Below are 115,343 nucleotides of genomic sequence, written 5' to 3'. Positions count from 1 at the left end.
GATCACGGCGGTCCAGGGCACGCCCTCGCCGGGGTCCAGATCCATCACGATCATGTCCGGCCGGTCCCAGTCCCGGCACGACGCCCCCCAGGGATGGATCTCCAGCGTCGCGGCCTGCACCAGGCCCATCAATCCCTCGAAATCACGAATGCCGATCAGCGTCCCGCCCTCGGTCGCGGCGGGGTCGTCCAGCGCCACCACACCGGCGCCGGCCCCTTTCCAGAAATTCTTCTGGAAGAAGTGCTGGCCCGTCATGCCGTCGGGGCAGCGCAGCAGCGCCAGGGGACGATCGACGATGAAGGGCGCGATGTAGCGCCAGACGTCGGCGTAATAATCGGCCAGCCCTTCCTTGGTGGCCCCCACGTCCGGCCAGTACAGCCGGTCGGGATGGGTCAGGGTCCCGATACGGCGCTGGGGCGGTGTAAGGGGGGCCTGGGGCGTTTCGACTTCCCGGACGATCTGGCTGGCCGGCTTGTCGTCGCGCAGGCCACGGAACGACGCGTGGCGTAGGTGTCCGTCGGCCGTCCATGCCCGGAATTCGATTTCGGCCACCAGTTCGGGGCGTACATATCGCACGCCCCGCGTCTCGTCGGCTGTCAGTTTATCGGCGAACGGGCTGGCGCTTACCCCCATCGGCTCCAGCCGGCGGAACAGGTCCCGCGCCATCGCGGCGCTGAAACCGGTGCCGACCCGTCCGACATGGCACAGGCCGCCATCGTCATGGACGCCGAGCACGAGCGAGCCGATCGCCGTCTTCGAGACCGTGGAGGGCACATAGCCGCCGATCACGAACTCCTGCCGGGCGGAGCATTTCGACTTGACCCACTCCCTGCCCCGACCCGACCGATACGGCGCATCCCGCAGTTTCGAGACGACTCCTTCCAGGCTCAGCCGGCAGGCATGGTGGAACACCAGATCGCCCGCCTGGTCGAACTGGCCGCTGAAACGCAGCGGGCCGTCCTGCGCCGGGACAAGGGTCCGCAGGATCTCCTTGCGGGCCATCAGCGGCGCGGCCCGAAGATCCTGCCCGTTCAAATGCAGCAGATCGAACGCATAGAAGACGAATCGGTCGGTCCGCTCCGACGAGAGGTCCGCCTGCAGGGCGGAAAAATCGGAGATGCCGTTCCCGCTCTCCACCACCATCTCGCCGTCGATCAGCGCGTCCTGCAACGGAAGGGACGACAGCCTGTCGATGGCCTGGGGGCCGAACCGCGCCGTCCAGTCCAGGCCGCCGCGGGTCAGCAACCGCACCTGCCCCTGCGCGATCCGCGCCAGCAGACGATAGCCGTCGAACTTGATTTCATGGACCCAGCGCCGGCCCCCCGGCGGCCGGGCCACCAGGGTCGCCAGTTCCGGCTCGACGAAGGCCGGAATCGGTGAGGAGACGGCGCCCTTGATCCGTTCAACGGGGGGCGGATCGGGGCTGGGAGACGTCGTTCGGCGGGGCGCCGGGGGGCGCTCCGCCGCGATATCGTCGAGGGACCGGCCGGTCTTCACCGACTCCGGCCGTTCGTCGAGAATGTCGGGGTCGGCCTCGGTGCGGGCGGCCGCGTCATCCCCCTTGATCAGCAGCCAGTTGTCGCGCTTCTCGCGCCTCCGCGCCGCCATCCGGACCAGGTGCCATCGCCCGTGCAGCTTTTCGCCCTGCAATTCGAAATCGAGATGCCCTTTCGCCAGGCCGGCGGCCACGTCATGCAGCGGGGTCCAGGTGCCGCGATCCCACAGTTCGACGGTGCCGCCGCCGTACTGCCCCTTGGGAATCGTCCCTTCGAAATCGCCATAGTCCAGGGGATGGTCCTCGACATGCACGGCGAGGCGTTTCTCGCCCGGGACCAGGCTCGGGCCCTTCGTCACGGCCCAGCTTTTGAGCACGCCATCCACTTCCAGGCGAAAATCGTAATGAAGGCGGCGCGCCGCGTGCTTCTGGACGACGAAGAGATGACCCGCCGCCGCGGCCGGGCGCCCCCTGGGCTCGGCCGTGACACGGAAATCGCGCTTTTTGCGGTAGGTCTGCAGCGTCGCCATTGGTATCAACCGGCCTTCCGGCGCGGACCCGCCCGGCCGCCGGGTGGCCGGGCGGCCGGCCGCTTCTGTCCCGCGCTGGCCCGCAAGGCCGTCATCAGATCGACGACCGCGCCGCGCGCCGGCCGGGCCGGGGCCTCGATCTTGCGGCCTTCGCTCTTGGCCCGCACAAGCTCGGCCAGCGCCCCTTCATAGCGGTCCTCGAATGCCGACGGATCGAAATGGCCCATCCGGGTGTGGATGATATGCCGGGCGAGGTCGATCATCTCGTCCTTCAACTCACCCGCCGGGATGTCGTGAAACGCCTCGTTCGCCGAGCGGATTTCGTAGTCGAAATGCAGGGTAGAGGCGATCAACCCTGTCTGGCAGGGCCGGATCAGCAGCGTCCGGACGCGGCGAAACAGCACGGTTTGCGCCAGCGCCGCCACCTTCATGGTCCGCATCGCATCGCGGATCAGCGGATAGGCGCCTTCCTTGTCCGATGTCCCGGCCGCCAGATAATAGGACCGGTCGAGATAGACGTCGTCGATCTCGCGGCAGGCGATGAACGCCGACACCGCCAGCATCCTGTCGCTGTCGGGCACGGCGGCGGCGATTTCGTCGGGTTCGAGCATCACATGCTCGCCGGGGCCGGTTTCGTACCCCTTGACCTGATCGTCCGGCTCGACTGGCTGGCCGGTCTCCTCGTCCACGAAGTGCCGCCGCACGCGATGGCCGGTGGCGCGGTTGAGGATATGCAGGGCAATGCGCTCGGATTCCGAAACGGCGGTGTAGAGCGCCACCGGGCAGACCAGTTCGCCGACCCGCAGCAGGCCCCTCCAGTTGGCGCGCGGCGTCATGGCGCGTTCCGCAACAGGATCGGCGACGGGACGATCTGCATCGGGTCCATCTCCTGGTCCGAGGGGGGCAACCCTAGGCGGGGCAATGCCCCGATCGGTCCTTCCGGGCGTCAGGGCAGTTTTTCCGTTCGTGCATCTTGCTGTCCTGCGGGGGCACGGAAGGGTGCGGCGCAGGCTCGGCCTGGCGTCGCGAGGACGGCAATGTGCGTTCCAGCGTATCGGGGCCGGTCGGGTGGGGCGCATCGGGCGGCGCGGTCACACTGCCCGAGGGCTCGGTGCCCGAACCCTGGGCGTTCGCCGGGGATGACATCAGCGCAAACGCCAGGCACAGGGCGGAACCCGGTATCGTCATCATCAGACGCATTATTTGGCCTCCCTTTCAGGGCGCTGCCCTGAAATCGGTTATCCACGATCGGCCTGGGCCTGGAGCCCTGGCGGGTTGGGACAACGCCCGACCTTGGAAACCCGGACGCCTGAATCCTGACGCCCGCCAGAAGGATTGGTTGCTCAGCCTCCCAGGAAAGTCATGGGCCCGATGGCCGCTCCATCAGCAGGTCGTACAGATCCTGCCAACTGGCGCGATCGGGGGCATAGAGCAGGCCGCCTTCCCGGTCGGTCACGCGATAGGGCGAGCCGTCGAAATGCGCGCAATACCCCCCGGCCTCGCGATGGATCAGCCAGCCGGCCAGGTGGTCCCAGGGCAGGGTGCGGTTGAACAGCAGGAAATGGCACTTGGCATCCGCGATCATCAGATATTCATGGGCGGCGCAGCGGAAATCCCACGACCCCAGGACGCGGGGCAGATTGTGCGCGACGGTGTCGCGAATCGCGGGGTTCAGATACCGCCACGATGCATTGCCGCTCATCGCCTCGGCCGCCACGGGGGATGCCACGGACAGGGCGCGTTCGGCCCCGTCGGGACCGGCCAGCCAGGCCCCCTCGCCCCGCACAGCCAGGGCCGCCACATCGCAGACCGGGTCCAGGATCGCGGCCCCCGCGACCTCGCCCCGGACCACCGCCGCCACCATCACCCCGAACAGGGGCACGCCGGCGGCATAATTGGCAGTACCGTCGATGGGATCGACCACATAGGCCAGTTCGGCGTGCCCCAGCGCGTCCAGCAGGTCGGGCCGGGCGCAGGCGGCTTCCTCGCCGATCACCACGGCGCCGGGCGACAGGTGACGCAGGGCGGCGGCGATCTCGCGCTCGGCAGCCTCGTCGGCCTCTGTCACGACGTCCAGCGGGCTGGTCTTGCAACGGATGCTTGTCGAATCGAGCCGCCGAAAGCGCGGCATGATCTGCCGGGACGCCGCGCCACGCATGATGTCCAGCACGGCGCGCATGCCATCGACCGAAACAGGGACCGTCATCGTCATTCTCCGCCGGCTGTCACACGAGGTCTGCCCTACCTGCCGCGCTCCGCATTCTGAAGATCGAAGCGCGCCCGATCGGCCGGCAGCAGGCGGGCGGTCACTTCGATCTCGGTCTCGCCGTCCCGGCGCTCGGTGACCTCGCCATGGGCGTAGAGCCACGCCAGCAACGCGCCGTCGCCCACCGGAATCGTATAATGCACCGTCTCCATGGCTTCCGTGAGGCGGTCGTCGATCGACGACAGCAGGTCGGGCAGACCCTCGCCGGTAATGGCGGAAATGACCACGCTGCCCTTGCGCGCATGCACGGCCTCGCGGCCGCCGATCAGATCGGCCTTGTTCTGGACCTCGATCACCCGCGACCGCCAGTCCTCTTCCAGCGTGCCGCTGCGGGCCATGCCTTCCAGGACGTCCTCGACATCGGTGCGCTGCGCGGCGCTGTCGGGGTGCGAGATGTCGCGGACATGCAGGATGATGTCGGCCTCGGCCACTTCCTCGAGCGTCGCGCGGAAGGCGGCGACCAGTTCGGTCGGCAGGTCGCTGATGAATCCCACGGTATCGGACAGAATGATCCGGCGCCCCGACGGCAGGCGGATGCCGCGCATCGTCGGGTCCAGCGTGGCGAAAAGCTGGTCCTGGGCAAAGACCGCGGCCCCGGTCAGCGCGTTGAACAGGGTGGATTTTCCGGCATTGGTGTAGCCCACCAGGGCCACCACGGGAAACGGCACCCGTCGCCGGGCCGCGCGATGCAGCCCGCGGGTGCGCCGCACCTGCTCCAACTCGCGTTTCAGGCGGACGATGCGGTCGCCGATCATGCGGCGATCGGCCTCGATCTGCGTTTCACCGGGGCCGCCCAGGAACCCGAAGCCACCGCGCTGGCGTTCCAGGTGCGTCCAGGTCCGGACCAGGCGGCTGCGCTGATATTCCAGATGCGCCAGTTCGACCTGAAGCGTCCCTTCCTTCGTCGCCGCGCGCTCGCCGAAAATATCCAGGATCAGGGCCGTCCGGTCGATGACCTTGCACCCCAGTGCCCGTTCCAGATTGCGCTGCTGCACCGGCGTGAGGCGCGAATCGATGATGACGACGGTGACGCGGTCCTCCTGGACCGCAGCGCGCAGCGATTCGACCTGACCGCTGCCCAGCAGGGTAGCCGGGCGCCGGGCGCGCAACAGCAAAATGGCCTTGCGCACGATGACCAGGCCGATCGAGGCGGCAAGGCCCACCGCCTCTTCCAGCCGGGCTTCGGCGGCACGGACCTCGTCCTGGCGGTCAGGCCGTTCCCACGGCAGGATGACCGCCGCCCGCGTCGCGGACTGCTCCATGCGGGCCTCAGAGGATATCTGTGTCACCTGCCATGTCTGTTCCCGCCAGGTCCGTCGCAGCCTGTTCCTCGCCCCGCGACGGTTCGAACAGGACCACGGGGGTCGCGGGCATCACGGTGCTGATGGCGTGCTTGTAGACAAGCTGCGTATGGCCGTCGCGACGCAGCAGCACCGAGAAATTATCGAACCAGGTGATGATACCCTGAAGCTTCACACCGTTCACGAGAAACACGGTGACCGGCGTCTTCGACCGTCGGACGTGGTTGAGAAAGACGTCCTGAACATTCTGCGTTGGTTCTTTTGCCACGGTAGGGCCTTACTTTTTTCTGTGGGCGGGTTCGGGCGCCGCAAGGCTCACCCGTTCCAGGCCGTGCGTATTTGATGGGCACTATCTAGCAGGCCCTTACGCCCGGGGCAAAACCTCATCCACCGCCCCGGTCCTCGGACGTCACGCCAAGCTGTTTGAGCTTGCGGTGCAGGGCGCTGCGCTCCATTCCGACAAACCCCGCCGTCCGGCTGATATTTCCCCCGAAACGCAGCAATTGGGCCTGAAGATACTGGGTTTCGAACAGATCCCGCGCCTCGCGCAGCGGCAGGCCCATGACGTCGGCGGCCGGATCAAATTTCAGCAAGGCCGGCGCGCCCTGGCCGACCGACGGCGGCAGCATCTCGGCGCGGATCGGATCGGACCCGTTGCCCGGCATCATGATCAGAAGCCGTTCCATCAAATTGCGCAGCTCACGCGCGTTGCCCGGCCAGTCGTAGCTCTGCAGCGCGGCGATGGCGTCGCCCGACAGTTCGCGCAACGGCAGGCCGGCATTTTCCGCAGCACGATGCAGGAACAGGCGCGCCAGGCCGGGAATATCCTCGCGCCGCTCCCGCAGGCTGGGAACGCGCAACGGCACCACGGCCAGGCGATAATACAGATCCTCGCGGAAGCGGCCGGCGGCGATGGCCTCCTGCAAATCCCGATTCGTCGCGGCCAGGACCCGCACATCGACCTTGACCCGCGACGATCCGCCCACCCGTTCGAAGCTTTGATCCTGCAAGGCCCGCACGATCTTGCCCTGGGTTTCGATGGGCATGTCCGAGACCTCGTCCAGCAGCAGCGTGCCGCCATGCGCGCGTTCCAGCACGCCGGTCCGCCGGCCCGCGCCGTCGGCCGCGCCCTCGATCCCGAATAATTCCTCCTCGAACCGGCCCGGGGCCAGGGTGGCGCAGTTCAGGGCGATGAACGGCCCCTCGGCCCGGCGCGACCGGGCATGGATCATGCGGCCCGCGACTTCCTTGCCCGACCCGGCGGCGCCCGAGATCAGGACGCGCGACCCGCTGGGCGCCACGCGTTCGATCTGGCTGCGCACCCCCGCGATCACCGAACTGTCGCCGAACAGCACCGCCTCGGGGCCCGCGCGCAGGCGCAGTTCGGCGTTTTCCCGCGCCAGGCGCGACGCTTCCAGCGCGCGCCGCACCACCAGCAGCAGCCGGTCGGACTGGAAGGGCTTCTCGATGAAATCGTAGGCGCCGTGCTGCAACGCCGCGACCGCGGTCTCGATCGTGCCATGACCCGAAATCATGATCGTGGGGACCGCCGGTTCCTCCCCCTGGATGGCCTGGAGAATGCCCAGCCCGTCCAGCCGCGACCCCTGCAGCCAGACATCGAGTATGACCAGGGAGGGCCTGCGGGCCCGGAACGCGCTGATCGCCGAATCCGAATCCCCCGCCAGACGGGTCTCGTAGCCTTCGTCCCGAAGAATACCTTCGATAAGCAGCCGGATATCCGGCTCATCATCGACGATCAGGATTTCATGCCCCATGGTCGTCCTTTATAGGCAGTATCAAGATCGAAACCGCTCCCCTGCCGTCTGGCCGGTCGTCCAGACGGATGCTACCCCCATGATCTTCCAGAATTTTCTTGACGATCGCGAGACCCAGACCGGTTCCTTTCGGTTTATGGGTCACATACGGCTCGGTCAGTCGCTGCCGATCTTCCTGGGGCAACCCGACACCGTCGTCGGAGACCGAGAGATGTGCAGCCGTCCCGTCGACGTGCAAGACAATCCGGACCGTCCCCGTCGGGCCGACCGGGACGTTCGCAGCATCCCTGTCTTTTGGAACCATTGCAATGGCATCGGCCGCATTCTGTAACAAATTGGTCAGGGCCTGGCCGACTAGGCGCCGATCGCACGAAACCACCGGCCCGTGATCCGGCAGTTCGGTCTCGTAACGGATCTCGGGGTGGGCGGCGCGCTGCAGGATCAGGGCCTCGCGCACGATTCGCGACAGGTCCTCGGGGCGGATGATCGGCTGTGGCATGCGCGCGAAGGCGGAAAATTCGTCCACCATCCGCCCGATGTCCCCGACATGGCGCACGATGGTGTCCGCGCACTGGGCGAAGGTTTCGGGATCGGAGGTGATTTCGCGCAGGAAGCGCCGCTTCAGGCGCTCGGCGGCAAGCTGGATGGGGGTCAGGGGGTTCTTGATCTCGTGCGCGATGCGACGCGCGATGTCGGCCCAGGCCGCCTTGCGCTGCGCCGCCTGCAAGGCGGTGATGTCGTCGAAGGTCACGACATAGCCGTCGGGCGAGGCGCCCCGCGCCTCGGCCCCGATCCGGACCAGCAGGGTGCAGGCCCGCGCGCCCGCGCCCACCTGCACCTCGCCGGTCCAGACGCGATCGGGCGCGCGCACGATCTCGTCCAGCATGGGGCCGAATTCCGGGACCACATCGACCAGATGCCGCCCCACCGCCGCCGCCAGATCCTGCTGCAGCAGGACGCCCGCCGCGCGATTGGGCAGTTCGATCACCTGCTGGGCATCCAGGCCGATGACGCCGGCCGACACCCCCGACAGCACGGCCTCGGTGAAGCGACGGCGCTCGTTGATCTGGCTGTAGGCCACCATCAGTTCGGACCGCTGGCTGGCAAGCTGGTCGGTCATGCGGTTGAAGGCCCGTGACAGGCTCGACACCTCGTCGTCACGCTCGCCCTCGGGCACGCGGACCTTCAGGTCGCCGTCACTGATGCGTTCCGACGCCAGGATCAGCAGGCCCAGCGGCCGGGCGATCTGGTTGGCCAGCACCAGCCCCACCAGCACCGCCGCCGACAGCACCAGCACGGCGACAAGGGCGAAGATCAGCACGAAAGTGAACTGGATCTTCGACCGGTTGCGGTTCAGCCGCTGGTAATCGGCGACCACCCGCTCGGTCTTGTGCATATGGTCCAGGATGACCGGATCGACGGGCCGGGTGATCACCAGCATCAGGGCCGGCGTGTCGCCCAGCGAAATCACCGCGCGCACCGTCTTTTCATCCGGCGAATCGAGAATCGCGATCTCGTTGGTGCGCGCCATCATCGTCGCCGACGGCGGCGGCAGGGCCTGCATGTTGCCCGTGCGGCTCATCAACCCGCCCGACGCCACGACGGTATGTGTCAGCGGATCGTAGACCACCGCCTCGTCCAGACCGCGCAAGGTGGCCTGGGAATCCAGGATCTGGTCCAGCGCCTCGGGGTCGTGCATCAGGTCGGACCCGGCGGCCGACAGGCTGTTCTCGGCCCCGGCCAGATAGTTGGCCAGCGAGAACGCCTCGGTCCGGATATTGGCGTTATGTTCCTGAAGATAGCCGTGCGAAGCCTGCAACGCCTCGTTCAACGCGGTATTCACCCGGTCGCTGAACCAGATCTGGATGCCGTAATGGAAGAAGACGGCGGCGAACGTGCCCACCACGATGGTCGGGGCGACCGCCACGATGCCGAACAGCGTCACCAGGCGGACATGCAGCCGCGCCCCGGCCAGGCCCCTGCGCCGTTCGGCCAGCACCCGGCCGACACGCTCGGTCATGGCCAGCGCCAGCAGCAGCAGGACCAGGAAATTCAGCAGGAAGATCAGCGCCTGCACGCGCGGATAATGCGTCAGCGACATGCCGCCGGACAGCACGACGAAGGTCGCGACCCCCAGACACAGCGCCATCGCCACCAGCATGGTCGCCACATCGCGGCGCGCCAGCATGTCCAGCAGCAAATGCATCGGCCCGGCCGGCCGGCCGCGGGTGCGCCAGCGCGATAGAAGATTCCTCGCCCTCATGGACGCTAGCTGACCCCACGTACCACCGGAATGTCCAGATCCCGGATCTTCTTGCGCAGCGTATTGCGATTCAGGCCCAGCATCGCCGCCGCCTTGATCTGGTTGCCCCGGGTCGCCGCCAGCGTCATCTGGATCAGCGGCCGCTCGACCTCAGCGATCACGCGGTCATAGATGTCGTGCAGCGGCATGCCGTCCTGACCCGAGGCCAGGAAATGCCGGATATGGCGGGCAACCGCATCGGCCAGCGGTTCCTGCGCCAGCGCTTCGGACTGTTCGCCGGGCGATTCGTGCAGGGTCTCGGCCAGTTCGGTATCGACCAGTTCCGCCGTGATCGTTTCCTGCGGATACAGCGCCGCCAGCCGGCGCATCAGATTTTCCAGCTCGCGCACATTGCCGGGCCAGCGGCTGGCCTGCAGGCGTTCCGTCGCGCCGTCGGACAGCAGTTTGGCGGGCAGCCCGTCCTCGCGGCAGCGCTCGAGGAAGTGCCGCGCCAGCAGGGGAATGTCCTCGGTCCGCTCGCGCAGGGGCGGCAGGCGGATCGGCACGACGTTCAGGCGATAGAACAGATCCTCGCGGAACGTGCCGGCGCGAATCGCCTGGCGCAGGTCGCGATGGGTGGCGGCGATGATGCGGACATTCGCGCGGATCGGCTGGCGGCCGCCGACGGTGGTGAATTCGCCTTCCTGCAAGACGCGCAGCAGGCGCGTCTGAGCCTCGGGCGGCATATCCCCGATCTCGTCCAGGAACAGGCTGCCGCCGGCGGCCTGCTCGAACCGGCCCGGGGTGCGGCTGGTGGCCCCGGTGAAGGCCCCGCGTTCGTGGCCGAACAGTTCGCTCTCGATCAGCTCGCGCGGAATCGCGGCCATGTTGACGGCCACGAACGGGCCGCCGCGCCGCCGCCCGTAATCATGCAGCGCGCGGGCCACCAGTTCCTTGCCGGTGCCGCTTTCGCCGTTGACCATGACCGTCAGGTCGGACGTCGTCAGCCGGGCGATGATGCGGTAGATGTCCTGCATCGCCATGGACCGCCCGATCAGCGGCATCCGTTCGTCGGCGTCCGGCGGCGCCGCTTCGGGCAGTGCGCTGGCGGGCGACGCCAGGGCGCGCTCGACCACCGACAGCAGTTCCTTCAGATCGAAGGGCTTGGGCAGGTACTCGAACGCCCCCCGCTGCGTCGCCTTGACGGCGGTCATCAGCGTGGATTGCGCGCTCATGACCACGACACGCAGGTCCGGCCGCGCCCGCTTGATACGCGGAATCAGGTCCAGCCCGTTCTCGTCGGGCATGACGACGTCGGTGATGACCAGGTCGCCTTCGCCTTCCTCCACCCACTGCCACAGGGTGGCCGCATTGGCGGTGGTACGCACCTGATACCCCGCGCGCCCCAGCGCCTGGCTCAGGACGGTGCGGATGGAACGGTCGTCATCGGCGACGAGAACGGTCGGCAGGGGCATGCGGGGTTCAATCTCTTGCGTCGAACGGGGGTTTAGGAAAAGGCCGAATAGGTTTCAGGTCGGGTCTTTGCCCTCGGCCACGACCGGCAGATGCAGCAGGACCTCGGTCCGGCCCGGCTGACTGTCGATTTCGATCACGCCGCCATGGTCGCCGATGATCTTGCCCGCCAGGGCCAGCCCCAGGCCGCTGCCGCTGGCCTTGGTCGTCAGGAACGGCTCGAACAGATGGGGGCGGATGCTGTCGGGAATGCCCGGTCCGCTATCGCGCACCGACACCACCAGCGGCAGTTCCACCCGCTGTTCCATGCCCGGCACCGCCAGGCGGACCCCATGACGATAGCTGGTCCCCAGAGTGATCGTCCCCCCCTGCCCATCCGATGCAATGGCCTCGGCCGCATTCTTGACCAGGTTCAGCAGCACCTGGACCAACTGGTCCCGATTGCCCCAGACCGGCGGCAGCGAGGGGTCGTACTCCTCGACAATGCGGATATCGGCGGCGAATCCCTGCTGTGCCAGCAGGCGCACCCGTTCCAGCACCCGGTGGATGTTCACCGGCCGACGCTCGATCGGCTTGTCGCTGAACATTTCCATCCGTTCGACCAGATCGCGGATCCGGTCGGCCTCGTCACGGATCAGGACCGCCAGTTCCCGGTCGTTCTCCGCGACCGAGCTTTCCAGCAACTGCGCGGCCCCCCGGATGCCGGACAGCGGATTCTTGACCTCATGCGCCAGGATCGCCGCCATGCCGGAGACGCTGCGCGCGGCAGAGCGGAATGTCAGCTGCCGGTCCAGCGTCCGCGCCGCCGACGAATCGTGGAAGGTCAGCAGGACGGCCCCCGGCTCTTCCGTCACCAGCGTTCCCTGCACGGTGATGCCGGTGCGGCGCAGCCGGGGGCCTTCCAGCATCAGTTCGTGCTCGGCGATGGTCACGCCGTCGCGCAGGACCTGTTCGACCAGAAGGAATACGGGATGATCGCCGGCCAGCAGATCCGTCAGGCACATCTGTACCAGATGGGGGCTGGACACGCCGAAAAACGGTTCGGCCGCGCTGTTGACGTAGCGGATGCGATGGCCCGCCCCGACCAGCACGACCGGCATCGGCAGGGCATCCAGCAACGCCACGCCGTCCGGCATGCCCCCCGGCGGCGCCAGGACGGGCATGTCGTCATTGCGATGCAGGACCATGGTGCTCACGCTGCCACGGCGGCCTCCTGGCCGCCCGCCGCGCCGCGCCGCTCGCGCACCGAACCGGCGGCGATCTGCCGGTCGTAGAAGGCGTCGATCATCCCGATCGCCGCGTCGACCGTATCCACCCGGTTGATGGCGGCGCGGAAGCCGGCCGAGTCAGGCAGGCCGGCGGAATACCAGGACATATGCTTGCGGGCCAGGCGCAACCCAGGATGGACGCCGAAATGCGTCAGCATCAGGTCGTAATGTTCCAGCACGATCGCCTTTTCCGTCACCAGGTCGGGGTCGGGCACGATCTCGCCGGTAGTCAGCGCCCGCCCGACCTGTGCCAGGAACCATGGCCGGCCGTAGCAGCCACGGCCGATCATCACCCCATCGGCGCCCGACAGCGCCAGGGCCCGGCGCGCGTCGTCCACCGTCAGGATATCGCCATTGACGATGACCGGCAGCGACACGGCCTCCTTCACCTGTCGGACGAACGCCCAGTCCGCCGTGCCGTTGTAGAATTGCTGGCGCGTGCGGCCATGCACGGTGATCATGCGGATGCCCGTCTGCTGGGCGATGCGGGCCAGGACGGGGGCGTTCAGACTGGCGTGGTCCCAGCCCATGCGCATCTTCAGCGTGACGGGCACGTCCACCGCGCGCACCACGGCGTCCAGCAGGCGGCCGGCCAGCGCCTCGTCACGCATCAGGGCGGACCCGGCCTGCTGGCCCACGGCGACCTTCTTTACCGGGCAGCCGAAATTGATGTCGATCATGTCGGCGCCGCGATCGACGGCGATCCGCGCCGCCTGGGCCATCGCCTCGGGCTCGCACCCTGCCAGCTGCACCGCGTTGGGGCCGTCGTCGGCGACCTCGGCCATGCGCAGGGTCGCCTGGTTTTCCCGGACCATGGCCCAGGACGCGATCATTTCCGACACCACCAGGCCCGCGCCCAGCCGGCGCGCCAGCCGGCGGAACGGCAGGTCGGTCACCCCGGACATCGGGGCGAGGATGACCGGGGTGCGCAGCACCACCCCCCCACCCAGATCGACAGGACGTAACAACTCTGGCGACATGATCGGCATTACTTCCGTTTCGGATCGTCGGTTTTCGGGCCCGGTGCACCGGGATGAGCGAAAATCCAGCATACATGCATAGGATTTAAGCAGAATATACAGTCTTTCGCCGTCACGCAATCGCGATGGCTGCCCCGCGGCCCGGTGGAAAATGAAGAATTCGGGAAACCGGCGACGTTCTGGCGCTTGACGCGGGAATGTCCGCGCCGCATTCCTCCGGCCATGCGTGTTGCAGCCATCCTTCTTGCCGCGGGCGCGGGCCGCCGTTACAGCGCCACGACGGCATCCCCAGTCGCCAAGCAGTATCTGACGCTCGGCGACCGGCCCATCATCCGCCATGCGGCGGACGCCCTTGTCCCGCATGTGGACCTGCTTCAGCCGGTGGGCGACGCCGCGTCACTGGCCGAGGCCCTGGCCGGGCTGGACGTCCTGCCCGCCGTCCCCGGCGGCGCGACCCGGCAGGACAGCGTGCGCGCGGGGCTGGAGGCGCTGGATCGCCTGCCGGTCGCCGAACGCCCGGACATCGTCCTGATCCATGACGGCGCCCGCCCCTATGTCCCGGCCGAGGTGACCCAGGGCGTGATCGCGGCCCTGGCGCGGCATCCCGGCGCCATCCCCGCCGTCCCGGTGGCCGACACCATAAAGCGCGGACGCGACGGCGTTATCGCCGGCACCGTGCCGCGCGACGATCTGTACCGTGCCCAGACGCCCCAGGGATTCCGTTTCGCGCTGCTGCGCGACCTGCACCGGGGCGCCGCCACGACGGACGCGACCGACGATGCCGCCCTGCTGGAGGCCGCCGGGCACGACGTGGCGCTGGTCGCCGGGGCGGAAGACAATATCAAGCTGACTTACGAGGAGGATCTCGTGCGCCTGGAACGCCTGATCGGCCCGACACTGCTGCCGCGCACGGGGATCGGCTACGATGTCCACGCCTTTGCCGAGAACCGTCCGCTGATCCTGTGCGGGATCACCGTGCCGCACGATCGCGGCCTGGCCGGTCATTCCGACGCGGACGTGGGCATCCATGCCCTGTGCGACGCGATCTACGGCGCGCTGGCCGAAGGCGACATCGGCCGCCATTTCCCGCCCAGCCAGAACGAATGGAAGGACGCCGACAGTGCGCGCTTCCTGGTCCATGCCGGCGAGCGCATCCGCGCGCGCGGGGGCATGCTGGTCAATGCCGACGTCACCCTGATTTGCGAACGCCCCAAGATCGGCCCGCATTCCGAGGCGATGCGCCAGCGCCTGGCCGACCTGCTGCAGGTCGGGATCGACCGGATCTCGGTCAAGGCGACGACGTCCGAGCGCCTGGGCTTCACCGGACGCGAGGAAGGCATCGCCTGCACGGCCAGCGCTACCGTCCTGGTTCCCTGAACCTGGCCCCAGCCTTGAACGGGGCGATCGGAGGCTGGTTTAAAAGTTGGTATGCCGAGCGAGAGTGCCGCGAAGCGGCACGCCCGGCGTGTGTTTTCGAGCACCGGAGCGGAGCGGCCTTGATGGCCGTGAGCACCAGCGCGCAGGAAACGTGCGTCGGATCACCGGCAGACCGGCTTTTAAGCCAGCCTCTCAGCCGATCGCCATGATGACGACTACCACCGGCACTACCGCCAGCAGCACCCAGGCCCCCATCGCGCAGGTCGCGACCACATGGGCCACCCGCTGCCGCAGTCGGCGCCCCGACGAGCGCACAGCCACACCGGATTCCACGAAGCCGGACGTTTCGGATATCGGACGCCAGTCGATCGAGGCCATGATGTGCTCCTGCCTTAGCCGGTGATGTCTCCCTGACGTTCCTCTACACCGAACTTCTGTAACGAAGTGTTCGGCTCCGTATCGGAACGCAAACCGACCCTGCCGGCCATTTGTGGCGGATCAATGACTGGCGCGCGGCGTCACATGCCTGTCATTCCGCCCCCTGCAGCAACCGCAGGAACAGGGCCGCCTCCTCCACGTCGCGGCCCAGCGCCGCCAGCCGCGCGGCCTGCTGGGCGTCGTGGCCCCACAGTTCCATCTGCGTCCGCTCGTCCAGCGTGGCGCAGGCGGCCGCCTGTTCGCCGGCCAAAGCCCCCTCGGCCAGCGCCAGGCCGAGCACCAGACTGCCCAGCGCCGGCACCGCAACCCCCAATGCCGCCAGGACGCCGTCCGGAACCGCTTGCAGCACCGTCATCAGGGCGGCCAGGGCCTCGGGCGGCTGGCTGACCGGCATCACGCCTTCGGTCACGCGCAGGACGATCCCGTGCCGGGCCCGCAGCCATTCCAGCCACGGATCCCATTCCGCCCGCTGGCGTTCGACCAGCAGGGACGGCGATCGCGCGCGATAGCACAGCAATTCGCCTTCCGCATAACCCGCGAGGGTCTTCACGGTTTCCGACCGATCGGGCGCAATTCGCTCCAGCATCGTGCCCGCGATTCGCGTCAGGGGCAGGTCGGCCGGGGTGAACAGCCCCCCCTTCCCGCCACCGGCCAGCCGCCATTCGTCAGCCAGCGCACGGGCCAGCGCGTGGCTGCCCACACGCAGTTCCGTCCCGCCGGGCAGGCGGACCGGCCGGCCGTCCAGCCGGACGCCGAATCCCTCCTCCAGCACCACGGCCTGGGCATCGGTCCAGAACCGGCGGCGACCCGCCGCGCCGTTGTCCGTCGTCGTGCTCATCGCAGAATCCCCAGGCCGCGCAGGAAATCGAGGGCCTTGGGCGCGTGCACCTTCGGGGCCGCACCGGGTGCCGGGCCCGGCTGCCCCTCCCGCGCCGCCTGCAAGGTCGCCGGGCACGGATCGGCAATGCCCGCGGACGGGCCGAGGGTCAGGCTGAACCGCCCGCCCGGCCCGGCCGGGTCCAGCCGCGGATGCGGGGCCTGCAACGTCCCGCCCACCGCGACCGGCATCGCCGCCCCCGTCGAACCGATCAGCAGTTGCGGCAGTAGGTGCAAATCCAGTTCCTGCCCGGCCAGCCCGACCGTGCCATGTCCCGTCACCGACAGGCGGTAGGTCTGCAACCCGATGGTATCCAGCGCCGCGCGGCCGCCGCCCAGCGCCATGTGAACCCCCAGGCATCGCAGCCCGACCGATGCCCCGTCCCCCGCTGCTGCCGGCCCGACCAGCCGCCCGAGCGCCGCGCCGTCGATGGTGCCATTGACCAGCGACAGGCCCAGATGCCCGGCCAGGGACGCCCGCAGCGCCCCCCGCGTGTGTCCCTGTGCGTCCAGCGTGCCCACCAGTTGCACCGGTCCGCGCAGGATCTGGGGAATGCCGACGCGCGGGGCCGCCCATTCGGCCGGCAGCACCAGCGAGCCCAGCGTGGCGGACAGGCGGGGCATATCGCCCGATGCATCAATGCTCAGCCGGCCGTTCAGATGACGATCCCTTCCCTCGGCCCGCAACGGATCGACGACCAGCCGCCCGCCTTGCAGGACCACATGGGCCAGCGCATCGCGATAATCGTCGCCGCCCAGCCGCACCTGCGCGGCCGAAAGATCGAGATCGGCATCCAGCAGGCGCAGGCGCTCGAACGGCAGGGTCGAATCGTCCGGCGCTGCCGCCGGCGGCATGGTGCCGGATGCCGGGGCGGGTGCGGCCGGCCCTGCGGGCACGGCGGACGCCGGCCCCGGGTGCCGGGTTCCCCGCAGGGCGTCGAAATCCAGCCGGTCCGCATGCAGGTGTCCGGTCAGCAGGGGCATGCCCCCCGTTCCGCCATGATTCGTCCATTGCGCGTCGCCCGACAGCGCCAATTGGGCGGCATCCACCCGCAGGCCGGACATCTGGATGGTCTCGCCGCCCTGCATGGCCACATGGGCGTCGGCCGTCAGGCGGTCCAGCACCTGATCGCCCGGCAGCGCCAGATGGGCCGCCGTGGCGTGGATATCCAGCGCGGACTGCCCGCCGCCCACGCTGCCGCCCAGTTGCGCCGTGCCGCCGCCCGCATCCAGCACGATATCGACCGGCACGCCTGTGGCCATGCGGCTGCGCCACGCGCCCAGCGTCTCGGACAAGGTACCCAGCGTGCCGTGCAGTTGGAACGCGCGCTCGCCCAGGGCGCCGTCGGCCTGCACCGCGACATGGTCGGCCGGGGTCGGAGCATCGACCGCCAGATGGGCAAGCCGCAACCCGGCCGCGAGCCGCCCGGCATCGGCCGGGCCCGTCCGCAGGCTCAGCCTGCGCAGGCCGGGAACCGACGGGCCGTCGCCCGTCACCACGTCGGCGACCTGCGCGGAAAGAGTGATATCGCGGATGTCCGGCAGGGCGGCATGGGGAAACAGCCGCTCCAGATCGGCCAGTCGCCCTACAGCCGCCTGGACCGCGACATCGTATCCGCGCAGCCGCGCCGGATCGGCAAGGGTCCCCTCCACGGTGAGCGACCCCGTCGTCCTGCCGTCGGCCAGGGCCGCCGCCGCCAGATGGACGGGCCAGGCGCCCCCGGCCTGCCCCCCTGGCTGCATCGACGCCAGGGCGCCGACACGCCCCGCCAGGGTAAAGGACGCGCCGCCATCGCCCGCGCGGTGACCCAGCACGTCGAAGGACGGGGCGCCCCCGGTCAGCCCGTCAAGCACCACATGGTCCAGCGCGGCCTTGCCCGTGGCATGGCCCTGCCGGTCGTCCCAGGCCAGCACGGCATCCTGGACGCGCACGCTGCCGATCCGCACCCGCCAGCGGGTGGAGGACGGCGACCCGGCCGGCCCCGACGGCCTGTCGTCCGGTTCCGGCGTCATCTGCCAGTTGGCGCGCCCGTCCGCCGTGCGCTCGACCAGCAGGTCGGGACGGGTCAGGCGCACATCCTCCAGCCGGATTTCATGATGCAGCAGCGGCAGCAGCGCCACGCGCGCGTCCAGCCCGGCGGCGGCCAGCATTTCGGCCCGCGCGCCGCCCGCCATGTCGGACAGGCCGAAATCGCGGATCGACACCGAGGGATAGGGCACGATCCGCACGTCGACCGCCCCCAGCCGCAGGGTGCGCCCGGTCTGATGCCGCACCGCCACGATCGCCTGCTGCCGCAAGGCCTCGGGATCGACCAGCACCCGCGCCGCCAGCGCCGCGCCGCCGGCCGCGACAACCAGCGCCGCCCCCGACAGCAGCAGCCATTTCCGTCCCCGACCGGTGCGTGTCATGCCGTAATCTCCGTGATGCCAATCTTCGGCGGCGTGCCTCAGGGCGCTGCCCTGAAACCCGCCAAAGGCCACCGGCCTTTGGAAACCAATCTGTTATCCATGATCGGGTCCAGGGCCTCAGTTGCTGTCAGGTCCGCCGGGGCGATGCGGTGGCGCCGGCGCTGAACCCCAGTTGCCGGAACGTCTCGCGCATATGGGCCGGCAGTTCGGCCGACACGACCAGACGCCCCCCCGCCGGATGCGGCAGGTCGAGCGTGCGGGCGTGCAGGTGCAGCCGGTCGACGAATCCCTCGGGATGGGCGGCGTCGCCGCCATATTTGGGGTCGCCCAGGATCGGTGTCCCCAGGGCCTCGCAATGTACGCGCAACTGATGCGTGCGGCCGGTCAGCGGCGACAGGCCCAGCCAGGACAGCTTGCGCCCGGCGGCGTCCAGCACCTCGTATTCCGACAGGGCATGGGCCGCGTCCTCGTCCTTGCGCGACGCCACGACGGTCAGCGCGCCGGGCCCCACCCCCAGCCGGGCCAGCGGCTGGTCGATCACCCCCGATGCCGGGGACGGCCGTCCGACGACGACCGCCCAGTAGGTCTTCTTCACGTCGCGGCCCCGGAACGCGGCAGCCAGTTTGGCCGCCACGCCGGGGGTGCGCGCCAGCAGCAGCAGCCCCGACGTATCGCGGTCGATCCGGTGCACCAGCCGGGGACGCGGATCGTCGTCGTGTGTCTTCAGCCCGTCCAGCATGGCGTCGACATGATGGGTGATGCCCGGACCACCCTGCACCGGCAGGCCGGCAGGCTTGTTCAGGACGATCACCTGGTCGTCGGTATAGATGACCATGCCGCGGATCTCGCGCAGCAGGCGTTCGTCCAGGGCCTTGCGCGGCGGGGGCGCGGGGCGGCTGGCATCGGGGATCGGGGGAACGCGCACCGCCTGCCCGGGGGCCAGACGGGTCGAGGTCTCGGCACGTTTGCCGTCCACCCGCACCTGGCCGGTACGGCACAGCTTCTGCAGGGCGCCCTGCGTCAGATGGGGATAATGGCGGCGGAACCAGCGGTCGAGGCGGATATCGGCCTCGTCTTCGCTGACGGTCAGGGTCACAACACTCATGACCGACGGCTTTCCCGCAGTCTGGCCCAACTGTCCAGCCGTCGCGCGATGTCACGTTCATATCCCCGGTCGGTCGGACGATAGAGAGCCTCGCGCCGCATGCCGTCGGGAAAGTAGTTCTGCCCCGAAAATCCCTCGTCCGAATCGTGATCGTACTCATACCCCTGGCCGTACCCCAGATCCTTCATCAGGCCTGTCGGCGCGTTGAGGATATGGGCCGGAGGCATCAGGCTGCCGGTCGATTTCGCCAGCCGCCGCGCCGCCTTGTAGGCGGTGTAGACGGCGTTCGATTTCGGCGCCGTCCCCAGATGGACCACCAGTTGCGCCAGCGCCAGTTCGCCCTCCGGCGAGCCCAGGCGTTCGTACGTCTCCCACGCCGCGACGGCCAGCGGCAGCGCCTGCGGATCGGCCATGCCCACGTCCTCGGCGGCGAAGCGGGTCAGGCGGCGGGCGATGTAGCGCGGGTCTTCGCCCCCTTCCAGCATCCGGGCGAACCAGTACAGCGCGGCGTCCGGATCCGATCCGCGCAGCGATTTATGCAGCGCGGAAATCAGGTTGTAATGTTCCTCGCGGTCCTTGTCGTACAGGACCGCGCGGCGGGCCAGCAGGCCGGACAGGCCCTGCGCGTCCAACGGCTGGTCGGTGCGTACCGCCAGCACCTGTTCAACCATGTTCAGCAGGTAGCGCCCGTCCCCGTCGGCCATGGCGCGCAGGGTCGCCCGGCCATCGGGCGTCAGCGGCAGGGGCCGCCCGGCCTCGGCTTCCGCCCGGGCCAGCAGGCGTTCCAGCGCCGGGTCGTCCAGCCGATGCAACACCACCACCTGGCAACGTGACAGCAGCGCGCCGTTCAGCGCGAACGACGGATTTTCGGTGGTCGCGCCGACCAGCACCACGGTCCCGTCCTCGACCACCGGCAGGAAGCCGTCCTGCTGCGCGCGGTTGAAGCGATGGATTTCATCGACGAACAGCAACGTCCCCTTGCCGCTTTCGGCCAGGCGGCGGGCATCGTCGAACGCGCGTTTCAGATCCGCGACGCCCGAGAAGACGGCCGACAACTGCATGAAGCGCAGCCCCGCCGCATCGGCCAGCAGGCGCGCGATGGTCGTCTTGCCGACGCCGGGGCCACCCCACAGAATCAGGCTGGCCAGCGACCCGCGTTCCAGCATCCGGCGCAATGCCCCATCGGGACCCAGCAGATGGTCCTGCCCGACCACATCGTCCAGCGACGCCGGACGCAGCCGGTCGGCCAGGGGCTGGGTGCGTGGCGGGGCGGCCCCGGCGCGGCGATGCGGTACGGGGCCGGTCGTGCGCGTCACCGGCGCGGGATCGCCGAACAGATCTCCGCCCCCCGCGTTCTCATGCCTGCCTGCCATGCCCTTGCGCCCACCCCTGTCCTGTGACGCCCGTCAGATACCATGCCGGCCGCCCCGACGGAAAATCGGACGCGCCAGGTGGTCGACTCATAAACGCTGACACGGGATTCCGGCTGCGATGAACTTTACGGCGGTGAGCTGGTTTCGGGGCGCTGTCGGCCAGCCGGACAGGTCCTTCGCCGAGGTCGTCGGTCAGCGCATCGGCCTCGATGCACGAGACCTGTGCATGGATGGGGGAACGGTCGACTGCCGAGGCATTCGACCCTGACTTAAGTTCGAGGGCATCCAGGGGACAGGGTCAACAAGCTTGCTGCAGTCGGCTACAGATAATTGGACCTGTTAAATACTATCTGTTCTGCGACTACGAGGATGACACCACCGACGTGACACGAATATTGGCTTCATCGAGTTCACCCTTGCGGATCATGTCCTTCACTGTTGCCACGGATAAAGAAGGCGCCCTGGTCTTGGAGCGGTGGCGCTTCTGGTTATCGTCCTCGATAAAAGCCTTGGTTGCCGCATCGAGATAGCCGTAGGCACATAGATATGAGTTACGCACATCGGCCATAACGGCTACGACATGATAACGTCTGCTCCCGACCCAGTCCTCAGCGATCGAGTCCTGATCGACGCCGGGGTAGTTAAAGGTCATGCCACGAGAATGGAGATAGTCGAAAATATCCCCCATGAGAACATTTATTAACTTTTGTTTCTTCGGATTAAATTCAAATCCGCAATAGAAATAATCCTGATAGATCGTTTCTTCTTTCGGGATGGATTTTTGATTAACCAATCCCAGGATACTCTGGATCGCGGAGGGTTTGGGTTTTATCTTAACCGGCCGATCACGGAAGATGATAGCCCCACGATGGTTGTAAAAGATCGGAATAATAACGTGCTTCGGATCATTACTCATGGAATCGCCCCCTAAGGCTCGCAATACCAGACCTTTCCCATTCCGGGCAATGGTCTGATGAGCCCTGTGGGCAGGAGGGCGATCGGCTGCCGAAGTCTGGTTTTCAGAGCTTTGGCAGGTGTTGTTCACGGCATTTTGCAGCACCTCGGCCCCGAAGGGGCCGCCGCCCGCGGCAGTAACGGCGGCGCGTGATCAAGCCTCCCTTATCGTGAGGGCGTGAATCACGCGCGCCGCCCGACACCAAACAAGTGTATGCGTTACGACCTAATGCACGTTTCCGTATGAGGGCGCGCCCAGGCCGGGGCAACTGCACGGCGCACCCAAGGGCGCCTGATACGGCAGTCGGCACGTATATACCCCCGCATGGCAGCTATAGCCGTATCCTGCCACCGGGCCGGGCGGCCCCGGCGGCTGATACGCCTCGGCCACGCCCTGGCATCCTGCAGGCACGACGGCCAGCCCCCCGATCAGCAACAGCGCCGCCGCGCGGCGCCATGCCGCCCGATGTTCGCCCATGATGAACCTCCTTCCCGATACCGGTCAAAAAGGAACGGCCGGACACTCCGCCCGGTTGCCTACCAGGGCAGCGTCTGGTCCAGATGAAAGAAGCCACCCGTCGGCCCGTCCGCGGGCAGGGTCGCCAGGCGAACGCTGGTCTGCGCACCCTCGGCGACGTCCAGCGGTGCCTGCTCGCCCCCCATGCCGGTCCTGACCCAGCCCGGATGGGCGGAATTGACCTTCACCGCCGTGTCCCGCAATTCATGCGCCAGATGCACCGTAAAGGCGTTCAGCGCGGTCTTGGACATATCATAGGCCAGGGTCAGCTTGCCGTAGATCGACGACTCCGGGTCGCTGTGCAGGGTCAGCGACCCCAGGATGCTGGACAGGTTCACGATCCGCCCGGCGGGTGCCTTCACAATCAGCGGCAGCAGGGTCTGCGTAATCTGCACGGTCGCGAACACATTGACGTCGAACGTCCCGCGCAGCACCGCCATCGGGGTCGCCGAGGGCGGTGGCACTTCGCCGTCCGCGCCTCTGTCCAGCAGGATGCCGGCGTTGTTCACCAGGATGTCCAGCCTGCCGAATGTCGCCGCGATATGGTCCCTGACGGCGATCTGCTGGACGTCATCCACGATGTCCAGCAGGAGGCCCTCGGCCGACAGCCCTTCGGCGCGCAATTGCGCCGCGACCTCCTGCGCCTGGGCTGCTCTGCGGCCGGCGACCAGCACGTGGATGCCCAATCGGCCCAGTTGCCGCGCCGTTTCCAACCCGATTCCCCGCACGGCCCCCGTGACCAGGGCGACGCGATCCGTTTCGTTCGTCGACATGGCGTGTCCTTTCCGTATCCGTTGTCCGGGCCTCTTGCGGCCCGGCCGTCAGCCCGGTTCCGCCAGCGCCCGCCCGGCCGCGTGACCGCTGGCCCAGGCCCATTGGAAATTGTAGCCGCCCAGCCAGCCCGTCACATCCACGGCCTCGCCCACCGCATAAAGGCCCGGCACCCCCCGCGCCTCCATCGTCGCGGACGACAGGTCCCGGGTGTCGATCCCGCCGCGCGTCACCTCGGCCTTGGCGTACCCTTCGGTCCCCGTGGGCGTCAGGACCCAGCGCGACAGAAGCTGGCCCAGACGGTTCAGCACCGCGTCCGGCATCTCGCCGACCGGGCCGTCAGGCAGGTGGTGCGCCGCCAGCATCTGCGCAAGGCGTTGCGGCAGCAGGCCGCCCAGCATGGTCTGCCCCGCCACCCTCGGCCGCTGCCGCTTGGCCGCGCGCAGCAGCCCTGCCGCGTCCCGCCCCGGCAGCAGGTCCAGGCACAACTCCCCGCCCGCCTGCCAGTATGACGACGCCTGCAGGATGGCCGGGCCGGACAGGCCGCGATGGGTGAACAACAGGGCCTCGCGGAAGCGGGCACGGCCGCATCGCGCCTCGACATTCACCGACACCCCGGCCAGGTCGCGCATCCATTCGCCGGTCGCGGCATCGAAGGTCAGCGGCACCAGCGCCGGAGTTGTCGGCGTCACGCGCAGGCCGAACTGCCGCGCGATGTCGTGGGACAGGCCGGTCGCCCCCATTTTCGGGATGGACAGCCCGCCCGTCGCCAGCACCAGCGCCGGGGCGCTGAACGTTGCGCGATCGGTGGCGACCGTGAAGCAATCGGCCTTCGTTACCCCGGTGATGCGGTGCGCCAGGCGCAGATCCACCGAACCGGCATCGCATTCCGCGCGCAGCATTTCGACGACGGCCCGCGCCGACCCGTCGCAGAACAACTGGCCCAGCGTCTTTTCGTGCCAGGCGATGCGGTGACGTTCGACCAGGGCCAGGATGTCGGCCGGCCGGAAGCGGGCCAGCGCGGATTTCGCGAAATGCGGATTGCCGGACAGGAAACATCCGGCGTCGGTATCGCGGTTGGTGAAGTTGCACCGTCCGCCACCCGAAATCAGGATCTTGCGTCCAGCCTCGGCCGCGTGGTCCAGCACCGTGACGCGCCGGCCGCGCTGGCCGGCCGTCAGCGCCGCCATCAGCCCCGCCGCCCCGGCGCCAAGGACGATGACGTCGGTTTCAATCGGTCGGGTCATCGGCCGCTCAGAAATCGAGGTCGGCGTAATGATCCGGCGGCACGATCCCCGTCACCCGGTCGTTCAGCAACGACCGGAAGCAGGGCCGGGACTTGATGCGCGCGTACCAGTCCTTGGCCGCCGGGGCCTTGGACCAATCGACATCGTTGATGAAATCCAGCGACGAGAAATGCGCCGCCGCCGCGAAATCGGCCAGCGACAGCGCCCCGCCGGCCAGCCATTTGCGGGTTTCCGCCAGCCAGTCGATATAGGACAGGTGATAGCGGATATTGGCGTATCCCGCGCGCAGGGCGTTGCCGTCCGGGTTGCCGCGGCCGGAAATCCGCTTCATCACCTTTTCATACAACAGGTTCTGCGTGACCTCGTTGGCGAATTTCTCGTCGAACCAGGCGACCAGCCGGCGGACCTCGACCCGTTCGGCCAGGGTGCGGCCCAGCAGGGGGGTGTCGGGATAGGCTTCCTCCAGATACTCGCAGATGACCGACGAATTGGGGATCGCCAGCCCGTTTTCCTCGACCAGCAGCGGCACGGTCCCCGCGGGATTGGCGGCCAGATAGTCGGGGCGGCGCTCCCATACCCTTTCCATCATCAATTCGAACGGCAGGCGCTTTTCGCCTAGCACAAGGCGGACCTTGCGGCATGCGGGCGACAGCGGAAGATGATAGAGAATACGCATCGTATCGCTTTATTGCATCGCCCCCCGCTTCGCCAAGAGGTCCCTTCGCCGGGCGGAAGAATTCGTCCCCTGCGCGCCCTCCGAGGCCTCTTTGGCTCGACAGGGCGGGCATCTCACGGTAGCTGGAACGGAGTCTTCCCCCGCAGACCGAAAGTCCGTCACGCCTTGTCAGACGACTCCCGCCCGCTGCCCCGTATCCGAGCCCGCGGCCGTTCCTTCCTGGCACTGGTCCTGTCACCCGAGGCCGGGCTGGACGACTGGCTGCGCGGCCTGGATGCGCAGATCGCACGGTCACCGTCCTTCTTCGTCGGCAAGCCGATCATCCTCGACCTCGGCCTGCTGTCCGCCGACGCCGAGGGGCTGGCCGAATTCTACCCCGCCCTGCTGGAACGCGGTGTGCGCGTCATCGGGATCGAGGGCGGCGACCGGTCCTGGCCCGCCCTCGCCGGATGGGACTGGCCCGACAGCTTTGAGGGCGGACGGGCATCGGGCACCGTCGCGATCCCCGAGGAAGACGCGGCCGAGGACACCCCCGCCCCGCAACCCGCAGTCCCAGTCGGGGCGCTGATCGTCGAACGCCCCGTGCGGTCCGGCCAGTCGATCCTGTATCCTGATGGAGATGTGATCGTCATCGGATCGGTGGCTTCGGGCGCCGAGATTTCGGCCGGCGGGTCGGTCCATGTCTACGGGACGCTGCGCGGCCGGGCGATCGCCGGCATGGGTGGGCAGGCCGGCGCGCGGATCTTCGCCACCGTCATGAAGGCGGAACTGGTCGCGATCGACGGCTACTACATGATCGCCGAGGAAATCGACCCGGCCCTGACCGGCCGGGCGGTGCAGGCGCTGCTGGAGGACGACACCATCGTCGTCCGGGCCATAGACTAGCGAGGTGGCGGGCGGCGGAGGCCGGGCGTCCGGTTTCCCGTTGCGGACGCCACAACTCCGCCACTAGAATCGGACACACAGGACGCCGCCACGCGGCGAATCCAAACAGAGGAACAGATGGTATGGCGAAGGTGCTGGTTGTCACATCCGGAAAGGGCGGGGTCGGCAAGACGACATCGACCGCCGCCCTCGGCGCGGCACTGGCCCAGACGGGGAAAAACGTCGTCGTCGTCGATTTCGACGTCGGCCTGCGCAACCTCGATCTGGTCATGGGGGCGGAACGACGGGTCGTCTTCGACCTGATCAACGTCGTGCAGGGTGACGCCAAGCTGGCCCAGGCGCTGATCCGCGACAAGCGGGTGGAAACCCTGTCCATCCTTCCGGCCTCGCAGACCCGCGACAAGGACGCGCTGACCCCCGAGGGCGTGGCCCGCGTCATGGACGAACTGCGCGAGAAGTTCGACTGGGTCATCTGCGACAGCCCGGCCGGCATCGAACGCGGCGCCCAGCTTGCGATGTATCACGCCGACCAGGCGGTGGTCGTGACCAACCCCGAGGTCTCGTCGGTGCGCGACAGCGACCGCATCATCGGCATGCTCGACAGCACCACCGAGCGCGCCAAGAAGGGCGAGAAGATCGACAAGCACCTCCTGCTGACCCGCTACGACCCGGCCCGCGCCGCGCGGGGCGAGATGCTGCGGACCGAGGACGTGCTGGAAATCCTGTCCATCCCGCTGCTGGGCATCGTCCCCGAGAGCGAGGAAGTGCTGCGGGCGTCCAACCTGGGCACCCCGGTCACGCTGTCCAACCCCAACAGCGCCCCTGCCCGCGCCTATTTCGAGGCAGTACGCCGCCTGGAAGGCGAGAAGCTGGACATCAGCGTGCCCACCGAACGCAAGGGCCTGTTCGACTGGCTGTTCAAGCGGAGTGTCGCATGAGCTTCCTGACATCCCTGTTCGGACGCAAGACCTCCGCCCCCGTCGCGCGCGACCGGCTCCAGATCCTGCTGGCGCACGAGCGCGCCGGCGAAGGCCAGTCCGACCTGCTGGCCAAGCTGCATGAGGAAATCCTGGAAGTCATCAAGCGGCACATTTCCGTCGATCAGGACAAGGTCCAGGTCAAGATGGACCGCGGTGCGGGGGTCTCGATGCTGGAAATCGACATCGAGGTTCCCGAACTGAAGGACAAGTCGGGCACCAAGACGGAAGGCCCCGGCCTGTCCTAGACGGGCAGAAGGGGCTCGATCCATTTGCGCGCATATTCGAAATCGCGCACCAGGGCCTGCCGCGCGTCTTCCGGGTTGCGGGCGCGCAGGGCGGCCAGCAATTCGTCATGCGGATGGGCCACGCCCGACGCGCGCGGCGGGGGCCCGGTCCGCGCCAGCGCATAGATCGGCCCGACCCGCGCCCACAGGCTGTGCAGGATATTGGCCGTCAGCGGCAGGTCGGCAACGTTGGCCAGCAGGGCGTGGAAATCGGCATTGCTGGCCGCCATGCTGCCTTCGTCATGGCGTTCGCAGGCCACCAGGAACGAATCGTTCAGTGCGCTCAATGCCTCGATTTCGGCCGAGGTCGCACGCACGGCCGCCGCCTGCACCAGCCGGCTTTCCAGATCGATGCGCAGATTGTGGATTTCCAGGAAGCTCGCCTGCGTAATGTCGGGCACCACGGCCGTGTTGCGATCGTTCAGTTCCAGCGCCTGTTCCGAAACCAGGCGCAGCAGCGCCTCGCGCACCGGGGTGGGGCTCAACCCCAGTTCGGCGGCCAGCGGCCGCAGCACCAGCCTCTGCCCCATGCGATAGCGGCTGCGGATCAGCGCGGTACGGATGTGATTGTAGGCGTCGACACTCAGGGCACGCCGCCCGCCCTCGTCATCCTGTTCGTTCGCCGCGCCTGCTGTCCGGGGGCCGTGCCGGGTCCTGCCTGCTGATATCATGCGTGTGCTATGCCCGTGGATCTGTGAACTACCCAAATCGAAGATTATCCCGCCGCCGGAACGGCCGGGACATGGTGCCCTGCGCCGCGTGACGCGCCTGCCCTATAACGCGCTTTCGACGACCATGGACTGACGTTCCAGGAAATCGCGGTACGGTCCCTCGCTGCGCTCCAGCACGCCGACGGGGCCGTCCTGCACGATCTGTCCCTGGTCCATGACCACGATCCGGTCGAAATCGCGCAGGGTGGACAGGCGATGCGCGACCGCGATCACCGTCCGCCCGACCTTCAGCCGGTCCAGCGCCTCCTGCACATGTTGCTCGCTCTCGCTGTCCAGGGCGCTGGTCGCCTCGTCCAGGATCAGGATCGGCGCGTTGCGCAGAAAAGCCCGCGCGATGGCGATCCGCTGGCGCTGGCCGCCCGACAGCTTTACGCCCCGGTCGCCGACCTCGGTCTCGAACCCCTCGGGCATCAACTGGATGAAATCGCGGCAGCCGGCGGCGGCGGCGGCGGCGAAGACTTCCTCGTCCGTCGCGTCGGGCTTGCCGTAGCGGATATTCTCCAGGATCGAACGCCGCAGCATCGACACGTCCTGCGGCACGACGGACATGCAGGACCGCAGGCTGTCCTCGTCCAGGTCACGGATGTCGATTCCGTCGATTTCGATCGCGCCGCCCTGCACGTAGCGCAGGCGCTGGATCAGGGCCAGGATCGTGCTCTTGCCCGAACCCGACCGCCCGACCAGCCCGACGCGGGACCCGGCTTCGATCACCAGGTCGAAATGCGCCAGGACAGGGCGCGCGCCGGGATAGGCGAACGTCACGTCGCGAAACGCCACCTCGCCCCGCGACGGGCCCGAGAAGGTCCGCGCCTCGGGCGAATCGGTCATTTCGTGCGGCACCAGGATGGCCGACAGGGCTTCGTCCAGGCGGGCGATATGCTGGATGGTCTCGACCAGCGCCACCGCAAGGTCGCGTGTGCCATGCAGGATCATGAATCCCAGATTGGTGACCATGACCACGTCGCCGATGCTGGCCCGCCCCAGGTGCCACAGCATGACCACCCACACCAGCAGGCCGGCCGTCAGCACCGCCGTCAGCACCGCGTGGACCAGGCGCAGCTTCTCCATGTAGCGCAGCGACGTGCCCCGCGCCCCCATCTCCTGGCGCATGGTATCGCCCAGGCGCACACGTTCGTAATGCGTCATGCCGAACGAGCGGACCAGCGCCACGTTGTTGATGATGTCCAGCATCTCGCCATCCACGCGGGAGGCCTCGGACGCATAGCGCTGATGCAGCGACCGGCCGCCGGCCGCCATGCGGAACATCAGGAAGCACAGCCCGCCCGACAGGGTGACGATCACCCCCGCCATCAGCGGGCTGATCGTCACCATCAGCCCGATCGACAGGGCCACGTTCAGGCAGGGCGGCAGCACGTTCCACGCCGCCAGATTTTCCAGGGTGAAGATCGAGATGGCCGACGTCGAGATGCGCGATGCCATCGCCCCGGGCATGCGGTCCGCGAAATAGGACGCCGAATGCGCCGTCAGGTAGCGGAACAGGTCGCGACGGACATCGCCGGTGATCGCGACGAACGCATAGGTGGCGAACCAGCCGGCAACCCGCCACGACATGTTGTCGAACGCGATCACGACGACGAGAACCGCGACCGCCCGCCAGACCGCCGTCATGTCTCCCGCCGCATGCGCGGTCATGGTATCGACGAGAAAGCGGGTGGCGTAGGTTGCCCCGACCGTACACGCGACCGCCACCGCGACCGAGAGGAAGATCAGCACATGCTGGCCAGCATGACGCCGTACATACCGGAATACAAAGGACAGCGGCCGGCCCAGGTAGCGGACCAGTTGGTCGTCGGAAATGGTGCTCTCGATATTGCTCGCCAAAATCGGCTGCCCTCTCTGCTGCCGGCCGGTCCCGTCCTTGTGGATGACGGAAAATTCCACGCCTTGACCCTGTTATCTATCCGGATCAAGGGGAAGAAAGATAGACTTCACCCCGGCCGACGCCTCGTTGATGACGGAACGGGGTCTTTCCCACCCCGTTTACCAGCAACCCGGATCACTGTCCCGGCCACATGGCCATCGAATTGCCGTTTCCCGGTCGCACGGTCGCATCCCCTGCCCCTTTCATGCGCAAGAAAGAAGTGAACTGCCCCATGCGTATCGCCCAGATCGCGCCCCTCCATGAAGCCGTTCCCCCCAAGCTGTATGGCGGGACCGAGCGCGTCGTGTCCTTCCTGACCGAAGAACTGACGGCCATGGGCCACGACGTGACGCTGTTCGCCAGTGGCGACAGCGTGACCTCCGCCCGCCTCAACGCCTGCTGGCCGCAGGCGTTGCGCCTGGATCCCGCGATCCGCGATCCGATCGCGCCCCACATGCTGATGATGGAGCAGGTGGCGCGGGTGGCGGATCAGTTCGACATCCTTCACTTCCATATGGACTACTGGCCCTTCACCCATTTCAGCCGCCAGCCCACGCCGATGCTGACCACCATGCATGGCCGGCTGGACCTGATGGAGCTGCAGCCGGTTTTCAATGCCTTCCCGCATGTGCCGATCGTCTCGATCTCGGACAACCAGCGCCTGCCCTTGCCGCAGGCGCATTATGTCCGCACGGTGCTGCACGGCCTGCCCGAGAAGCTGCTGACGCCGCAACCCGGACCGCGCGACTACTTCGCCTTCCTGGGCAGGATCTGCCCGGAAAAAGGCGTAGACAAGGCAATCCGCATTGCCCGCGCCCTGGGGGTCAGGCTGAAGATCGCCGCCAAGATCGACAAGGTGGACGCCGAGTATTTCGACCACGAGATTCTGCCGATGCTGGGGGATGGGGTCGAACTGATCGGCGAGATCAACGACCAGCAGAAACCCGCCTTCCTGTCGGGTGCCCGTGCGCTGCTGATGCCCATCGACTGGCCGGAACCGTTCGGCCTTGTGATGATCGAGGCCATGGCCTGCGGCACGCCTGTCGTGGCCTTCCGGCGCGGATCGGTGCCCGAGGTACTGGAAGACGGCCTGACCGGCCTGATCGTGGATAACGAACACGAAGCCGTTACCGCCTGCGCCCGCCTGCCGGAGCTGGATTCGGCGCGCATCCGCCAGCGGTTCGAGGAACGCTTCACCGCCCGCCGCATGGCCGAGGATTACCTCGACGTCTATCGCGCACTGATCGCGCAGAAGGGCGCCGCCCGCTGAAAGGCAGGCGTCCGGAGACGGGATATCAGCGGCGGAACGTTTCCCCGGCGATGATCTGGCGTGCCAGCGCCACCATCGCCAGCCCGCCGCCCGCCACGGCGACGTCGGCCCAGCCGGCCCCGTGGAACAGGGCGGCGGCCGAAACCGAGCCCGCCGCGCCCGACAGGAAGACGATGGTCATGAACAGGGCGTTCAGCCGGCCGCGCACTTCGGGCCGCAGCATGTAGATCGCCCGCATGCTGACCACCTGGTTGGTCTGCACGCCGGCATCCAGCACGATTGCGGCGAGCGCCAGCAACAGCAGCGACTGCCAGGCCAGGGCCAGCCCGGTCGCCGCGAACGCCCCCGCGATCATCAGCATCGCGCCGGTCGTGGCCCGGTCGGTCAGTCCCCGGTCGGCCAGCCGCCCCGCGACCGGTGCCGCCAGCGCCCCGCCCGCGCCGGCCAGGGCGAACAGCGCGATCCCGGTCTGGCCCAGGCGGAATGACGGGCCGGCCAGCAGCAGCGGCACCGCCGTCCAGAACATGTTGAAGGCCGCGAACGCCGCGCCCTGATAGAACGCCCGCCGGCGCAGCAGCGGCGTATGCGCCAGCAGGCCGCCCAGGGACCCCAGGATATGCGCATATGTCAGGCCGTCATGGACCGGCTGGCGTCGGGGCAGCTTCCGGGCCAGCGCCACCATCAGCACCAGCATCATCCCGCACGACACCACGAACACCGCATGCCAGCCGGCATGGGCGGCCAGGATGCTGGAAAACGGACGGGCCAGCATGATGCCCCCGATCAACCCGCCCATGACTGTGCCGACCACGCGACCGCGATCGCGTTCCGCCGACAGATGCGACGCCAGCGGCACCAGGACCTGCGTCGCGGTGGCGAACACCCCGACGACGAACGCCATGGCCAGGAACACGACGGCCGATGATGCCAGCGCCGAGCCCAGCAGGGCCACGCACAGGCAGGCCAGCGAAACCAGCACCAGCCGCCTATTTTCGACGATGTCGGCCAACGACACCAGGCCGATCATCCCGAATCCGTAGCCAAGCTGGGTGAGCATGACGACGCTGCCCTGCCATGCCGCCGGCAGCCCGATATCCGGGCCGATCAGCGCGATCAGCGGCTGGGCGTAATAGATATTCGCGACGACCATGCCCGCGGCGCAGGCGATCAGACGAATCACCAGGCCGGAAGGCGGTGGGACAGGCGGGGGCATGTTCATGCCGCCACCGTATCCTATTGCCCGCCCTACAGGCAAAAGCCGCCGCACAGGCATATATCCGCCATCTCTGCAACCCCGGATGGGCGTCGCCGTTGACGGGACAGCGAAACCCGATCCCGGCGGAGTTCCCCATGACCGAGGCCAAGGACATGACGGACCCTCCCGTACCGACGGATGCCACGCCACTGCACGCCCGCATGCGCCCGTCCCTCGAACGGGAAGCGGCGACCCACGTCTATGAAGGCGACGTGCTGACACCCATCGACCTGTTGCAGACGACGATGGCGAACGAAGGGGTCTACGTTCTGCGATACAGGATGCATGCGATCACGGTGGCTGGAATCAACATCAAGACTGTCGACGCCGAACTGGCGATCCACGCCAACGGGCAACAGGCCCACATGATGACCGCAGCCGGGCGGATCGGCCGGCCTGGCGTGATTCCCGCCTTCCGCGCCGCCGGCGCATATGGCGAGGACGGCAATCTGGTGGGAACGGTCCGCCAGATCCTGATGTCCATGCAACTGATCATCGAATTTTTCCGGCGGCCGCGACCCGACGCCGATGCCGGAAAGGACCCTCACCGACGCGGCAGGACATACGACCGATATGCCTGAGGGTTTCGCCGGGCCGTCCTGACGCTCAGGTGGCGCGCCACCGGTTCAGCACCCGCATCGCGGCCTCGGGCGCGCCGCGCGCTTCCAGCCGTCCGCCGGTCACGGGTATCGCCGCGCCGGTGGTCCCCGGGCCGGACAGGGGCAGGCCGCGCAGGCTGCGAACCGCCAGGAAGCCGAAACACTGGGCCTCCAGCGCATCGCCGTTCCACCCGACGATTTCGACGGGCGCCACGGGCGCCGACAGATGCTCCCGCAGCCCGTCCATCAGCACCGGATTGTGACGCCCCCCACCACAGACCAGCCACTGGCGGGGCTGGAACGGCAGCGGCAGGCTGGCCACCGCCCGGACCGTGAAGGCCGCAAGCGTCGCCGCCCCATCGACGGCGGAGAGGCGCGACAAGGCCGCAAGCCCTTGGTGGAACGCCAGGCGGTCGAGCGATTTCGGCGCCGCGCGCACGAAGAACGGGTCCGACATCAGGATCGCCAGAACCGCGTGATCGATCTGGCCGGCCCGGGCCAGCCTTCCGTCGCGGTCGTACGGAACACCGGTATGGCGCAGCGCCCAGTCGTCCAGCAACGCATTGCCCGGCCCGGTATCGCATGCGACCAGCGCGCCGTCCTGGCCCACCAGCGAGACATTCGCCACCCCGCCGATATTGAGAATGGCGACCGGCCGGGGCATCTGCCGCGTCAGCGCGGCGTGGAACAGCGGCACCAGCGGCGCGCCCTCGCCGCCGGCCGCCATGTCGGCGCTGCGGAAGTCATGCACGACCGGCAGGCCGGTTTCCCCCGACAGCAGCGCCGCATCGCCGATCTGCCATGTGCGCCCCTCCTCCGGCCGATGCAGGATCGTCTGGCCGTGGAATCCCACCAGATCCGCGTCGCATCCCAAGGCCCGCACGGCCTCGACATGCTGGTGAGTCATGTCCCGTTCGGCCGCGCGCAGGTCGGCGTCGTCGGGCGACAGGCTGGCGGCGCAGTCCAATATGTCCCGCAGGCGGCGGCGCAGGGACGCCGGATAGGGAATGGTGACGGCCGGTCCGGTCGCGTGGATCGTCTCGCCATCGGTCTCGATGCAGGCGGCATCCACCCCGTCCAACGCCGTGCCGCTCATCAAACCGATTGCCCTGATCATCCTGCCCCCTCGTCACCGATGCCGCATTGCGCCGATACGCTACCCCGGCAACGCGGATAACCAAACATTAAGAACGCCGCCGATAGGCTGGAATTCCACCTCGCCCGCCCGGTCAGGAGCCTCCCGCCATTTCCCCCGCATGCAGCAGACTGCCCGTGGCACCATGAATGCCGATTCGCCGCCCGACACGGTCCACGACCTGGTGGGGTTGCTGCTGGGTGTGGCGCGCCTGCTGCTGGCGAACGGCGCAGGAACGGTCGTGGCTGAGGCGACCACGCGATGTCTCGCCCATGCCTGCGCCCAGCCGGCGGATGTGCGGATGACCTATCTGGTCGATCATTTCCGGCTGGATGTGCAAACCGGGTCCGGGTGCCGGGCGCAGCACATCCTGTCGATCGACGACATGCGGGTGGCGCCGACGGTCACCGCGCCTATCCTGGCCCTGGCCGACCGGGCAACGGGCACGGGGTGCACCGAAACGGATATCCGCCACGCCGTGACTCGGGCCGAACAGGAGGAAGCCACCGCCGTCCCCGGCCGCCGCCCCGCCTGGTACGAGTTCGACCCTGCCTGGTACCTGGCCGCCTATCCCTTCGTCACCGAGCAGATGGTCTTCCTCGACTATGACGATGTGCTCTCTTATTTTCGCGATTTTGGCATCGGCCTCGGCCACTCGCCAAACCGGTTCTTCGACGAGGCCTGGTATCGCGCCCGCTATCCCGACATTGCCGACGCCATTGCGAAGGACATCGTTCCCAGCGGATTTGTCCACTACCTGACCACGGGTTTTCACGAGAGATCCCCGCACTGGCTGTTCGACGAATTCTATTACCTGGAGCGTGACCCGTCCCTGTCCCACGCGAACCTTGCGGCACGCGGCTTTCGCAACGGGTACGATCATTACCTGGCCGAAGGGGATCGCACGGGACAGACCGGCCATTGGCTGTTCGACCCGGCATTCGTGGCCGATGGCGGTTTCGACGGCGTGCGTGCCGGGGCGGCGGGGCCATTTCACCATGTCATGGGCCGCCTGCCCCGGGTCCCGCCGGCGGTCACGGTTTCGATCTGCTTCGATGCAGTCTGGTATCTGAAAACCTACCCGGAAATCGGCGCGCTGATTGCCGCGGGGGACTATTCCTGCGCGCTGCATCACTTCCTGGCCAACCCGACGCCGACATTCTTCTGCGCCGGCCCATGGTTTTCGGAAGAATACTATCGGGTCGCGCACGCTGACGTGGACGACGCGCTGGAACGCGGGATGTTCCGTTCGGGGTACGAGCATTTCCTGAAATATGGCCAGGGTGAATACCGGCGCCCACATGAAGACGTCGATCTGCGTGCGTATCAGGCTTCGGGAAGCGTTCGGGACGACCTCGAGTCCGGCCGATATCCGGATATCTTCCGCCATTGGCTGGCGACGTGCCCACATGACCCGTCCGCCACACCGGCGACGCGACTGGACGAGGATCTGACCAAGACCGCCTTTCGCCAGACGGCCCGGGACGCGATGCTGCTGCATGCACGCGAACCCATCGACTTCACTCCGCGTGGCGCCCCGGGTGTCAGCGTGATCGTCGTGGTCCGCAATCATTTCGCCCTGACCCTGCAGGCGCTGGCCTCGGTTCGGGCCGGATGGCCGGGCGACATCGACCTGATCGTCGTGGATTGCGGATCGAAGGATGAGACGATCCATTTCGAACGCTTCGTGATCGGGGCGCGGCTTATCCGGTTCGCGCGGAATATCGGCTATGTCGATGCCTGCAACGCGGCGTTGCGCCATGTCGCGGCGCCGGCCACGCTGTTCCTGAACAACGACCTGACGCTGGGGCATCAGGCCATCGGACGCGCCCTGCGCCGGCTGACCTCGGCGTCCGATATCGGCGCGGTCGGCGCGAAGCTGGTCCGCACCAATGGCGCCTTGCAGGAAGCGGGTTCGATCATCTGGCGCGACGGCACCACGGCCGGATATCTGCGCGACCGGGACCCGACCGCGCCCGAGGCGAATTTCGTCCGTGAGGTCGATTATTGTTCCGGCGCGTTCCTGATGGTCCGCAGCGACATCCTGCGCGTCATGGACGGGTTCGATTCGGCCTTCTCGCCCGCCTATTACGAGGAAGTCGACCTGTGCGTCCGCATGCGCAAGGCCGGATACCGCATCGTCTACGATCCGGCGATCGTCGTCCGGCATCTTGAATACGGGTCATCGGACAGCGCTTTTTCCCATGGGCTGATGAGGCGCAACCTTCGCGTGTTTGCCGGGAAACATCGCGATTTCCTGCGCTATTGCTACCCGCGCAACGACGAAAACGCCGTATTCGCCCGGGCCGCCCGCCCGGCGCGCCGGCGGATTTTGTATATCGAGGATCGGATCCCGCTGCGCCATCTGGGTTCGGGCTATGTCCGCTCGAACGATATCGTGCGGATGATGGTGGAGCTTGGCTATCATGTCACCCTCTTTCCGGTCAGCCCGTCCGACGATGGCCTGGCCGGGATCTATCGTGATTTTCCCGACAGCGTCGAAATCCTGCACGACCGCAACATCGATATGCTGGCCGATTTCGTTCGCGGGCGGTCGCGCTATTACGATCTGACCTGGGTCGGCCGGACCCACAATCTGGACCGTCTTCTCCCCGCCCTGGCCGCGACATCGGTCGATTTGCCGGTTGACGGGTTCATCCTGGATACCGAATGCATCGCCGCCCCGCGCACTGCCGCGCGCGCGCGGCTGCTGGGCCTGCCGTCCCCGCCCCCCTTGCCCGAGGCGCTGGCTGCCGAACTGGCCTGCGCCTATTTCTGCCAGCAGCTCGTCACGGTCAACGCGCACGACGCCGACCTGGCGCGGCAGGCCGGATTTGAAAATATCTCGATCCTGGGACACATGATCACGCCCCGACCAACCATGCGGCGCTGGGTGGAACGGAAGGACATGCTGTTCCTGGGCGCCATTCATGACATGGGATCGCCGAATTACGACAGCCTGGACTGGTTCGTGACGCACATCCTGCCACTGCTGCCCCCGGCGTACCATCTATCGGTGGCGGGCCATGTCGGCGCCACGGTCCATTTCACCGCATTTGCCGGCAACAGCCGCGTCAGGCTTCTGGGGCCGGTGGACGATCCGGCCCCGCTTTACGACCAGCATCGGGTCTTCATCGCCCCGACCCGCTTTGCCGGGGGCGTGCCCTATAAAATTCACGAGGCCGCATCCTACGGCCTGCCCGTCGTCGCCACCGACCTGCTGTGCAGCCAGACGGGGTGGACGGACGGGCAGGATATCCTGTCCGGCGGGACCGACGATCCACGACGTTTCGCCGAGGCCATCGTGGCCCTTCACGACGATCCCGCCTTGTGGACGACCGTCCGCAATGGCGCGCTGCGTCGCCTGATGCAGGAAAACAGTCCCGATTCCTACCGGGCCAGCCTTGCCGACATCCTGAACGGTGTGCTTGCGCAAATGCGATAGGGGTCGCTTTACTCGCCCCCTCCAGACCGGAATATATATTGAACAAAATACTCATACAGACAAATATAAAATATTACGTAACGAAATATGTCGACAAATACTACAAAATCACTTCGCAACCGTTCACATTAAGACACAAATTCTAGAAATCATATTCGAATAAAATTAAGTTTACCCAATTTCATTCCCGATGCCTGTCGGATATCAATTTAGCTGAATGTAAATAAATACGTCTGCAAGGTGAACAATGCGTTTCAGGGTCCTGTCCACGTTCTGCGCCACGATGGCACTGGCCACCGTCGCGCATGCCGAAACCGTCGTTTCGGCCAATGACGCCCATTCCATCCTGCAAAACGGGGTACAGGTCCTACCCAAGCCGCTGAAGCCCGATACGCTGTCGGTCCTGGACCAGGGATCCAATGGGGTGTGGGCGGTCCGGTCCAGCGTCGCCGTGCCCGTCAGCGTCGTCGGCCCGCCGACCGGTCTGGAACTGACGCCGGACGGCAAGATCGTGCTGGTGTCGTCCGCGACGAAGGCCGACACAACGCAGGGCAAGATCGTTCCCGACGACCGCATCAGCGTCGTCGATCTGTCCGGGCCGAAGCCCCGCGTGATCCAGCAGGTGCAGTCCGCCCCCGGCACCACCACGCTGCGCATCACGCCCGACCAGAAGCATGTGCTGGTCGCCAACGGGGCGGGTGGCGTGCTGACGTGGTTCCGTTTCGACGGACGCAAGCTCAGCGACCGGAAAATCATTTCGCTGCCGGTAGAGGCCGGATTCCCCGGCGGCCTGGCGATCACCCCGGACGGCAAGCGCGCGCTGGTCAGCCTGTGGAAGGGGGATAAGGTCTTCGTCCTGCACATCGACGGCGATACCATCACCGTTGACTCCCAGCCGCTGGATATCAAGCCCGGCCCGTGGAACATCCGCCTGACCCGCGACGGGCATTATGCCGTCATGGGCATTCTGGGTCATGGCGAGGGCCTGCCCGGCGCCCTGTCCGTGCTGGATCTGACGGCATCGCCGATCCGCGAGATCCAGCGCGTCGTCGTGCCGAACGCGCCTGAAGGGCTGGATATCTCCCCCGATGGCCGCTTCGTTGCCGTGGTGTCCCAGAATGGGTCCGCCGTCGTCCCGACCTCGCCGCTTTATCATGACCGGGGGGTCGTCACGGTGTTGTCGCTGGCGGACGGCCACCTGACCCAGCTGGCGCAGGCACCGGGCACGTTATGGCCGCAGGGCCTGATCTTCGCGCCGGACGGCAAGTCCATCCTGGTTCAGGGTGTCATGGACCGCATGCTGCGTACCCTGTCGTGGGACGGCACCACGCTGACCATCAAGGGCGACGCCCCGCTGCCGGGTGGCGGCGCGGATATCGAACGGCAACGCTGACCCCGAACCAGACCGCCGGCGCAGGCCAGCCTGCCCGGCGGACGTTTACCAAGGCGCGGTCAGAGGTGACGTAGCCGGACCTCGCCGACCGCATGCGACCGTTCCTTACGGACGATCAGCCGGGCGCGTTCGCGCGTCGGCAGGATGTTGGCCTGCAGGTTCGGAAGATTGATCCGGTGCCAGATCCTGCGGGCGAGGGCCTCCGCCTCGTCCCGGGGCAGGTCGCAGTAGTTATGGAAATAGGATGTCGGCTTGCGGAACGCGGTGCGTTGCAGCAGCAGGAAGCGGTCCACGTACCACGATTCGATATCCGCCGTCGCGGCATCCAGATAGATCGAGAAATCGAAGAAATCCGACGCCACGGCAGAGCGCTCGCTGCCGGTTTGCAAGACGTTCAGCCCTTCGAAAATCAGGATATCGGGCCGGTCGACGACCTGGAAGCGATCGGGCACGATGTCGTAGGCGTCGTGCGAGTAATAGGGCACCTGCAGGTGGCGCTCTCCCGCCTTCGCCGCCGCCAGGAAAGCGATCATCCGGCGCAAATCATAGCTTTCGGGAAAGCCCTTGCGCTGCATCAGGTCGCGTTCCTCCAGTTCCCGCGTGGGCAGCAGGAAGCCGTCGGTGGTCACCAGATCGACCCGGGGATGATCGGGCCAGCGCGACAGGACCGCCTGCAGCAGGCGGGCAAAGGTGCTCTTGCCCACACCGACGCTGCCGGCGATGCCGATGATGAACGGCACCGTGATCCGGGGACAGCCCAGGAACGCGCTTTCCACCATGCTGTTCAGGCTGCGCAGCGCCGTCACATGCAGGTTCAGCAGGCGCGACAGCGGCAGGTAGATCTCGGTGATGTCGGCCAGCGATACCGGTTCGTTCCGGCCGCGAAGGGCCGCGATCTCGTCCTCGGACAGGGACAGCGGCACATTCGCACGCAGGGCCGCCCATTCCGACCGCGAAAAGGTCAGATATGGTACCGCCGTCTCACTTTCACGGAACACGGACTGCCCCCAGGGCAGAAGATCTGACGCCATTCTCTATCGCCGGGACGGAAAGCCGCAGCCCCGTGTCGTCTGGCCTGTCATGTTTCCGTTCCTCCGGAAGGCGCGTCCCAGGATCATGTCGCGTTCCCAGGCGGCGTAACACCATCACGGACCGCAATCCAGTGCCTGCCCGCCGTCCCGGCCGCCTCTATAATCGGCGTGCCCCGCGAATGGCGGCCAACCGCCATAAAATCCCGCAACCCTGACAGAGACGTGACTGGCGCGACGACCCGCCAGCCTCCCGTCAGTGCGGATCGCCCTGACCGGGATGGAAGCTGAACAATAGGTAAGGGGCATGCCGGCCGTCGGTCCCCCCATGGAATCCCGGAAGGCGATCCACCTGCGCCACGGCCAGATACACCGTTCCATCGGGGGCAATCGAATAGGCGTCCGGCCAGTCCAGGCGTGGATCGGTCAACCGCCACAAGGTGCGACCCCGCGAATCTTCGGCATGGATGGAGTGGGTTTCGATCTCGGACAGGTAGAGCGTGTCGTGGCTGTCCATGACCAGCCCGCCCACAGGGGGCACGCGACGGTCCACCCGCACGCGCCGTTCCAGTTCCGCCTCGGGCAAGGTCGTGTCCAGCAGGTCCGACACCGCGACCCGGTACAGATTGGGGCCGAAGGGCGACATGAAGAACAGCGTCCGGCGATCGGCCGACAGTTCGATCTGGTCGGCGTTGATCCGGGGCGCCTTGCCGTCGGCGCCGCCCAGCGGACGACCGTCGACATGCGGCACGATCGACGGATCGGCCTTCGTCAAAGGGCTGGCGGCCAACAACCGGCGGACCGCACCCGTATCGCGATCCAGCACCAGAATTGCCCCTGTGCCGGAATCGGTGACGAAGACATGGCGACCGATGATGCGGATGTCGTTGAGATAGCTGTCGTGTGGCGCGACATGCGTGTCGAAAGGATAGACATGGACCACTTTATTGGTGGCGAGACCAACCTCGACCAACGCTGCCAAGAATGGAAATCCTGACGGCATGTCCCATCATGTTGCTTCCCGCCCTCTTGCTGTTGCTTCGCGCAACAATAGACAGCAGACCGACGCAGGAACAATGACCGCGTCAGCCGCGGCCCGCGCATTTAATGGCCGTATCCCGATTGCCGACCGGAATGAGGCCCGTAGCTGACCTGGGTGTCGGGAACGACGTAATGCTTGCCGTCCTCTTTCTGGGCGGCATCGTCGTCGCTGGCGTTCGGATCGTACCCGGATGAAATCAATTGCATTCCGGGCGCATCGGGCAGCGGCCGATAATCCGGCTGTCGTGCGGCCACGGCATCGGGAGAAGACGCCGCCTCGCCCCCCGGCCCGCTGCCCGACCCACCCGAGGAGGACGGGCCGTCCCCGTCGTCGCCGGCCGCGGCCAGCCTCGGCGGCGGGATGTCGATCGAATCCCCATCCGGCCGGTGCGCGCACGCCCCCAGGCACAGCAGTACCGCAAGGGCCGCACGAAACCCGCAGACGCAGCCGAAGCGCACGCCCGTCAGCCCGCCCGCGCGGGCGGGCCGCCCTCTACCGGCCATGCGCGCACCCGATCACTCGGCGGCGTCAGCCAGATCCTGTTCGCCGGGCGCCACCAGCATCGCCTCGGCGACCACACCGGCCTGTTCGCGGACACGACGTTCGATATCGGCGGCCATCTCGGGATGGGTGCGCAGGAAGGTCTTGGCGTTTTCCCGCCCCTGCCCGATCCGCTGGCTGTCATAGGAAAACCATGCGCCGGATTTCTCGACGATGCCCGCCTTGACGCCCAGATCGACCAGTTCGCCCATCTTGCTGATCCCTTCGCCATACATGATGTCGAATTCGACCTGCCGGAACGGGGGGGCCATCTTGTTCTTGACGACCTTCACGCGGGTCTGGTTGCCGACGACCTCGTCCTTGTCCTTGATCGACCCGATCCGCCGGATGTCCATCCGCACCGAGGCATAGAATTTCAGGGCGTTGCCGCCCGTCGTCGTCTCCGGGCTGCCGAACATCACGCCGATCTTCAGGCGGATCTGGTTCAGGAAGATCATCATGGTGTTGGACCGCGACACCGTACCCGTCAGCTTGCGCAGCGCCTGGCTCATCAGGCGCGCATGCAGGCCGACATGGCTGTCGCCCATGTCGCCTTCCAGTTCGGCCCGCGGCACCAGGGCCGCCACGCTGTCCACCACCAGCACGTCGATGGCCCCCGAACGCACCAGCGTGTCCGCGATCTCCAGCGCCTGTTCGCCGGCATCCGGCTGGCTGATCAGCAGATTGTCGACATCGACCCCCAGCTTGCGCGCATAGCCGGGGTCCAGCGCATGTTCGGCGTCGATGAAGGCGCAGGTGCCGCCCTTCTTCTGCGCCTCGGCGATGGCGTGCAGGGCCAGCGTCGTCTTGCCCGAACTTTCGGGACCGTAAATCTCGACGATGCGGCCGCGCGGCAGGCCGCCGATTCCCAACGCGATATCCAGCCCCAGCGACCCGGAGGAAATTACGTCGGCCTGTTCGTTGGGGCGTTCCCCCAGACGCATGACCGACCCCTTGCCGAACGCCCGCTCGATCTGGCTCAGGGCGCCCTCAAGCGCCTTGCTCTTGTCCATGCCCGGTGCCTGCGCCATCGCCCTTACCCCATTCCAATGCCGTGAATGCCCGAATCTTTCACATCCCGCGTGCGAAAGGCCAGCCACGAAAAGCTAGAACAAAACATGATCGTCTACAAGCGGCGCGCGGGCCGCGTCACTCCGACCCCACGGCCAGGCCGACCCCGCGCGCGTCGGTTCCGCCGACGCAGCTTCCCTCGCCGCCCGGCAGGCCGTGGGGGCAGGAAATCGCGTTGATGCGGCCGTTGGCCGTGACCGGCCGCGCCCCGGGGTCCTGCCCCGCCAGCACCTGCTGCATTTCCGCCGCCACCGCGTCGGCGGCGTCGTTCTGGCCCGAGCCTGTCACCGCGGCCCTGAAGCCCCTGTCCTGACTGGCGATCGCCGCGGTCAGCAGCGGGCGCGGCAGGCGTTGCGGCGAGGCCGCCATGACGATGCCGGTGCTGCCGGCCAGGCGACCGGTGCCGAACAGATTGTCCATCGTCAGGGCGCAGGCTACCGCCCCGCCGTGACGGTCCACCACCGCGAAGGATGTCGAGGCCGGCAGATGCGGCAGGGCGCCGCCGCCCGCGACGGTTCCGGAGTCCACCAGAGCCTGCGCCTGGGCCACCAGGTCGTCGGCGTCGTGGCCCCCCGGCATGCGCGCACGCCAGGCCGCGACCGCCGCCTGCGCGACCTGCCCCGGTTGCCCGCCGGCGGACAGGGCGTGGAAGGCCACGGCGCTGCCCAGGCCGCCATCGGCCGGCGGCGGCAGGAAGGCCACCGTCGTTCCGCCCGACATGACGGTCAACGGCGGCGTCTCGGCCGGGACCGCGCCCCGCAGGTCGGCGGACACCAACCCGCCGCCCGATGCCTGGCTGCCCGCGACGAACGAGGCCGCCAGCGCGCCATTATACAAATCGCCCACACCCACGCTGCGGATCTGTTCCAGCACGCCGGCCAGGCGGGACTGGACCAGCGTATCGCCCTCGGTCAGGATCTTGCCGTCGTTGCGGCTGAACAGCGCCCGCGCGCCGGGATCGGCCATGAGCGGGGCCTCGACGGCCGCCAGATCGTTCGCCAGCCCCCGGCCGACCGTCATGCCGTTCCGCGCAAGGCCCAGCGCGGGAGACAGGGTTTCGCCGAATTCCACGCTGCCATAGCGCAGATGCATCAGATAGAGGCCCCGCGCCAGCATCGGCACGGCGGCGGGCCGGTCCACCCGTTCGCCCGCGGCCGTCGTCCCCGCATTCGTCGCGGCTGCCCCCGCCACGGGGGTAAACAGGAAGGCGCGACCGCCCTGTGCATCGCCCGGACGGTAGGCAAGGCACGCGCCGCCGGCGCCCATCGACGCCCGCGACGGCAGGGTGACGGCCAGGGTCATGCCCATCGCCGCAGCGGCGTCGGCGGCATTGCCGCCCCGGGCAAGGACATCCCGCGCGGCCATCGCCGCCTGGGGTTCGTCCGCCACCACATTGCCGATATAGCCGCTGAGATAGGGCGAGGACTCTCCGCCACCGAACAGCGTCCTGCTGACCGTCTTGACCGGCGATGTTCCGCAGCCGGCCAGCGCGGCCGCCAGGACGGTCGACGCCAGCATGGCCCCATATCGACGGACGGGGGGATTCAGGGGACGCTCACGCACTCACAAATTCTCCATAACCACCGCACCGGCCCCGACACGAACCACCGGGCTCCTTGGGAATTAGCGGTCTTCTGGAACGGCGGCAACACGCGACATGCCACCCTTCCGCCCCGGATGGTTCTGCTTTACAGACGGCGGGCATCCGACCCGACACCCGGAGTACATCCTTGCCGCATCTTCGCCCCACCGTCCGCCCCCGCGCCTCCATGCCGTCCCGGCGGGGGCGCAGCCTGTCCGCCGCGCTGCTGGCGGCGTCGCTGCTGGGTTTTGGCGGCGGCGCCCGGGCCGCCGACGCCGGCGGCTTCACCGAGGCCCAGCGGCAGCAGATCGTGGACATCGTCAGGACCGCCCTGAAGACCGATCCGTCCATCCTGACCGACGCCATCGCCGCCCTGCGCGCGGGGGCCGAGGCCCAGCAGCAGGCATCGACCCGCAACGCCCTGGCGGCGAACCGGGCGGCGTTGACCACGCCCGCGGCCACGGACGCCATTCTGGGCAACCCGCACGGCGGCACGACGGTGGTCGAATTCTACGATCCGCGCTGCCCCTACTGCCGCAAGGTGCTGCCGGACCTGGACCGCCTGGTCCACGATGACCGCGACGTGCGCGTCGTGGAAAAAATCGTTCCGGTCCTGGGACCCGCCAGCCTGCTGGCCGCGCAGGCCATTGTCGCCGCGTCCCTGCAGGGCGGCCAGGACGCCTATTTCCGCATGCAGCGCGCCGTCATGACGGACAGCACCAAGCCCGACGCCGCGCGCATCCGCGTCCTGGCGACCCAGGCCGGACTGAACCCCGACCGTCTGGCAACCGACATGGCCGGCCCCGCCGTCGCCGCGACATTGCGCGACAATACGGCGCTGGCCCAGGCGATCAACATGGAGGGGACGCCGACCTTCGTGTTCGACGCCCGATACGTCATCCCGGGCGCCGCCGAACTGGACGACCTGAAAAGCGCCATCGCCAAGGTCCGCAAGGGCTGAACGACCCTGCCGGCGCGCGGGGCGTGGGCCAATCGGCCCGCGCCCCGCGCGTGTCAGGCCGCCGCGTCCTGGACCGTGCGGTCCGCCGAAACGCCCAGCAAGGTCGCAAGGGCGGCCACCATCCCGTCCATCATCTCATCGGTGTGGAAGGGGCCGGGGGTCAGGCGCAGCCGTTCGGTGCCGCGTGGCACGGTCGGGTAGTTGATCGGCGTCGCATACAGCCCGTATTCCGACAGCAGGCGGCGGCTGATCTCGGTGCAGCGGTCGGCGTCGCCCACCGGGATCGGCACGATATGGCTGGGCGTCTGCATGAACGGCACGCCGGCCGCACGCAGCCGGGTGCGAAACGCCTCGACCCGCTCGAACATCTTCTCGCGCCGCCAGCCGTCCTTGCGGACCAGCCGGACACTGGCCAGGGCCGCCGCCACGACAGAGGGCGGCAGCGACGTGGTGAAGATGAAGCCCGACGCGGCGCACCGCAGATAATCGATCAATTCGGCCGAGCCGGTGACGTAGCCGCCATGGACGCCGAACCCCTTGGCCAGCGTCCCCTCGATGATGTCGACCTGGCTGGCGATGCCGTCGCGTTCGGAGACGCCGCCGCCCTGCGCGCCGTACAGCCCGACGGCGTGGACCTCGTCCAGATAGGTCATGGCGCCGTATTTCCGTGCCAGCGCGCAGGTCGCGGCGATGTCGGAAATGTCGCCGTCCATGGAATAGACGCTCTCGAACGCGATCAGCTTCGGCGCATCCTTCGGCGCGGCCGCCAGCTTCGCTTCCAGGTCCGCCAGGTCGTTATGTTCGAAGATCACGCACGACGCCCCGCGTGCGCCCTTGATGCCCGCGATCATCGACGCATGGTTCTGCCGGTCGGAAAAGCAGATCCAGCCCGGCATGCTGGTCAGGATGGTCTGCAGGCTCGCCTGGTTCGAGACATAACCCGACACGAACAGCAGCCCGGCCTCCTTGCCGTGCAGGCTGGCCATTTCGGCCTCCAGCTCGGCATGCAGCGGGCTGGTGCCGGCGATGTTGCGCGTGCCCCCGGCGCCCGCGCCGTGCGCGCGGATCGCGTCGATCGCGGCCTCGACAACCGCGGGCTCGACCCCCATGCCGAGGTAGTCGTTGGCGGACCAGACCACGACCTCGCGCCCTTCGGGCGGCTGAACCGCCGGGACGGCGCGGTCATATACCGGATAATTGTCCGCCTGACGCGCCAGGGGGGTGAACTGACGATAACGGCCCTGTCGGCGAATATCTTGCAGCGCTGTTCGGCAGAACCTGTAGAAAGGGTGTCCGCCTACGTCGATACTGGCCACTCTCGAATTCTCCTGCGACGCCGTCCGGTGTTCGGGTCCCGGATGCGGGCCCCACGCGGCTGTCGCCGTTACAGTTCGTCCGCTTCCGTCATGCGGATGTCGGTTCGGTTCATCGCACATACACCCGGATTACGCCGGCGGTCACCGACGAATCCGACATAGCGGTTATTTCCACCTGCGACGCCGCTGCCCCATCCGCGACGATCGCGGCGGCGACGGCCTGCCCGTCGGTGGTCACCGCGTGGGCCAGGGCGGCGCGTTCCTGCTGCGGCGTCGGGCCGGCCGGGACCAGCACCGTAACCTGGAACAGAACGTTGGGTTTCAGTGCCCGCGCCCGCGCCACGGCCCCCTTCAGGGCAGGCTGCCATTGCCCCGGCGGGGTCCCGGCCCCGATTTCCACCAGCGGGGGGATGGGCGGGCGTCCCGGCGGGCCGGGCGGCACGAACGGCACGGGCGGACGGCTGGCCCGCGGATCGAAGGTCCGCTGGTCCACCAGGTCGCATCCCGCCAGGCACAGGGCACCCGCCACGGACGCGGCGAGCATAATCGGGTCGGGACGACAACGGATGAACATGGCGACGCACGGTTACAGCATACGCCGCACGGAGCAAGAGCGTTTAGAGCGCGACTTGCAGCCCACCCCCCGCGCCCCTATAGCGATCGGATACCTCTTTCGTCGTCGGTAGCCTCATTACCGACGAAAGGCAGGCCCACGGATGGAAACCGCGCAAACCGAGACGCCTGTGCCGGTCCCGGACACTGCTCCGCCGGAACGGCCCGTGCGACAGGCCGTTCCGGCCCAGGCGATCCACGCACAGACCATCCATGCCCTGACCATCCACGCCCTGCGTGACGCGGTGCAGGCCTTCATCCACACGGCCAGCCCCGACCCGGCCGCCGCCGCGCAGGCCGGCGCGATGGCCACGCCGACCTGCGTGCTGTGGAACCAGTTCCTGCGTTTCGACCCCACCTGCGCCGACTGGCCGGACCGCGACCGCTTCATCGTCTCGTCCACACGTCACCGGCCGCTGCTGCAGGCGATGATGCGCCTGGCCGGACAGACGGCCGCGCCGGGCGAGGCCCTGGTGGAATACGGCACCCACCCGGCCGTCGAAATGGCGTTCGGCTCCAGCGGCCAGGGGCTGGGCGCGGCGATCGGCATGGCGCTGGCCGAACGGCACATGGCCGCGCGGTTCGGACGGTCGATCGTCAATCATCGGATCTGGGTCCTGTCCTGCGGAACGGAACTGTCCACCGGCGTCGCCCTGGAAGCCGCGATGCTGGCCGGCCAGATGGCGCTGGACCGGGTCACGGTATTGTTCGAGATCGCCCCGGAGGACAAGAAAGAGGCCGAGGACACCCTCGCCCGCTACGCCGCGTCCGGCTGGTCGGTGCGCACCATCGCGGCCGAGGACCCCGACGCCGTGCACGCCGCCCTGTCGGCCGCGCTGCGCGCGCGCAAGCCCTGCGTCATCGCGTGCACCGTGGCGGCGGAGGCCGCGCCGCCGGCCCGGGCCGCGACCGGCCCGGAGGGCGATCTGTCGACATTGCTGTGGGCGCCCGCGGCGCGCCGGGGGGCATCGGCCCGCCGGTCCTGGTTGCGGCGCCTGGCCAAGCATCGGCACCGGTCGGAATTCGAACGCACGACCCAGGGCCGCCTGCCCGCCTTCTGGCGCGAGGACTGGGTGCGGTCGTGGCATATGCCCAGCGCGCCCCTTCATGCCACGACACTGCAGCCCGCCCCCCTGCGCGCCAACCGACCGCGCGCGCCGACGCTGCCCGGCGGCCCGGTGGGCGGCGGGGCGGCGGACACGACGGTGGCGCACGCGCGACAGGGGCTGGACATCCTGCGGGACCTGATCCCCGAACTGTTCTGCCTGACATCCCGACGGGGAATCGAACTGACGGGAACGGCGCGCCGGGGCGAGGCGACGCCCGATTGCGGCACGCGCGTGCACGGCCTGGCGGCGCTGCTGAACGGCATCACGCTGCACGGCGGGCTGATCCCGTGCGGGGCCACGACGTTCGTCGCCATCGACCGCATGCGGCCGGCGCTGCGCTTCGCCGCGATGATGCGGCGGCAGGTCATCTATCTGCTGACCGACGACGGGCTGGCGCTGGGTCCCGACGGGGCGGGATGGCTGCCTGTAGAACAATTGGCCAGCCTGCGGGCGATGCCCAACGTCGCGGTGTTCCGCCCCGCCGACCGGCGGGAGACGATGGAATGCTGGGAACTGGCGCTGCGCCGGACCGAGGGACCCAGCCTGATGACGCTCTGCCCCGTGCTGGCGGATGACGCGCTGATGCCGGGGGCGGCCGAGACGCGCCCCCGCCGCCCGCGTGGCGCCGGCGGCACCGGCGCCCGCGGCGGATATGTGCTGGAGGAAGCGCGCGGACCGCGTCAGGTAACGCTGATCGCCACCGGCAGCGAGGTCCCGATCGCCCGGCAGGCCCTGCACCACCTGGTGCGCGAGGGGATTCACGCGGCCCTGGTCTCGCTGCCCTGCTGGGAACTGTTTGCCCTTCAGGACGTCGCTTACCGCGAACAGGTGCTGGGTACCGCCCCGCGCATCGGGATCGAGGCCGCGTCGGGATTCGGATGGGAACGCTGGCTGGGCCAGGACGGCGTGTTCATCGGCATGGAAGGGTTCGGGGAAACCGCGCCGTCCAGCGAACTCTACCGCCGACTGGGCATCACCGCCGAGCGGATCCGAGACACCGCCCACCGCCTGGTCCTTGAGACGGGACGTGACTTTCCATCGCCGTCCGGGCAGAAAGCTGGAGGCGGCCGCGTGCGGTCCCTGACCGGGGATGCCGCCCTATATCGGACGACGGTCCGTAGCTGAATTCACACGGGAGAGAAATAGAATGGCTGTCAAAGTCGCGATCAATGGTTTTGGCCGCATCGGCCGCCTGGTCCTGCGCGGAATCATCGAGAGCGGGCGCACCGACGTGGAGCCCGTTGCCATCAACGATCTGGGCAGCGTCGCCGACAACGCCCACCTGCTGAGCTACGACAGCATCCACGGCCGTTTTCCCGCCGAGGTCCGCGTCGAGGGCAATTCAATCGTCATCACCGCCAACGGCCGCACCTACACGCTCGCCGTGTCGGCCGAGGCCGATCCGACGAAAGTGCCCTTCGACGGCGTCGACGTCGCCATGGAATGCACCGGCCGCTTCACCACCAAGGAGAAGGCGGCCCACCTGATCGAGGCCGGCGCGCGCAAAGTCATCATTTCGGCCCCCGGCACGCATGTGGACGCCACCATCGTCTACGGCGTGAACCACGACACGCTGACCAGCGACATGACCGTGATTTCCAACGCGTCCTGCACCACCAACTGCCTGGCGCCCGTCGCCAAGGTGCTGGACGAGACGTTCGGGATCGAACGCGGCTACATGGTCACCATCCATTCCTATACCGGCGACCAGCGCACGGTGGACACGCTGCACAAGGACCCGCGCCGCGCCCGCGCTGCGGCGATGAACATCATCCCGACCTCGACCGGTGCGGCCCGGGCGGTGGGGCTGGTGCTGCCGCACCTGAAGGGCAAGCTGGACGGCACCGCGATTCGCGTGCCCACGCCCAACGTCTCGCTCGTTTCGCTCGATTTCGTGCCGGCGCGCCCGCCCGCTTCGGTCGAGGAAGTGAACGCGGCGATGCTGAAGGCCGCGTCCGAAGGGCCGCTGAAGGGCATCCTGGCCTATAACACCGAACCGCTGGTCAGCACCGATTTCAACCACACCCTCGCGTCCTCGACCTTCGACGCGACGGAAACGGCGCTGGTGGACGGCGGCAAGCTGGTGCGGATCTGCAGCTGGTACGACAACGAATGGGGCTTCTCCAACCGGATGTCGGACACTGCCGCCCTGTTCGGGTCGCTGTGATGGGCAGCGTCTCGTTCAAGACGCTCGATACGCTGGACGCGGCGGGACGCAAGATCCTGCTGCGCGCCGACCTGAATGTGCCCGTCCGTGACGGGCACATTACCGACCTGACCCGGATCGAGCGTCTGGCCCCCACCATCCGCGAGCTTGCGGACAAGGGAGGACGGGTCATCGTCGTCAGCCATTTCGACCGCCCCAAGGGCAAGCGGGTGCCTGAAATGTCCCTGGCCCCGATCGCCGCCGCCCTGGGCAAGACCCTGGGCCGGCCGGTGGCGTTTGCCGACGACTGCATCGGCCCGGTGGCCGAGGCCGCCGTCGCCGCGCTGAAAGACGGCGACGTCCTGGTGCTGGAGAATACGCGCTTCCACGCCGGCGAGGAAAAGAACGACCCCGACCTGTCGAAGGCGCTGGCCGCGCTGGCGGACGATTACGTCAATGACGCGTTTTCCGCCGCCCACCGCGCCCATGCCTCGACCGAGGGCGTGGCCCGCTTCCTGCCGTCCTTCGCCGGGCGGCTGATGGAGGCCGAACTGAACGCCCTGAACGTCGCGCTGGAAAACCCGGTCCATCCGGTCGGCGCGATCGTCGGCGGCGCCAAGATCTCGACCAAGCTGGACCTGATCGGCAACCTGCTGGACAAGGTCGACGTCCTGATCGTCGGCGGGGCGATGGCCAATACCTTCCTCGCGGCGAAGGGGGTCAATGTCGGCAAGTCCTTGCAGGAAGCGGACATGCACGACACCGCCCGTACGATCATGGCCCGCGCGACGGAACGGGGATGCGAGATCGTCCTGCCGGTCGACGCCGTGACGGCGACCGAATTCCGGGCCGACCCGCCGACCAGGACCGTGCCGGTCGATGCCATCCCCGCCGATTCGATGGTGCTGGACGCGGGGCCCGAGACGGTCAGGCTGCTGACCCGGAAGATCGTCGGGCTGAAGACGCTGGTGTGGAACGGGCCGCTGGGCGCGTTCGAACTGCACCCCTTCGATACCGCCACGAACGAACTGGCGGCCGAAGTGGCGCGGCGGACCCAGGCCGGGCAGTTGACCAGTGTCGCGGGCGGCGGCGACACCGTGTCCGCGCTGCGCCATGCCGGGGTGGCGGACCAGATGTCCTATACCTCGACCGCCGGCGGCGCGTTCCTGGAATGGCTGGAAGGCAAGACGCTGCCCGGCATCCAGGCGCTGAGCGAACTGTCGGAACGCATCCTGCCTCTGTGACGGACATCGGGGCGGCAGTCCTCAGGACTGCTGCCCCGAAACCCGGTCGTTTCATCCACGATCGGGGTCCTGGGCCTCAGGCCCTGGCGGGTTCGGGCAGCGCCCGACCTTGATATCAAACTTCGCCCTGCTCGCCCTCGTCGCCCGCGGCTTCGTCACGCGCGGTCAGGCGCACCGAATCCCCCACCAGCCCCCGCGCGAACGCCTCGGCCGAGAACGGGCGCAGGTCTTCGGCCTGTTCGCCCACGCCCACGGCGTGCACCGGCAGGCCGTACGCATCGGCCAGCGCCACGACGATGCCGCCCCGGGCGGAGCCGTCCAGCTTCGTCACCACCAGGCCGGTGACGTTCACCAGTTCCTTGAACACCCGCACCTGTTCCATCGCGTTCTGGCCGGTCGTGGCGTCCAGGACCAGCAGCACCGAATGGGGCGCGGTCTCGTCGAACTTGCGCATGACGCGGATGATCTTGGCCAGTTCCTCCATCAGCGCGCCCTTGTTGTGCAGGCGGCCGGCGGTGTCGATCAGCAGCAGGTCCGCGCCTTCGGCCTGCGCGCGCTTCAGCGCCTCGAACGCCAGGCCGGCCGCGTCCGCGTTCGGCGGACCGGCGATGACGGGGGCGCCGACGCGCTGGCCCCAGACCTGAAGCTGCTCGACCGCGGCGGCGCGGAACGTGTCGCCCGCCACCATCATGACCCGCAGCCCCTGCTCGCCGTAATAGCGGGCCATCTTGCCGATGGTCGTCGTCTTGCCGGTGCCGTTGACGCCGACGACCAGCACCACATGGGGCTTGCGCGCGGGGTCGGGAACGAAGGGCACCGCCACCGGTTCCAGCACCTGCGCGATTTCGGCGGACAGGGCGTCGCGGACCTCGTCATCCGTGACCTCCTTGCCGAAGCGAGAGCTGCGGAACGACTCGATGACGCGCCCGGCGACTGCGGGGCCGAGATCCGCCGCGATCAGCAGATCCTCAAGCTCCTCCAGCGCCGCGTCGTCCAGCTTGCGGCGCGTGAACACCGCCGCGATGCCGCCGCCGAGCTTCTGCGTCGAGCGGGACAGGCCTGCCTTCAGGCGGGATAAAAAACCAAGTGCCATGTCAGGGGGTTTCCGCCACCAGTCCGTTTTCGTCAACCGCCGTCGCCCGCACGGTCACGATCTGCCCGGCCTCAGCCGGCGCGCCGGCCAGCCGCACCGGCGCGAATTCCTCGGAATGACCGCTGGTCGCCGTTTCCAGCAGCACGCGCAGGGGCCGGCCCAGCAGCCCGGCATGGTACTCCGCCGCCGATGCCTGCCCGGCCGCGCGCAGGCGGGCGGCGCGCTCCTTGCGCAACGCCACCGCCACCGCCGGCATCCGGGCCGCCGGAGTGCCGGGCCGTTCGCTGTAGGGGAAGACATGCAGGTACGGCAGGCGCTGGGAGCGGACGAAATCGAGGGTCTCGTCGAACAGCGCATCGGTCTCGGTCGGGAAGCCCGCGATCACGTCGGCGCCGATGCCGATATCGGGGCGGCAGGCGCGGGCCCGGTCCAGGACGCGCACCACGTCGTCAACCAGATGCCGGCGCTTCATGCGCTTCAGCACCATGTCCGACCCGGCCTGGAGCGACAGATGCAGATAGGGCATGAACCGCCGCTCGTGCTCCAGCAGGCGCCACAGATCGTCGTCGATCTCCACCGGATCGACCGAGGACAGGCGCAGGCGTTCCAGTTCCGGCACCAGGGCCAGCACCCGGCGGCAGAGCTGGCCCAGCGCGGGCTGTCCAGGCAGGTCGCCGCCCCACGAGGTGATGTCCACGCCCGTCAGCACGATTTCACGATAGCCCGAGGCGACCAGGGTACGGACCTGCTCGACCACCGCGCCGACCGGCACCGATCGCGACGGCCCCCGGCCGAAGGGGATGATGCAGAAGGTGCAGCGATGGTCGCACCCCTGCTGCACCTCGACGAAGGCACGTGTCCGCCCGGCGAATTCGGTCACCAGATGCGGGACGGTTTCGGTCGCCGCCATGATGTCGGACACCGCGTCGCCACCCGCCATCGCCGCCGTCGTCCAGCTGGCCGCCTCCAGCTTCTCGCGGTTGCCCAGCACGCGGGTGACGCCGGGCAGCGCCGACCAGCGTTCCGGGTCGATCTGGGCCGCGCAGCCCGTCACGACGATCCGGGCGTCCGGCCGGTCGCGATGGGCGCGGCGGATCGCCTGCCGGGCCTGGCGCTCGGCCTCGGCCGTCACCGCGCAGGTATTGACGATGACGACGTCTTCCAGCCCCGCCGCATGGCCGCGCATCACCTCGCTTTCGTAGGTGTTCAGGCGGCAGCCGAAAGTCAGGATCTCGGGCTTGGTCATGACGGGTAGCCGTCCAGATCCACGGTGCCGACGAAGCTGGTGACGGCCGGGCCGGTCATCAGCACATGGTCGTCGGCCGCGCGCCACGTGATCGTCAGCGACCCGCCGTCCATGTCCACCCGGCAGGTGCGATCCACCAGTCCGCGACGGACGGCGTTCACCACCGTGGCGCAGGCCCCCGACCCGCAGGCCAGGGTCAGGCCGCTGCCGCGTTCCCACACGCGCAGGCGCAGCGCCCCGCGCGACATGATGCGCGCGAAGCCGACATTCGCCCGTTCGGGAAACAGGGGATGACGCTCCAGCGCCGGCCCGGCCTCATGCGGGTCCGGCAGGTCGGTCATGAAGAAGGTCACGTGCGGGTTGCCCATCGACGCGGCGGCCGGGTCGCCGTCGATCGGCAGATGCAGCGTGTCGATCTCGCACGCCAGGGGCACGTCGCGCCAGCCCAGGGCCGGGGGGCCCATGTCCACCGTGACCTCGCCCGGGGCGTCGATCCGGGCCGCCAGCAGGCCCGCCTGCGTCTGCAACACGGACGATGCCCCGCCCCCCTGCTGCCGCAACAGGTCCGCGACGCAGCGCGAGGCGTTGCCGCAGGCCCCGGACTCGCTGCCGTCGGCATTGAAGAAGCGGACGAACACATCCGCCCCCGCCCGGCAGGCCGGACGCAGAACAACGAACTGGTCACAGCCGATTCCACGATGACGGTCGGACAGCGCCGCGATCCGCGCGGGCGTCAGGCCGAAGCGTTCCGTCCGTTCGTCCATGACGACGAAATCGTTGCCCAACCCGTGCATCTTGTAGAAGGGGATCATCATGCGCGCCTTATACGGCACGGTCGCGGAATGCGCGAGAATTCTCGCGCATTCCGCCGATCAGAGGAAGCGCCCCGGCGCGCCGCGCTGCAGCACCTCGATCCGGTAGCCGTCGGGATCGACGATGAAGAAGAACCGCCCGACCACCCGTTCGCCCAGCGACAATTGCTTGACCGGCAGCGGCGACAGGCCTGCCTGCACCAACCGGGCATGCTCGGCGTCCACATCGGCCACCGACACCGCCAGGTGACCATAGCCGTCGCCCAGGTCGTACGGGCGGTCGCGGTCGTGATTGACCGTCAGTTCCAGTTCGAACGTCTGTTCGGCGTTCGACAGGTAGATCAGGGTGAAGCCGTCGAACGCCAGGCGGTCGGCCACCGCCAAGCCGAACGCCTGCGCGTAGAACGCCAGGGACGCGGCCTCGTCCCGCACCCGGATCATGGAATGAATCAGTTTCGCCATCGTCGAGGTCCTTCTGTTGTGCGTCAGGGGGCGCGGATGATAGCCGGCAGCGGCAATGCGGAAAGGGGGCATCGTTTCCGGCCCATGGACTGGATTTTCCGCCCGGTCTGTCGCATGTGCCGATCATGACCGACCAGCATGGCTTCCATCCCGCCGCGTTCACCACGGCCGACACCGAACCCGATGCCCGCTTCTATGCCGGCCGCCCTGCCGGGGCGCTGATGGATGCCGGGGCACGAGCCGCCATCACCGCGCTCTATCGGACCATCCTGCCCGAGGGGGCCTGGGTGCTGGACCTGATGGCCGGCGACGACAGCCACCTGCCGCAGGACACCCCGTGCGAGGCCGTCATCGGGATCGGCCTGGACGCGGCGGCACTGGACGCCAACCCGCGCCTGACGCAGCGGATCGTGCAGGATGTGAACGAGGACACCGCCCTGCCGCTGCCCGATGACAGCCTGGACGCCGTATGCCTGTGCGATGCGGCACCGTATCTGCGGCACCCGCTGGCGATCCTGACCGAGGCGGCGCGCGTGCTGCGGCCGGGCGGGATCGTCGTCATGGCTTTTTCCGAACGCTTCCTGCCGGGCAAGGCGGTGGCGCTGTGGCAGGCGCTGGACGGGGCGGACCGGTCCCGCCTGCTGACCATCCTGCTGGGCCGCGCGGGCTTCGTCTTCATCGACACCGGAGAGGTTCAGCCCCCCGCCGACGACCCGGCCTGGCGAGACGCGGTCTATGCCGTCACGGCGCGCAAACCCGGCACTGCCTGAGTACCCATTTCCGAGAACTCGTCCATTTATTCAATAAACAAGTAAGTAATATTTTCTTATTTACTTAATGACTGAATTTGGTACTATTTAAAAGAAAATATCATTTACGCCGGGATGTGGAAATGTTTTGACATATTGAACGTCTATGTCAGGCGACCAACATCACTATGGACCGGATCCCCCCTCATATGCGGATTCTTGCCGCTTACCCCTGCATTCAACGACGCTTGCCGCTCCTGCTGCTCTGCTGCTCCGTCCTGGTCCCGGTGTCCCGCGCCCATGCGCAGCAGGACGAGGGCGAAGCCATCGACGCCATGGAAGACCAGATCGCCCGCATCCAGCGGCAGCAGATGGAATTGCAGAAAGACCTGCTGGCCATGCGGCAGGAACTGGCGCGCCATCGCGCCCACCTGCAGGCAGCCCATCCCACGCCAACCCGCGAGGCCGCCCGACAGGAACCCGGCACCGCCCTCCATCATGGATGGAACGCGGCCGGATCGCGGCTGGCCGAAGGCTCCGTGGGCCATGGCCCCGGGCATGCGCACCCTGCCCCGATGGATGTCCCGCCGCCGGTCATCGACGACCGCCCCACCGTCGCGGCCGTGGTGGCCCGTCGGGAGGAGGACATGGTCACCCGTCTCGCCGAAAACGGCGTCGGCCCCCACCCGCGCGAAACGGTGGGCGCCCAGGCCGCCGGCGCCCTGGGCGATCACGGCGTATTCCATGTCGGTCCAGCCACGATCATTCTGGGCGGTTTCTTCGATACGGCCGGCATCTTTGAAAACCGGCATATCGCATCGGGAACGTTCAATTACTGGGCCGACATGCCCTATCCGAACGAATCCCGCTTCCATCAGGACAGCTTCGAAGCCGGCGCCCGCTTCAGCCGGTTCTCGCTGATGGCGCGGGGCAATATCGACGCCTTCACCACCATTTCCGGCTTCGTGGAGACGGATTTCGGCGCAGGCGCCGAAACGACGAACCCGTATGAAAGCAACGCCTACGTGCCGCGCCTGCGGCAGGCTTACCTGGCCTACGACAACAGCCGCAGCAATTTCCATTTCCTGGCCGGACAGGCGTGGAGCCTGCTGACACCAGGACGCGCCGGCATCGTCGCGCGCCAGGAAAGCCTGCCTGAAACGATCGACGCCGCGATGCTGGTGGGGCAGACCTGGACCCGCCAATGGCAGATCCGCCTGGTGAAGGACCTGATGGCGCACCGGCTGTGGCTGGGCCTGTCGATCGAAAATCCGGCGACGCTGTATGACACGACGGGCTTCACCAACAACAACGGTACGGTCAACCTGCCCAACGGCGGCGTCGCCACGATCGGGTCGAACGGCACCGGCCTGACGGAATTCAGCACCAATTATTCCGACGAGATCGCGCCGGACATCATCGGCAAGATCGCGTGGGATCCCGCCTGGGGCCATTACGAGGCCGAGGGCCTGCTGCGCTTCCCCCACGACCGGGTGGTCGCAAATGGGGTGGGCCGCAATTACACCGCCGTCGCGGGCGGGGGCGGCGGATCGGCCATTTTGCCGGTCATTCCGCACAAGGTCGAAATCCGCCTGGCCGGGCTGGCCGGGGTGGGCATCAACCGCTACGGCTCGGTCCTGCTGCCCGACGCGACCCTGTCGTCGAGCGGCCGGCCGGCGCCGCTGCCGGGGGCCCAGGCCACGGCCGGAATCATCGCCCATCCCAATCCGCTGATCGACGTCTACGGCTATTTCGGAACGCAGCGTTCGGGCCGGCGATATTTCTCGGCCGAGGGCGGCAATTACGGCTACGGCAACCCGCTTTATTCCAACGCGGGCTGCCAGATGGAACTGTCGACGCTCGACTGCACGGCCAATACCCGGGCGGTGGAGGAACTGACCGTCGGCGCATGGTGGCGCTTCCTCAAGGGCCGCTACGGCACCGTCGAGGCCGGCGCGCAGCTGGCCTATTCGCGCCGCCAGATCTGGAAGGGCATCGGCGGCGACCCCGCCACCAGCGTCAGCCAGCTGTTCTTCGACTTCCGCTACCTGCCCTTCCAGTAAGGCGCCCGCCCCCGCGTGTCATGCCTGCCCAGACGCGCGGTGAGGGCTGCTCTGTTGCGTCGCGCGCCAAAACGGAGGATGTTCCCCCCGGACCGGAACATGGCATGGAGGAAAAGACGGTCATGCAGGACAAAATGCTCCGGTGGCTGATGCTGTCCGCCTGCCTGGCCGCGTGGGCGACGCCGGCGCTGGCCGACGATGACGACGAGGGATCGAAGACCCAGTCGATGCATCAGTTGGCGGCCCATCCGCCCATCCCGAGCGCCCACAAGGATTTCAGCCAGTTCCGCTATCGCCCCATCGGCGACAAGGTGGTCGAACAGGCGGACGCCAACCGGCTGCTGTTCTGGACGCCGCAGGGCACGCCCGACGGCTATGCCGAACGGCTGGGCAACGCCATCGTCTATTACGATCGTACCGGCAAGGCCATCCGCGTGCAGCCACTGGCCCTTCCCACCGACGAATAGCCGGCAGACCGGATTGGTATCAGGCGCCGGCGTCGTAAAGAGCCTCGATCGTCTGTTCGGACAGCACCTGCCCGGCCGGGCCGTCATTCATGATGCGCCCCCGCCGCAGCAGGATCGCGCGTGTGAATGTCCGCGCCGCCCGCAACGGGTCATGGGTGGTGGCGATGACGGCGTATCCCTCGGCCGCCAGATGGCGCAGCAGGTCGAACAGACGCCGTTGCTGCCCGTAATCCAGCCCGGTCTCGGGCTCGTCCAGCACCAGGATGCGCGCGCCCTGGGCCAGGGCGCGCGCAATCAGAACGCCTTGCCGCTCGCCCCCCGACAACGCCGCATAGGACCGCTCGGCCAGATGGCCGATCGCGAGGTGGCCCATTGCCGCGTCGGCCGCCGCACGATCGGCCGCCGACACGACCGGCGAGAACATCGTGGCCGCCAGCCGCCCCAGCGCGACGACATCCCGGACCTTGTATGGAAAGGTGACGGCATGGCCCTGCGGGACGTAGGCGACCCGCGACGCCAGCTCCCGCCGCCGCATCCTGGCCAGCGAGCGGCCGTCAAGCAGGACCTTGCCCGTGCCCGGATACAGCAGGCGCAGCAGCAGCCGCAGGACCGTCGTCTTGCCCGCGCCGTTCGGCCCCAGCAGGGCGACCATCTCGCCGGCCCCGACGGCGAAGGACGCATCCTGCAGGATCGGCCGTCCGTCCCGGGAAAAACCGACCCCCTCCATCGCCAGCACCGTCATGCCGCCCACCCCCGCCGCACCAGGCGCAGGACCGAGACGAATACCGCCACCCCCAGCACGTCGGCGATCAGCCCCACAGGGATTTCCTCGGCCGAAACGCTGCGCGCCAGATCGTCGCACAGCAGCAGGAACGCCCCGCCCAGACACGCGCTTAGCGGCAGGACGCGGGCATTGCGCGGCCCCGCCAGCAGGCGCGCGACATGCGGCACCATCAGCCCGATCCAGCCGATCATGCCCGCGACCGACACGGTCAGCGCCGACAGGATCGTCGCCACGACGATGACGCCATAACGCAGCGTACTGACGGGAACGCCCATGGTCCGGGCCTCGTCATCGCCCATCGCCAGGGCGTCGAGCATACGTCCGCACAGCGACAGCAGGACGATGCCGCCCAGCACCGGGACCGAGATCGCCATCAGGTCGGGCATGTCGACCTGGGTCAGGCTGCCCAGCAGCCAGAATACGATGTCGGGCAATTGCTGTTCCGGATCGGCGACATATTTCAGCAGCGACAGCAGCGCGGTGAACAGGGCCGAACTGACCAGCCCGCCAAATACCAGCATCAGGATCGACGCCGAATCGAACAGGCGCGCCACCCCGACGCCGACCGCCACCGCCAGCCCGCCCCCCAGGAACGACAGCACATGCACCGCGGTCGCACCGGCATTGCCAACGATGCCCAGCGCCGCCCCGAACCCGGCCCCCGCCAGCACGCCCAGCAGCCCCGGCGACACCAGCGGATTGCGGAACACCGCCTGATACCCGGCGCCGGATACCGACAGCGCCGCACCGACAATGATGGCGCCGGCAATGCGCGGCAGCCGCGTCTGGAACAGAATGGTATGCAGCAGCGCCCGGCGCTCGACCGTCATACCTGCCCCGTTATCCAGCAGCACCGATGCGATATCGCCAAAGCCGACCGGATAACGACCGATTCCCAACGACACGATCGCCAGTCCCGCCAGCAGCACGGCCGGCAGGACCAGGACCAACCGGCCGCACCAGCTGCGAAGGCTCACCGTCCTTCCTCGGGCGGCTGCGCCGCCAGGATGCGCCGGGCCTCGGCCGGTGTCAGGTCGTATCCGAAAAACCTGTGATAAAATCGGGTCGTTTCCGACATCATGTCGATATCCCGAAACCGGTCGGGATAGAGACTTTGCGCTGTCCACAGGATCTGGAGCAGAAATTCGCAGCCGTAGCGGTCCCATGGAAAGACGCCGGCGGGGCTGCGGTAGACCCGGCCCGTACGCACGGCGCGCAAGGCCGACCACCCGCCGCCCCGTGCCGCGCCGTCGAATTTCCCGGAGTCGGGCCCCAGGATCAGCACATCCGGATCCCAGGCCGCGACCTGTTCCAGCGAGACCGGGCGCATCACACCCACGATCCCGTCCGCCGCGTTGCGCCCGCCCGCCGTCGTGATCCAGTCGTCGATGATGGTGTCGGCGCCGTCCACCATCAGGGGCACCAGCGATTTGATATGCAGCACCCGGGGCCGCCGGGCGATTGCGACGTCGGTGGTCGCGGCGCGGACCCGGTGAATCGTCTCCGTCAGGGCGGCTTCATATTGCCGCGCCATGTCGTGCGCCCGGGCATCGCCCAGCACATCGGCGGTCAGGTCCAGGGCCCGGATCATCGACGGCGCATCGGTGAACCCCGCATCGACGACTGGAAAGCCGCTGCGCCGCAGCGGCAGTTCGGCGGGCGACCCAGCGCTGATGAACGCCACGTCGACACCCGCGCCCAGCAGGGTTTCGGTATTCGGCACCGGTCCGGTCACCGCCACCGCCCGCGACAGGGCGGGCGCCACGCGGTACATCCACGGCCGCGCCGAGGGCAGATTATCCGTGACCGCGATGCGGTCCGTCGCGCCCAGCATGATCGTCAGCGTATTATGGGCGAACCACAGATCCGCGATCCGTCCCGGCCGGTCCGGAACCGATACGGAATGGCCGGCCATGTCCACCACCGTGCGCGCGTACCCGCCGCCCGGCGTGCCGCCGGCCAGCGCGACGAAGACCGACAGCAGCGTCCGGTACCGCGCCTTCATCCCGTTCTCCCCACATCCGTCCGCGACGATCTATATCCTGCTCGATATATACGCGCCCAGAACGGATACGGAAAGACAGGGGGTCGGACCTACGGCCGGAACATCGAGAAATACAGGATCGCCATGTCGATCAGGAATGCGGACAGCAATCCGCAGCAGATCAGACCAACCGTGATCCGGTCACGGGCGTCGACCCACCCCGGCTCGTCGTGGCGCAACGCCATGGCGGACCACGGAACGACAATGCGGTGCCGTGTGGCGCCCGCCATCCTGAGATGAAACATTGCACGCCTCCCCCGGAATGTCCCTCTTGTCTGCCACGGGTCGCGGCGGGCTCATCCGGTTGCAGACGCAACATGGGCGCTTGCCGCGCCCAACCCAAGCGCATTCGACACCGGTCGCAATCTAGTGACACAAACGGCCTGGACGGTGCCGGAGGAAACGTCGTCGCGGCCGTGTTCGCCTGTCCCAAACCGATTCTCCATAACCCTGAAAAATTGCTTCACGGCTCGGAATACAATAGCATTACTGCAATATAGAATTTCTACCGTTTCCCGGTGGAACTTTCGAGTGCACCTTGATAGCTGGGACTACGATGGAATTCATCCCCCCCTTTCCTTCCCGCCCGAAGACACCACTGCCCGTTTTCCAGTTACTGCGCCGTGGCATGCAAAACTTCCTGAGTATCTGGGAAGACAAGGCATTCGAATACCAGACGATGTCGATGCAACTGCTGGCCCGACAGGTCGTCATCTGCAACAGTCCCGATACGGTCCGCCACGCCTTTGTCACCCACGCCGAGAACTACGAGCGCAAGAGCCCGCAGATGCGCAACGCCCTGTCGCCGCTTCTGGGTGACGGGCTGTTCATCAGCGACGGCGCGACCTGGAAGCAGCGGCGCCAGATGGTTGTGCCCGTGCTGCACACCAGCCGCCTTGGCCAGTTCGCCCCCGTGATGGTCCAGACGGCCAGCGAACTCGGCGACAGATGGGCCGCACTTCCCGACGGTTCGGCCATCGACGTGCTGAAGGCCATGGCGCAGCTTACGGCCGAGATCATCGGCCGTACGGTCTTCGGCCAGACACTGGGCTCCGACCGCACGCAGGAGGTGGTCGAGGCCTTCAGCGAATACCAGAAATATGTCGACCAGCGCGACCTCACCTCGCTGCTCGGCCTGCCCTCGTGGATTCCGCGCCGGCACGGCGCGAAGATCGGCCAGTCGGCGGCCCGGATCCACGCTATCCTCGATGGGATCATCGCCGACCTCAGGCGCACCGAGGACGACGGCTCGGTGATCCGGATGCTGATGAAGGACGGCAGCCTCGACGCCACGGCCTTGCGCAACGAGGCGGCCGTCATCTTCATGGCCGGGCACGAAACCACGGCCAACTGCCTGGCCTGGGCCTGCTACCTGCTGTCGCAGGCGCCCGACGTCGAAGCGCGCCTTCATGAGGAACTCGATACCGTCCTCGGCGCACGCGCGCCCACCCTCGCCGACGTGCCGAACCTCGTCTACACGCGCGCCATCATCGAGGAGACCCTGCGGCTGTACCCGCCCGTCCCCCTTCTGGCGCGGGAAGCGACCCACGACGACACCATCCGCAGCCGCCAGGTGAAGGCCGGCGCCCTGGTCATCGTGGTGCCGTGGCTGCTGCATCGGCACCGTCTCTACTGGCGCAAGCCGGACCATTTCATGCCCGAGCGGTTCCTGCCCGGAAGCCCGGACGCGCCGGAAAAATATACGTATGTGCCGTTCAGCATCGGCCCGCGGATCTGTGCCGGGCTTTCCTTCGGCCTGACCGAGGCGATCATCTGCCTTGCCACCCTGGCGCGCACGGCAAAGCTGCGCCTCGCGCCCGGCGCGGTGGTCGAGCCGGTGTGCCGCCTGACCCTGCGCCCCGGCGACACCCTGCCGATGACCGTGTCGGCGCGAACCGCTCGCCCCGATGCGCAGGCCGTCCCGCCGGCCGCACCGGCACAGGGCTGTCCGGTCCACCATGGTTGATCAGGCGCCGCCGCTCTCGGCCCTGTGGAGCGGGACGGAGGCGCGCGCGGCCTGGCGGCGGTACTGGGTGCGCGACACCGTTTCGGGCCTGTCCGACACTGCGATCCATTACGGACTGAGGGCGCTGCCGGTCGGGCTGTGCGCGCGGATCGGCTGGCGCCTGGGCATATGGCGCGGCACCCGGCATCCCACGTGGCACACGCGGGCGCTGCGCAACGTCCGGCGGTTGCGGCCGGAACTGGACGATGCCGCGGTCGATCGCACGGTCCGCCAGATGTGGGGCCATGTCGGCAGCACCATGGCCGAATTCTCCGCCTTGCCGCGCATCTGGGATTCCGACCGCGTCGCCGTCGACGGGCTGGAAAATCTGGAGGCGGCGCGGGCGACGGGCCGGCCACGAATCGTCGCCGCCCTGCATCTGGGCAATTGGGAGATGGTCGGCCCGACCATGCTGGCGCTGGGCGAAAACGGCTTTGACGTCTATCAGCCGCCGCGCAACCGCTTCGAACAGCGTATCGCCAACTATGTGCGCCGACGCTTCGCCGACCATCTGCTGGCACCCGGGCGGGCCACGGCGCGCCTGCTGTACAAGGCGCTCGCCGAGGATGGGCGCAGCGTGGTGCTCTATGTCGACGAGTTCCAGAACCGCCGCGTCCATGCCCCGTTCTTCGGGCGGCCGCTACGGCTCGACGGCAATCTGGCCCGTGTCGCGCGCCTGGCCCGGATGGCCGATGCCGTCATCATCCCGGCCTATTGCCTGCGCGAGGAACATGGCCGCTTCCGCGTGCATATCCTGCCGCCGGTCCGGGTCGGATCGGAGAAAGACCGGTCGGGACTGGCACAGGACGTGGCGCGCCTCGACGCGATCATCACCCCCATCATCCGCCGCCATATCGAGCAGTGGTTCATGCTGCATGATCTGGTGCTGGACGATGTGTGATGGCGCGCCGCCGGCTGGATGCGAAGGCAAGGGCGTTGCCCTTGACCCACCAAAGGGCGTTGCCCTTTGGAAACCAAGGACTTCATAAAACGAATGGGATGCAAGGGCCGAGGCCCTTGCCGGGTTCGGGCAGGGCCCGATCTTTCTTGGACTCAGTCCAGCCGCACGGTGGGCCGGACGAATTCGTCCAGTTGGTCGGCACCCCACGCCGCCAGTGCCCGAACCGGGCCGTAAATTTCCATCTGGTGCTGGCGATACAGCATATCGTGACCCAGACGGGCCGACAGGCCGCGCAAGGGGCCACCGCCGAAATGGTATTTCCCCAGCGTCCCCCACCCGTTGTAATCGCCCAGCGAAACCACGGCCCCCCGGTCGCGATAGCGGAACGGCGCGAGGGGGGCCCCGGCGATCCAGCCCTTCATCTGCCGTGACAGATGCCGCGCCTGTTGGCGGGCCGCCTGCGCCGTCGCCGGCACCGGCTTGTCGCGGATGAACGAACAATCGCCCAGCGCGAAGATCCTGTCGTCCAGCGTGGTCTGCAAGGTCGGGTGCACTTTCAGTTGCCCCGATCGCGACCGTTCCAGGTCGGTGAACAGCGCCGTGGCGGTGGACGCCTTCACCCCGGCCGCCCAGACCTTCAGCTTCGCCTCGATCCGGGTCCCGTCGCCCAGCACGAACCCGTCGGCGTCGGCGCCCGTGACCTGCGCGCTGGTGTGGACGGTAATGCCCAGGGCCTCCAGCTGCCGGCGCGATTCGACCGATACCGCTTCGGGGAAGGCCGGCAGGATGCGCGGCCCGGCCTCCAGCAGCGTCACATGCAGATCGGCCCGATCCATGCCCAGCCCGTAATTGGCTGACAGGTCCAGTGCCCGATGCAATTCCGCCGCCAGTTCCACGCCGGTCGCGCCGCCGCCGACGATGGCGATCTGCAAGGACGAGGACTGGCCGATCGCCTGCAATACCAGCGACCGGAAATCGGCGTTGAAGCCGTCGGCCTCGGTCAGGTTGTCGATGAAATGACAATGTTCGGCGATGCCGGGAATGCCGAAATCATTGGCCCGGCTGCCGATCGACACGATCAGCGCGTCATAGGGCAGATTGCGCTGTTCCAGCAGGATCTCACCTTCGGCGTCCTGCAAGGGCGCCAGCGCGACCGTCCGGGCCGCGCGATCCACGCCGGCCAGGGCGCCGGGCCAGAATTTGAACGATTTGCGGCTGGCCTGGGCCAGGAAGCTGATCCGGTTGCGATCGTTCGGGCTGGTTCCGGCCGCGAACTCATGCAGCATCGGCTTCCAGACGTGAAAGAAGCTGCTGTCGATCAGGGTAACGTCCGCCAGGCCGGCACGACCAAGCGTGTTGCCCAGATAGGTCGCCATTTCCATGCCGGCGATACCGCCGCCGACAACCACAAACCGGAATCTGTCAGACACGCCGTCGCTCTCCCCTCTGGTGGTTACCCGAGGGGGCAGAGAACACAATTTTGTGAACAATAAAAGGCGATATCATGACGCCTTCCTCCCTCGCGGGTGCTGGACCGCCTGTGGCCCCATCAGGTGGGCCACAGGCCGGCGTCATCCTACCCCCTCGGGCACGCCACGGCCACCGCCCGACGGGCACAGGGCCGTGACCCGGTGGGGCTAGACAGCCGTACCCTCGGCATAGCTGGCCATGTCCGGGCAGGAACAGACCAGGTTGCGGTCGCCATAGGCATTGTCCAGACGATTGACCGGCGACCAGTATTTCGATGCCGCCGCAACGTCGCCCGGCAGGCAGCCGCGCTGCCGGTCATAGGCGCGTTCCCACGCCGGATCGGTCAGGTCGCGGACGGTATGCGGCGCGTGGCGCAACGGGCTCTGTTCGGCGGTCAGCACCCCGCCCTCGACCTCGCGGATTTCGTCCCGAATGGCGATCATCGCGTCGCAGAACCGGTCCAGCTCCCGCCGGCCCTCGGATTCGGTGGGTTCGATCATGAAGGTGCCGGCCACCGGGAAGCTGACGGTCGGCGCATGGAACCCGTGGTCGATCAGGCGCTTGGCGATATCGTCGACCGTAATCCCGGTCGCGTCCTTGATGGGGCGCAGGTCGATGATGCATTCGTGCGCCACGCGCCCGTTGGCGCCGCGATACAGCACCGGGTAATGGCCCTCCAGGCGGGTGGCGACGTAATTGGAGTTCAGGATCGCGACTTCGGTCGCGCGGCGCAGCCCCGCATCGCCCATCAGCACCATGTAGGTCCACGAAATCGGCAGCACCGCCGCCGAGCCGAACGGCGCCGCCGAGACGGCGTTGACGCCCCCTTCCTCGGGTCGGCCGGGCAGGAACGGCGCCAGGTGCGCCCCCACGCCGATCGGCCCCATGCCCGGCCCCCCGCCGCCATGGGGGATGCAGAATGTCTTGTGCAGGTTGAAATGGCTGACATCGGCGCCGAACGCGCCGGGCCGCGACAGCCCGACCTGCGCGTTCATGTTCGCGCCGTCCAGATAGACCTGGCCGCCGGCCGCATGCACCAGGTCGCAGATCTCGACCACCGATTCCTCGAACACGCCATGGGTCGAGGGATAGGTGATCATGATCGCGGCCAGGCGGTCGGCGTGCTGGGCGATCTTCGTCTTCAGGTCCGCGATATCGACATTGCCCTGCCCGTCGCACGCCACGACGACGACGCGCATGCCCGCCATCTGCGCCGAGGCCGGGTTGGTCCCGTGCGCCGAAGCCGGAATCAGGCAGACGTCGCGCCCCTCATCACCGCGCGCGCGATGATAGCCGCGAATCGCCAGCAGGCCGGCATATTCGCCCTGCGCGCCGGAATTGGGTTGCAGCGATACCGCGTCATAGCCGCTGATGGCGCGCAGCATGCGTTCCAGGTCCGCGAACAGTTCGGCATACCCGGCCTGCTGGGCCGCCGGCGCGAAGGGATGGATGTCGCAGAATTCCGGCCACGTCACCGGCATCATCTCGACGGTGGCGTTCAGCTTCATCGTGCACGACCCCAGCGGGATCATCGACCGGTCCAGCGCCAGGTCGCGGTCGGACAGGCGCCGCAGGTAGCGCAGCAGGTCGGTTTCCGACCGGTGGGCATGAAAGACCGGATGGGTCAGGAACGTGCCGGTCCGCCGCAGCGCGGGCGGCAGCAGGTCCGCCGGCGCGGCCAGGGTGCGTTCCATCTCCTCCACACGCTGCGCGTCGGGGCAGAAGCAATGCCAGATGGCCCGCACGATGTCGGGCGTGGTGGTTTCGTCCAGGCTGATGCCGACGCGCCCGGCATCCACCACGCGCACATTCATCCCCGCGGCCTCGGCCCGGTCACGGAGCAGCGTGGAATCGCCGCCGGTCGCGACCGTCAGCGTATCGAACACCGCATCCGTCTCCACCCGCACCGCCAGGGCGCGCAGCCCCGCGGCCAGGATCGCGGTCAGGCGGTGGATGCGCCGCGCGATGGCGGTCAGGCCGTCCGGCCCGTGATAGACCGCGTACATGGATGAGATGACGGCGGGCAGCACCTGCGCCGTGCAGATGTTCGACGTCGCCTTTTCCCGGCGGATATGCTGTTCGCGCGTCTGCAGCGCCAGGCGATAGGCGGGTTCGCCCCGGCTGTCGATCGACACCCCGACCAGGCGGCCGGGCATGTTGCGCTTGAAGGCATCGCGCACGGCCATATAGGCGGCGTGCGGGCCGCCCGCGCCCATGGGCATGCCGTACCTCTGCATCGAGCCGATGGCGATGTCGGCCCCCAGCACGCCCGGCGGTTCCAGCAGCGTCAGGGCCAGCGGGTCGGCCGCCATGGCCACCACGGCCTGCGCTGCGTGCAGCCGCTCGATCCAGGCTCGCGGATCGCGGATGCGCCCCGACGACCCCGGGTACTGGAACAGCGCGCCGAAGACGGCGTCGGCATCGAGGTCGCTGTCGGGGTCGCCGACGATGATCCGCCACCCCATCGGTTCGGCCCGCGTGCGCAGCACGGCCAGCGTCTGCGGATGGCAGTCGGCATCGACGAAGAACCCGTCGGCCTTCGACCGTGCCACGCGGCGGGCCAGGGCCATCGCCTCGGCCGCCGCCGTCGCCTCGTCCAGCAGCGAGGCATTCGCGACATCCAGGCCCGTCAGGTCGGTGACCAGGGTCTGGAAATTCAGCAGCGCTTCCAGCCGGCCCTGGCTGATTTCCGGCTGATAGGGGGTGTAGGCGGTGTACCAGGCCGGGTTTTCCAGCACGTTGCGCTGGATGACGCCGGGCAGCACGGTGCCGTAATAGCCCTGCCCGATCAGCGAAGTCATGACCCGGTTGCGCCCGGCGATGGCGCGCAGGCGACGCAGCACCTCGGGTTCGGACACGCCGGCGCCCAGCCCCATGTCCCGGCGCAGGCGGATGGCGGACGGCACCGTCTGCTCCATGAGGTCGTCCAGCGACCCGGCGCCGATCACGCCCAGCATGGCGGCGACGTCCCGGTCATCCGGTCCGACATGACGCGCACAGAACGCGTCGGCGGCGGGAAGGCTATCCCGCCAGAGCAAGGTGGACGTCACGCTCAACTTCTCCGCGACAGCAACAGGAACGATCGGGTCAGCCGACCAGGGCGGCGTAGGCGGCGGCGTCCAGCAGGGACGCAAGCTGCCCGGCGTCGGCGATCCGCATCTTCAGGATCCAGCCTTCGGCCTCGGCCTCGCGGTTCACCAGCGACGGGTCGTCGGCCAGCGCGGTGTTGAAGTCCAGGACCGTGCCCGACACGGGGGCGTAGATGTCGGACGCCGCCTTGACCGATTCGACGACCGCCACGCTGTCGCCCTGCGCGACCTCGGTGCCCTCGTCCTTCGCCTCGACGAACACCAGCTCGCCCAGCTCGTCGGCGGCGTGATTGGTAATGCCGACGACCGCGACGTCACCCTCGACGCGCAGCCATTCGTGATCTTTCGTGTAATATACGGTCATTATTCCAACTCCACCCCTATCCGATCAACGTTTGAAACCCGGCGCCACGAACGGCAGCGCCGCCACCGTGACCGGTACGAACTTTCCCCTGAGTTCCGCGAACAGCGGGGTTCCGGCCGCAGCATGCGCGGCGTCGACATAGCCCATGGCGACCGGCGCCCCGACCGTCGGCCCGAACGCGCCGGACGTCACATCCCCCGCCGGCTGCCGGCCGTCCGCGTCGGCGAACAGGCGCGCCCCGCCGCGCACCGGCGCGCGGCCGTCGATCGCGATGCCGACCCGGCGGCGGGACGTGCCGTCGCGCAACTGCACCAGCACGATATCCGCGCCGGGGAAGCCCCCCGCCCGCGCCCCGCCGGCACGGCGGCTTTTCTGGATGGACCACTCCAGCGCGGCCTCGACCGGCGACGTCGTGCGGTCGATATCCGAGCCGTAGAGGCACAGGCCGGCTTCCAGCCGCAGGCTGTCGCGCGCGCCCAGGCCCGCCGGGGCGACGCCCGGCTGTGCCAGCAGCGCCTCGGCCACCCGGACCGCGCCGTCCGAGGGCATGCCCAGTTCGAACCCGTCCTCGCCGGTATAGCCCGAGCGCGAGGCGATGCAGGGCACGCCGGCCACGTCGAATTCCGCCACGTCCATGAAACGCATGTCCGCTGCCCGCGGGGCCAGGCCGGCCAGCGCCGCGCCGGCGGCGGGGCCTTGAATCGCGATCAACCCGCGATCGGGCATCGCCTCGACCGTGCAGGCATCCCCCACGCCGGCCAGGATATGGGCCAGGTCGCCCTCCTTGCAGGCGGCGTTGACGACCAGCAGCAGCCAGTCGTCCAGGCGCGAGACCATCAGGTCGTCGATGATGCCGCCCTGCGGGTCGGTCAGCAGCACGTAGCGCTGCCGCCCCGGCTTCAGCGACAGCATGTCGGCCGGCACCAGGCGTTCCAGCGCCAGGGCCGCGTCCTCGACCCGGCCCGAGCGGGCGCGCAGACGGATCTGCCCCATATGGGACACATCGAACAGGCCGGCGGCGGTGCGGGTATGCTGGTGTTCGGCCATCACCCCGGCCCGATACTGCACGGGCATCTCGTACCCCGCGAAGGGCACCATGCGCGCGCCCAGCGACACATGCAGGTCGTGCAACGGCGTGCGCAGCAGGGGCGCGTTCATGCGTCCCTCCGCGCCGCGCGCGGCCGGGCTGTCGAGGAAGGGGAAAACCGGAAAGACGAAGCGCGGGACATGAACAGGGCCTCCTGAATCCATGCATTGGATCCGAATGCCCCTTCTGTCGCTGTGCCTGAGATCGCTATCCCGTCGGCGGACGCACGGGGCGCCTCTCTCCAGAAGTCAATGCCGGGCGGTCCTTTGGCCTGAGAGTTTCCGGGGCGGTTGCTCCTTCGGCGCCGGCTCTCGCCAGTCTCTCCCGCGTCAGCGTTCCGATGCTTGGCACAGGTGTCGCGACCAAGTCAATTGATCCGGCGGAAGGATCGGACCGTGCCATCCGATGCTGGATAGCCTGTCGGCACGAGGCTAGATTTGCGCGCACCGATTATCGGAACAGCGAAGGACGCCGACCATGGACGCACGCCCCCTGACCATCATCGCGGAATTCGAGACGACGGCGGAAACCCACGACAAATTTCTGGAAATCTGCGCCCATGACAGCGCGCATTCGGTGGCCGACGAGCCCGGATGCCACTGTTTCGACGTGCTGGTGCCCGACGGCGAGGCGAATCGGGTCATCCTGCACGAAGTCTATGCCGACCGCGCGGCGTTCGACACGCACATGACCACGCCGCATTACAAAGTCTTCGCCGACGGCCTGGCGGCTCTGAACATCCGCACGGTCGCGGTGCGCATGCTGGCGCGATACGCCCCGCAAGGGTGAAACGGAACGCCTGGCGACCGGGGCGCCGCCAACGGCGCCCCGGCTGCAATCATACCCCGGCGGAGGGCAGGTTGCGGGCGATATAGGGCGGCAGGTTGAACGCCCCGGTGTGGATTTCCGGCGTCCAGTAGCCGGTAGTCCCCAGGATGCCGGCGGCTTCGGCGCGGGCGCGGATCGTCTCGACCGAATGGGCGGCCGGGTTCTGCCCCTTGGCCGCGACGCCCAGCGTCATGAACCCGCCGACATAGGTCGGTACCGCCGCGACATAGGCCGAGACATGCGGGAAGAAGCGGGCACGACGCACGCTGGTCTCGCGCAGTTCGTCGGCCTGCATGAAGGGCACGCCGCACTGGTTCACGATGATGCCGTTCGGCGTCAGGATCCGCGCGCAATGTTCGTAGAACGAATCGGTGAACAGCACCTCGCCCACGCCGATCGGATCGGTGCTGTCGACGATGATCGCGTCCACCGAGGCCGTTTCGGCACGCGCGACGTAATCGATGCCGTCACCCACGATCACCTCGGCGCGGGGGTCGGTCCAGGCGTCGCCGGCAATGCCGGGCAGGAAGCGCTTGGACAGGTCGATAACCTCGCCGTCGATCTCCACCATCACCGCGCGGGTCACGCCACGATGCTGCAGCACGCGGCGCAGCACGCCGCCATCGCCCGCGCCGATAATCAGCACGCTGCGCGCGTCGCCATGCGCCAGCAGGGGCACATGCGTCAGCATCTCCTGATAGACGAACTCGTCCCCCTCGGTGATCTGGATCACGCCGTCGAGGACGAGGACGCGGCCGTGCGTCTCGCTTTCGAAAACGACTATATCCTGGAAGGCACTTTTCGTGCGCGCCAGTTCCTTCCGCACCCGGAAGCGCTGCTGCCAGCCGTCATAGAGGGTTTCGCCGATCCACGCTTCGGTCATTGCCTGTTCTCCCTGCGCGTACATAAAAAAAGAGGCCGGACGGATCCGGCCCCCCGGTTCATGCGGACGGCGCCCGTTCGGACGCCATCCCGGCCCGTCAGCCGACCCGGCCGCGACGCTGTTCGTCGACGACGACCCGGCCCGCCTGGAACAGGCGCTGCATCACCGGAATCGCAAGGTGCGGATCGCACGCGCCGCACATGAAGATATCCACGGCGGCGAAATCGCGTTCCGGCCACGTGTGAATCGAAATGTGGCTCTCGGCCAGCACCACCACGCCCGACACACCGCCGTTGGGCGAGAAATGATGGAAATGGCTGTGCAGGATCGTGGCGCCGGCCGTTACCGCCGCCTCGCACAGGGTACGGTCGATCTGCGCCGGATCATCCAGATTCCGGGCCTCCCAAAGATCGACGAGAAGATGCGTTCCCGCAAACTTCATCCCGTCTTTCTCGACGAAATAATCCGTCCGTTCCTCGTCGGAGGAGGAAGGAGAAGAGGACATCTGGTTATTGCTCGGGAGTTCCGAGACCATCCCCAGCTGAGCAAGTGCGTTCATCACGTACCCCCAAACCAGTAGACAGCCTGTTGGGCGGGATCGCCCCCTTGGGCCAAGGGGGCCGCTGATAAGGCCACAGCCTTGCTGGCGCAAGTGTTTTCAACGGTTCGGGGGGCGAATTTTTATGTATTCCCATGACAACCGGCCCGCCGGCCCCGCACGGGGGCTCAACGGGCCAGACAGCGCGTCAGGCGCGGGCGCGCCGCCCGCGTTTTTTCGGCGCCGGGGCGACCTCCGCCAGCAACGGGCGCAGGAAGCGCCCGGTATGGCTGTCCGGGCAGGCCGCGATGTCCTCGGGCGTGCCTTCGGCGACGATGCGCCCGCCGCCGTCGCCGCCCTCCGGGCCCATGTCCAGCACCCAGTCGGCAGTCTTGATGACCTCGAGATTATGTTCGATCACCACGACGGTGTTGCCCTGGTCGACCAGAGCATGCAGCACCTCCAGCAGCTTGCGCACGTCCTCGGTGTGCAGGCCGGTGGTCGGCTCGTCCAGGATGTACAGGGTCCGCCCGGTGGCACGACGGGCCAGTTCCTTGGACAGCTTGACGCGCTGGGCCTCGCCGCCCGACAGGGTGGTCGCCTGCTGGCCCAGCGCCACATAGCCCAGCCCCACCTGCTGCAGGATCGCCAGCCGGTCGCGGATGCGCGGCACGGCCGAGAAATACGGCAGGGCCTCGTCCACCGTCATGGCCAGCACGTCGGCGATGGATTTGCCGCGGAACTTCACGTCCAGCGTCTCGCGGTTATAGCGTGCGCCCTTGCAGGTATCGCAGGTCACGAACACGTCGGGCAGAAAGTGCATCTCGATCTTCAGCACGCCGTCGCCCTGGCAGGCCTCGCACCGCCCGCCCTTGACGTTGAACGAGAACCGCCCGGGCTTGTAGCCCCGCGCCTTGCTTTCCGGCAGTTCGGCGAACCAGTCGCGGATCGGCGCGAACAGGTCGGTGTAGGTCGCGGGGTTGGAACGCGGCGTGCGGCCGATCGGCGACTGGTCGATGTCGATGATCTTGTCCAGAAGATCCAGGCCCGTGATCCGGCGATAGGGCGCGGGATTCTGCCCCGATCCCATCAATTGCCGCGACAGCGCCTTGTACAGGGTATCGATCACCAGCGTCGATTTTCCCCCGCCCGAAACGCCGGTGACGCAGGTGAAGGTACCCAGCGGAAAATGCGCGGTCACGTCCTTCAGATTGTTGCCGGCCGCCCCCTCCAGCTCCAGGCTGCGTGCCGGATCGACCGGGCGGCGCTGCGCCGGCACCGCGATCTTGCGGCGCCCCGACAGATAATCGCCGGTCAGGCTGGCCGGATTCGCCGCGACCTCAGCCGGGGTGCCGCTGGCCACGACATGGCCGCCATTGACCCCTGCCCCCGGCCCCATGTCGATCAGCCAGTCGGCGGCACGAATCGCGTCCTCGTCATGTTCCACGACGATCAGCGTGTTCCCCAGCCGTTTCAGCCGGTCCAGCGTCGCCAGCAGCCGTTCGTTGTCGCGCTGGTGCAGTCCGATCGAGGGTTCGTCGAGCACATACAGCACGCCGGTCAGGCCGGACCCGATCTGGCTGGCCAGTCGGATGCGCTGGCTTTCCCCGCCCGACAGGGTCGCCGACCCGCGCGACAGCGTCAGGTAATCCAGCCCGACATCGTCCAGGAACCGCAGCCGGTCGAGGATTTCGCGCAGGATGCGCCGGGCGATTTCCGCCCGCTGGGGCGTCAGCGTCGCCTCGACCGTGCCGAACCAGTCCAGCGCCCGGCGGATGGGCAGGTCCGACGCCGTGGCGATGTCCGACCCGGCGACGCGCACCGACAGCGCCTCGGGCCGCAGGCGCGCGCCGTTGCAGACATGGCACGGCTTGTCGGACTGGTAGCGTGACAGTTCCTCGCGCACCCAGACGCTGTCGGTCTCCGCCATGCGCCGGCGCAGGTTGGTCGCCACCCCCTCGAACGGCTTGGTCAGCCCATAGGACCGCTTGCCGTCGCGATAGAGGAACGTGATGTCGTCCTTGCCGCCGTCCAGGATCACGTCGCGCACCCCTTGCGGCAGGTCGCGCCAGGGGGTGTCCATCCGCGCCCCGTAATGGGCGGCCAGGCTTTCCAGGGTCTGCTGGTAATAGGGGCTCTGGCTGCTGCGCCACGGGGCGATGGCGCCGCCCGCCAGCGGCAGAGATTCGTCGGGGACGATCAAATGCGGGTCGAAGAACGTTTCGGTCCCAATTCCGTCGCAGGCCGGGCACGCACCCTGCGGGGCGTTGAACGAGAACAGGCGCGGTTCGATCTCTTCCAGCGTGAAGCCGCTGACCGGACAGGCGAAGCGCGACGAGAAGACCATGTGCGGCGGGGGCTCGGCGCACTCGCCGCGCACGACCTCCTCGGCGTAGACCAGGCCGTCGGACAGGGCCAGGGCGGTCTCGAAACTGTCGGCCAGGCGGGATTCCAGCCCGGGCTTGACGATGATGCGGTCCACCACGGCCTCGACCGTGTGGCGCAGCTTGCGGTTCAGGTCGGGGGCCTCGGCGATCTCGTGCAGGGTGCCGTCGATCCGGACGCGGGTGAAGCCCTTGCGCTGCAGTTCGGCCAGCTCCTTGCGGCATTCGCCCTTGCGGTCGCGGATCACCGGGGCCAGCAGGATCAGCCGCGTGCCCTCGGGCAGCGCCATGACGCGATCCACCATCTGGCTGACGGTCTGCGCCTCGATCGGCAGGCCGGTCGCAGGCGAGTACGGCACCCCGGCCCGCGCCCACAGCAGGCGCATGTAATCGTGGATTTCGGTGATCGTGCCGACGGTGGAGCGCGGGTTCTTCGAGGTCGTCTTCTGTTCGATCGAAATGGCCGGCGACAGGCCCTCGATCGAATCCATGTCGGGCTTGCCCATCAGTTCCAGGAACTGCCGCGCATAGGCCGACAGGCTTTCGACATAGCGCCGCTGCCCCTCGGCATAGATCGTGTCGAAGGCCAGGGACGATTTCCCCGACCCCGACAGGCCCGTCACCACCGTCAGCGCATCGCGCGGGATCTCGACGTCGATGTTCTTCAGATTGTGCGCCCGCGCCCCGCGCACCCGGATCGACTGCGCCGCCGGCAGGCCCGGGGCAGGCCTGGATGGGGTATCCATGATGTCCGCTCTCCGCTTTTTTCCCGACGCGCCCGGCGCGTTCCGTTCATACTCTGTTCTGACCTGTTCCGCGGCCCGCGCCAAGATCCGCCGCGGGGGAAAAATGCATCGCCCGGCCGATCGCGACGCCCGGGACGCCAGATGACGCAACACGGACAGGTATCATCGGCCACGCATTTGGGTTACGATGGCGTTCAGCCTCGTCCGCCCCCGATACCGATCCGGGCGGACGGCATTTATTCCATGGGGCGCGACCCGACGGGACGCGACTCCATACCGGACAGCGGCAGGAAGCACTATGGCGGGTAGCGTCAACAAGGTCATTCTCGTGGGCAATCTGGGCAAGGACCCCGAGGTCCGGAACACCCAGAACGGCGCCAAGATCGTCTCGCTGACGCTGGCGACCAGCGACACGTGGAACGACCGCGCGTCGGGCGAGCGGCGGGAACGGACCGAGTGGCACCGCGTCGTCATCTTCAACGAACGGATCGCCGACGTGGCCGAACGGTTCCTGCGCAAGGGACGCAAGATCTATCTGGAAGGCTCGCTGCAGACCCGCAAATGGACCGACCAGTCCGGGCAGGAACGCTATACGACCGAGGTCGTGGTCGACCGGTTCCGGGGCGACCTGGTGCTGCTGGACAGCAACCGCGGCGGTGACGCCGGCGACGACATGGGCGGTGGCGGCGGCTATTCGCCCCCCTCCGCCCCGCGCCAGATCGGCGGCGGCCGCGGCGGCAGCCCGGGCAGCGCGCCCTCGGGCGGCCCGTCGTCCGGTGGGTCGGGCGGCTGGGACGCGCCGCATGGCGGCGGCAGCGACCTGGACGACGAAATTCCGTTCTGACCGGTTTGACGGGCACCGCGACGGCCGGCCTGCGGCCGCGCGGTTTCTCTGCCGCCGGCAAACCGTGCTAGGGTCGCGTCGTGCGCCGGCATCGGCCCCGCACCAGTTTCCGCCAGCCGTGTCCGCCGATACGGGGAACACGAGGGTGACTTTGACATGACGGATATGCCTTGACCGAAATACCCGACCCGCCGCAGCCGCCGGCCCCTTCCGACATGATTCCGGTGACGATCGAGGAGGAAATGCGGTCCTCCTACCTCGCCTATGCGATGTCGGTCATCGTCAGCCGCGCCCTGCCGGACGTGCGGGACGGCCTGAAACCGGTGCATCGGCGCATCCTCTATTCGATGCGCGAAAGCGGGTTCACCCACGACAAACCCTATCGCAAATCGGCCCGCGCAGTCGGTGACGTGATGGGTAAATACCACCCGCACGGCGATTCCTCGATCTACGACGCCATGGTCCGGATGGCGCAGTTCTGGTCGATGCGGGTCAAGCTGATCGACGGACAGGGCAATTTCGGATCGGTCGACGGCGATTCCCCCGCCGCCATGCGTTATACCGAAGCCCGGCTGGCCAAGGCGGCGTCGTTCCTGCTGGACGACATCGACCGCGATACCGTCGATTTCCAGCCGAACTACGACGAGAGCGAGCAGGAACCCAAGATCCTGCCCGCGGCCTTCCCCAACCTGCTGATCAACGGCGCGTCGGGCATCGCGGTCGGCATGGCGACCAACATCCCGCCCCACAATCCCGGCGAAATCATCGACGCGACGCTGGCGCTGATCGCCCGGCCAGACATGACGCTGGACGAGCTGATGCAGATCGTGCCGGGGCCGGATTTCCCGACCGGCGGCATCATCCTGGGCCGCGCGGGCATCCGCAGCGCGTTCGAGACCGGACGAGGGTCCGTCCTTATCCGCGCCCGTGCCGAGATCGAGGACCTGCGCCGCGATCGCCAGGCCATCGTGATCACCGAAATCCCGTACCAGGTGAACAAATCGACCCTGCAGGAACGCATCGCCGAACTGGTGCGCGCCAAGCAGATCGAAGGCATTTCCGACATCCGCGACGAAAGCGACCGGTCGGGCATGCGCATCGTCATCGAGATCAAGCGCGACGCGACGCCCGAAGTGGTGCTGAACCACCTGTACCGTTTCACCCAGCTCCAGACCTCGTTCGGCGTCAACATGCTGGCGCTGGACAACGGCAAGCCGCGCCTGATGGGGCTGAAGGACGTCCTGGACGCCTTCCTGGCCTTCCGCGAGGAAGTCATCCTGCGCCGTGCGCGCCACGACCTGAACAAGGCGCGCGACCGGGGCCATCTGCTGGTGGGCCTGGTGATCGCGGTGGCCAATATCGACGCGGTCATCGCGCTGATCCGCGCCGCCCCCGATGCCGCCACGGCGCGCGAATCGCTGATGACCACCGCGTGGGACGCCGCCGACGTCGAACCCCTGCTGGCGCTGATCCATGACGAAGGCAACGTCGTGGCGGACGGCAAGGTCCACCTGACCGAGGCCCAGGCACGCGGCATCCTGGAACTGCGTCTGCAGCGCCTGACCGGGCTGGAGCGCGAGAAGATCCAGCAGGAATTGTCCGAGGTCGCGACCCGGATCAACGAACTGCTGGACATCATCGCCAGCCGCCCGCGCCGCCTGGAGGTGATGCGCGAGGAACTGACCGCGATCCGCGCCGAACTGGCCACCCCGCGCATGACCGAAATCGCGGATTATGCCGGGGACCAGACGGACGAAAGCCTGATCGAACCCGGACAGATGGTCGTGACCATCACCCGCGAGGGCTTCATCAAGCGCACGCCGCTGGATGTCTTCCGGGCGCAGAATCGCGGCGGACGCGGCCGTACCGCCGCCGGCCGGCGCGGCGACGACATCGTCGTACGGTCGTTCAACGCACACACCCATCAATGGGTCCTGTTCTTCTCGTCGGGCGGCAAGGCCTATCGCGAGAAGGTCTGGCGCCTGCCCGAAGCCAGCCCGACGGCCAAGGGCCGGGCGCTGATCAATCTGCTGCCGGACTTGGGCGGCGATTCGATCACGGCCGTCCTGCCCCTGCCCCAGGACGAGACCTTGTGGGAAAACCTGCATCTGGTCTTCGCCACCGCGACCGGCAACGTGCGCCGCAACCGGCTGAGTGATTTCCGCAATATCCGCTCCTCCGGCCTGATCGCCATGAAGCTGGACGAGGACGATCGCCTGATCGGCGTCGCCACCTGCCGCGACGGGCAGGACGTGTTCCTGGCAACGCGTAACGCCCGCTGCATCCGCTTCCAGATCACCGACGATACGCTGCGCGTGTTTGCCGGGCGCGACAGTTCGGGCGTGCGCGGCATTCGCCTGGCCGAAGGCGACGAGGTCAACAGCCTGTGCGTCCTGAACCATGTCGAGGCGACGGTCGAAGAGCGTTCGTCCTACCTGCGCATGGCCAACGCCCGGCGCCGGGCAGAAAATGCGGCGCTCCAGGCCGGCGAGGACGCCGAGGACACCATTGCCGAAGCCTCGGACGAGGAAGCGGTGCCCGCCGACGCCACCATCGACGCGGAACGGTTCGCGGAACTGGAAATGGCGGAGGAAGTCCTGCTGACCGTCAGCGACGCGGGCTTCGGCCGACGGTCGTCCGCCTATGATTATCGCGTGACCGGGCGCGGCGGCCAGGGCATCGCGAACATGACCTTCACCTCGGGCAAGCGCGGGAGCGAGGTCGTGGCCACGCTGCCCGTCATCAACGGCACGGACGTGATGCTGGTCACCGACGCGGGCCGCCTGATCCGCGTTCCGGTGGACCAGATCCGCGTCATGTCGCGCCAGGCCAGCGGGGTGACGCTATTCCGCCTGGACACGACCGAGCGCGTGACCAGCGTCTTCCCGGTCATGGACGACGGATCGGACGAGGATGGGGGCGATGACGACGCGGAGGCCCCGGACACGGCATCGGGCGCGCCCGATGCCTGACGCCACGCCGCGCACGGGATTCTATCCCGGCACGTTCGACCCGGTGACCAATGGTCATCTGGACATTATCGAACGTGCGGCGCGGCTGGTCGACCGGCTGGTGATCGGGGTCGCCGAGAATATCGGCAAGCAGCCCCTGCTGCCGCTGGACGAGCGGATACTGTGTCTGACGACCGAGGTGCGCGGGCTGGCCCGGCGCACCGGCACCACGATCGACGTCATCGGCTTCGGCAACCTGCTGATTCACGCCGCGCGCAGCCAGGGCGCCACGGTGATCGTGCGCGGTTTGCGCGTCGTCGCGGATTTCGATTACGAGATGCAGATGTTCGGCATGAACCATCATCTGGCCCCGGATATCGAGACCATCTTCCTGATGGCCAACGAGCGGAGCCAGTACATCTCGTCGCGGCTGGTGAAGGAAGTCGCCCGCATGGGCGGCGACATCGCCGGCTTCGTTCCCCCCTTCACGCGCCGCCACGTGCTGGCGCGGCTTGGGGGGATAACAGCATGACGTCCGGCATTGCCTGCCGCGTCACACGCTTCAGCACTGGAACATGAACGATGTCTGATACCGAAAACAAGGCCGACCTGATCGCCCTGGAACTGAAGACGGGCAAGGTGGTCATCCGCCTGCGGCCGGACGTGGCCCCGCTGGCCGCCGAGCGTATCCGCACCCTGGCGGCCGAAGGCTTCTACGACAACACGCCGTTCCACCGCGTGATCCAGGGCTTCATGGCGCAGGGCGGCGACCCCACCGGCACCGGCACCAGCGGCAGCCACCTGCCCGACCTGAAGGCCGAATTCACGCGCGCCGCGAAGTTCGAGCGCGGCACGGTCGGCATGGCCCGCACGATGAATCCGGACAGCGCGAACAGCCAGTTCTTCATCATGTTCGAGCCCTCCCCCCATCTCGACGGCCAGTACACGATCGTCGGCCAGGTGATCGAGGGCATGGAGCATATCGATCAGATCAAGCGCGGCGTCGGCCAGAGCGGCGTGGTGCAGGACCCCGACCGCATCATCAGCATGCGCCCTGTCGAAGCCTGATAGAGGTTGACTTGAACCTCTGAAGCCAGTACCCGAAGCCGCACCGCTGATGCGGCTTCGGTGAGCCGGTAGCTCAGCCGGTAGAGCATTCGACTTTTAATCGAATGGTCGTGGGTTCGAGTCCCACCCGGCTCACCATTCGAAAACACCATATCAAATCGATGGGTTTTCCCGATCGCCAGGCCGCGGCGATCTGAGGCTTTACCCGACCCCACCGGGGCCCGAGGCCTTGGACCCCGATCCGGGGAGCGTTGGCCTCAACCTCGTGTCATTTCCGGTAAGGCGATCGGTACGGCGACAATGACGCCATCAGGCCGGACAAATAAAAAGGGCACCTTGCGGTGCCCTTTTTTCTTAGCCGACCCGGAGGTTGGTGGCGGACACTTTGCCGCTCCGTCCCGTTTCCAGTTCGTAGCTGAGGGTCTGGCCTTCGTTCAGACCCCGCAGCCCGGCCTGCTCGACCGCCGAGATATGCACGAACACGTCGCTCGCGCCGTCAGTCGGCTGAATAAAGCCGAAGCCCTTCTGGGCGTTGAACCATTTGACAGTGCCTGTAGCCATGACAGGTCTCCTTGATAACCGGCTCCCGCACGAAAATGCGCAGGATCGAGACTTTTCTTTTTTCGGAGACGCCAGAATGTCGCGTGCGCGGCTACTTTGAGATCTTGCCCGTGGCTGAAAAGTCCAGCCGAGAGCGCTCTATAGGCCCTCACGACCGGGAATGCACGAACTTAATACCGTCAGACCTCCTCGTACGTCGTCACGGTGAAACCGGACAGGATCGCCGGCCCGAACGACGTCGTCAGCGCCACGTCGGTCGCATCGCGCCCACGCGCCATGACCACCCGGCCGATCCGCGGCGTGTTATGGCGTGCATCGAAGGTGAACCACTGCCCGTCCAGCCAGACCTCGAACCACGCGGAAAAATCCATCGGGTCGTCGACGGGGGGAATCCCGATATCGCCCAGGTACCCCGTGCAATAGCGGGCCGGGATGTTCATGCAGCGGCACAGTGTCACCGCCAGATGTGCGAAATCGCGGCAGACGCCCACGCGCTCGTTATAGGCCTCGTACGCCGAACGGGTCGCCCGGGCCAGGCTGTAGTCGAAACGAATATGATTGTGCACGAAATCGACGATCGCCTGCACCCGGCTCCAGCCCGGCAGCAGATGGCCGAACAGGGACCATGCGGTCTGCGACAGCAGGTCGGTCTCGCAATAGCGGCTGCCCAGAAGGAAGACCAGGCAATCGGTCGGCAGGTCGCCGACCGGAACCTCGCGCGCCACGGGCATCTGCCGGTCGGGCAGGCCGCTGTCGGCGATCAGGAAGGACATGCTCGTCCGCAGCGTTCCGCCGGGCGCGATCACCCGCGTGCAGCGGTTTCCGAACCCGTCCAGATAACGCTGCGCCGGCACGGGCGGATCGAATATCGGAATCTGCGGTGTCATCAGGTCCGGCTCGCGGTCCGGATGGACCTCCAGCATCAGAACCAGCGGCGTTGGGGATTGAACCGTCAGTGCGATATCATAGCCCGCGCGTATCAGCATGCCTCTCTCCCCAGTATCCGGACGGGGCGCGACGACAGCCACACGATCCGCCCGGGGGCTGACGGCGGCGTGCCCTTGGCACCCCACCAGAAATCCGGACCGATCGTGCCGATCCGGATATCCCCACCCTGCCACGCCGCGCGGCGCGCGGCTATGGCGGATCAACCGCCCCTATCCGCCGGGGGCGGCATCTGGCGGCATCAGTGCGGGGTCCTGGCGTGGGCGCGCCGGTATATTATGATCGGAAGCTGACGGGCCAGGATCTGAACCACCGCAGGCGCCGACAGGCCTGTCTGGTTGGCGAACCAGTCCAGGTCCGGCTTTGCGATCAGGCCCCGGACCATGTCCTCGGTCATCGGGCCAGCCTTGTCATCCGCCTTCCAGCGGGCAACGATATCGCCATATCCCGCCGCCGCCGCCCGCTCGGCAAAGCCGTTCAGGCCGCTTTCGTGCCGGACACGGTCAAGATATTCGTGCATCGCGGTGACAAGGCCGGAATGATCGTATTTCGCGCCGGTCACGAAGTCGCCCAGGGTCGTCGCTGAATCAGTAATCGACATCGTTCGCCTCCATCAATGTGGCATTGCGGAACAGTCCCTTAAGCGTGCGGGGCCGCGGTTCGTTCCCTGTTCGCCGAAACGTGCGGCATGCCGAAACGGAAAAACCGGGACCCGAAGGCCCCGGTTTCCCGCGGATGAGACGACACAGAGGAATTGGCCTTGGTGGCCAAGTCCTGAATAACACCCATGCATTGATCATATCAATCAGCCAACGCGCGCCTCACGGCAATGTGTGACGCCGGCCGTCCGCCATGAAAAAGGGCGGCCCCATGGGGCCGCCCTTCTGTCCGTTCCGGCGCGCCGGCGCAAAGACGGGTCAGAAATTGTCGTCCCCGCCGCCGCCCCAGTCGCCGCCGAAGCCGCCATCGCCACCGCCGGCATCGAATCCCGGATCGACATCCGTTCCCGCGCCGCCGAACGGATCGCCCGACGGGGCCCCGCCGTAATTATTGTTGACGACGGTTTCGCCACCGCCGCCGAAGCCGGACTCATGATGCCCGCTGAACAGGTCGGTCAGCGCGTTCCCCACCATCATGCCGCCCGCAACACCGGCCGCCGTGGTCAGCGCCGACCCCAGGAAGCCGCTGCCGCGTGCCGGGAACATCCCCGGCTGCATGCCCTGCGGATAGGCGGGCTGAGGCGGCGGCGGAGCCGCCTGCTGCCCACCCCAGCCCGGCGGCGGCGCGCCCTGCGCACGCTGCCCCCCGCCAAACAGGCCGCCGAACAGCCCGCCCCCGCCCGAGGGCCGCTGGCTCTGCTGCGCCTGCAGGGCCTGTTGCGCCTGCTGCAACTGCCATTGAAGCTGCTGGATGCGGTTCTGCGCCGCCACCAGGGCCGCTTCCTGCACCACCGCCATCTGGGTGACGCGATACCGGGCCTCGGGGTACTGCTGGTACATCTGCCCGATATACTGGTCGGCCTCCGGGTCGATCGGCGGCAGGTTGGGCGTCGTCGCGGGCACGCTGCCGAATCCCCCCTGCGGCGCGCCGCCCACACGGGCAACGAACTTCGTGATCAGGTCGCGTTCCTCGGTATTCATCGTTTCCGTCCTGTCTCCGACAAGATAACCAACCCTTGATGTGGCGCGCGGATGTGAATTCCGCAAGCCCGCCCCCGGCGATCGTCCGGATATCGGGCACGGCGGCCGCCTTTCGGTTGCGCCGCCATGCCTGTATGGTGCGCGCTCTTTACCCATGCCGCCGGCCGGCATGCCCTTCCCTATCTGCCTACCGGAGCATCCTTTCCATGGTCCCGGCCCCAGCGCCCCGTTCCATTGCCCCCGCCACGCGCCCCCTGTCGTTTCAGGCGCTGATCCTGAAGCTGCATCAATTCTGGTCGGAACAGGGCTGCGCGATCCTGCAACCCTACGATACCGAGGTCGGGGCCGGAACGCTGTCCCCCCACACCACGCTGCGCGCGCTGGGCGCGCGGCCGTGGAAGGCGGCCTACGTCCAGCCCTGCCGCCGACCGTCCGACGGACGCTACGGCGAGAATCCCAACCGGCTGCAGCATTACTACCAGTATCAGGTGCTGCTGAAGCCGACGCCGGAAGAAAGCCAGAAACTGCTGCTGGACAGCTATCGCGCCATCGGCATCGACCCGATGGAGCACGACATCCGCTTCGTCGAGGACGATTGGGAAAACCCGACCATCGGCGCCTGGGGCCTGGGCTGGGAAGTCTGGTGCGACGGGATGGAGGTGACGCAGTTCACCTATTTCCAGCAGGTGGGCGGCATCCCGACCGTCCTGCCGTCGACCGAACTGACCTACGGGCTGGAGCGGCTGGCGATGTACGTGCAGGGAATCGAGAATGTCTACGACCTCGATTTCAACGGGCAGGGCCTGACCTACGGCGATGTCTTCCTGCGCGCCGAACGCGATTATTCGCGCCATAATTTCGAACTGGCGGATACCGACATGCTGCACCGCCATTTCCTGGATGCCGAACGCGAGGCCATCGCGCTGGTGGAATACGGAATCGCCCAGCCCGCCTACGACCAGTGCCTGAAGGCCAGCCATCTGTTCAACCTGCTGGACGCGCGCGGCGTCATCAGCGTCAGCGAACGTGCGTCCTACATCGGGCGCGTGCGTACGCTGGCGAAACGCTGCTGCGAAGCGTGGCTGGCGGGCGAGGAATAAGGATCATGCCCGAACTTCTGCTCGAACTCCTCTCGGAAGAAATTCCCGCGCGCATGCAGACCCGCGCGGCCGAGGACCTGGTCCGCCTGGTCGGCGAGGCCCTGACGCCCCTGAACCCGCGCGCCGCCACCGGCTTTTCCGGCCCGCGCCGCATCGCCCTGACATTGACGCTGGACGCCGTGGTTCCGGGCACCACGATTGCCGAGCGCGGCCCCCGCGAAGGCGCACCGGACAAGGCGCTGGACGGCTTCACCCGCAAGCATGGCGTGACCCGGGACGATCTGGTGCTGGAAGGCGGCTTCTGGGTGCTGAACCGCACCGTGCCCCCCGTCGAGGCCGCGACCCGCATCGCCGAGGTCCTGCCCCCGCTGCTGCGCCGCTTTCCGTGGCCCAAATCCATGCGCTGGGGTCAGGGCAGCGCCTTCACCTGGGTCCGGCCGCTGCGCCGCATCCTGTGCCTGCTGGATGGCCAGGTGGTCGATTTCACCCTGGCCGACGGCGAGGATAACGGCCACGGCCTGTGCGCCGACCGGTTCAGCGAAGGCCATCGCTTCACCGCCCCAGCCCCCTTCGCGCCCGAAAATGCCGCCGCATGGCAAGCGGGCCTGCGCGACCGGCAGGTGCTGGCCGATGCCGCCGAACGCCGGACGCTGATCGCCGAGGGCGTCGCGCGCCTGGCCGCCGAGGAAGGGCTGAGTGTGGCCGCCGACCCGGGCCTGGTGGACGAGGTCGCGGGCCTGACCGAATGGCCGGTGCCCTTTCTGGGCCGCATCGACGCCGCGTTCATGGACCTGCCGGCCGAGGTCATGCAGGTGTCGATGCGCGTGAACCAGCGCTATTTCGCGCTGCGTAACGACGACGGCAGCGCCGCCCCGCGCTTCGCCTTCGTCGCCAACCTGCTGCCGGCGGACGGCGGCGCGCTGACGATCGCGGGGAATGAACGGGTGCTGCGCGCCCGCTTCGCCGACGCGCGTCATTTCTGGGACCTGGACCGGTCGCGCACGCTGGCCAGTCGCGTGCCGGCGCTGGACGCGGTCGTCTTCCATGCCGCCCTGGGCAGCCAGGGCGCGCGGGTGGCGCGCATCGTCCGCCTGGCGGGCCTGCTGGCCCCCATGGTGGGCGCCGACCCGGCGCACGCCGAACGCGCGGCCCTGCTGGCCAAGGCCGACCTGACCACCGGCATGGTCGGCGAGTTTCCGGAGTTGCAGGGAGTGATGGGCGCCTATTACGCCCGGCATGACGACGAGGCCGCCGATGTCGCCCAGGCGGTGGCCGAGCATTACATGCCGCGCGGCCAGACCGACGGTGTGCCGACGGCGCCGGTCTCCATCGCCGTGGCGCTGGCGGACAAGATCGACAGCCTGACCGCCTTCTTCGCGGCCGGGGAAAAGCCCGGCGGGTCGGGCGACCCCTACGCCCTGCGGCGTGCGGCGCTGGGCGTCATTCGCATCATCCGCGAAAACGCCCTGCGCCTGGACCTGGTGCGGCTGTTCGTCCTGGCGTCCGAATCGCTGCCGGGGGAGCTGGCGAACGCGCCCGACCTGGAACTGCTGCCGGCCTTCGTCGCCGAACGCCTGCGCGTGCAGTTGCGGGCCGAGGGCGCGCGCCACGACATCCTGGCCGCGATTTCCAGCGGCAATGCCGACAGCGACATCACCCGCCTGCTGGCCCGGACCGAGGCCCTGGCCGCCATGCTGGCGACCGACGACGGGCGGAACCTGCTGGCGGCGACCAAGCGCGCGGCCAACATCCTGCGGATCGAGGACCGCAAGGACGGCCCCCATGACGGCGCGCCCGATCCTGTCCTGTATGAACAGGACGAGGAACGGGACCTGGCCAACGCCCTGCTGGAGACCATTCCGGCCGTCGAGGCCGCCATCGCCGGCGAACGGTTCGAGGACGCGATGCGCGCGGCCGCCGGCCTGCGTCCGGTGCTGGACCGGTTCTTCGAGGCCGTGACCGTCAACGCGGACCGCGCGGACCTGCGCCTCAACCGCCTGAGGCTGCTGGCCAACCTGCGCCGGATGACAGTGCTGATCGCGGATTTCAGCCAGATCGAAGGCTGACCCAACCTGCGAAAGCAGGGGCTCACCTGGTGGGAAAGATCGGGCTTTGCCCGAACCCACCAGGGCCTGAGGCCCTGGACCCTGATCAGGGGAGAGCCCTGATGCCTGCCGCCGCTAGATGGATTGGTATCAGGCCAGGAAGACCAGCCGCGCCGCCTGTCCGTCGCGCAGCACCAGCACCGCGTTCTGCCGGAACCGGCGGGCGACGACCCGCCCGCGCGCCAGCGGGAAGGCGACCGCGTACAGCGCCTCGGACCACGCACCAAGCGTCCCCTCGCCCCTACAGTGCGGCACGCCGGACAGATGCTCGGCCAGTCGGGCCATCATCCGGCGGTTCCACCCGTCGGGCCGCCGCCGGCCGCCGGGATTGCAGGCGCTGACGAACACGACATCGCCACGCCGCCCCCGCCACCAGCCGGGCCTGCCGCCCGGCCGGCATCCGGGCTGCACCGCCAGGCCGCCGGCCCGATACAGGCTGCGGCGATAGGCCCGCGCCGTCGCCGGATCGACGGGGCGCAGGCCGGTCATGCCTCGTCCGTCACCGCCTCGCCGAAGCGGGAATTGCGGTGCACCCAGGCCGACAGCAGCAGGCCGAAGCCGAACATCACCGTCAGCATCGCCGACCCGCCGTAGGAAATCAGCGGCAGCGGTACGCCGCCCACCGGTATGGTCCCCATCACCATCGACAGATTCACCGCGCAGTACAGGAAGAAATTCGTGGCGATCCCCAGGCCCAGTAGCCGGCCGAACTGGTTGCGGCTGCGCATCGCGATCAGCATGCCGCCCAGCACCATGGTCATCAGCAGGCCGATCACCGCGATGCCGCCCACATATCCCCATTCCTCGGCGATCATGGTGAAAATGAAATCGGTCTGTTTCTCGGGCAGGAAGTTCAGTTGTCCCTGCGTGCCGTGCAGATAGCCCTGCCCCCACATCCCGCCCGACCCCAGCGCGATCTTGGACTGGATGATGTTGTAGCCCGCCCCCAGCGGATCGCCTTCGGGATGCAGGAAGGTGGTGATGCGCGCCTTCTGGTAATCATGCAGATGGGAATAGGCGATGCGGACGAGGAACGGCACCGGCACGACCAGCAGCACGATCTGCCACAGGCGCATCCCGGCACCGAAGAACATCGTCGCCCCGACGGTCCCGATGATGACGGCGGTGCCCAGGTTGGGCTCTTTCAGCACCAGCCCGACCGGCAGCAGCACCATCAGCGCCGGCGGCAGCAGATACAACGGGTTGGCCATCCTGCGATAGCTGACACGGTGGAACCAGGCCGCCAGCACCAGCACCAGCGCGATCTTGGCCAGTTCTGACGGCTGGATCTGCATGCCGCCGACGATCAGCCACCGCTCCGCCCCCTTGCCGACATGTCCCATCCGCAGCACCGCGACCAGCAGCAGGATGGACAGGCCGTAAAGCGGCCACGCCAGCCGGACCAGCACGGCCGGACTGGTCAGCGCCACGCACAGCATCATCACCAGCCCGAAGGCGAAGCGGATGGTCTGCGGCCCGGCGAACGGGTGCGCCGATCCGCCCGCCGCGGAATAGAGGGCGCCGTAGCCGACCCCCGCCAGCACGCAGATCAGCAGCACATACAGCCAGTTGACCTGCCAGAGCTTGGCCAGGAGGCGGAAATTGGGTTCGGCGCGCAGAAGACGCTTCTGGAAATTCATCGTCGCCCCTCCTACCACGCCTCAGGGCGCTGCCCTTGACCCACAAAAGGGCCGAGCCCTTTGGAAATCCAGGACTTCATAAACGAATGGGATGCAAGAGCCGAAGCCCTTGCCGGGTTCGGGCAGCGCCCGACCTTCCTTTTCCCATATGACTTGGTGCCTGGCCTAATCGACCTCGGCCACGACCTGGCCAGGCGGTTCCTTGCGGTTCGCGGGGTCGCGCGTCAACGTGTCGGTCATGATGTCGCGTGCCAGCGGCGCCGCGACGGCAGCGCCCGCATTGCCATGTTCCACCACCACGGCCGCGGCGTAGCGCGGCGCGTCGTAGGGCGCGAAGCAGATGAACAGGGCGTGCGGACGATATTCCCACGGCAGGGCCGACGAATCGAAATGCCCGCTTTCGCGCAGCGCCCGGGACACGCGGCGCACCTGTGCCGAGCCGGTCTTGCCCGCCATCTGCACGCCGGGAATGCCCAGGCGCGCCATGGGCGCGCTTCCGTGTTCCTCATTGACCACGGCGAACATGCCGGTGCGCAGATGCGTCAGGAAGGCGTCGGGCATGTCCAGCCCGGGCCAGTGCGCGGGGTCCGTGCCCTCGACCAGCTTGCCGCCCGTGCTGCGGATCAGATGCGGCTGCACCGCCCGCCCCGTCGCGATCCGCGACACATAGGTCGCAAGCTGCAGGGGCGTGACCTGCACGGCGCCCTGGCCGATGCCGCTGACGATCGTATCGCCGCCGTTCCAGTGCTGCCCACGCCCGCGCTGCCAGGCCGGGGTCGGAATCAGGCCCGCGCGCGTATGCGGCACCTCGATATCCAGATGCGTGCCCAGCCCGAACGCATGGGACGCGGCGGCGATGGCCTCCATGCCGGTGCGGCGCGCGACCTCGTAGAAGAAGACGTCGCACGAGAATTTCAGCGCGTCCTTCAACGTCAGCGATCCATGGCCGTAGCGCGACCAGCAATGGAAACGCGTACCGCCCACATCCAGATAGCCGGGACAGAAAATCCGGTCGGTCGGCGACAGCGTGCCCGCCTGCATGGCGGCCATCGCCACCGCGGGCTTGAAGGTCGATCCGGGCGGGTAGACGCCCGCGACGGCCTTGTTGATCAGCGGCGTGCGTTCGTTGTTGGTCCAGTCGACCCATTGCGCCTGGCTGACGCCGCTGTCGAACAGCGACGGGTCGAAGGACGGGTTGCTGACCATCGCCAGCACCTCGCCATTGCGGCAGTCCATGACCACCGCACTGGCCGACTGGTCGGCGATCCGCCCCAGCACCGCCTGCTGCAGGCCGCTGTCGATCGTAAGCGCGATCTCGTCGCCTGCCCGCCCCTCGTCACGCGACAGTTCGGCCATGACGCGGCCGACCGCGTTGACCTCGATTTCCACCGCGCCGACCTGGCCGCGCAACCGGCCATCCTGCGTCTGTTCGATTCCCGCGCGGCCGATGCGCATGCCGGGCAACGCCATCGTGGCGTCCCCCGTCACGTCCTTCTCGCTGGGGGGGGCGACATATCCCACGACATGCGCCAGCAGCGGCCCGAACGGGTAATTGCGGGTGGTTCCGACATCGATCAGCACGCCGGGCAGCGACGGCGCGTTCAGTTCGATCCGCGCCATGTCGTCCCACGACAGGAAATCGCGCAGCATGATCGGGATGAAGCGCCGCTTGTGCCGCATCTCGCGCTCGATGCGCGTGCGGTCGCGGGCTTCGATGGGCACCAGCGTGGAAAACCGGTCCAGCGTGCCGGCGATGTCGTTGGTTTCCTCGGGCAGCAGCAGCGCGCGCCAGTTCACCTTGTTCGACGCCAGCGCGATGCCGAACCGGTCCACCACCCGTCCGCGCGGCGGCGCGATCAGGCGGCGGTTGACGCGATTATTCTCGGCCAGGCGGGCATAATGGTCGCCCTCCACCACCTGCAACCCGTACAGGCGATGGCCAAGGGCGCCCAAAGCCGCCATCTGCGCGCCCAGCACCACCAGTGCACGCCGGGTAAAGACGGCGCGGGACGGGTTGCCGGTATCGGGTCGCGACATCAGGCGGGGCGTAGTCTTGCGACGACGGATCATCCACACATCCACGTCGCAAGTGGCAATCCGGTTTTCAAGACGGGTCTCAGAGACTGTTTGAAAACGTTTTTTGCTGAGCGAGAGTGCCGCGCAGCGGCACGCCCGGCGTGGGTTTCCGAGCATCGGAGCGGAGCGGCCTTGATGGCCGTGCGCACCGAAGCACGGGAAACGCGCGTCGGATCGCCAGCAAAACGCGTTTTCAGACGGGCTCTCAGGCGCGGTCGGGGTTGGCCATGGTGCGTGCCATGACCGTGAACAGCGCACAGAGCATGGGAAACACGCCCAGCGCCAGCGTCCACTGGAACACGAACGGCACGCCGGGCATCGCCCGCAACGCCAGCGCCGAGACCAGCCCCCATTGCAGCACCGTGGCCGCCAGCGCCACCGCGCCGAACACCGCCCACAGCAGCAGGATATGCATCCGCGCGAAGCCGTACCGGCCCGACAGGCCGACCCCATGCACGATCAGCAGGATCAGCAGCATGACCCCCGGCGGCCCGAAACCCAGCAGGTCGACCAGCAACCCCAGCAGGAACACCACCGGCGAGGACATCGACGCCGGACGGAAGACCGACCAGAAAAACACCGATGACAGGACTACGCCCGGAAGCAGCTCCGCCTGGCCCGGCAGATCGAAGGGCGCCGACAGCAGCAGAATCGACAGGGCGGTGAACACCGCGGGCAGGCCGCGCCGCGACATGGCGTCCAGCCGGCGCCACACGCTGGCGCGAGGCTGGATTCCGGATTGCAGCACAGGGGACTGGTCGGGCGTCATCCATGCATACCCTCATCCCCGGCCGACCTTGGACTGGAAGGATGGCACAAGGGAATTGCCGGGACGGGGCAAGGGAATCCGCCCCGGCGCGTCCGGCGCGACCACCGAGGCACGTCCGTAATCGAACACCCGGACGATGTCGAGATGGTCGAGGGACGCAGCAGGGATGACGACGGGCTGACCCGGCCGGACATAATGAACCCGCCCGACCGGCAGGCCCGCGGGCAGTGAATCGATCTCGCCATTGGTGACGACACGCTCTCCCTCGATCGGGCCATTGTCCTGCGGATAGTACATCAGCCGGGGCGTAGCCGAATTGTCGCCAGCCATTATAGCCGCCCCGTGACTGACTTCCAGGGTTACCGGGATGCGGCTCGAAACGTCGGTCACCAGCAGCACCCGGACCGAGCGGCCGCCGACCTCGGTCACCCGGCCGACAAGGCCCGAGGCGTCGAGTACGATTTCGTCCTTGTGAATTCCGGCATCGACATTTGCCGCCAGCAGCACGCTGCGCGCATACAGGCCGCTGGTGTCCCGCACCACCCGGCCGGTGACGTAGGACGGCGCGGGATCCGGCATCCAGTGCAGATGGCCCTTCAGGGCGGCGTTCTCGTCCGCCAGCGCCGCCGCCACGTCATACCAATGGCGCAGATTGGCGTTTTCCGTCCGCAGGCGTTCGTTCTCGGCCTCGATTCGCGTCATGTCGCGCATGCGCTGATACAGGCCGTGCAGACGTTCCTGCGGCCAGACGATCAGGCCATAGGCCGGGGCCAGCATGTCGGCGACCCCCATGCGCACCCGTTCGGTCAGCCGGCGGTCGGCCTGGCCCAGCAGCATGATGCCCAGCGCCGCGACGATCAGCAGCGGCAGGACCAGCTTGTCCAGCGCCTGGCGCGACTGAATGGACAGCGGAATCAGCATCGCGCCCCCGCCACCCGGTCGCGCGCGCGCCGCCTGCCCGAACCCCTGTTCCGCTGCCGGACGTTCATCGCCCCGGCCCCCTTGTTCGCCCGTTTGCCGGAATGCGGGAGTCTGCCCGCGCCGGTTCGCCCGTCAGTACATGCTGGTCAGCACGTTCCGCAATCGTTTCATTTCTTCCAGGGCGCGTCCAGTCCCCAGCGCCACGCACGACAGCGCATCTTCGCCGACCGTCACCGGCAGGCCGGTCGCCCGGCGCAGCACCTCGTCCAGACGATAGAGCAGCGCGCCGCCGCCGGTCAGGACGATGCCCTTGTCGACGATGTCGGCCGCCAGTTCCGGCGGCGTGTTTTCCAGCGCCGTCGTGACGGCATCGACGATATGGCTGACCGGTTCGGCGAGGCTCTCGGCGATCTGGGCCTGGGATACGATGACTTCACGCGGCACGCCGTTGACCAGATCGCGGCCCCGGACCTCGCGCCAGCCGCCCTCGTCGTCGAGTTCGTCGGGCGGCAACGCGGCCCCCAGCTCGATCTTGATCCGCTCGGCCGAGCTTTCGCCGATCAGCAGATTATGGTTCCGGCGGATGTAGGAAATGATCGCTTCATCCATCTTGTCGCCGCCGACGCGGGCCGAACGGGCGTAGACGATGCCGCCCAGCGAGATCACCGCCACCTCGGTGGTGCCGCCGCCGATATCGACGATCATGCTGCCCGAGGGCTCGGTCACCGGCAGGCCGGCGCCGATCGCGGCCGCCATCGGTTCCTCGATCAGGAACACCTTGCGCGCGCCAGCGCTTTCCGCACTTTCCTGGATCGCGCGACGTTCGACGGCGGTGGAGCCCGAAGGCACGCAGACGATGATCAGCGGGCTGGCGAACATGCGGCGATTGTGAACCTTGCGGATGAAATGCTTGATCATTTCCTCCGCCACCTCGAAATCCGCGATGACGCCGTCGCGCAGCGGACGGATGGCCGTGATGTTTCCCGGCGTGCGGCCGACCATCTGCTTGGCCTCCTCGCCCACGGCCAGCACCTGCTTCTTGCCGCGCACGTCGGCAATCGCCACCACCGACGGTTCGTTCAGGACGACGCCGCGTCCCTTCACATAGACAAGGGTATTGGCCGTGCCGAGGTCGATGGCCATGTCGGCCGACAGCAGACCCAGCAGACGAGCAAACATCCAGAACTCCCCGACAACAAGCACGCGACTCCGACCCCGGCGACGAGTCGCGCGACGCCTCGACGGTCAACCCGTCCGTCATCACCCGCGCCGGCCTTCCTGGATCAGGGCGAGGGCTTAACGGTGCCCGCGCGCGCGGGCAAGGCCCGTGGACATTAATTCGTGCTTTTCCTCACGTCACCGGCCCACGCGGCGGAAAATTCCATCCCGCCGTCCGGCCATCGCCCTGTTTTCGCCATCGAAGCACCCCCATACCTTTATCAGAAGGCTCGACGGTCGCATGGGCCTCCCGTGGCGAGGCCACCCCCGTCCGTTCGCTCGCCGAACCGGGCGCAAAGGTCATCGCGGAGGGCATGCGCTGCCGGACCGTCGCGAACAAGGAAGACGATCATGAAGATCCGTATGCAAGGCCCCTACACTACCCGCGCCGCACTGCTGGGTTGCGGATTGCTGGCCCTGGCCGGATGCGGCAGCCCCTATGACCCCGGGGCCCGTGCCGGAACCGGCGCGCTGATCGGCGCGGGTGGCGGCGCCGCCATCGGCGGGCTGGCCGGCGGCGGAACGGGGGCGGCCATTGGGGCGCTGACCGGCGGCGCCGTGGGCGCGGCCACCGGGGCCGCCACCACGCCCAACCGGCCCCGTCGCAGCAACTACTACAATCGGGGCTACTGACTCCCTGCCGAGGCCGCCGTGCGGTTCACCGCAACCATGAGATGAACATGACCATTTTCCGCAGTCTATTCTTCCGTGTCGGGCAGCCTGCCCGACGCCCCGTGCGCGCGACGGCGACGCTGGCCCTGGCGGGCGCCGTTCTCTCGCTGGCGGCGTGCAGCAATCCCTACGATCCGGGGCAGCGCGCCCTGGGCGGAGGATTGATCGGCGCGGGCGGCGGCGCCGCCATTGGCGGGCTGGCCGGCGGCGGAACCGGGGCGGCCATCGGGGCGCTGACCGGCGGCGCCCTGGGCGCCGCGACCGGCGCGGCCACCACGCCCACGGCGCCACACCGCTATTACCCGCCGCAGGGCTACCCGCCACCCGGCCCCCCCCCGCCCGGCTATGCGCCGCCGGCTTATGGCGGCTACGCCCAACCGGCCTACCCGCCGCAAGGCTATTATCCCCCGCAGAATTATCCGGGCCCCTACGGCTACTGAGCCGGAATGCCGGTCATCAGAAACGCGCCTTCAGGTCCGCAACATAGGTGCGCATCGGAAAGGGGTGATATTCGTAATACCGGTCGTTGTTGACGTTATCGATGCCGGCATCGAGCGTCAGCGACCGGTAGACGCGATAATGAGCGTGCAGATCAACGACCACGAACGGGTCGAACGCGCCGAAGACGTGCGACACCCGGTCGGTGTTGTCCAGCGTCGAGTACATCCGGCCCTGGTATCGGACCGCGACCGACAGATCCAGGCGATCGTTGGGCCGGTACGTCACCTGCGCGGTATCCCGCCAGTTCGGGACATACGGCACATGCTTGCCCGTCGCCGTCGTGCCCGCCGCGCTGCTGAACCCGGGGTCGGACAGAATGCGGGAATCGACATAGGTCACGCTGTTGGACACATCGAGGCCAGGTACCAGCAGGTCATGCCGGTCCACCACGAATTCCACGCCGCGATTGCGCACCTGACGGACGTTCTGGAACGTCGTGGTGTAGATATTGTTAATCAGATTGCTTTGTGAAATCAGCGCGTTCCTGACATTTTCCTGAAACAGCGACAGACGGATCCGCCCCTGGCGCAGCCGATGCTCGACGGTCAATTCGCCCGAATAGACATTTTCCGGCGACAGGTCGGGATCGGGCACCGAATAGGTCCCGCCCGTGGCGACGATCTGGTACAGTTCGGCCACGGTCGGGTAGCGATAGGCCTCGCCGAACGACAGCTTGGCGCTCCAGGCCGGATCGATCCGCCAGGCCAGCGTCGCCTTGGGCGAGGCGTTGGTCGAACGCACCCGCGGCTGCGCCACCGCGGTCGTTCCCGCGAAATTGGCCCCGTCGAACGCCCGCCAGAATTCCAGCCGCCCACCGACCGTCAGCGTGAAGCCCGGGGCGAATGTCCATGCATCCTGCGCCCAGAGGGCATAGGTCGAACTCCTGCCCCGCCCGCTGGCATAGAGCGTACCGTTGCCGTCGCGGGGCGACGCCATCCAGTTATCGGTGTTGTAGGTGGGGTTGTTCAGGTCGTACTGGTCCCGGTGGCCGCCGAAACTGACCTCATGCGGGCCGGCACTCCCGTCGGGGCGCCAGATTGCCTTCACATCCGCCGTGGTCCAGCCGGTACCATCCAGCCGGGCGAGATAGCCGTTCGGCCGAAACGTCGTACCGGCCAGCACGCCGGCCGGATTGCGCTGCATGTCGCGCAGGAAGGCGTAATCGGTAAAGATCGCCTCCCAATCCCAATGGGCCCTGGTATCGGTCTTCAGCGACACCGCGTTCATCAGATGCCGCTGGCTTTGGGTATAGGTGTCGTTGGCGAAGCCCGACACGCCGCCGAAGGTCGGCCTGTCCGCCGCGTCGGTCAGGTAGGTCTGGGACCGCGCGCGCGCATCGTTGGTCCAGAAACCGATCGTATAGCTCGCCCGCAGCCAGTCCGTCAGATCGTAAGAGACGCGCCCCGTCACGGTGTTCATGGTACTGTGCAGCAATCCGCCCGCACCAACGACATTGGCGGTCGCCCCGGTCTTGCTCAGCGCCGGGATGATGCCCGTCGTACCCGCGGGTGTCTGGCCGCTGGTGATGAAAAACAGCGGTTCGGCAAGCGTTTCCTCCCGGTTCGCGCTGACGAACCAGGAAAACCTGCCGATTTTGTCGCCCAGCGTGACCGCGCTGCCGGCGGTGCCGTAGGTTCCGTGCGTCTTGTACGCATCGAAGCTTTGCACGCTGCCGGTCTGCTTGACCGTCGCCGCGAACCGGTCGGGCATCCGGGTGGTGATCAGGACGACGCCGCCCATGGCATTGCCCGGATATTCCGCGGCGAACGGGCCGTAGAGCATGTCGACCCGTTCGATCTGCTCGGGCGCGACCATGCCCCAGCGCGGCGCGCCGTTGGTGTTGTTGTTGGAAATCAGAGCGGAAATCGGCATGTCGTCGACATAGACAAGGCTGCGCGCGCTGGAATTGACGCCCCATGTCCTGGTCTGAAGCGTCGCCTGGGTGTCGCCGTTATTGCGTTTCCGCACGAACAGGCTGGGCATGTATTTCAGCGCGTCCTCGGCATCGACGATATTGGTCGTGGCCTCGATCCTGCGCCGGTCGGTGCTTTCCACCGTCTGCGGCAGGGAAAACCGCCTGATGTCGGCCGCGGGCTTCGAACTTTGCCCGGTGACGAGGATCGATTCCACGCGCCGGGGCGCCACCGCCGTTTCGGCCGGCGGGGTGGGGGTAGCGGCCAGTGCCGGTCCGGCATCCGCCAGAATGCCGAGCATGACCGAAACGCGCGCAAGCGTGCGCGGCGTTATGCCGAGGCCCCGTGGGACCTTGTGAAATCCATGCATGTCATCGAGAGTCCTTGCGTGACGGATCCAGCCGGCACACGGCACGACGACAGGCCCGCCACGCGGCCCCGAATATCCCGGAGCGGCGTGACAGGCGTATCAGTCGGGCCGGCGGCCGGCGCGAGGGGTCAGTTCAGGACAGGGGGACCGCGCGGCCGTGCCGCGGCGTTGACGACTGAGGGCGGGCCGCGCGCGGCTGCCGCAAACCCTGCCAGCCCGATCAGCACCGGCAGCAACGCCGGCACCACCGGCCCGCCGGCGGGCAGCAGGAACAGATCGGCCAGTGCACCGGGCAACGGCAGGCCGACATCGCCATGGACATGGTGGCGCCGCGCGGGCGTCTGGCCCGCGCCGTCGATCGGCAGGGAACTGTCGCAGAGCACGGACAGCGCGGAGAGCGTCGCGAATTGCGCGTCGGTCTCCTGGTCCGAGAAGGCGGCGCTGCCGAGCAGAAGCTGGCCGAGCATCGCGACAAACGCGATGGCCCATCCCACCCTGCCAAGCCGACGCTGTTGCATTGCCCGATTCATCACACGGGATCATCCACTCCGGACGGGCGATCCGCGACCCCGCGATCACAGGGATGTGCCATGCACGCCTGGCACATCCGCCTGTGTGGGGCCTTTCTCTTCAGGCCGTCAGCGCTTCGGGCTCGGCGCGGGTGCGCTTGACCAGCAGCTTGTTCAGCGCATGGACATAAGCGCGGACGGCCGACACCAGCGTGTCGCTGTCCGCGCCCTGGCCGTCCACCAGCTTGCCGTCCTCTTCCAGGCGCACGGTAGTGCGGGCCTGCGCGTCGCTGCCCTCGGTGACCGCGCCGACCGAATAAAGCTGCAGCGTCGCGTCGTGGGGGAAGATCTGCTGGATCGCGTTGAAGGCGGCATCGACAGGCCCCTGGCCGGTGACGGTGGCACTGCGGGCCTCGCCATCGACCTCCAGCGTCAGCGCCGCACGCGCGGGGCGCTTCGACCCGGCCTCGACTTCCAGCGAGACGAAGCGGATGCGGGCATGGTCCCGCGCCTCGTCATCCACCAGCGCTGCCAGATCCTCGTCGTAGACGACCTTCTTGCGATCGGCCAGGTCCTTGAAGCGGGCGAAGGCGTCGTTCAGATGCGCGTCGTCCATCTCGCCATAACCCATGGCCTTCAGCTTGTCGCGGAAGGCCGCCCGGCCGGAATGCTTGCCCAGCACCAGCGAGGACTTGGTCCAGCCCACGCTTTCCGGCGTCATGATTTCGTACGTCGCGGCGTTCTTCAACACGCCATCCTGATGGATGCCGCTTTCATGGGCGAAGGCATTGCGACCGACGATGGCCTTGTTGGGCTGCACGTCGAAGCCTGTGATGGTCGCCAGCATGCGCGAGGTCCGCAGCAGGGCCTGCGTGCGGATGCCGGTCGTATAGGGCATGACGTCATGGCGCGTGCGGATCGCCATGACGATTTCTTCCAGCGCCGCATTGCCGGCGCGTTCGCCGATGCCGTTGATGGTGCATTCGATCTGCCGGGCGCCGGCGGCCAGCGACGCGATGGTGTTGGCGACCCCCAGGCCCAGGTCATTGTGGTTGTGGGCCGAGAAAATCACCCGGTCCGCCCCCGGCACGCGGGTCCGCACGTCGTTGAAGATGCGGGCCATGTCCTCGGGCGTGGCATAGCCGACCGTGTCGGGGATGTTGATCGTCGTGGCCCCGGCCTTGATCGCGGCCTCGACGCAGCGGCACAGGAAGTCGGGATCGGTCCGCGACCCGTCCTCGGCCGACCATTCGACGTCATCGGTGAACTGGCGCGCCGCGGTATTGCCCGCGACGATCAGTTCCAGCACCGTTTCCGGCTCCATCCGCAGCTTGTATTTCATGTGCAGCGGCGAAGTGGAGATGAAATTATGGATGCGCCCGCGTTCGGCAGGACGAATGGCCTCGCCCGCGCTGGCGATGTCGTTCTTGCCGCCGCTGCGCGCCAGCGCGCACACCACAGGGCCGCGCACGGTGGACGCAATCTGGTGGACGCTGTCGAAATCGCCCTTCGACGCCACGGGGAAGCCGGCCTCGATCACGTCGACGCCCAGTTCCGCCAGGGCTTCCGCCATCCGGAGCTTTTCCGTCAGGTTCATCGAAAAGCCGGGGGATTGTTCGCCGTCACGCAGGGTCGTGTCGAAAATGATGACACGATCGTCGCCGATGCGGCCGAAGGACGGATGGTCGATAGTCATGGATTACCTCGGACAGGTCCGGATGTTCGCCTCTGAACGCCACGACGGGCGTTCCTTGCCTAGCCTGCGGGATTGCTCCCGCCGTTACCCCCTGGGCGTACCGGCTTCGTGCCGGCCCTGAACGCTCAGGGGCAGATAAGTCGAAGGCGAAGCAGGAGGGCGGCACGTCCATGGGCGCGCGACAATGCCGGCGCTGCTGCGCCCGACCCGTCTGCCATCATGAACATCGCAAAATCCATGGGCGGCACCATACAGACCGATCCGCCGATTGCAACCCAAAAGGCCGCCATCCGAACAGGCGCGCCATCAGCCCGTCAGGCGGGTGACGCCGCCGGCCGAGGCGAAATACCGGTCGATCGCCTGCTTCATCGCGCCGGCCACCATCATCCGGTGCCCCGCCTGGCGCAGCGCGGCCTCATCCAGCCGGTTGGACATGAAGCCCATTTCCACCAGCACCGACGGAATGTCCGCCGATTTCAGGACCACGAACGCCGCATGCCGCGACGGATGCGGCAGCAGGCCGATACGGGGCTGGAAGGCCGCGACGACGCTGCTGGCCAGATGGGCGGCGCCGCGCCGGGTTTCCTCGGTCACCAGGCTGGCCAGGATGGCCTGCACCTCGGGCGAACTGGCGTGCACCTGCGGGCCGCCGAACCGGTCGGCGCTGTTTTCGGTGCGGGCCAGCGCCGCCGTCTGGGCATCCGAGGCCTGACCCGACAGGGTATAGACGCTGGCCCCCCGCACTCCGCGATCGGTCAGCGCGTCGGCATGCATGGACACGAACAGGGCGGCGCGATGGGTATGGGCGATATCGACCCGCCCCTCCAGCGGGATGAACCGGTCGTCGGATCGCGTCATTGCCACGCGGTAGGCGCCGCTGGCCAACAACTGCCGCCGCAATTCCGACGCCGCGGCCTCAGCGATATGCTTTTCGTAGGTGCCCGACACCCCGATCGCGCCCGGATCCTTGCCGCCGTGACCGGGATCGAGCATGACCAGCGGCAGGGGGGCCGCCGCCCGGCCGACGATTGCGGGCGCGCGATGCATGACCGGCGCGGGCACGGCATGCCGCGCGGCATGGACGGCGTGCGCCCGATGGTGCGTGGTGGCGGTGGACGCGGCACCCGGGCGCAGCAGCATCCCGGCGGCCGACAGGCCGGACAGCAGGACATGCCGCCGGTCCCGACACGCCGGGCCGGCCGGACAATCGGCCTTCCGGCCCGCCGTCGTCGCGCGATCGGAACGATGGGTGTGCATGACGGCCGGTCCCTGCTGCGGATCCTGACGGGCTTCTTAGCATCTTTCGACCCGCCCGTCAGCAATTCAACCACTTGCGGCAATTCATTCGTACGGATTTGCAGGGACCTGCGGCATTTTCGCGGTGGTGCTTGCAGCGAAGGCGCAGTTAGGTCATGCTGAACTGGTGATGGGTCCGCGTCGGCCGACGTCCGTGCAGGTCATGGGCGCCCCCGGCCGGCATGACCGGCCCCATTCGGCAGGCCGGCCCCGCGCGGGCGTGGCGCGTCCGACCGCAACACGGGTCGGACGGCCCGCAACCGCGTGGCCCGGCGGCCGCTCCACCCCTGCCGCAAGGCCGGGCGCAGGATGACGACGATATATTGATCTGACGACGCGGCCGCGCCTCGGCCTGGACGCATCGTCATCGCCTGATGAGGATGGATGAACGCCACGCGGACCGCGTTTGCAGGCAGCACGATACAGCATGCGTCACCCGTGACACATGCCGACGCTGGTTGCCCGGGCCCCGCCGCAACGGCTTCCGGATCCGTCATATCTTTCCCGTTCGTTTCTGCTCGCCTTCCCCGTCGCAGTTGCCCGTCCCCGATGAGGACGCCGAACAGACAGAGGAGCCGGGCACACCGGAGTTCCGTTTTTTATGAACAAGCGCATGCTGATCGACACGACCCACGCGGAAGAAACCCGCGTGGTCGTGATGGATGGTAACAGGCTCGAAGACTACGACGTCGAGGCATCCGTCAAGAAGCAGCTCAAGGGCAATATCTACCTCGCCAAGGTCATCCGGGTCGAGCCCAGCCTGCAGGCCGCCTTCGTGGAATATGGCGGAAACCGTCACGGTTTCCTCGCCTTCAGCGAGATCCATCCGGATTACTACCAGATCCCGGTTGCCGACCGCGAGAAGCTGCTGGCGCTGCAGGAAGAGGAAGCCCGCGCCGAGGAAGCCGCCCCCCAGGACGACGAGGCCGAACCCGCGCCCCGCGATGCCGAGGGCGCGAATGGCGAGGACGAGGCCGGCGACAGCGATGGCGAGTCCCTGCCCGAGACCGTCGGCGGCGAGACCGATACCGGCGACGAGGGCGTGGTCCAGCGCCGGATCGCCCGCTTCCTGCGCAGCTACAAGATCCAGGAAGTCATCCGCCGCCGGCAGATCCTGCTGGTGCAGGTCGTCAAGGAAGAGCGCGGCAACAAGGGCGCCGCGCTGACTACCTATGTCTCGCTGGCCGGGCGCTATTGCGTGCTGATGCCGAATTCGCTGCGCGGCGGCGGCGTGTCGCGCAAGATCACGTCGGTCGCCGACCGGCGCCGGCTGAAGGACGTGATCGCCGAACTGCAGATTCCGCGCGGCATGGCGATGATCGTCCGCACCGCCGGCGCCCAGCGCCCGCGCCCCGAAATCATGCGCGACTGCGAATATCTGCTGCGCCTGTGGGACGACATCCGCGAACATACGCTCAATTCGATCGCGCCGGCGCTGATCTATGAAGAAGCGAGCCTGATCAAGCGCGCCATTCGCGACATCTATACCCGCGACGTGGGCGAAATCTTGGTCGATGGCGAGACGGGATGGAAGTCGGCGCGCGAATTCATGCGCATGCTGATGCCGCAGGGCGCGCAGAAGGTGAAATGCTGGCGCGACGGGCAGCCGCTGTTCTCGCATTTCAATGTCGAGGGGCTGCTGGATTCGATGCTGTCGCCGACGGTGCAGCTGCGCTCGGGCGGGTATCTGGTCATCAACCAGGCCGAGGCGCTGGTCGCCATCGACGTCAATTCGGGCCGCGCGACGCGCGAGCGCAATATCGAGGAGACGGCGCTTCGCACCAACCTCGAAGCCGCCGAGGAAGTGGCGCGGCAGTTGCGCCTGCGCGACCTGGCAGGCCTGATCGTCATCGACTTCATCGACATGGAGAGCCGCAAGCACAACGCGATGGTCGAGCGGCGGCTGAAGGACGCGCTGCGCACCGATCGCGCGCGCATCCAGGTCGGCAATATCTCGCATTTCGGGTTGCTGGAGATGTCGCGCCAGCGGCTGCGCCCGTCGATCACGGAATCGACCTTCACCCCCTGCCCGCACTGCCAGGGCACGGGCATCATCCGCGGGACCGAAAGCGCCGCGCTGCATGTGCTGCGCGCCGTCGAGGAAGAAGGCACCCGTCGCCGCGCCGCCGAGATCACGGTGCATGTGGCCTCGGAAATCGCGCTGTATATCCTCAACAACAAGCGCGTCTGGCTGGATGAGATCGAGAAGCGCCACAAGATGCGCGTCGTCTTCACCCCCGATGCGACCCTGCTGCCGCCGCAATTGCGGATCGAGCGCGTCCGCCCGCAGACCGAAAAGTTCGAACCGGTCGCCCTGCCCGCCCCCACGGAGGAGCCCGAGACCGTCGCGGCGCCCGCCCTGGTCCGCGAAATCCCGATTCAGGACGAGGCTCCTGCCCAGGCCGAAGCCGAAACCGCAGCGCCCCCGACCGCAGCGGAGGAGAACGACGACGGCACCGATCATCGCCGCCGCCGCCGCCGCCGTCGTCGGCGTCGTGGTGGCGCCGAGCATGGCGAGACCACGGCCCCGCAGTCGGCCGCCATCGCGGCGCCGGAAGAATCCGAGGCCGCCGAGGCCGAGGAAGAGAGCCCGGTCGCTGCGCCCGAGACCGTCGCCACCGCCCCCGTGGTTCGGGAAGAAGGCGGCCGCGATCGCAACCGCCGCCGTCGCGACCGGCAGGACCGCCGCCCCGTGACGCCCGAGGTGGAAGCGCCGTATCGCGGCCCGACGCCGGCCAACCCGTTCGGTAACGGCATCATCGACATCTTCGACGTGATCGAGCAATCGACCGACACCGACCTTATCCCGGCAATGCCCGTCCAGGCCCCGGTCTCGGTCGAGATCGTCGATATTGCCGAGACGCTGGCCATCTCGGAACCCGAAGCGGTCCCCGAGGCAACGGTGATCGAGGCAACGGCGGAAATCGTGGCCGATGCGGTGGAAGCCGCGTCGGAGGTCCCCGTCGAGGTCGAGGTCGAAATCGTCGAGGCCGAGCCTGCGCCCAAGCGGGCATCCCGCCGCCGCGCCGCCGCCCGTCCCCGCAAGGCCGCCGCCGCCAAAGCCGAGGTGGAAGCCCCTGCCCCGGTCGTTGTGGCCACGCCGGAAGCCGAGGCCGAGACCGTCGTCGCCGAGCCGGTAAAGCCTGCGCGGCGTCGGGCACCGGCGCGCAAGGCCGCGGCCAAAAGCACGGCGAAGACGCCGTCCAAGGTGGCGGAAGAGCCCGTCGCGGTAGTAGCCGAACCCGAGGCACCCGCCGCCGAAGCCGAGGAGCCGAAGAAGCCGGCCCGCAAGCGCGCGCCGCGTGCCGCCACGACGACCCGCAAGGCGAAGTCGGCGGAACCGGCTGTGACCGAAGAGGCCGCCACCGTCGCGCCCACCGCCGAGGCCCCGGCCAAGCCGCGCCGCGCCCGCAAGGCACCAGCCCGCGCGAAAAAGGCCAAGCCCCCGGTGGAAGCCCTTGCCGAGGCCCCGGCCGAGGCCGCGACGCCGGCCACCGACAGCCCGGTGGTGCAGCCGATCGTGATCGACGACAGCGCACCCGCCCCGGTCCGCAAGACCGGCTGGTGGCGCCGCTGATCCTCGGCCGGTTCGCCGGCCAGGACCACTGACGAAAAAGCCCCGCTTCCGGAAGGAAGCGGGGCTTTTTCATTAGCAGCCGGGTCAGGACACAACGGACAATTTCGAAGCCGGACGTCCGAACGCCCTGTGCAGCGTTGCGGTCGCATGTCCGATGGAAAGCGCGTCATCCCGGATGCAGTCCCGGATCGGGCGCGTGTCACAAAACGTACCCTCTCTCCGTCTTAAGGTAACACCCATGGCAAGGATGCCCCTATGACGGCTCGGCTCGACTATTACGCAACCTCTCCCGTGCTTCTGGGAAAAATGCTGGACCTTGAACAGGCCGTCATGACAGACGGACTGGGGCATGGTCTGCTTGAACTGGTGAAAATCCGGGTCTCCCAGATCAACGGATGCGTCTTTTGCCTCGATATGCACCTCCGCATTCTGCAGCAGGCCGGAGAAAGGACCGACAGGATCGTGCTTCTGTCCGCCTGGCAGGAAGCAACGATTTATACGCCTTGTGAACGGGCCGCGCTCGCATGGGCCGAGGCATTGACGCGCATCGCAACGACACATGCACCGGATATGGCCTATGAAGGGCTGCGCGGGCACTTCTCGGACGAGGGAATCGTGCAGCTCACCATGGCGATTGTCATGATCAACAGCTGGAACCGCCTGGTGATGGGCTTTCGCTCCCTGCCACGCGCACCCGGGCTGCGAGGGTAGGAATGTCGGATCCTACGGCGACGTTCATGCAATTTCGACCGGATATGACAGGCATTGCCTATCGGATGACAGGGTCGCTGGCCGTCGCGGAAGACATGGTGCAGGACGCTTTTCTGCGCTGGCACACGGCGGACCAGCCAGCCATAGACAATCCCAGGGCGTGGCTGCTGAAGGTCGTGACGCGCCTCTGCCTTGACTGGCTCAGGGCGGCGCCGCAACGCCGCGGACAATATGTCGGGCCATGGCTGCCGGAACCATTGCTGCATACGCAGGACGCGCCGCAGGCGCTGAAACACATGCATGACGAAGATCTGTCGGTTGCCTTTCTGGTAACCCTTCAACAGCTTTCCCCAGCGGAACGCGCCGTATTTATCCTGCACGACCTTTTCGAAACACCGTTCGATGAAATCGCAACTCTGCTGGCACGCAGCCCGGCCGCCTGCCGGCAACTGGCGTCCCGCGCCCGGCGGCATCTGACACACCGCAATCGCCCGGGACCCGCGCCGGACAGCACCTGGGCGATGCGCGTAGCCGAGGCATTTCTGGAAGCGTCGCGCAGCGGTGACGAAGCGGCATTGAGAACTATTCTGGCGGAAGACGTGCGCCTCATTTCCGACGGCGGGGGCATTCGTCCGGCGGCCCTGAATGTCATTGAAGGTGTCGACCGAATTTGCCGCCTGCTGGTGGCGCAGAGCCGCAGGAATGGAAGGCAGGCGCCCCCGGTGCTGTATCGGGACCTGATCAACGGCGCACCCGGCTTTGTCACCGTCGAAACCGACGGGCTGATCCAGACGACAACCCTCACAATCGCCGGCGAACGGATCACGGCCATTCAGATCGTCCGTAATCCCGAAAAGCTGGCAGGGATCGAAGGACGTCTGGTGCATTAGATGTTTGGTGCCGGGACCAAGCACCGCGCGCTGCAGCCCGTTTCAATTTAGTTGCCTTTGGCAACTAGATGGCGCAACGTCGTCCTCATGGAACAGACGATAGAAGCCGTCCGCACGTTCAACCGATTCTACACCCGATATGTCGGGGCCTTGGACGCGCGCTTTCTGGGCAGCGATATGAGCCTTCCGGAGGCTCGGCTTCTGCTGGAAATTGCCCGGCGCGAACCGGTTCAGGCCAACATGCTACAAGATGAACTTGATCTGGATCGCGGTTATCTGAGCCGCATGGTCAGCCGGTTTGAACAACGCGAGTGGATCTCACGCGATCGTTCGGCCACGGATAGCCGCTCCCGGCCCATCCGCCTCACCCCTGCCGGTCGTGCGGCATTCGCAGCCATCGATCGTCGTCAGCATGATGTCATTGCAGCGGCGCTGTCGCGTCTCACTCCCGCCGAACAGCATGATCTGACCGAAGCTCTTTCCCTGGCAAGATGCCTGCTGGCGGCCCCAACAACGCCGCATGCCGATTCAGACGGGCAGCGTAGGGCTTCGCTGGAAATGCTCGACCGTCCTGTCTGGAACGCACTCGCGGGACGTCAGGCGCCGTTGTCGATCGGCACCCCCAACGCGCGGCGCTTCGATCCTGCAATCGGCCCGTTCGGAGCCGCACGCCGGAATACGGCAGGACACCTGGCCACGCTGGCGCGGTTATCCGCAACCGACGACATCTGGCTCGTTGAAAAAGAGCCGATCGCAGCACCCGATGGCGCCGTAATCGTCCACAGCGCCGAATGCCTGCAAATGGTTGCCGCGCATGTCTCTGAACAGGACCGCAGTTTTCCATTCCGTGATCTTGGAGAGGCCGATGCCGCAGACATGCTGGCGCTTGCAACGCTTACCGCCCCCGGTCCTTTCCGGGCCGGCACATGGCGCCTCGGTGGCTTCATCGGAATTCGCGACAATGGCCGCCTTGTCGCCATGGCCGGAGAGCGCCTGAAGCCCGGAAATTTCACCGAAATAAGCGGCGTATGTACCCACCCGGAGTATCGCGGACGAGGTTATGCAGGCTTCCTGATGCGCGTCGTCGCGAAACGTATTCTTGCAAGAGGAGAGCAGCCTTTTCTGCATTCATATGCAAATAATGCCGGAGCGATCGCCCTGTATGAGTCACTTGGCTTCAGGGCCCATCAACGCGTGACGGCAACGGTGATTCGAAGGACGTGACGATCCATTCATCCGCTCCCCTTACCCGCCCTTATGTGAAATAATCCGTCGGTCGAAGCCGATGTCGGGAGGTCGCCTTGAAACTCGCCGTTTTCTGTGGCTCGTCCGAAGGGCGTGAACCAGCTTATAAGCATGCAGCATATGCATTCGGACGCCTCGCCGCACAGCGTGGTATCGCGATCGTATATGGCGGCGGACATGTTGGTCTTATGGGCGCCGTCGCGGATGGTGCGCTCGCGGCCGGTGGCGAGGTCATCGGCGTTATGCCGAAGGCCCTTGTCGAGCGTGAAATTGCGCATCAGGGTCTGACTCATCTGGAAGTGGTCCCCGATATGCATGTTCGCAAACAGCGCATGTCGGAGCTGGCGTCGGGGTTCGTGACGCTTCCGGGCGGAGCGGGAACCCTGGAAGAGATATTCGAACAATGGACGTGGGCGCAGCTTGGCATTCACAACAAGCCTTGCGGCTTTCTCAATGTCGAGGGCTATTTCGATCCTCTGTTGGCGATGATCGCGAAGACCACCCGGGAAGGCTTCATGAAGCCTGAATATGCCAGCATGCTGGTCGTTACATCGGACCCTTTGGAACTCTTCGAGTTGTTTGACGATTATACGCCCCCCGCCCGAAAATGGACCCAGGCGCCCGTCCCCCCGGCTTCTGCCTGACCGTCGTGCAAACACGGTCGTCAGGCCCAAAGAGCCCTCTGAAAGAGGCTCAGGAAACGAAACTACGGTCTATTGTTGCCGAAAGTCCCCTTCTTTCCACGATTCTCGGAAGATGGGATCAAATTTCTCTTCCTGATGCCTGGCTTGTGGCCGGAGCGGTGGCCCAGACAATCTGGAATCATACATTCCGCTATCCGCCTGCTCACGGCATCAATGACATTGATATTATTTATTTCGATGCGGACAATCTTTCCGAGGATGCCGAAGCCGCACATTCCGCTCGAATCCGAGCGGCATTCCGCGATGTGCCTGTCTGGATAGACGTAAAGAACCAGGCCAGAGTCCATTGCTGGTATAAGGAAAAATTCGGCTACTGCATCCCAGCCTACAGATCGATCCCGGAAGCCATTGCGACATTCCCGACCACCGCACAACAGCGGTTGGCCTGCGTCCTCAGAATACCGGCCTGGAATTATGCGCGCCTTACGGACTGTCCGATTTGTTTGGTTCGATCGCGCGTCCCAACAAAAAACAAATCACGCGCGAAATATACGAAAAGAAGCTCGCAAGGTGGAAGGCCTTGTGGCCTGAACTTACGATCATCGGTTGGGATGAATAACGGCCTTGCAGGACGCGTCCGACGCGTAATGTTACACTGTGCTCTGACCCGCGCCATTCGGGTCGGACGGGGCGGTTTCCCAGCCCAGGCCGATGACGGCGGCACTTCGCCGCCCCATACCGTCGGTACGCAGAACAATGACGTTCTGTTCTTCAAGATACGCCAGTTGCCGCCGGGCGCGGCCCAGGGAATGGGTACCGTAGACACGGGCGATGGTGGCGTCGGATGGGCAGGGGGCGCCTTCCATCGCCGCGCGGGCGATCAGCAGGAAGATCCCGCGCATGTCGTCGGGCAGCGGCGTCGCAATCCGTTCGGCCTGCTGCCAGGCCTCGCCCTCGGCGGTTTCGGCGTCGATGCCGGCCCGCGCGGTGGCCAGCGCCCGGCGGAATTGCGGCATGTCCATCGCCTGCCGCCCCATGCCCTCGATCCGGCAGCGGACCAGGAAATCCTGATACAGCACATGCACCGGCCGGAAGCCGGCATCCTCGTCGCGCAATATGTCGGTCAGGATGGCGGCGAAGCGCCGGCGCTGTTCGGCCCGGTCGGCCGGGGTCTGCGGCGGCGGTTCCTCGGCTTCGGCCTCCACGGCCGCCGAGGCGGCATGGGCGGCGAGCTGCGCCAGGATATCCGGCGGCGGCGGCGCGGGCGTCCGGGCCGGCCGGGCCATCAGTTCGCGGTCCGGCAGCGGGGTCAGGATCAGTTCGCGCATTTCCTCGGGCGGCGGCGCGGGTTCGAACGGCAACAGGGTCGGGCCGGCCGAACGGCTTTCGGTCTCGACTTCGCCGATCCGCACGGCCACGGGCCGGCGGCATAGCGCGGGGCCCAGCGCCACGAAAAACCCGCGTTGCAGGTCGCGGAAGCTTTCGGCCTGCCGGCGCTCCATGCCCAGCAGGTCGGCCGCGCGCGCCATGTCGATATCGAGGAACGTGCGCCCCATCAGGAAATTCGACGCCTCGGCGGCGACATTCTTGGCCAGCTTGGCCAGACGCTGCGTCGCGATAACCCCGGCCAGCCCGCGCTTGCGTCCTCGGCACATCAGGTTGGTCATGGCCCCCAGCGAGGCGCGCCGGGCCTCGTCCGACACCTCGCCGGCGGCGGCCGGGGCGAAAAGCTGGGCCTCGTCCACCACCACCAGCACAGGATACCAGTGGGCACGCGCGACCTCGAACATGCCGCCCAGGAAGGCCGCCGCGCGGCGCATCTGCAATTCGGCATCCACGCCTTCCAGGTTCAGGACCACCGACGCGCGATGAACGCGCATCCGCTCGCCCGCCGCCTGCAACTCGGCCTCGGTATGCATGGCGCCGTCGATCACCAGATGACCGTATTTCTCGGCCAGGCTGACGAAATCGCCCTCGGGGTCGATGATGGCCTGCTGGACCAGGGTCGCCGACTGTTCTAGCAGCCGGCGCAGCAGATGCGACTTGCCCGATCCGGAATTGCCCTGCACCAGCAGGCGCGTGGACAGCAATTCCGCCAGATCCATCACGGCAGGCCCGCCGCCCCGCACTTCCCCAATCGTGATCGCAACCGTCATGGGGTGGACGGATACCGTTCCTTGGCCCCTTCCTGCAACCAGTCCAGCACGCCCGCCGCCGCCGCGCGGCCGGTGGCGAAGCAGGCCTGAAGCAGATAACCCCCGGTGGGGGCTTCCCAATCCAGCATCTCGCCCGCCGCGAAGACACCCGGCAGGGCCCGCAACATGAAGCGGGCATCGACATCCGCCGCCCGGATGCCGCCCGCCACCGAAATCGCACGATCCAGCGAATCGGGCGCCAGCAGCGTCACCGGCACGGCCTTGACCAGCCGGGCCAGTTCCGCCGTATCGCGCGGCGGCACCCCATCGGCCCCCTCGCGCAGGATCGCCACCGCGACCGGCGGCAGGCGCAGCGCCTTGCGCAGCGTGTTCGACAGGCTCTCGCGCCCCCGGACCCGCTCCAGGCGCGCCTGAACCACATCCAGCGACATGTCGGGGCGCAGGTCCAGCAGCACCCTCGCCTGCCCCTGGGCCGCAATCCTGTCGCGCAGGGGGGCGGACAGGGCGTAGATCGCGCCACCTTCCAGCCCGGCGGCGGTCACCACCGCCTCGCCCCGGACGGGCGCACCCGACGCACCTTCCATCGTCAGTGCGATCCCGCGCAGCGGTTCGCCGGCGAAGCGGGTCCGCGTCGCCTCGGTCCAGTTGGTGGCAAACCCGCAGTTGGCCGCCTGAAAAGGCGCAGCGATAACCCCCTGTCGGGCCAGGAGGCGCGTCCATTGCCCGTCCGACCCCAGGCGCGGCCAGCTTGCCCCACCCATGGCCAGAATTACGGCATCGGCCGACATGGCGCCCGCGCCGTCCGGCCCGGTGAAGGTGACGCGGCCCGCCGCGTTCCAGCCGGTCCAGTCATGCCGGGTGCGGATATTCACCCCCAGCCCGGTCAGGCGCACCACCCATGCCCGCAGCAGCGGCGAGGCCTTCATCGCCTGGGGGAAGACCCGGCCGCTGCTGCCGGTGAAGCAGGGTTGCCCCAGATCCTCGGCCCAGTGGCGCAGATCGTCCGGCGCAAAGGCGCGCAAGGCGGGTTCCAGCCACGGCCGCGCCGGGCCATAGCGGGTGACGAAACGATCGAACGGTTCGGAATGGGTCAGGTTCAACCCGCCCCGCCCGGCCATCAGGATCTTGCGCCCGACGGTCGGCATGCGCTCCAGCACCGTGACGGTGCAGCCCCTGCCTGCCAGTTCGCCAGCCGCGGCCAGGCCGGCGGGGCCTCCACCAATCACAACGATATGCGGCATGCTGCTCCTGATCCGCGACCTGGGCTGGCGCGGGCCTATCGCGCGACCAGCGGTCCGTCGGTCTTCACCCCGCGATGCCAGACCTGCTCGATCCTGTCGACGGCCGTGATGTCGGTGGCCGGGTCGCCGGACACGACGAACAGGTCGGCCAGGCGGCCGGGCAGGATCACGCCGCGATCGGACAGGTGCATCAAGGCGGCGGCATTGCCCGTCGCCACCGCCAGCGCCTGCATCGGCGTCAGGCCGGCCTCGACCATCAGCTTCAGTTCCCGATGTTCGGCGAAGCCGGGAATACGGGTGGGCGACGCGCCCGAATCGGTTCCGAACCCGATGCGGATCCCGGCCCGGTACAAGGTCAGCAGATTATGTTCGTTGATGGCCAGCGCCGCCTTGGATGCGGCGGTCAGCGGGGCCGCCAGCACCTTGGCCCGCCAGGCCGGGTCGGCGAACTGCGCGCGCAGTTCGGGGCTGAGCCCCGTCGACAGGACCGGATCGTCCAGCCATTCCGGGTGCAGGGCGAAGATGTAATTGGCCTCGTCCAGATCGAGGGTCGCGATATACCACGCGCCCTTCTGTTCCATCAGCATGATGAAGTCGGTATCGACCGGCTGGTCGCGCACCCCATGGGCGATGATATCGGCCCCGGCCTCGACCAGCGCCTTGGCGTCCGACAGGTCGTGGATATGGGCGGCAACCCGCTTGCCGCGCGCATGGGCCTCGGCGATCACGGCGCGGTAGATCGCGGGATCCATCTTGGGGAAGCCCTTCGCGCCCGGCACGCCGTTGCGGAACGTGTCCACCCAGACCTTCACCAGGTCGGTGCCCTCGTCGACCATGCGATCGACGGCGGCGCGGGCCTCGGCCTCGGTGGTGGGACGATAGATCTGGTCGGGCCCCAGATGGAACATGCCCTGCGGCGGCACGCCGTCCGGCGCGCCGATCCCCTGATCGACGCCGAACAGGTCGGCGCCGGGATTGCTGCCCGCATGCTGTTCCTGCCGCAACTGGTCGAACAGCGGCGAGTTGTTCAGGCCCAGCGACGTGACCGTCAGCACACCGTACCGTTCGTACTGTTTCAGGGCCGCCAGGATGTTGGCACGCGTATAATTCGACGCGTCCACCTTCGTGCCTTTGACCAGGCCGGTGTGGCTGTGGTCCGAGATCAGGCCGGGCAGGACCGTCATGCCGGACAGATCGACCGTCTTCGTCCCCCCGGGCACCGCGACGGCGCCGCTATGCCCCACGGCCGCGATACGCCCGTCCTGGATCAGGATCGCGCTGTCGGACTGCGCCGCGGCCCCCGTGCCGTCGATCAGCGTCGTATGATCCAGAAGAACCGGCGCCGCCGCCATGGCCGCGCCGGAATATAGCCCGCCGCACACCGCCAGTGACATCGCCCACGCGATACGATCCCCAGCTTTCATGCCGTCTTATCCTTTTTTCAGCCGTTTCCCCCTGGCAGTGTTCGGTCCAATGCCGGGGATGTCCAGATCGGAAACGCCTGATATTCGGATTCCGCTTCAGATCATGTAGTCGATCGGCGGCAGCATCTGATCCATGGTGAAGGCCGGCAGCGCGGAATGGCGCGTGCCCACCGGCCGGGCCGGGTTGCCGACGACGGTGGTGAACGGCGGCACCGATTCCAGGACGATCGAGCCCGCGCCGACCTTCGCCCCCTCGCCCAGTTCGATATTCCCCAGGATCTTGGCGCCCGCGCCGATCAGGACACCGCGCCGGACCTTGGGATGGCGGTCGCCGACATTCTTACCCGTGCCGCCCAGCGTCACCCCCTGCAGCAGCGACACGTCGTCTTCCAGCACCGAGGTCTCGCCGATCACGATCCCGGTGCCGTGGTCGAGCAGGATCCGCCGCCCCAGCCGCGCCGCCGGATGGATATCGACGGCGAACAGTTCGGACGCCCGGCTTTGCAGATGCAGCGCCAGATGGCGGCGGCCGGCCCGCCACAGCCAATGGGCCACGCGATGGCTCTGCACCGCGTGGTAGCCTTTGAAGAACAGGAACGGCGTCGCGTAGTCGGCGGTAGCGGGGTCACGCTCGCGAATCGCGACCAGGTCGGCGGCGGCGGCGGCCACGATCTCGGGGTCGGCCAGGAAGACTTCGGTCACCAGTTCGGACAGGGCGTCATCGGCCACCGACCGGTCGCCCAGCTTCCGCCCGATCAGCGCCGCCAGCGCGTTGGCGAAGGTCGCATGGTTGCGGATGCCGGTCGCCAGCAGGCCGCGCACCAGCGGATCGCCACACCCCTCGCACCCATGCGCGAGTTCTTCCCACAGCCGCTGCTGATCGACAGCCGACAGGGTGGGGTCTGCGACGGGGCGTCCCACGCGGGAGCCCGGGGCGGATATGGTGGATGTATCGGGCATGACGGACCTGACGGTTGCACGGAACAGCCGATATGGGAACCCGCCCCCCCTCCTGACCAGAGGGGCGGGTTACACCCCCATTGCCTGGCGGACGAAGGCCCGGCGCAGCGCGGGAAGGCGATGCACGCCCGCCAGGCCCAGGTCGCGCGCCCGGCGCAGGATGGGATTGTCGTTGCCGAACAGGCGTTCCAGCCCGTCCATCGCCGCCAGCATCAGCATGTTGACCGGGCGGCAGCGCGCCTGATAGCGGCGCAGCAGGGCCTGCGCGCCCGGATCCTCGCCCCGCGACCGGGCCGCGATCAGCAGGTCGGACAATGCGATGACGTCCCGGAAGCCCAGGTTCAGTCCCTGGCCCGCGATGGGATGGACGCCGTGGGCGGCATCGCCCACCAGTGCCAGCCGGGTATCGACGTAACGCTGGGCGTACTGCGCCGACAGCGGATAGATCCAGCGTTGCCCCACGGGTGTCACCTCACCCAGCCAATCCCCCATCCGGCGCTGGATTTCGTGGGCGAAGGCATCGGGCGGCAGGGCGGCCATGCGGCGGGCGACGTCGTCCTTTTCCGACCAGACGATGGCCGACAGGTTCGGATAATCGGCTGTTCCGGCCATGGGAAGCTGGGCGAACGGGCCGGCGGGCAGGAAATGTTCCAGCGCGCGATTACCATGGGGCCGCGCGTGCGCCACCGCGCCGACGATCCCGCATTGATGGTACGGCAGCCGGGTGACCCCGATGCGCGCCTGCTCGCGCAACGGGCTGCGCCGCCCCTCGGCCGCGACCGCCAGGCGCGCGCCGAACGTCCGCCCCGAACGGGTCCGCACCTGCACCCCCTGTTCGGTCCGGGTGATCGTGGCCTCGTCCGGGGCCAGGACGACGATGTTGTCCGACGCATGCAGCGCCGCGTTCAGCGCCACCCGCAGGGACCGGGCCTCGATCATCCAGCCGAACGGCTGATCGGCGTCCTCGCGGCCGAATTCCAGGAACAGGGGGGACGGTGCCTCGCCGGGGCGACCGTCGGAAACGCGGATTTCCTCGATCGGGCAGGATGGCTGCGGCAGCCGCCCCCATACGCCGGCGGCGTCCAGCAGGTTGCGCGGTCCCGCCGCGATGGCATAGGCGCGACCGTCGAATCCGGGCTCTTCCATCGGCGGCAGGGCGGCACGATCGATGATGGCGACGCGCAGCCCGCCGACCGCCAGCCGGCAGGCCAGGCTGGCGCCGACCGGCCCGGCGCCCACGATGCACACGTCGACATCCCCGACCGCCCCGTCGCCGTCTTTCCCCGCGTCGAGTCCGGTCGTCGGAAACGGCGTCATGCCTTCGGTCATGCCTGTGGTCCTGTGATAGCCCTCCGGATGGCGTAATCCGGCGGAACCGTGATCCGTTCCGGGGCTGCCGCCCATAAATCAGGCAGAGGCCGCCGCTTTCGAGGGCTGCAAGGCACACCAGTCAGGCCCCTGCGTCAAGTTCGCTCGCGGATGGCACGGATTTTGTATTGCCGTTATAGAAGTTTGGATCATCATTCGGATCGGGAAACGGATCACCATGGAACAAGGAGGCACGGCGCGATGAAGCTTGTCACAGCCATCATCAAGCCCTTCAAGCTCGACGACGTTCGGGAATCGCTGACGCCGCTGGGCATTCAGGGCCTCACGGTATCGGAAGTGAAGGGTTTCGGCCGCCAGAAGGGCCAGACCGAAATCTACCGCGGCGCTGAATACCATGTCAGCTTCCTGCCAAAGGTGAAGATCGAGGTCGCGGTTTCCGACGACATTGTCGATCAGGTCGTCGACGTGATCCTGCAGTCGGCGCATACGGGCAAGATCGGCGACGGCAAGATCTTCGTATCCAGCCTGGACAGCGTCATCCGCATTCGCACCCGTGAAACCGGAGAGGACGCGCTGTGACCGCAACCCGTCCCCATACCCCCGCCCGCCTTCTGCCGCGCGCCCTGCCCGGGCTGGCGGCTGCCCCGCTACTGATGGCGGCCACCCCGGCGCTGGCGGCGGACCCCGCGATCGACACGGGCGACACGGCGTGGATGCTGGTCAGCACGGCGCTGGTGCTGATGATGACCATTCCGGGCCTGGCGCTGTTCTAT

The 115,343-nt window shown here is 67.6% G+C and carries 99 protein-coding genes, 1 tRNA gene, 2 pseudogenes and 1 riboswitch (1 of these 103 running past the window's edge); of the genes and pseudogenes, 36 read left to right on the top strand and 66 right to left on the bottom strand.

Translation table 11 applies throughout. The features are described 5' to 3' along the window. The 11 genes from ligD to dusB all read right to left on the bottom strand — a co-directional run. A protein-coding gene (gene ligD / locus HLH34_RS06390; RefSeq protein WP_183118775.1) for a DNA ligase D crosses the window boundary here: on the bottom strand, positions 1–2,025 show its 5' portion. Its footprint begins 465 nt before the window's first position; 2,025 of the gene's 2,490 nt are visible here — the first part of the coding sequence; the start codon lies at positions 2,023–2,025; its stop codon lies beyond the left edge, outside the window. Positions 2,026–2,030: 5 nt separating this feature from the next. Continuing rightward, positions 2,031–2,861 (bottom strand): non-homologous end joining protein Ku, encoded by an 831-nt coding sequence (gene ku / locus HLH34_RS06385; RefSeq protein WP_183118774.1) that lies wholly within the window; start codon positions 2,859–2,861, stop codon positions 2,031–2,033. 73 nt (positions 2,862–2,934) lie between these two features. Further along, the gene (locus HLH34_RS06380) at positions 2,935–3,216 is read right to left on the bottom strand and encodes a hypothetical protein (protein WP_183118773.1); all 282 of its coding nucleotides are present in this window, start codon (positions 3,214–3,216) and stop codon (positions 2,935–2,937) included. A gap of 169 nt (positions 3,217–3,385) precedes the next feature. Further along, positions 3,386–4,231 carry an inositol monophosphatase family protein gene (locus tag HLH34_RS06375; RefSeq protein ID WP_183118772.1) on the bottom strand — a complete coding sequence of 282 codons (846 nt, stop codon included), beginning with the start codon at positions 4,229–4,231 and terminating at the stop codon, positions 3,386–3,388. 35 nt (positions 4,232–4,266) lie between these two features. Beyond that, positions 4,267–5,553: a GTPase HflX gene (gene hflX, locus HLH34_RS06370; protein ID WP_183118997.1), complete on the bottom strand. Its 1,287-nt coding sequence runs from the start codon at positions 5,551–5,553 to the stop codon at positions 4,267–4,269. A gap of 7 nt (positions 5,554–5,560) precedes the next feature. After that, positions 5,561–5,860, bottom strand: a complete 300-nt coding sequence (gene hfq, locus HLH34_RS06365) for an RNA chaperone Hfq (protein ID WP_183118771.1) — start codon at positions 5,858–5,860, stop codon at positions 5,561–5,563. Positions 5,861–5,975: 115 nt separating this feature from the next. Next, the gene (ntrX, locus tag HLH34_RS06360) at positions 5,976–7,367 is read right to left on the bottom strand and encodes a nitrogen assimilation response regulator NtrX (RefSeq protein WP_183118770.1); all 1,392 of its coding nucleotides are present in this window, start codon (positions 7,365–7,367) and stop codon (positions 5,976–5,978) included. Further along, entirely contained in the window at positions 7,357–9,573 is a 2,217-nt protein-coding gene (locus tag HLH34_RS06355; RefSeq protein WP_183118769.1) for a sensor histidine kinase NtrY-like, read from the bottom strand. The genes ntrX and HLH34_RS06355 overlap by 11 nt, the downstream gene beginning before the upstream one ends. A gap of 62 nt (positions 9,574–9,635) precedes the next feature. Continuing rightward, complete coding sequence (ntrC, locus tag HLH34_RS06350; RefSeq protein WP_183118768.1) at positions 9,636–11,084, bottom strand: nitrogen regulation protein NR(I); 1,449 nt, start codon at positions 11,082–11,084, stop codon at positions 9,636–9,638. Positions 11,085–11,138: 54 nt separating this feature from the next. Further along, positions 11,139–12,218, bottom strand: a complete 1,080-nt coding sequence (locus HLH34_RS06345) for a two-component system sensor histidine kinase NtrB (RefSeq protein ID WP_183118996.1) — start codon at positions 12,216–12,218, stop codon at positions 11,139–11,141. 56 nt (positions 12,219–12,274) lie between these two features. Beyond that, a complete protein-coding gene (dusB, locus tag HLH34_RS06340) occupies positions 12,275–13,330 on the bottom strand; it encodes a tRNA dihydrouridine synthase DusB (protein ID WP_183118767.1) in 1,056 nt (351 codons plus the stop codon). A gap of 222 nt (positions 13,331–13,552) precedes the next feature. Between dusB and HLH34_RS06335 the strand changes: the two genes are divergently transcribed. Next, positions 13,553–14,707, top strand: coding sequence for a bifunctional 2-C-methyl-D-erythritol 4-phosphate cytidylyltransferase/2-C-methyl-D-erythritol 2,4-cyclodiphosphate synthase (locus tag HLH34_RS06335; protein ID WP_183118766.1), 1,155 nt, complete (start codon positions 13,553–13,555; stop codon positions 14,705–14,707). A gap of 192 nt (positions 14,708–14,899) precedes the next feature. On the opposite strand, the gene HLH34_RS06330 is transcribed toward HLH34_RS06335, so the two are convergent. The 10 genes from HLH34_RS06330 to fzlA form a co-directional block, all read right to left on the bottom strand. Beyond that, entirely contained in the window at positions 14,900–15,085 is a 186-nt protein-coding gene (locus tag HLH34_RS06330; RefSeq protein WP_183118765.1) for a hypothetical protein, read from the bottom strand. A 151-nt stretch (positions 15,086–15,236) separates the two neighbouring features. Next, positions 15,237–15,983 carry an ATP12 family chaperone protein gene (locus HLH34_RS06325; RefSeq protein WP_183118764.1) on the bottom strand — a complete coding sequence of 249 codons (747 nt, stop codon included), beginning with the start codon at positions 15,981–15,983 and terminating at the stop codon, positions 15,237–15,239. After that, a complete protein-coding gene (locus HLH34_RS06320) occupies positions 15,980–18,430 on the bottom strand; it encodes an AsmA family protein (RefSeq protein WP_183118763.1) in 2,451 nt (816 codons plus the stop codon). The genes HLH34_RS06325 and HLH34_RS06320 overlap by 4 nt, the downstream gene beginning before the upstream one ends. Positions 18,431–18,557: 127 nt before the next feature. After that, on the bottom strand, positions 18,558–19,535 hold the full coding sequence (locus HLH34_RS06315) for an RluA family pseudouridine synthase (RefSeq protein ID WP_182940219.1): 978 nt from the start codon (positions 19,533–19,535) through the stop codon (positions 18,558–18,560). Then, complete coding sequence (locus tag HLH34_RS06310) at positions 19,532–20,908, bottom strand: replication-associated recombination protein A (RefSeq protein WP_183118762.1); 1,377 nt, start codon at positions 20,906–20,908, stop codon at positions 19,532–19,534. Before HLH34_RS06310 ends, HLH34_RS06315 begins: the two co-directional genes overlap by 4 nt. Positions 20,909–21,269: 361 nt before the next feature. Then, positions 21,270–21,953 carry a hypothetical protein gene (locus HLH34_RS06305; RefSeq protein WP_183118761.1) on the bottom strand — a complete coding sequence of 228 codons (684 nt, stop codon included), beginning with the start codon at positions 21,951–21,953 and terminating at the stop codon, positions 21,270–21,272. Positions 21,954–22,088: 135 nt separating this feature from the next. Then, on the bottom strand, positions 22,089–22,340 hold the full coding sequence (locus tag HLH34_RS06300) for a hypothetical protein (RefSeq protein ID WP_183118760.1): 252 nt from the start codon (positions 22,338–22,340) through the stop codon (positions 22,089–22,091). Between the two features lie 59 nt (positions 22,341–22,399). After that, entirely contained in the window at positions 22,400–23,152 is a 753-nt protein-coding gene (locus HLH34_RS06295) for an SDR family oxidoreductase (protein WP_183118759.1), read from the bottom strand. Between the two features lie 48 nt (positions 23,153–23,200). After that, positions 23,201–24,397: a BaiN/RdsA family NAD(P)/FAD-dependent oxidoreductase gene (locus HLH34_RS06290; RefSeq protein WP_183118758.1), complete on the bottom strand. Its 1,197-nt coding sequence runs from the start codon at positions 24,395–24,397 to the stop codon at positions 23,201–23,203. A 7-nt stretch (positions 24,398–24,404) separates the two neighbouring features. Further along, entirely contained in the window at positions 24,405–25,073 is a 669-nt protein-coding gene (gene fzlA / locus HLH34_RS06285) for an FtsZ-binding protein FzlA (protein ID WP_183118757.1), read from the bottom strand. A gap of 165 nt (positions 25,074–25,238) precedes the next feature. On the opposite strand from fzlA, the gene minC reads away from it, so the two are divergent. From minC to minE, 3 genes are all read left to right on the top strand, one after another. Next, positions 25,239–25,958, top strand: a complete 720-nt coding sequence (gene minC / locus HLH34_RS06280) for a septum site-determining protein MinC (RefSeq protein ID WP_183118756.1) — start codon at positions 25,239–25,241, stop codon at positions 25,956–25,958. A gap of 122 nt (positions 25,959–26,080) precedes the next feature. Next, entirely contained in the window at positions 26,081–26,896 is an 816-nt protein-coding gene (gene minD, locus HLH34_RS06275; protein ID WP_182940212.1) for a septum site-determining protein MinD, read from the top strand. Beyond that, positions 26,893–27,183 (top strand): cell division topological specificity factor MinE, encoded by a 291-nt coding sequence (gene minE / locus HLH34_RS06270; protein WP_183118755.1) that lies wholly within the window; start codon positions 26,893–26,895, stop codon positions 27,181–27,183. Before minD ends, minE begins: the two co-directional genes overlap by 4 nt. Here minE and HLH34_RS06265 read toward each other — a convergent pair. Both HLH34_RS06265 and HLH34_RS06260 read right to left on the bottom strand, forming a co-directional pair. Further along, positions 27,180–27,893: a GntR family transcriptional regulator gene (locus HLH34_RS06265; RefSeq protein WP_183118754.1), complete on the bottom strand. Its 714-nt coding sequence runs from the start codon at positions 27,891–27,893 to the stop codon at positions 27,180–27,182. The two genes, minE and HLH34_RS06265, sit on opposite strands and share 4 nt — an antisense overlap. 102 nt (positions 27,894–27,995) lie before the next feature. Further along, entirely contained in the window at positions 27,996–29,795 is a 1,800-nt protein-coding gene (locus HLH34_RS06260) for an ABC transporter ATP-binding protein (RefSeq protein ID WP_183118995.1), read from the bottom strand. Between the two features lie 272 nt (positions 29,796–30,067). Between HLH34_RS06260 and HLH34_RS06255 the strand changes: the two genes are divergently transcribed. Next, positions 30,068–31,105, top strand: a complete 1,038-nt coding sequence (locus HLH34_RS06255) for a glycosyltransferase family 4 protein (protein WP_183118753.1) — start codon at positions 30,068–30,070, stop codon at positions 31,103–31,105. Positions 31,106–31,130: 25 nt separating this feature from the next. On the opposite strand, the gene HLH34_RS06250 is transcribed toward HLH34_RS06255, so the two are convergent. Next, on the bottom strand, positions 31,131–32,324 hold the full coding sequence (locus HLH34_RS06250) for an MFS transporter (protein ID WP_183118752.1): 1,194 nt from the start codon (positions 32,322–32,324) through the stop codon (positions 31,131–31,133). Between the two features lie 131 nt (positions 32,325–32,455). On the opposite strand from HLH34_RS06250, the gene HLH34_RS06245 reads away from it, so the two are divergent. Then, positions 32,456–32,941 (top strand): bacterioferritin, encoded by a 486-nt coding sequence (locus HLH34_RS06245; RefSeq protein WP_183118751.1) that lies wholly within the window; start codon positions 32,456–32,458, stop codon positions 32,939–32,941. 25 nt (positions 32,942–32,966) lie between these two features. Here the strand turns inward: HLH34_RS06245 and HLH34_RS06240 are convergent, their stop codons facing one another. Further along, entirely contained in the window at positions 32,967–34,076 is a 1,110-nt protein-coding gene (locus HLH34_RS06240) for an anhydro-N-acetylmuramic acid kinase (RefSeq protein WP_183118750.1), read from the bottom strand. 163 nt (positions 34,077–34,239) lie between these two features. Here HLH34_RS06240 and HLH34_RS06235 point away from each other — a divergent pair, with 163 nt between their 5' ends. Together HLH34_RS06235 and HLH34_RS06230 are read left to right on the top strand one after the other, a co-directional pair. Next, complete coding sequence (locus HLH34_RS06235; protein ID WP_183118749.1) at positions 34,240–37,539, top strand: glycosyltransferase; 3,300 nt, start codon at positions 34,240–34,242, stop codon at positions 37,537–37,539. A 247-nt stretch (positions 37,540–37,786) separates the two neighbouring features. Next, complete coding sequence (locus HLH34_RS06230) at positions 37,787–38,932, top strand: lactonase family protein (RefSeq protein WP_183118748.1); 1,146 nt, start codon at positions 37,787–37,789, stop codon at positions 38,930–38,932. A gap of 59 nt (positions 38,933–38,991) precedes the next feature. Here the strand turns inward: HLH34_RS06230 and coaA are convergent, their stop codons facing one another. The 5 genes from coaA to HLH34_RS06205 form a co-directional block, all read right to left on the bottom strand. Continuing rightward, on the bottom strand, positions 38,992–39,963 hold the full coding sequence (coaA, locus tag HLH34_RS06225) for a type I pantothenate kinase (protein ID WP_183118747.1): 972 nt from the start codon (positions 39,961–39,963) through the stop codon (positions 38,992–38,994). A 253-nt stretch (positions 39,964–40,216) separates the two neighbouring features. Then, positions 40,217–40,942, bottom strand: a complete 726-nt coding sequence (locus HLH34_RS06220; protein ID WP_183118746.1) for an L-dopachrome tautomerase-related protein — start codon at positions 40,940–40,942, stop codon at positions 40,217–40,219. A gap of 122 nt (positions 40,943–41,064) precedes the next feature. Next, the gene (locus HLH34_RS06215) at positions 41,065–41,505 is read right to left on the bottom strand and encodes a hypothetical protein (RefSeq protein ID WP_240162171.1); all 441 of its coding nucleotides are present in this window, start codon (positions 41,503–41,505) and stop codon (positions 41,065–41,067) included. Positions 41,506–41,517: 12 nt separating this feature from the next. Beyond that, positions 41,518–42,573, bottom strand: coding sequence for a recombinase RecA (recA, locus tag HLH34_RS06210; RefSeq protein ID WP_182940201.1), 1,056 nt, complete (start codon positions 42,571–42,573; stop codon positions 41,518–41,520). Between the two features lie 118 nt (positions 42,574–42,691). Beyond that, complete coding sequence (locus HLH34_RS06205) at positions 42,692–44,131, bottom strand: gamma-glutamyltransferase (protein WP_183118993.1); 1,440 nt, start codon at positions 44,129–44,131, stop codon at positions 42,692–42,694. Positions 44,132–44,382: 251 nt separating this feature from the next. Here HLH34_RS06205 and HLH34_RS06200 point away from each other — a divergent pair, with 251 nt between their 5' ends. Next, positions 44,383–45,156: a DsbA family protein gene (locus HLH34_RS06200; RefSeq protein ID WP_183118992.1), complete on the top strand. Its 774-nt coding sequence runs from the start codon at positions 44,383–44,385 to the stop codon at positions 45,154–45,156. Between the two features lie 53 nt (positions 45,157–45,209). Here HLH34_RS06200 and hemA read toward each other — a convergent pair whose 3' ends face one another. Together hemA and HLH34_RS06190 are read right to left on the bottom strand one after the other, a co-directional pair. Beyond that, positions 45,210–46,472: a 5-aminolevulinate synthase gene (gene hemA, locus HLH34_RS06195; RefSeq protein ID WP_264784457.1), complete on the bottom strand. Its 1,263-nt coding sequence runs from the start codon at positions 46,470–46,472 to the stop codon at positions 45,210–45,212. Positions 46,473–46,581: 109 nt separating this feature from the next. Continuing rightward, entirely contained in the window at positions 46,582–47,016 is a 435-nt protein-coding gene (locus tag HLH34_RS06190; protein WP_183118744.1) for a hypothetical protein, read from the bottom strand. Between the two features lie 235 nt (positions 47,017–47,251). Here HLH34_RS06190 and HLH34_RS06185 point away from each other — a divergent pair, with 235 nt between their 5' ends. Genes HLH34_RS06185 through HLH34_RS06175 form a run of 3 tightly spaced genes read left to right on the top strand, consistent with a single transcriptional unit; the run spans position 47,252 to position 51,583 of the window. Continuing rightward, the gene (locus HLH34_RS06185) at positions 47,252–49,318 is read left to right on the top strand and encodes a transketolase-like TK C-terminal-containing protein (protein ID WP_342354499.1); all 2,067 of its coding nucleotides are present in this window, start codon (positions 47,252–47,254) and stop codon (positions 49,316–49,318) included. Between the two features lie 22 nt (positions 49,319–49,340). Continuing rightward, complete coding sequence (gene gap / locus HLH34_RS06180) at positions 49,341–50,360, top strand: type I glyceraldehyde-3-phosphate dehydrogenase (protein ID WP_183118742.1); 1,020 nt, start codon at positions 49,341–49,343, stop codon at positions 50,358–50,360. After that, positions 50,360–51,583 (top strand): phosphoglycerate kinase, encoded by a 1,224-nt coding sequence (locus HLH34_RS06175; RefSeq protein ID WP_183118741.1) that lies wholly within the window; start codon positions 50,360–50,362, stop codon positions 51,581–51,583. The genes gap and HLH34_RS06175 overlap by 1 nt, the downstream gene beginning before the upstream one ends. 115 nt (positions 51,584–51,698) lie before the next feature. Here HLH34_RS06175 and ftsY read toward each other — a convergent pair whose 3' ends face one another. The 4 genes from ftsY to HLH34_RS06155 are packed head-to-tail and all read right to left on the bottom strand — an operon-like array spanning position 51,699 to position 55,196. Then, positions 51,699–52,676, bottom strand: a complete 978-nt coding sequence (ftsY, locus tag HLH34_RS06170) for a signal recognition particle-docking protein FtsY (RefSeq protein WP_183118740.1) — start codon at positions 52,674–52,676, stop codon at positions 51,699–51,701. A gap of 1 nt (position 52,677) precedes the next feature. Next, positions 52,678–53,922 carry a tRNA (N(6)-L-threonylcarbamoyladenosine(37)-C(2))-methylthiotransferase MtaB gene (mtaB, locus tag HLH34_RS06165; protein WP_183118739.1) on the bottom strand — a complete coding sequence of 415 codons (1,245 nt, stop codon included), beginning with the start codon at positions 53,920–53,922 and terminating at the stop codon, positions 52,678–52,680. Continuing rightward, positions 53,919–54,737, bottom strand: a complete 819-nt coding sequence (dapF, locus tag HLH34_RS06160) for a diaminopimelate epimerase (RefSeq protein ID WP_183118738.1) — start codon at positions 54,735–54,737, stop codon at positions 53,919–53,921. Before dapF ends, mtaB begins: the two co-directional genes overlap by 4 nt. A 57-nt stretch (positions 54,738–54,794) precedes the next feature. Next, the gene (locus HLH34_RS06155; RefSeq protein WP_183118737.1) at positions 54,795–55,196 is read right to left on the bottom strand and encodes a VOC family protein; all 402 of its coding nucleotides are present in this window, start codon (positions 55,194–55,196) and stop codon (positions 54,795–54,797) included. A gap of 125 nt (positions 55,197–55,321) precedes the next feature. Between HLH34_RS06155 and HLH34_RS06150 the strand changes: the two genes are divergently transcribed. The 3 genes from HLH34_RS06150 (at position 55,322) to HLH34_RS06140 (ending at position 58,475) form a co-directional block, all read left to right on the top strand. Further along, entirely contained in the window at positions 55,322–55,966 is a 645-nt protein-coding gene (locus tag HLH34_RS06150; protein WP_183118736.1) for a class I SAM-dependent methyltransferase, read from the top strand. A gap of 188 nt (positions 55,967–56,154) precedes the next feature. Beyond that, on the top strand, positions 56,155–58,008 hold the full coding sequence (locus HLH34_RS06145; RefSeq protein WP_183118735.1) for a hypothetical protein: 1,854 nt from the start codon (positions 56,155–56,157) through the stop codon (positions 58,006–58,008). A 122-nt stretch (positions 58,009–58,130) separates the two neighbouring features. Beyond that, the gene (locus HLH34_RS06140) at positions 58,131–58,475 is read left to right on the top strand and encodes a hypothetical protein (RefSeq protein WP_183118991.1); all 345 of its coding nucleotides are present in this window, start codon (positions 58,131–58,133) and stop codon (positions 58,473–58,475) included. Positions 58,476–58,494: 19 nt separating this feature from the next. Here the strand turns inward: HLH34_RS06140 and HLH34_RS06135 are convergent, their stop codons facing one another. The 4 genes from HLH34_RS06135 to HLH34_RS06120 form a co-directional block, all read right to left on the bottom strand. After that, positions 58,495–59,217, bottom strand: coding sequence for an ABC transporter ATP-binding protein (locus HLH34_RS06135; RefSeq protein WP_183118734.1), 723 nt, complete (start codon positions 59,215–59,217; stop codon positions 58,495–58,497). Continuing rightward, entirely contained in the window at positions 59,214–60,236 is a 1,023-nt protein-coding gene (locus tag HLH34_RS06130; protein WP_183118733.1) for a FecCD family ABC transporter permease, read from the bottom strand. The genes HLH34_RS06135 and HLH34_RS06130 overlap by 4 nt, the downstream gene beginning before the upstream one ends. After that, entirely contained in the window at positions 60,233–61,264 is a 1,032-nt protein-coding gene (locus HLH34_RS06125) for an ABC transporter substrate-binding protein (RefSeq protein WP_183118732.1), read from the bottom strand. The genes HLH34_RS06130 and HLH34_RS06125 overlap by 4 nt, the downstream gene beginning before the upstream one ends. A gap of 89 nt (positions 61,265–61,353) precedes the next feature. Then, entirely contained in the window at positions 61,354–61,548 is a 195-nt protein-coding gene (locus HLH34_RS06120; RefSeq protein WP_183118731.1) for a hypothetical protein, read from the bottom strand. Between the two features lie 383 nt (positions 61,549–61,931). Between HLH34_RS06120 and HLH34_RS06115 the strand changes: the two genes are divergently transcribed. Together HLH34_RS06115 and HLH34_RS06110 are read left to right on the top strand one after the other, a co-directional pair. Beyond that, positions 61,932–63,269, top strand: coding sequence for a cytochrome P450 (locus tag HLH34_RS06115; protein WP_244959710.1), 1,338 nt, complete (start codon positions 61,932–61,934; stop codon positions 63,267–63,269). Next, positions 63,262–64,209: a lysophospholipid acyltransferase family protein gene (locus HLH34_RS06110; RefSeq protein ID WP_183118729.1), complete on the top strand. Its 948-nt coding sequence runs from the start codon at positions 63,262–63,264 to the stop codon at positions 64,207–64,209. The genes HLH34_RS06115 and HLH34_RS06110 overlap by 8 nt, the downstream gene beginning before the upstream one ends. A gap of 152 nt (positions 64,210–64,361) precedes the next feature. Here the strand turns inward: HLH34_RS06110 and HLH34_RS06105 are convergent, their stop codons facing one another. The 4 genes from HLH34_RS06105 to gcvT all read right to left on the bottom strand — a co-directional run bounded on the left by HLH34_RS06105 (position 64,362) and on the right by gcvT (position 70,290). After that, on the bottom strand, positions 64,362–65,639 hold the full coding sequence (locus tag HLH34_RS06105; RefSeq protein WP_183118728.1) for an NAD(P)/FAD-dependent oxidoreductase: 1,278 nt from the start codon (positions 65,637–65,639) through the stop codon (positions 64,362–64,364). Between the two features lie 207 nt (positions 65,640–65,846). Next, a complete protein-coding gene (gene gcvP / locus HLH34_RS06100) occupies positions 65,847–68,729 on the bottom strand; it encodes an aminomethyl-transferring glycine dehydrogenase (protein WP_183118727.1) in 2,883 nt (960 codons plus the stop codon). 37 nt (positions 68,730–68,766) lie between these two features. Then, complete coding sequence (gene gcvH / locus HLH34_RS06095; RefSeq protein ID WP_183118726.1) at positions 68,767–69,132, bottom strand: glycine cleavage system protein GcvH; 366 nt, start codon at positions 69,130–69,132, stop codon at positions 68,767–68,769. 24 nt (positions 69,133–69,156) lie between these two features. Beyond that, the gene (gene gcvT, locus HLH34_RS06090; protein WP_183118990.1) at positions 69,157–70,290 is read right to left on the bottom strand and encodes a glycine cleavage system aminomethyltransferase GcvT; all 1,134 of its coding nucleotides are present in this window, start codon (positions 70,288–70,290) and stop codon (positions 69,157–69,159) included. Between the two features lie 178 nt (positions 70,291–70,468). After that, positions 70,469–70,556, bottom strand: a riboswitch (glycine riboswitch). Between the two features lie 140 nt (positions 70,557–70,696). Here gcvT and HLH34_RS06085 point away from each other — a divergent pair. Further along, complete coding sequence (locus HLH34_RS06085; RefSeq protein WP_183118725.1) at positions 70,697–71,008, top strand: putative quinol monooxygenase; 312 nt, start codon at positions 70,697–70,699, stop codon at positions 71,006–71,008. A 49-nt stretch (positions 71,009–71,057) separates the two neighbouring features. On the opposite strand, the gene speE is transcribed toward HLH34_RS06085, so the two are convergent. The 3 genes from speE to uvrA form a co-directional block, all read right to left on the bottom strand. Further along, the gene (speE, locus tag HLH34_RS06080) at positions 71,058–71,930 is read right to left on the bottom strand and encodes a polyamine aminopropyltransferase (protein ID WP_183118724.1); all 873 of its coding nucleotides are present in this window, start codon (positions 71,928–71,930) and stop codon (positions 71,058–71,060) included. Between the two features lie 97 nt (positions 71,931–72,027). Further along, positions 72,028–72,489 carry an adenosylmethionine decarboxylase gene (gene speD / locus HLH34_RS06075; RefSeq protein ID WP_183118723.1) on the bottom strand — a complete coding sequence of 154 codons (462 nt, stop codon included), beginning with the start codon at positions 72,487–72,489 and terminating at the stop codon, positions 72,028–72,030. A gap of 187 nt (positions 72,490–72,676) precedes the next feature. Continuing rightward, positions 72,677–75,598: an excinuclease ABC subunit UvrA gene (gene uvrA / locus HLH34_RS06070; RefSeq protein WP_183118722.1), complete on the bottom strand. Its 2,922-nt coding sequence runs from the start codon at positions 75,596–75,598 to the stop codon at positions 72,677–72,679. 298 nt (positions 75,599–75,896) lie between these two features. Between uvrA and ssb the strand changes: the two genes are divergently transcribed. From ssb to HLH34_RS06045, 5 genes are all read left to right on the top strand, one after another. Continuing rightward, entirely contained in the window at positions 75,897–76,442 is a 546-nt protein-coding gene (ssb, locus tag HLH34_RS06065; protein WP_183118721.1) for a single-stranded DNA-binding protein, read from the top strand. Positions 76,443–76,612: 170 nt separating this feature from the next. Next, positions 76,613–79,414 carry a DNA gyrase subunit A gene (gene gyrA, locus HLH34_RS06060; RefSeq protein WP_183118720.1) on the top strand — a complete coding sequence of 934 codons (2,802 nt, stop codon included), beginning with the start codon at positions 76,613–76,615 and terminating at the stop codon, positions 79,412–79,414. Continuing rightward, positions 79,407–79,925 carry a pantetheine-phosphate adenylyltransferase gene (coaD, locus tag HLH34_RS06055; RefSeq protein WP_183118719.1) on the top strand — a complete coding sequence of 173 codons (519 nt, stop codon included), beginning with the start codon at positions 79,407–79,409 and terminating at the stop codon, positions 79,923–79,925. The genes gyrA and coaD overlap by 8 nt, the downstream gene beginning before the upstream one ends. 50 nt (positions 79,926–79,975) lie before the next feature. Beyond that, complete coding sequence (locus HLH34_RS06050; protein ID WP_183118718.1) at positions 79,976–80,461, top strand: peptidylprolyl isomerase; 486 nt, start codon at positions 79,976–79,978, stop codon at positions 80,459–80,461. 62 nt (positions 80,462–80,523) lie between these two features. After that, a tRNA-Lys gene (locus tag HLH34_RS06045) sits at positions 80,524–80,599 on the top strand. 216 nt (positions 80,600–80,815) lie between these two features. Here HLH34_RS06045 and HLH34_RS06040 read toward each other — a convergent pair. The 4 genes from HLH34_RS06040 to HLH34_RS06025 all read right to left on the bottom strand — a co-directional run bounded on the left by HLH34_RS06040 (position 80,816) and on the right by HLH34_RS06025 (position 83,607). Further along, positions 80,816–81,022, bottom strand: coding sequence for a cold-shock protein (locus tag HLH34_RS06040; RefSeq protein WP_182944745.1), 207 nt, complete (start codon positions 81,020–81,022; stop codon positions 80,816–80,818). Between the two features lie 179 nt (positions 81,023–81,201). Continuing rightward, positions 81,202–82,008, bottom strand: a complete 807-nt coding sequence (locus tag HLH34_RS06035) for a transglutaminase-like domain-containing protein (protein WP_183118717.1) — start codon at positions 82,006–82,008, stop codon at positions 81,202–81,204. 200 nt (positions 82,009–82,208) lie between these two features. Continuing rightward, entirely contained in the window at positions 82,209–82,568 is a 360-nt protein-coding gene (locus tag HLH34_RS06030) for a YidB family protein (RefSeq protein WP_183118716.1), read from the bottom strand. Positions 82,569–82,884: 316 nt separating this feature from the next. Continuing rightward, on the bottom strand, positions 82,885–83,607 hold the full coding sequence (locus tag HLH34_RS06025) for a DUF2076 domain-containing protein (protein WP_183118715.1): 723 nt from the start codon (positions 83,605–83,607) through the stop codon (positions 82,885–82,887). 206 nt (positions 83,608–83,813) lie between these two features. On the opposite strand from HLH34_RS06025, the gene HLH34_RS06020 reads away from it, so the two are divergent. Both HLH34_RS06020 and glyS read left to right on the top strand, forming a co-directional pair. Then, entirely contained in the window at positions 83,814–84,707 is an 894-nt protein-coding gene (locus tag HLH34_RS06020; protein ID WP_183118714.1) for a glycine--tRNA ligase subunit alpha, read from the top strand. Between the two features lie 5 nt (positions 84,708–84,712). Beyond that, positions 84,713–86,773, top strand: a complete 2,061-nt coding sequence (gene glyS, locus HLH34_RS06015; protein ID WP_183118713.1) for a glycine--tRNA ligase subunit beta — start codon at positions 84,713–84,715, stop codon at positions 86,771–86,773. A 129-nt stretch (positions 86,774–86,902) separates the two neighbouring features. On the opposite strand, the gene HLH34_RS06010 is transcribed toward glyS, so the two are convergent. The 6 genes from HLH34_RS06010 to HLH34_RS05985 all read right to left on the bottom strand — a co-directional run bounded on the left by HLH34_RS06010 (position 86,903) and on the right by HLH34_RS05985 (position 93,397). After that, positions 86,903–87,301 (bottom strand): DUF3293 domain-containing protein, encoded by a 399-nt coding sequence (locus HLH34_RS06010; RefSeq protein ID WP_183118712.1) that lies wholly within the window; start codon positions 87,299–87,301, stop codon positions 86,903–86,905. Continuing rightward, positions 87,298–88,452 (bottom strand): rod shape-determining protein RodA, encoded by a 1,155-nt coding sequence (rodA, locus tag HLH34_RS06005; protein WP_183118711.1) that lies wholly within the window; start codon positions 88,450–88,452, stop codon positions 87,298–87,300. Before rodA ends, HLH34_RS06010 begins: the two co-directional genes overlap by 4 nt. A gap of 165 nt (positions 88,453–88,617) precedes the next feature. Next, a complete protein-coding gene (gene mrdA / locus HLH34_RS06000) occupies positions 88,618–90,522 on the bottom strand; it encodes a penicillin-binding protein 2 (protein ID WP_183118710.1) in 1,905 nt (634 codons plus the stop codon). 211 nt (positions 90,523–90,733) lie between these two features. Beyond that, positions 90,734–91,297: a hypothetical protein gene (locus HLH34_RS05995; protein ID WP_183118709.1), complete on the bottom strand. Its 564-nt coding sequence runs from the start codon at positions 91,295–91,297 to the stop codon at positions 90,734–90,736. Positions 91,298–91,309: 12 nt separating this feature from the next. Continuing rightward, the gene (gene mreC / locus HLH34_RS05990) at positions 91,310–92,215 is read right to left on the bottom strand and encodes a rod shape-determining protein MreC (RefSeq protein WP_183118989.1); all 906 of its coding nucleotides are present in this window, start codon (positions 92,213–92,215) and stop codon (positions 91,310–91,312) included. Positions 92,216–92,350: 135 nt separating this feature from the next. Next, on the bottom strand, positions 92,351–93,397 hold the full coding sequence (locus tag HLH34_RS05985; RefSeq protein ID WP_183118708.1) for a rod shape-determining protein: 1,047 nt from the start codon (positions 93,395–93,397) through the stop codon (positions 92,351–92,353). Positions 93,398–93,787: 390 nt separating this feature from the next. Between HLH34_RS05985 and HLH34_RS05980 the strand changes: the two genes are divergently transcribed. Both HLH34_RS05980 and HLH34_RS05975 read left to right on the top strand, forming a co-directional pair. After that, the gene (locus HLH34_RS05980; RefSeq protein ID WP_183118707.1) at positions 93,788–94,069 is read left to right on the top strand and encodes a cell envelope biogenesis protein OmpA; all 282 of its coding nucleotides are present in this window, start codon (positions 93,788–93,790) and stop codon (positions 94,067–94,069) included. A 47-nt stretch (positions 94,070–94,116) separates the two neighbouring features. After that, on the top strand, positions 94,117–94,548 hold the full coding sequence (locus HLH34_RS05975) for a hypothetical protein (protein ID WP_244959708.1): 432 nt from the start codon (positions 94,117–94,119) through the stop codon (positions 94,546–94,548). 16 nt (positions 94,549–94,564) lie between these two features. Here the strand turns inward: HLH34_RS05975 and HLH34_RS05970 are convergent, their stop codons facing one another. The 4 genes from HLH34_RS05970 to HLH34_RS05955 form a co-directional block, all read right to left on the bottom strand. Continuing rightward, positions 94,565–96,892: a TonB-dependent receptor gene (locus HLH34_RS05970; RefSeq protein ID WP_183118706.1), complete on the bottom strand. Its 2,328-nt coding sequence runs from the start codon at positions 96,890–96,892 to the stop codon at positions 94,565–94,567. A 128-nt stretch (positions 96,893–97,020) separates the two neighbouring features. Further along, positions 97,021–97,410: a hypothetical protein gene (locus HLH34_RS05965; RefSeq protein ID WP_183118705.1), complete on the bottom strand. Its 390-nt coding sequence runs from the start codon at positions 97,408–97,410 to the stop codon at positions 97,021–97,023. Positions 97,411–97,522: 112 nt separating this feature from the next. Next, positions 97,523–99,097 carry a 2-isopropylmalate synthase gene (locus HLH34_RS05960; RefSeq protein WP_183118704.1) on the bottom strand — a complete coding sequence of 525 codons (1,575 nt, stop codon included), beginning with the start codon at positions 99,095–99,097 and terminating at the stop codon, positions 97,523–97,525. Between the two features lie 306 nt (positions 99,098–99,403). Further along, the gene (locus HLH34_RS05955; RefSeq protein WP_183118987.1) at positions 99,404–100,237 is read right to left on the bottom strand and encodes an N-acetylmuramoyl-L-alanine amidase family protein; all 834 of its coding nucleotides are present in this window, start codon (positions 100,235–100,237) and stop codon (positions 99,404–99,406) included. A 757-nt stretch (positions 100,238–100,994) separates the two neighbouring features. On the opposite strand from HLH34_RS05955, the gene HLH34_RS05950 reads away from it, so the two are divergent. From HLH34_RS05950 to HLH34_RS19805, 7 genes and pseudogenes are all read left to right on the top strand, one after another. Beyond that, positions 100,995–103,970, top strand: coding sequence for an Rne/Rng family ribonuclease (locus tag HLH34_RS05950; protein WP_183118703.1), 2,976 nt, complete (start codon positions 100,995–100,997; stop codon positions 103,968–103,970). Positions 103,971–104,225: 255 nt separating this feature from the next. Next, positions 104,226–104,681, top strand: coding sequence for a carboxymuconolactone decarboxylase family protein (locus HLH34_RS05945; RefSeq protein WP_183118702.1), 456 nt, complete (start codon positions 104,226–104,228; stop codon positions 104,679–104,681). Between the two features lie 2 nt (positions 104,682–104,683). Further along, entirely contained in the window at positions 104,684–105,571 is an 888-nt protein-coding gene (locus tag HLH34_RS05940; RefSeq protein WP_183118701.1) for a sigma-70 family RNA polymerase sigma factor, read from the top strand. Between the two features lie 87 nt (positions 105,572–105,658). Then, the gene (locus tag HLH34_RS19165; protein ID WP_220792065.1) at positions 105,659–106,795 is read left to right on the top strand and encodes a GNAT family N-acetyltransferase; all 1,137 of its coding nucleotides are present in this window, start codon (positions 105,659–105,661) and stop codon (positions 106,793–106,795) included. 77 nt (positions 106,796–106,872) lie between these two features. Then, on the top strand, positions 106,873–107,460 hold the full coding sequence (locus HLH34_RS05925) for an LOG family protein (RefSeq protein ID WP_183118700.1): 588 nt from the start codon (positions 106,873–106,875) through the stop codon (positions 107,458–107,460). Further along, positions 107,424–107,879: pseudogene (locus HLH34_RS19810) on the top strand (nucleotidyltransferase family protein); the annotation flags it as partial. The gene HLH34_RS05925 and the pseudogene HLH34_RS19810, both read left to right, overlap by 37 nt. Further along, a complete protein-coding gene (locus HLH34_RS19805; RefSeq protein WP_408871313.1) occupies positions 107,825–108,079 on the top strand; it encodes a nucleotidyltransferase family protein in 255 nt (84 codons plus the stop codon). The pseudogene HLH34_RS19810 and the gene HLH34_RS19805, both read left to right, overlap by 55 nt. 31 nt (positions 108,080–108,110) lie before the next feature. On the opposite strand, the gene HLH34_RS05915 is transcribed toward HLH34_RS19805, so the two are convergent. The 5 genes from HLH34_RS05915 to HLH34_RS05895 all read right to left on the bottom strand — a co-directional run bounded on the left by HLH34_RS05915 (position 108,111) and on the right by HLH34_RS05895 (position 114,558). Further along, entirely contained in the window at positions 108,111–109,616 is a 1,506-nt protein-coding gene (locus HLH34_RS05915) for an ATP-binding protein (RefSeq protein WP_183118699.1), read from the bottom strand. Continuing rightward, entirely contained in the window at positions 109,613–110,857 is a 1,245-nt protein-coding gene (locus HLH34_RS05910; protein ID WP_183118698.1) for a TIGR03862 family flavoprotein, read from the bottom strand. The genes HLH34_RS05915 and HLH34_RS05910 overlap by 4 nt, the downstream gene beginning before the upstream one ends. A 35-nt stretch (positions 110,858–110,892) precedes the next feature. Next, a complete protein-coding gene (locus tag HLH34_RS05905; RefSeq protein WP_244959732.1) occupies positions 110,893–112,251 on the bottom strand; it encodes an amidohydrolase family protein in 1,359 nt (452 codons plus the stop codon). Between the two features lie 126 nt (positions 112,252–112,377). Further along, on the bottom strand, positions 112,378–113,241 hold the full coding sequence (gene cysE / locus HLH34_RS05900) for a serine O-acetyltransferase (RefSeq protein ID WP_183118696.1): 864 nt from the start codon (positions 113,239–113,241) through the stop codon (positions 112,378–112,380). A gap of 69 nt (positions 113,242–113,310) precedes the next feature. Continuing rightward, a complete protein-coding gene (locus HLH34_RS05895) occupies positions 113,311–114,558 on the bottom strand; it encodes a UbiH/UbiF/VisC/COQ6 family ubiquinone biosynthesis hydroxylase (protein WP_240162183.1) in 1,248 nt (415 codons plus the stop codon). A 252-nt stretch (positions 114,559–114,810) separates the two neighbouring features. Here HLH34_RS05895 and glnK point away from each other — a divergent pair, with 252 nt between their 5' ends. Continuing rightward, positions 114,811–115,149, top strand: a complete 339-nt coding sequence (glnK, locus tag HLH34_RS05890) for a P-II family nitrogen regulator (RefSeq protein ID WP_012226274.1) — start codon at positions 114,811–114,813, stop codon at positions 115,147–115,149. Beyond that, positions 115,146–115,343, top strand: a pseudogene (locus HLH34_RS05885) (ammonia channel protein); the annotation flags it as partial. The gene glnK and the pseudogene HLH34_RS05885, both read left to right, overlap by 4 nt.

The sequence above is a fragment of the Gluconacetobacter azotocaptans genome, from assembly GCF_014174355.1.
In the GTDB taxonomy this organism is placed as follows: Bacteria; Pseudomonadota; Alphaproteobacteria; order Acetobacterales; family Acetobacteraceae; genus Gluconacetobacter; species Gluconacetobacter azotocaptans.
The sequence above is the reverse complement of the archived record's forward strand: the minus strand, read 5'-3'. Positions and strand labels throughout refer to the sequence as shown.

Coding starts and splice junctions, on each gene's coding strand:
- ku (WP_183118774.1), bottom strand. CDS start 2,861: ATGACGCCGCGCGCCAACTGGAGGGGCCTGCTGCGGGTCGGCGAACTG.
- HLH34_RS06380 (WP_183118773.1), bottom strand. CDS start 3,216: ATGATGACGATACCGGGTTCCGCCCTGTGCCTGGCGTTTGCGCTGATG.
- HLH34_RS06375 (WP_183118772.1), bottom strand. CDS start 4,231: ATGACGGTCCCTGTTTCGGTCGATGGCATGCGCGCCGTGCTGGACATC.
- hflX (WP_183118997.1), bottom strand. CDS start 5,553: ATGGAGCAGTCCGCGACGCGGGCGGCGGTCATCCTGCCGTGGGAACGG.
- ntrX (WP_183118770.1), bottom strand. CDS start 7,367: ATGGGGCATGAAATCCTGATCGTCGATGATGAGCCGGATATCCGGCTG.
- HLH34_RS06355 (WP_183118769.1), bottom strand. CDS start 9,573: ATGCATTTGCTGCTGGACATGCTGGCGCGCCGCGATGTGGCGACCATG.
- ntrC (WP_183118768.1), bottom strand. CDS start 11,084: ATGCCCCTGCCGACCGTTCTCGTCGCCGATGACGACCGTTCCATCCGC.
- HLH34_RS06345 (WP_183118996.1), bottom strand. CDS start 12,218: ATGCCGGACGGCGTGGCGTTGCTGGATGCCCTGCCGATGCCGGTCGTG.
- dusB (WP_183118767.1), bottom strand. CDS start 13,330: ATGTCGCCAGAGTTGTTACGTCCTGTCGATCTGGGTGGGGGGGTGGTG.
- HLH34_RS06335 (WP_183118766.1), top strand. CDS start 13,553: ATGCGTGTTGCAGCCATCCTTCTTGCCGCGGGCGCGGGCCGCCGTTAC.
- HLH34_RS06330 (WP_183118765.1), bottom strand. CDS start 15,085: ATGGCCTCGATCGACTGGCGTCCGATATCCGAAACGTCCGGCTTCGTG.
- HLH34_RS06325 (WP_183118764.1), bottom strand. CDS start 15,983: ATGAGCACGACGACGGACAACGGCGCGGCGGGTCGCCGCCGGTTCTGG.
- HLH34_RS06320 (WP_183118763.1), bottom strand. CDS start 18,430: ATGACACGCACCGGTCGGGGACGGAAATGGCTGCTGCTGTCGGGGGCG.
- HLH34_RS06315 (WP_182940219.1), bottom strand. CDS start 19,535: ATGAGTGTTGTGACCCTGACCGTCAGCGAAGACGAGGCCGATATCCGC.
- HLH34_RS06310 (WP_183118762.1), bottom strand. CDS start 20,908: ATGGCAGGCAGGCATGAGAACGCGGGGGGCGGAGATCTGTTCGGCGAT.
- HLH34_RS06300 (WP_183118760.1), bottom strand. CDS start 22,340: ATGGGCGAACATCGGGCGGCATGGCGCCGCGCGGCGGCGCTGTTGCTG.
- HLH34_RS06295 (WP_183118759.1), bottom strand. CDS start 23,152: ATGTCGACGAACGAAACGGATCGCGTCGCCCTGGTCACGGGGGCCGTG.
- HLH34_RS06290 (WP_183118758.1), bottom strand. CDS start 24,397: ATGACCCGACCGATTGAAACCGACGTCATCGTCCTTGGCGCCGGGGCG.
- fzlA (WP_183118757.1), bottom strand. CDS start 25,073: ATGCGTATTCTCTATCATCTTCCGCTGTCGCCCGCATGCCGCAAGGTC.
- minD (WP_182940212.1), top strand. CDS start 26,081: ATGGCGAAGGTGCTGGTTGTCACATCCGGAAAGGGCGGGGTCGGCAAG.
- minE (WP_183118755.1), top strand. CDS start 26,893: ATGAGCTTCCTGACATCCCTGTTCGGACGCAAGACCTCCGCCCCCGTC.
- HLH34_RS06265 (WP_183118754.1), bottom strand. CDS start 27,893: ATGATATCAGCAGGCAGGACCCGGCACGGCCCCCGGACAGCAGGCGCG.
- HLH34_RS06255 (WP_183118753.1), top strand. CDS start 30,068: ATGCGTATCGCCCAGATCGCGCCCCTCCATGAAGCCGTTCCCCCCAAG.
- HLH34_RS06250 (WP_183118752.1), bottom strand. CDS start 32,324: ATGAACATGCCCCCGCCTGTCCCACCGCCTTCCGGCCTGGTGATTCGT.
- HLH34_RS06245 (WP_183118751.1), top strand. CDS start 32,456: ATGACCGAGGCCAAGGACATGACGGACCCTCCCGTACCGACGGATGCC.
- HLH34_RS06240 (WP_183118750.1), bottom strand. CDS start 34,076: ATGATCAGGGCAATCGGTTTGATGAGCGGCACGGCGTTGGACGGGGTG.
- HLH34_RS06235 (WP_183118749.1), top strand. CDS start 34,240: ATGAATGCCGATTCGCCGCCCGACACGGTCCACGACCTGGTGGGGTTG.
- HLH34_RS06230 (WP_183118748.1), top strand. CDS start 37,787: ATGCGTTTCAGGGTCCTGTCCACGTTCTGCGCCACGATGGCACTGGCC.
- coaA (WP_183118747.1), bottom strand. CDS start 39,963: ATGGCGTCAGATCTTCTGCCCTGGGGGCAGTCCGTGTTCCGTGAAAGT.
- HLH34_RS06215 (WP_240162171.1), bottom strand. CDS start 41,505: ATGGCCGGTAGAGGGCGGCCCGCCCGCGCGGGCGGGCTGACGGGCGTG.
- recA (WP_182940201.1), bottom strand. CDS start 42,573: ATGGCGCAGGCACCGGGCATGGACAAGAGCAAGGCGCTTGAGGGCGCC.
- HLH34_RS06205 (WP_183118993.1), bottom strand. CDS start 44,131: ATGCTGGCGTCGACCGTCCTGGCGGCCGCGCTGGCCGGCTGCGGAACA.
- HLH34_RS06200 (WP_183118992.1), top strand. CDS start 44,383: ATGCCGTCCCGGCGGGGGCGCAGCCTGTCCGCCGCGCTGCTGGCGGCG.
- HLH34_RS06190 (WP_183118744.1), bottom strand. CDS start 47,016: ATGCTCGCCGCGTCCGTGGCGGGTGCCCTGTGCCTGGCGGGATGCGAC.
- gap (WP_183118742.1), top strand. CDS start 49,341: ATGGCTGTCAAAGTCGCGATCAATGGTTTTGGCCGCATCGGCCGCCTG.
- HLH34_RS06175 (WP_183118741.1), top strand. CDS start 50,360: ATGGGCAGCGTCTCGTTCAAGACGCTCGATACGCTGGACGCGGCGGGA.
- ftsY (WP_183118740.1), bottom strand. CDS start 52,676: ATGGCACTTGGTTTTTTATCCCGCCTGAAGGCAGGCCTGTCCCGCTCG.
- mtaB (WP_183118739.1), bottom strand. CDS start 53,922: ATGACCAAGCCCGAGATCCTGACTTTCGGCTGCCGCCTGAACACCTAC.
- dapF (WP_183118738.1), bottom strand. CDS start 54,737: ATGATGATCCCCTTCTACAAGATGCACGGGTTGGGCAACGATTTCGTC.
- HLH34_RS06155 (WP_183118737.1), bottom strand. CDS start 55,196: ATGGCGAAACTGATTCATTCCATGATCCGGGTGCGGGACGAGGCCGCG.
- HLH34_RS06150 (WP_183118736.1), top strand. CDS start 55,322: ATGACCGACCAGCATGGCTTCCATCCCGCCGCGTTCACCACGGCCGAC.
- HLH34_RS06145 (WP_183118735.1), top strand. CDS start 56,155: ATGCGGATTCTTGCCGCTTACCCCTGCATTCAACGACGCTTGCCGCTC.
- HLH34_RS06140 (WP_183118991.1), top strand. CDS start 58,131: ATGCAGGACAAAATGCTCCGGTGGCTGATGCTGTCCGCCTGCCTGGCC.
- HLH34_RS06135 (WP_183118734.1), bottom strand. CDS start 59,217: ATGACGGTGCTGGCGATGGAGGGGGTCGGTTTTTCCCGGGACGGACGG.
- HLH34_RS06125 (WP_183118732.1), bottom strand. CDS start 61,264: ATGAAGGCGCGGTACCGGACGCTGCTGTCGGTCTTCGTCGCGCTGGCC.
- HLH34_RS06120 (WP_183118731.1), bottom strand. CDS start 61,548: ATGTTTCATCTCAGGATGGCGGGCGCCACACGGCACCGCATTGTCGTT.
- HLH34_RS06115 (WP_244959710.1), top strand. CDS start 61,932: ATGCAAAACTTCCTGAGTATCTGGGAAGACAAGGCATTCGAATACCAG.
- HLH34_RS06110 (WP_183118729.1), top strand. CDS start 63,262: ATGGTTGATCAGGCGCCGCCGCTCTCGGCCCTGTGGAGCGGGACGGAG.
- gcvH (WP_183118726.1), bottom strand. CDS start 69,132: ATGACCGTATATTACACGAAAGATCACGAATGGCTGCGCGTCGAGGGT.
- gcvT (WP_183118990.1), bottom strand. CDS start 70,290: ATGAACGCGCCCCTGCTGCGCACGCCGTTGCACGACCTGCATGTGTCG.
- HLH34_RS06085 (WP_183118725.1), top strand. CDS start 70,697: ATGGACGCACGCCCCCTGACCATCATCGCGGAATTCGAGACGACGGCG.
- speE (WP_183118724.1), bottom strand. CDS start 71,930: ATGACCGAAGCGTGGATCGGCGAAACCCTCTATGACGGCTGGCAGCAG.
- speD (WP_183118723.1), bottom strand. CDS start 72,489: ATGAACGCACTTGCTCAGCTGGGGATGGTCTCGGAACTCCCGAGCAAT.
- uvrA (WP_183118722.1), bottom strand. CDS start 75,598: ATGGATACCCCATCCAGGCCTGCCCCGGGCCTGCCGGCGGCGCAGTCG.
- ssb (WP_183118721.1), top strand. CDS start 75,897: ATGGCGGGTAGCGTCAACAAGGTCATTCTCGTGGGCAATCTGGGCAAG.
- coaD (WP_183118719.1), top strand. CDS start 79,407: ATGCCTGACGCCACGCCGCGCACGGGATTCTATCCCGGCACGTTCGAC.
- HLH34_RS06050 (WP_183118718.1), top strand. CDS start 79,976: ATGTCTGATACCGAAAACAAGGCCGACCTGATCGCCCTGGAACTGAAG.
- HLH34_RS06040 (WP_182944745.1), bottom strand. CDS start 81,022: ATGGCTACAGGCACTGTCAAATGGTTCAACGCCCAGAAGGGCTTCGGC.
- HLH34_RS06035 (WP_183118717.1), bottom strand. CDS start 82,008: ATGCTGATACGCGCGGGCTATGATATCGCACTGACGGTTCAATCCCCA.
- HLH34_RS06030 (WP_183118716.1), bottom strand. CDS start 82,568: ATGTCGATTACTGATTCAGCGACGACCCTGGGCGACTTCGTGACCGGC.
- HLH34_RS06025 (WP_183118715.1), bottom strand. CDS start 83,607: ATGAATACCGAGGAACGCGACCTGATCACGAAGTTCGTTGCCCGTGTG.
- HLH34_RS06020 (WP_183118714.1), top strand. CDS start 83,814: ATGGTCCCGGCCCCAGCGCCCCGTTCCATTGCCCCCGCCACGCGCCCC.
- glyS (WP_183118713.1), top strand. CDS start 84,713: ATGCCCGAACTTCTGCTCGAACTCCTCTCGGAAGAAATTCCCGCGCGC.
- HLH34_RS06010 (WP_183118712.1), bottom strand. CDS start 87,301: ATGACCGGCCTGCGCCCCGTCGATCCGGCGACGGCGCGGGCCTATCGC.
- rodA (WP_183118711.1), bottom strand. CDS start 88,452: ATGAATTTCCAGAAGCGTCTTCTGCGCGCCGAACCCAATTTCCGCCTC.
- mrdA (WP_183118710.1), bottom strand. CDS start 90,522: ATGATCCGTCGTCGCAAGACTACGCCCCGCCTGATGTCGCGACCCGAT.
- HLH34_RS05995 (WP_183118709.1), bottom strand. CDS start 91,297: ATGACGCCCGACCAGTCCCCTGTGCTGCAATCCGGAATCCAGCCTCGC.
- HLH34_RS05985 (WP_183118708.1), bottom strand. CDS start 93,397: ATGTTTGCTCGTCTGCTGGGTCTGCTGTCGGCCGACATGGCCATCGAC.
- HLH34_RS05980 (WP_183118707.1), top strand. CDS start 93,788: ATGAAGATCCGTATGCAAGGCCCCTACACTACCCGCGCCGCACTGCTG.
- HLH34_RS05975 (WP_244959708.1), top strand. CDS start 94,117: ATGACCATTTTCCGCAGTCTATTCTTCCGTGTCGGGCAGCCTGCCCGA.
- HLH34_RS05970 (WP_183118706.1), bottom strand. CDS start 96,892: ATGCATGGATTTCACAAGGTCCCACGGGGCCTCGGCATAACGCCGCGC.
- HLH34_RS05965 (WP_183118705.1), bottom strand. CDS start 97,410: ATGCAACAGCGTCGGCTTGGCAGGGTGGGATGGGCCATCGCGTTTGTC.
- HLH34_RS05960 (WP_183118704.1), bottom strand. CDS start 99,097: ATGACTATCGACCATCCGTCCTTCGGCCGCATCGGCGACGATCGTGTC.
- HLH34_RS05955 (WP_183118987.1), bottom strand. CDS start 100,237: ATGCTGCTGCGCCCGGGTGCCGCGTCCACCGCCACCACGCACCATCGG.
- HLH34_RS05950 (WP_183118703.1), top strand. CDS start 100,995: ATGAACAAGCGCATGCTGATCGACACGACCCACGCGGAAGAAACCCGC.
- HLH34_RS05945 (WP_183118702.1), top strand. CDS start 104,226: ATGACGGCTCGGCTCGACTATTACGCAACCTCTCCCGTGCTTCTGGGA.
- HLH34_RS05940 (WP_183118701.1), top strand. CDS start 104,684: ATGTCGGATCCTACGGCGACGTTCATGCAATTTCGACCGGATATGACA.
- HLH34_RS19165 (WP_220792065.1), top strand. CDS start 105,659: ATGGAACAGACGATAGAAGCCGTCCGCACGTTCAACCGATTCTACACC.
- HLH34_RS05915 (WP_183118699.1), bottom strand. CDS start 109,616: ATGACGGTTGCGATCACGATTGGGGAAGTGCGGGGCGGCGGGCCTGCC.
- HLH34_RS05910 (WP_183118698.1), bottom strand. CDS start 110,857: ATGCCGCATATCGTTGTGATTGGTGGAGGCCCCGCCGGCCTGGCCGCG.
- HLH34_RS05905 (WP_244959732.1), bottom strand. CDS start 112,251: ATGTCACTGGCGGTGTGCGGCGGGCTATATTCCGGCGCGGCCATGGCG.
- cysE (WP_183118696.1), bottom strand. CDS start 113,241: ATGCCCGATACATCCACCATATCCGCCCCGGGCTCCCGCGTGGGACGC.
- HLH34_RS05895 (WP_240162183.1), bottom strand. CDS start 114,558: ATGACGCCGTTTCCGACGACCGGACTCGACGCGGGGAAAGACGGCGAC.
- glnK (WP_012226274.1), top strand. CDS start 114,811: ATGAAGCTTGTCACAGCCATCATCAAGCCCTTCAAGCTCGACGACGTT.